The sequence below is a fragment of the Entomomonas sp. E7T21 genome, assembly GCF_058693955.1.
The window spans coordinates 115,080-230,422 of the sequence record NZ_CP191672.1 but is presented as its reverse complement, the minus strand read 5'-3'; the positions used below and the strand labels follow the sequence as shown (position 1 = coordinate 230,422).

At 35.7% G+C, this 115,343-nt stretch carries 108 protein-coding genes and 2 tRNA genes (2 of these 110 cut by a window edge); 57 read left to right on the top strand and 53 right to left on the bottom strand.

Translation table 11 applies throughout. The features are described from left to right. Positions 1–494, top strand: the 3' portion of a protein-coding gene (locus tag ACQVD9_RS01130; RefSeq protein ID WP_492089218.1) for a hypothetical protein. The gene continues 445 nt to the left of window position 1, outside the view; only the last 494 of its 939 coding nucleotides appear in the window; its start codon lies beyond the left edge, outside the window; the stop codon is at positions 492–494. 34 nt (positions 495–528) lie between these two features. On the opposite strand, the gene ACQVD9_RS01125 is transcribed toward ACQVD9_RS01130, so the two are convergent. Together ACQVD9_RS01125 and ACQVD9_RS01120 are read right to left on the bottom strand one after the other, a co-directional pair. After that, positions 529–1,785, bottom strand: coding sequence for an LlaJI family restriction endonuclease (locus tag ACQVD9_RS01125; protein ID WP_264747072.1), 1,257 nt, complete (start codon positions 1,783–1,785; stop codon positions 529–531). 2 nt (positions 1,786–1,787) lie between these two features. Continuing rightward, positions 1,788–3,452, bottom strand: a complete 1,665-nt coding sequence (locus ACQVD9_RS01120) for an McrB family protein (protein WP_264747071.1) — start codon at positions 3,450–3,452, stop codon at positions 1,788–1,790. Between the two features lie 98 nt (positions 3,453–3,550). Here ACQVD9_RS01120 and ACQVD9_RS01115 point away from each other — a divergent pair, with 98 nt between their 5' ends. After that, positions 3,551–4,846, top strand: coding sequence for a DNA cytosine methyltransferase (locus ACQVD9_RS01115; protein WP_264747070.1), 1,296 nt, complete (start codon positions 3,551–3,553; stop codon positions 4,844–4,846). A gap of 145 nt (positions 4,847–4,991) precedes the next feature. Here the strand turns inward: ACQVD9_RS01115 and ACQVD9_RS01110 are convergent, their stop codons facing one another. Beyond that, complete coding sequence (locus ACQVD9_RS01110) at positions 4,992–5,564, bottom strand: hypothetical protein (protein WP_264747069.1); 573 nt, start codon at positions 5,562–5,564, stop codon at positions 4,992–4,994. Beyond that, the gene (locus tag ACQVD9_RS01105; protein ID WP_264747068.1) at positions 5,561–5,998 is read right to left on the bottom strand and encodes a helix-turn-helix domain-containing protein; all 438 of its coding nucleotides are present in this window, start codon (positions 5,996–5,998) and stop codon (positions 5,561–5,563) included. The genes ACQVD9_RS01110 and ACQVD9_RS01105 overlap by 4 nt, the downstream gene beginning before the upstream one ends. Before the next feature lie 152 nt (positions 5,999–6,150). Here ACQVD9_RS01105 and ACQVD9_RS01100 point away from each other — a divergent pair, with 152 nt between their 5' ends. From ACQVD9_RS01100 to ACQVD9_RS01060, 9 genes are all read left to right on the top strand, one after another. After that, the gene (locus ACQVD9_RS01100) at positions 6,151–6,354 is read left to right on the top strand and encodes a DNA-binding protein (protein ID WP_264747067.1); all 204 of its coding nucleotides are present in this window, start codon (positions 6,151–6,153) and stop codon (positions 6,352–6,354) included. A gap of 115 nt (positions 6,355–6,469) precedes the next feature. Continuing rightward, the gene (locus ACQVD9_RS01095) at positions 6,470–7,225 is read left to right on the top strand and encodes a hypothetical protein (RefSeq protein ID WP_264747066.1); all 756 of its coding nucleotides are present in this window, start codon (positions 6,470–6,472) and stop codon (positions 7,223–7,225) included. A 10-nt stretch (positions 7,226–7,235) separates the two neighbouring features. Then, positions 7,236–7,487 carry a type II toxin-antitoxin system Phd/YefM family antitoxin gene (locus ACQVD9_RS01090; protein WP_264747065.1) on the top strand — a complete coding sequence of 84 codons (252 nt, stop codon included), beginning with the start codon at positions 7,236–7,238 and terminating at the stop codon, positions 7,485–7,487. Between the two features lie 294 nt (positions 7,488–7,781). Next, positions 7,782–8,837: a ferritin-like domain-containing protein gene (locus ACQVD9_RS01085; RefSeq protein WP_264747064.1), complete on the top strand. Its 1,056-nt coding sequence runs from the start codon at positions 7,782–7,784 to the stop codon at positions 8,835–8,837. A 399-nt stretch (positions 8,838–9,236) separates the two neighbouring features. Continuing rightward, complete coding sequence (locus ACQVD9_RS01080; protein ID WP_264747063.1) at positions 9,237–9,527, top strand: hypothetical protein; 291 nt, start codon at positions 9,237–9,239, stop codon at positions 9,525–9,527. A 192-nt stretch (positions 9,528–9,719) separates the two neighbouring features. Then, positions 9,720–12,245, top strand: coding sequence for an autotransporter family protein (locus ACQVD9_RS01075; protein ID WP_264747062.1), 2,526 nt, complete (start codon positions 9,720–9,722; stop codon positions 12,243–12,245). A gap of 264 nt (positions 12,246–12,509) precedes the next feature. Beyond that, positions 12,510–13,151, top strand: a complete 642-nt coding sequence (locus ACQVD9_RS01070; RefSeq protein WP_264747061.1) for a 4Fe-4S dicluster domain-containing protein — start codon at positions 12,510–12,512, stop codon at positions 13,149–13,151. An 8-nt stretch (positions 13,152–13,159) separates the two neighbouring features. Further along, positions 13,160–14,809, top strand: coding sequence for an FAD-dependent oxidoreductase (locus tag ACQVD9_RS01065; protein WP_264747060.1), 1,650 nt, complete (start codon positions 13,160–13,162; stop codon positions 14,807–14,809). 11 nt (positions 14,810–14,820) lie between these two features. Next, positions 14,821–16,062, top strand: coding sequence for a complex I 51 kDa subunit family protein (locus ACQVD9_RS01060; RefSeq protein ID WP_264747059.1), 1,242 nt, complete (start codon positions 14,821–14,823; stop codon positions 16,060–16,062). Positions 16,063–16,112: 50 nt separating this feature from the next. Here the strand turns inward: ACQVD9_RS01060 and ACQVD9_RS01055 are convergent, their stop codons facing one another. The 4 genes from ACQVD9_RS01055 to ACQVD9_RS01040 form a co-directional block, all read right to left on the bottom strand. After that, positions 16,113–17,564, bottom strand: coding sequence for an anion permease (locus tag ACQVD9_RS01055; RefSeq protein WP_264747058.1), 1,452 nt, complete (start codon positions 17,562–17,564; stop codon positions 16,113–16,115). A gap of 112 nt (positions 17,565–17,676) precedes the next feature. After that, the gene (locus ACQVD9_RS01050; RefSeq protein ID WP_264747057.1) at positions 17,677–17,835 is read right to left on the bottom strand and encodes a hypothetical protein; all 159 of its coding nucleotides are present in this window, start codon (positions 17,833–17,835) and stop codon (positions 17,677–17,679) included. Positions 17,836–17,920: 85 nt separating this feature from the next. After that, complete coding sequence (locus ACQVD9_RS01045; protein WP_264747056.1) at positions 17,921–18,613, bottom strand: GNAT family N-acetyltransferase; 693 nt, start codon at positions 18,611–18,613, stop codon at positions 17,921–17,923. Positions 18,614–18,628: 15 nt separating this feature from the next. Beyond that, complete coding sequence (locus tag ACQVD9_RS01040) at positions 18,629–19,327, bottom strand: CatB-related O-acetyltransferase (protein WP_264747055.1); 699 nt, start codon at positions 19,325–19,327, stop codon at positions 18,629–18,631. Positions 19,328–19,473: 146 nt separating this feature from the next. On the opposite strand from ACQVD9_RS01040, the gene polA reads away from it, so the two are divergent. Continuing rightward, a complete protein-coding gene (gene polA / locus ACQVD9_RS01035) occupies positions 19,474–22,266 on the top strand; it encodes a DNA polymerase I (protein WP_264747054.1) in 2,793 nt (930 codons plus the stop codon). A 52-nt stretch (positions 22,267–22,318) separates the two neighbouring features. Here the strand turns inward: polA and ACQVD9_RS01030 are convergent, their stop codons facing one another. Next, positions 22,319–23,383, bottom strand: a complete 1,065-nt coding sequence (locus tag ACQVD9_RS01030) for a DUF2157 domain-containing protein (protein ID WP_264747053.1) — start codon at positions 23,381–23,383, stop codon at positions 22,319–22,321. Between the two features lie 509 nt (positions 23,384–23,892). Between ACQVD9_RS01030 and ACQVD9_RS01025 the strand changes: the two genes are divergently transcribed. Next, positions 23,893–25,092 (top strand): acetate/propionate family kinase, encoded by a 1,200-nt coding sequence (locus ACQVD9_RS01025; protein ID WP_264747052.1) that lies wholly within the window; start codon positions 23,893–23,895, stop codon positions 25,090–25,092. A 136-nt stretch (positions 25,093–25,228) separates the two neighbouring features. On the opposite strand, the gene ACQVD9_RS01020 is transcribed toward ACQVD9_RS01025, so the two are convergent. The 5 genes from ACQVD9_RS01020 to ACQVD9_RS01000 form a co-directional block, all read right to left on the bottom strand. Next, complete coding sequence (locus ACQVD9_RS01020) at positions 25,229–26,569, bottom strand: sensor histidine kinase (protein ID WP_264747051.1); 1,341 nt, start codon at positions 26,567–26,569, stop codon at positions 25,229–25,231. 64 nt (positions 26,570–26,633) lie between these two features. After that, a complete protein-coding gene (locus ACQVD9_RS01015) occupies positions 26,634–27,119 on the bottom strand; it encodes a Spy/CpxP family protein refolding chaperone (protein ID WP_264747050.1) in 486 nt (161 codons plus the stop codon). A 115-nt stretch (positions 27,120–27,234) separates the two neighbouring features. Continuing rightward, positions 27,235–27,921, bottom strand: a complete 687-nt coding sequence (locus tag ACQVD9_RS01010; RefSeq protein WP_264747049.1) for a response regulator transcription factor — start codon at positions 27,919–27,921, stop codon at positions 27,235–27,237. Between the two features lie 9 nt (positions 27,922–27,930). Further along, positions 27,931–28,230: a YciI family protein gene (locus ACQVD9_RS01005; RefSeq protein ID WP_264747826.1), complete on the bottom strand. Its 300-nt coding sequence runs from the start codon at positions 28,228–28,230 to the stop codon at positions 27,931–27,933. A gap of 2 nt (positions 28,231–28,232) precedes the next feature. Beyond that, the gene (locus ACQVD9_RS01000) at positions 28,233–28,826 is read right to left on the bottom strand and encodes a septation protein A (protein WP_264747048.1); all 594 of its coding nucleotides are present in this window, start codon (positions 28,824–28,826) and stop codon (positions 28,233–28,235) included. A gap of 88 nt (positions 28,827–28,914) precedes the next feature. Here ACQVD9_RS01000 and ACQVD9_RS00995 point away from each other — a divergent pair, with 88 nt between their 5' ends. The 4 genes from ACQVD9_RS00995 to scpB are packed head-to-tail and all read left to right on the top strand — an operon-like array spanning position 28,915 to position 31,992. Further along, positions 28,915–29,769, top strand: coding sequence for a PHP domain-containing protein (locus tag ACQVD9_RS00995; protein WP_264747047.1), 855 nt, complete (start codon positions 28,915–28,917; stop codon positions 29,767–29,769). 21 nt (positions 29,770–29,790) lie between these two features. After that, positions 29,791–30,411, top strand: coding sequence for an L-threonylcarbamoyladenylate synthase (locus tag ACQVD9_RS00990; protein ID WP_264747046.1), 621 nt, complete (start codon positions 29,791–29,793; stop codon positions 30,409–30,411). 2 nt (positions 30,412–30,413) lie between these two features. After that, entirely contained in the window at positions 30,414–31,250 is an 837-nt protein-coding gene (locus tag ACQVD9_RS00985; RefSeq protein ID WP_264747045.1) for a segregation and condensation protein A, read from the top strand. Continuing rightward, a complete protein-coding gene (gene scpB, locus ACQVD9_RS00980) occupies positions 31,237–31,992 on the top strand; it encodes an SMC-Scp complex subunit ScpB (protein ID WP_264747044.1) in 756 nt (251 codons plus the stop codon). Before ACQVD9_RS00985 ends, scpB begins: the two co-directional genes overlap by 14 nt. A gap of 40 nt (positions 31,993–32,032) precedes the next feature. Here scpB and ACQVD9_RS00975 read toward each other — a convergent pair whose 3' ends face one another. The 5 genes from ACQVD9_RS00975 to rluC form a co-directional block, all read right to left on the bottom strand. Then, positions 32,033–32,275: an Lpp/OprI family alanine-zipper lipoprotein gene (locus ACQVD9_RS00975; RefSeq protein WP_264747043.1), complete on the bottom strand. Its 243-nt coding sequence runs from the start codon at positions 32,273–32,275 to the stop codon at positions 32,033–32,035. Positions 32,276–32,431: 156 nt separating this feature from the next. Further along, the gene (locus ACQVD9_RS00970) at positions 32,432–32,671 is read right to left on the bottom strand and encodes an Lpp/OprI family alanine-zipper lipoprotein (RefSeq protein ID WP_264747042.1); all 240 of its coding nucleotides are present in this window, start codon (positions 32,669–32,671) and stop codon (positions 32,432–32,434) included. A gap of 154 nt (positions 32,672–32,825) precedes the next feature. After that, the gene (locus ACQVD9_RS00965; RefSeq protein ID WP_264747041.1) at positions 32,826–33,065 is read right to left on the bottom strand and encodes an Lpp/OprI family alanine-zipper lipoprotein; all 240 of its coding nucleotides are present in this window, start codon (positions 33,063–33,065) and stop codon (positions 32,826–32,828) included. A 170-nt stretch (positions 33,066–33,235) separates the two neighbouring features. Beyond that, on the bottom strand, positions 33,236–33,889 hold the full coding sequence (locus ACQVD9_RS00960) for an HAD-IA family hydrolase (protein WP_264747040.1): 654 nt from the start codon (positions 33,887–33,889) through the stop codon (positions 33,236–33,238). Further along, complete coding sequence (rluC, locus tag ACQVD9_RS00955) at positions 33,876–34,844, bottom strand: 23S rRNA pseudouridine(955/2504/2580) synthase RluC (protein ID WP_264747039.1); 969 nt, start codon at positions 34,842–34,844, stop codon at positions 33,876–33,878. The genes ACQVD9_RS00960 and rluC overlap by 14 nt, the downstream gene beginning before the upstream one ends. A 129-nt stretch (positions 34,845–34,973) precedes the next feature. Here rluC and uvrD point away from each other — a divergent pair, with 129 nt between their 5' ends. From uvrD to ACQVD9_RS00935, 4 genes are all read left to right on the top strand, one after another. Beyond that, complete coding sequence (uvrD, locus tag ACQVD9_RS00950; RefSeq protein WP_264747038.1) at positions 34,974–37,133, top strand: DNA helicase II; 2,160 nt, start codon at positions 34,974–34,976, stop codon at positions 37,131–37,133. A gap of 8 nt (positions 37,134–37,141) precedes the next feature. Further along, on the top strand, positions 37,142–38,362 hold the full coding sequence (locus ACQVD9_RS00945) for a hypothetical protein (protein ID WP_264747037.1): 1,221 nt from the start codon (positions 37,142–37,144) through the stop codon (positions 38,360–38,362). Between the two features lie 341 nt (positions 38,363–38,703). After that, positions 38,704–38,997, top strand: a complete 294-nt coding sequence (locus ACQVD9_RS00940) for a hypothetical protein (RefSeq protein ID WP_264747036.1) — start codon at positions 38,704–38,706, stop codon at positions 38,995–38,997. A 125-nt stretch (positions 38,998–39,122) separates the two neighbouring features. Further along, entirely contained in the window at positions 39,123–39,572 is a 450-nt protein-coding gene (locus ACQVD9_RS00935; protein ID WP_264747035.1) for a hypothetical protein, read from the top strand. An 82-nt stretch (positions 39,573–39,654) separates the two neighbouring features. On the opposite strand, the gene ppa is transcribed toward ACQVD9_RS00935, so the two are convergent. Genes ppa through hisB form a run of 7 tightly spaced genes read right to left on the bottom strand, consistent with a single transcriptional unit; the run spans position 39,655 to position 43,952 of the window. Beyond that, positions 39,655–40,182 (bottom strand): inorganic diphosphatase, encoded by a 528-nt coding sequence (ppa, locus tag ACQVD9_RS00930; RefSeq protein WP_264747034.1) that lies wholly within the window; start codon positions 40,180–40,182, stop codon positions 39,655–39,657. Positions 40,183–40,238: 56 nt separating this feature from the next. Further along, positions 40,239–40,679 carry a GNAT family N-acetyltransferase gene (locus ACQVD9_RS00925; RefSeq protein ID WP_264747033.1) on the bottom strand — a complete coding sequence of 147 codons (441 nt, stop codon included), beginning with the start codon at positions 40,677–40,679 and terminating at the stop codon, positions 40,239–40,241. Position 40,680: 1 nt separating this feature from the next. Next, a complete protein-coding gene (locus tag ACQVD9_RS00920) occupies positions 40,681–41,133 on the bottom strand; it encodes a GNAT family N-acetyltransferase (protein ID WP_264747032.1) in 453 nt (150 codons plus the stop codon). 10 nt (positions 41,134–41,143) lie between these two features. Continuing rightward, a complete protein-coding gene (gene hisF / locus ACQVD9_RS00915) occupies positions 41,144–41,914 on the bottom strand; it encodes an imidazole glycerol phosphate synthase subunit HisF (protein WP_264747031.1) in 771 nt (256 codons plus the stop codon). Positions 41,915–41,928: 14 nt separating this feature from the next. Next, a complete protein-coding gene (hisA, locus tag ACQVD9_RS00910) occupies positions 41,929–42,672 on the bottom strand; it encodes a 1-(5-phosphoribosyl)-5-[(5-phosphoribosylamino)methylideneamino]imidazole-4-carboxamide isomerase (protein WP_264747030.1) in 744 nt (247 codons plus the stop codon). A gap of 45 nt (positions 42,673–42,717) precedes the next feature. Then, on the bottom strand, positions 42,718–43,359 hold the full coding sequence (gene hisH, locus ACQVD9_RS00905; protein WP_264747029.1) for an imidazole glycerol phosphate synthase subunit HisH: 642 nt from the start codon (positions 43,357–43,359) through the stop codon (positions 42,718–42,720). After that, entirely contained in the window at positions 43,359–43,952 is a 594-nt protein-coding gene (hisB, locus tag ACQVD9_RS00900; protein WP_264747028.1) for an imidazoleglycerol-phosphate dehydratase HisB, read from the bottom strand. The genes hisH and hisB overlap by 1 nt, the downstream gene beginning before the upstream one ends. A 124-nt stretch (positions 43,953–44,076) precedes the next feature. On the opposite strand from hisB, the gene ACQVD9_RS00895 reads away from it, so the two are divergent. From ACQVD9_RS00895 to ACQVD9_RS00880, 4 genes are all read left to right on the top strand, one after another. Further along, positions 44,077–46,314 carry an AsmA family protein gene (locus ACQVD9_RS00895; protein ID WP_319804742.1) on the top strand — a complete coding sequence of 746 codons (2,238 nt, stop codon included), beginning with the start codon at positions 44,077–44,079 and terminating at the stop codon, positions 46,312–46,314. Further along, a complete protein-coding gene (gene mutY / locus ACQVD9_RS00890) occupies positions 46,314–47,351 on the top strand; it encodes an A/G-specific adenine glycosylase (protein WP_264747825.1) in 1,038 nt (345 codons plus the stop codon). Before ACQVD9_RS00895 ends, mutY begins: the two co-directional genes overlap by 1 nt. Before the next feature lie 18 nt (positions 47,352–47,369). After that, positions 47,370–47,642 carry an oxidative damage protection protein gene (locus ACQVD9_RS00885; RefSeq protein WP_264747026.1) on the top strand — a complete coding sequence of 91 codons (273 nt, stop codon included), beginning with the start codon at positions 47,370–47,372 and terminating at the stop codon, positions 47,640–47,642. A gap of 63 nt (positions 47,643–47,705) precedes the next feature. Then, a tRNA-Phe gene (locus ACQVD9_RS00880) sits at positions 47,706–47,781 on the top strand. Between the two features lie 320 nt (positions 47,782–48,101). Here the strand turns inward: ACQVD9_RS00880 and ACQVD9_RS00875 are convergent. From ACQVD9_RS00875 to ACQVD9_RS00860, 4 genes are all read right to left on the bottom strand, one after another. Further along, positions 48,102–48,605, bottom strand: coding sequence for an OB-fold putative lipoprotein (locus ACQVD9_RS00875; RefSeq protein ID WP_264747025.1), 504 nt, complete (start codon positions 48,603–48,605; stop codon positions 48,102–48,104). Between the two features lie 252 nt (positions 48,606–48,857). Next, positions 48,858–49,709 carry a hypothetical protein gene (locus tag ACQVD9_RS00870; RefSeq protein WP_264747024.1) on the bottom strand — a complete coding sequence of 284 codons (852 nt, stop codon included), beginning with the start codon at positions 49,707–49,709 and terminating at the stop codon, positions 48,858–48,860. Positions 49,710–49,846: 137 nt separating this feature from the next. After that, positions 49,847–50,077 (bottom strand): hypothetical protein, encoded by a 231-nt coding sequence (locus tag ACQVD9_RS00865; protein ID WP_264747023.1) that lies wholly within the window; start codon positions 50,075–50,077, stop codon positions 49,847–49,849. A gap of 1,032 nt (positions 50,078–51,109) precedes the next feature. Beyond that, positions 51,110–51,186 (bottom strand) — tRNA-Arg (locus tag ACQVD9_RS00860). 210 nt (positions 51,187–51,396) lie between these two features. Here ACQVD9_RS00860 and glnE point away from each other — a divergent pair. From glnE to rfaC, 4 genes are all read left to right on the top strand, one after another. Continuing rightward, positions 51,397–54,336, top strand: coding sequence for a bifunctional [glutamate--ammonia ligase]-adenylyl-L-tyrosine phosphorylase/[glutamate--ammonia-ligase] adenylyltransferase (gene glnE / locus ACQVD9_RS00855; RefSeq protein ID WP_413774172.1), 2,940 nt, complete (start codon positions 51,397–51,399; stop codon positions 54,334–54,336). A 159-nt stretch (positions 54,337–54,495) separates the two neighbouring features. Beyond that, positions 54,496–55,308 carry a hypothetical protein gene (locus ACQVD9_RS00850; protein WP_264747022.1) on the top strand — a complete coding sequence of 271 codons (813 nt, stop codon included), beginning with the start codon at positions 54,496–54,498 and terminating at the stop codon, positions 55,306–55,308. Between the two features lie 105 nt (positions 55,309–55,413). Then, complete coding sequence (waaF, locus tag ACQVD9_RS00845) at positions 55,414–56,445, top strand: lipopolysaccharide heptosyltransferase II (RefSeq protein ID WP_264747021.1); 1,032 nt, start codon at positions 55,414–55,416, stop codon at positions 56,443–56,445. Further along, complete coding sequence (gene rfaC / locus ACQVD9_RS00840) at positions 56,446–57,513, top strand: lipopolysaccharide heptosyltransferase RfaC (protein ID WP_264747020.1); 1,068 nt, start codon at positions 56,446–56,448, stop codon at positions 57,511–57,513. It begins immediately after the preceding gene. A 27-nt stretch (positions 57,514–57,540) separates the two neighbouring features. On the opposite strand, the gene bfr is transcribed toward rfaC, so the two are convergent. The 19 genes from bfr to gshB form a co-directional block, all read right to left on the bottom strand. Next, positions 57,541–58,005, bottom strand: a complete 465-nt coding sequence (gene bfr, locus ACQVD9_RS00835) for a bacterioferritin (protein ID WP_264747019.1) — start codon at positions 58,003–58,005, stop codon at positions 57,541–57,543. 232 nt (positions 58,006–58,237) lie between these two features. Next, positions 58,238–59,215: a lipoyl synthase gene (gene lipA, locus ACQVD9_RS00830; protein WP_264747018.1), complete on the bottom strand. Its 978-nt coding sequence runs from the start codon at positions 59,213–59,215 to the stop codon at positions 58,238–58,240. A gap of 242 nt (positions 59,216–59,457) precedes the next feature. Then, entirely contained in the window at positions 59,458–60,828 is a 1,371-nt protein-coding gene (gene tdeA / locus ACQVD9_RS00825; protein ID WP_264747017.1) for a toxin/drug exporter TdeA, read from the bottom strand. Positions 60,829–60,838: 10 nt separating this feature from the next. Then, positions 60,839–62,785, bottom strand: coding sequence for a MacB family efflux pump subunit (locus ACQVD9_RS00820; RefSeq protein ID WP_413774185.1), 1,947 nt, complete (start codon positions 62,783–62,785; stop codon positions 60,839–60,841). Further along, entirely contained in the window at positions 62,782–63,954 is a 1,173-nt protein-coding gene (locus tag ACQVD9_RS00815; protein WP_264747015.1) for an efflux RND transporter periplasmic adaptor subunit, read from the bottom strand. The genes ACQVD9_RS00820 and ACQVD9_RS00815 overlap by 4 nt, the downstream gene beginning before the upstream one ends. A 170-nt stretch (positions 63,955–64,124) precedes the next feature. Next, positions 64,125–64,772, bottom strand: coding sequence for a lipoyl(octanoyl) transferase LipB (lipB, locus tag ACQVD9_RS00810; RefSeq protein WP_264747014.1), 648 nt, complete (start codon positions 64,770–64,772; stop codon positions 64,125–64,127). Then, the gene (locus tag ACQVD9_RS00805) at positions 64,772–65,044 is read right to left on the bottom strand and encodes an HP0495 family protein (protein ID WP_264747013.1); all 273 of its coding nucleotides are present in this window, start codon (positions 65,042–65,044) and stop codon (positions 64,772–64,774) included. The genes lipB and ACQVD9_RS00805 overlap by 1 nt, the downstream gene beginning before the upstream one ends. Before the next feature lie 9 nt (positions 65,045–65,053). Beyond that, on the bottom strand, positions 65,054–66,217 hold the full coding sequence (locus tag ACQVD9_RS00800) for a D-alanyl-D-alanine carboxypeptidase family protein (protein WP_264747012.1): 1,164 nt from the start codon (positions 66,215–66,217) through the stop codon (positions 65,054–65,056). A 31-nt stretch (positions 66,218–66,248) separates the two neighbouring features. Then, positions 66,249–67,217: a septal ring lytic transglycosylase RlpA family protein gene (locus ACQVD9_RS00795; RefSeq protein WP_319804741.1), complete on the bottom strand. Its 969-nt coding sequence runs from the start codon at positions 67,215–67,217 to the stop codon at positions 66,249–66,251. Next, positions 67,210–68,208 carry a lytic murein transglycosylase B gene (gene mltB / locus ACQVD9_RS00790; RefSeq protein ID WP_264747011.1) on the bottom strand — a complete coding sequence of 333 codons (999 nt, stop codon included), beginning with the start codon at positions 68,206–68,208 and terminating at the stop codon, positions 67,210–67,212. Before mltB ends, ACQVD9_RS00795 begins: the two co-directional genes overlap by 8 nt. A gap of 8 nt (positions 68,209–68,216) precedes the next feature. Continuing rightward, positions 68,217–69,368, bottom strand: coding sequence for a rod shape-determining protein RodA (gene rodA, locus ACQVD9_RS00785; protein ID WP_264747010.1), 1,152 nt, complete (start codon positions 69,366–69,368; stop codon positions 68,217–68,219). Continuing rightward, positions 69,358–71,328, bottom strand: coding sequence for a penicillin-binding protein 2 (mrdA, locus tag ACQVD9_RS00780; RefSeq protein WP_264747009.1), 1,971 nt, complete (start codon positions 71,326–71,328; stop codon positions 69,358–69,360). The genes rodA and mrdA overlap by 11 nt, the downstream gene beginning before the upstream one ends. Before the next feature lie 24 nt (positions 71,329–71,352). Then, positions 71,353–71,820 carry a 23S rRNA (pseudouridine(1915)-N(3))-methyltransferase RlmH gene (gene rlmH / locus ACQVD9_RS00775; RefSeq protein WP_264747008.1) on the bottom strand — a complete coding sequence of 156 codons (468 nt, stop codon included), beginning with the start codon at positions 71,818–71,820 and terminating at the stop codon, positions 71,353–71,355. 3 nt (positions 71,821–71,823) lie between these two features. Further along, positions 71,824–72,186 (bottom strand): ribosome silencing factor, encoded by a 363-nt coding sequence (gene rsfS, locus ACQVD9_RS00770; RefSeq protein ID WP_264747007.1) that lies wholly within the window; start codon positions 72,184–72,186, stop codon positions 71,824–71,826. Positions 72,187–72,285: 99 nt separating this feature from the next. Beyond that, positions 72,286–72,927 (bottom strand): nicotinate-nucleotide adenylyltransferase, encoded by a 642-nt coding sequence (nadD, locus tag ACQVD9_RS00765; protein WP_264747006.1) that lies wholly within the window; start codon positions 72,925–72,927, stop codon positions 72,286–72,288. Beyond that, a complete protein-coding gene (locus ACQVD9_RS00760; RefSeq protein ID WP_264747005.1) occupies positions 72,908–74,167 on the bottom strand; it encodes a glutamate-5-semialdehyde dehydrogenase in 1,260 nt (419 codons plus the stop codon). The genes nadD and ACQVD9_RS00760 overlap by 20 nt, the downstream gene beginning before the upstream one ends. 75 nt (positions 74,168–74,242) lie before the next feature. Further along, positions 74,243–75,553, bottom strand: coding sequence for a tRNA lysidine(34) synthetase TilS (gene tilS, locus ACQVD9_RS00755; RefSeq protein ID WP_264747004.1), 1,311 nt, complete (start codon positions 75,551–75,553; stop codon positions 74,243–74,245). A gap of 62 nt (positions 75,554–75,615) precedes the next feature. Beyond that, on the bottom strand, positions 75,616–76,506 hold the full coding sequence (locus ACQVD9_RS00750) for an energy transducer TonB (protein ID WP_264747003.1): 891 nt from the start codon (positions 76,504–76,506) through the stop codon (positions 75,616–75,618). 88 nt (positions 76,507–76,594) lie between these two features. Further along, on the bottom strand, positions 76,595–77,545 hold the full coding sequence (gene gshB, locus ACQVD9_RS00745) for a glutathione synthase (RefSeq protein WP_264747002.1): 951 nt from the start codon (positions 77,543–77,545) through the stop codon (positions 76,595–76,597). Positions 77,546–77,771: 226 nt separating this feature from the next. Between gshB and pilG the strand changes: the two genes are divergently transcribed. The 16 genes from pilG (at position 77,772) to ACQVD9_RS00665 (ending at position 100,117) form a co-directional block, all read left to right on the top strand. Further along, positions 77,772–78,179 carry a twitching motility response regulator PilG gene (gene pilG, locus ACQVD9_RS00740; RefSeq protein WP_201092796.1) on the top strand — a complete coding sequence of 136 codons (408 nt, stop codon included), beginning with the start codon at positions 77,772–77,774 and terminating at the stop codon, positions 78,177–78,179. A gap of 46 nt (positions 78,180–78,225) precedes the next feature. Beyond that, positions 78,226–78,591 carry a twitching motility response regulator PilH gene (gene pilH / locus ACQVD9_RS00735; protein ID WP_201092806.1) on the top strand — a complete coding sequence of 122 codons (366 nt, stop codon included), beginning with the start codon at positions 78,226–78,228 and terminating at the stop codon, positions 78,589–78,591. 34 nt (positions 78,592–78,625) lie between these two features. Beyond that, complete coding sequence (locus tag ACQVD9_RS00730) at positions 78,626–79,177, top strand: chemotaxis protein CheW (protein WP_264747001.1); 552 nt, start codon at positions 78,626–78,628, stop codon at positions 79,175–79,177. A 93-nt stretch (positions 79,178–79,270) separates the two neighbouring features. Next, entirely contained in the window at positions 79,271–81,250 is a 1,980-nt protein-coding gene (locus ACQVD9_RS00725) for a methyl-accepting chemotaxis protein (RefSeq protein ID WP_264747000.1), read from the top strand. Between the two features lie 78 nt (positions 81,251–81,328). After that, entirely contained in the window at positions 81,329–87,451 is a 6,123-nt protein-coding gene (locus ACQVD9_RS00720) for a hybrid sensor histidine kinase/response regulator (protein WP_264746999.1), read from the top strand. After that, complete coding sequence (locus ACQVD9_RS00715) at positions 87,448–87,918, top strand: chemotaxis protein CheW (RefSeq protein WP_264746998.1); 471 nt, start codon at positions 87,448–87,450, stop codon at positions 87,916–87,918. The genes ACQVD9_RS00720 and ACQVD9_RS00715 overlap by 4 nt, the downstream gene beginning before the upstream one ends. A gap of 136 nt (positions 87,919–88,054) precedes the next feature. After that, a complete protein-coding gene (locus ACQVD9_RS00710; protein WP_264746997.1) occupies positions 88,055–88,846 on the top strand; it encodes a transporter substrate-binding domain-containing protein in 792 nt (263 codons plus the stop codon). Positions 88,847–88,899: 53 nt separating this feature from the next. Continuing rightward, entirely contained in the window at positions 88,900–89,688 is a 789-nt protein-coding gene (locus tag ACQVD9_RS00705; RefSeq protein WP_264746996.1) for a transporter substrate-binding domain-containing protein, read from the top strand. A gap of 44 nt (positions 89,689–89,732) precedes the next feature. Continuing rightward, entirely contained in the window at positions 89,733–90,518 is a 786-nt protein-coding gene (locus tag ACQVD9_RS00700; RefSeq protein WP_264746995.1) for a transporter substrate-binding domain-containing protein, read from the top strand. 84 nt (positions 90,519–90,602) lie between these two features. Next, positions 90,603–91,571, top strand: coding sequence for an amino acid ABC transporter permease (locus ACQVD9_RS00695; RefSeq protein ID WP_264746994.1), 969 nt, complete (start codon positions 90,603–90,605; stop codon positions 91,569–91,571). Then, positions 91,564–92,298 carry an amino acid ABC transporter ATP-binding protein gene (locus ACQVD9_RS00690; RefSeq protein ID WP_264746993.1) on the top strand — a complete coding sequence of 245 codons (735 nt, stop codon included), beginning with the start codon at positions 91,564–91,566 and terminating at the stop codon, positions 92,296–92,298. The genes ACQVD9_RS00695 and ACQVD9_RS00690 overlap by 8 nt, the downstream gene beginning before the upstream one ends. Positions 92,299–92,306: 8 nt before the next feature. Further along, the gene (gene cadR / locus ACQVD9_RS00685; RefSeq protein WP_264746992.1) at positions 92,307–92,735 is read left to right on the top strand and encodes a Cd(II)/Pb(II)-responsive transcriptional regulator; all 429 of its coding nucleotides are present in this window, start codon (positions 92,307–92,309) and stop codon (positions 92,733–92,735) included. Between the two features lie 105 nt (positions 92,736–92,840). Further along, positions 92,841–93,773, top strand: coding sequence for an AEC family transporter (locus ACQVD9_RS00680; RefSeq protein ID WP_264746991.1), 933 nt, complete (start codon positions 92,841–92,843; stop codon positions 93,771–93,773). Between the two features lie 105 nt (positions 93,774–93,878). Continuing rightward, entirely contained in the window at positions 93,879–96,731 is a 2,853-nt protein-coding gene (locus ACQVD9_RS00675; RefSeq protein ID WP_264746990.1) for a valine--tRNA ligase, read from the top strand. 113 nt (positions 96,732–96,844) lie between these two features. Then, positions 96,845–98,485 carry a mucoidy inhibitor MuiA family protein gene (locus tag ACQVD9_RS00670; RefSeq protein ID WP_264746989.1) on the top strand — a complete coding sequence of 547 codons (1,641 nt, stop codon included), beginning with the start codon at positions 96,845–96,847 and terminating at the stop codon, positions 98,483–98,485. 12 nt (positions 98,486–98,497) lie between these two features. Then, positions 98,498–100,117 carry a mucoidy inhibitor MuiA family protein gene (locus tag ACQVD9_RS00665; RefSeq protein ID WP_492089217.1) on the top strand — a complete coding sequence of 540 codons (1,620 nt, stop codon included), beginning with the start codon at positions 98,498–98,500 and terminating at the stop codon, positions 100,115–100,117. Positions 100,118–100,188: 71 nt separating this feature from the next. Here the strand turns inward: ACQVD9_RS00665 and aspA are convergent, their stop codons facing one another. Then, positions 100,189–101,622, bottom strand: a complete 1,434-nt coding sequence (aspA, locus tag ACQVD9_RS00660; RefSeq protein ID WP_264746987.1) for an aspartate ammonia-lyase — start codon at positions 101,620–101,622, stop codon at positions 100,189–100,191. Positions 101,623–101,765: 143 nt separating this feature from the next. Here aspA and ACQVD9_RS00655 point away from each other — a divergent pair, with 143 nt between their 5' ends. Both ACQVD9_RS00655 and ACQVD9_RS00650 read left to right on the top strand, forming a co-directional pair. Continuing rightward, the gene (locus tag ACQVD9_RS00655; protein ID WP_264746986.1) at positions 101,766–102,677 is read left to right on the top strand and encodes a LysR substrate-binding domain-containing protein; all 912 of its coding nucleotides are present in this window, start codon (positions 101,766–101,768) and stop codon (positions 102,675–102,677) included. A 113-nt stretch (positions 102,678–102,790) separates the two neighbouring features. Further along, complete coding sequence (locus tag ACQVD9_RS00650) at positions 102,791–103,303, top strand: tetratricopeptide repeat protein (RefSeq protein ID WP_264746985.1); 513 nt, start codon at positions 102,791–102,793, stop codon at positions 103,301–103,303. A gap of 15 nt (positions 103,304–103,318) precedes the next feature. Here ACQVD9_RS00650 and ACQVD9_RS00645 read toward each other — a convergent pair whose 3' ends face one another. Beyond that, on the bottom strand, positions 103,319–103,648 hold the full coding sequence (locus tag ACQVD9_RS00645) for a DUF1820 family protein (RefSeq protein ID WP_264746984.1): 330 nt from the start codon (positions 103,646–103,648) through the stop codon (positions 103,319–103,321). A gap of 204 nt (positions 103,649–103,852) precedes the next feature. Here ACQVD9_RS00645 and trxA point away from each other — a divergent pair, with 204 nt between their 5' ends. The 9 genes from trxA (at position 103,853) to ppk2 (ending at position 111,651) form a co-directional block, all read left to right on the top strand. Beyond that, complete coding sequence (gene trxA / locus ACQVD9_RS00640; RefSeq protein ID WP_264746983.1) at positions 103,853–104,179, top strand: thioredoxin TrxA; 327 nt, start codon at positions 103,853–103,855, stop codon at positions 104,177–104,179. A 359-nt stretch (positions 104,180–104,538) separates the two neighbouring features. After that, entirely contained in the window at positions 104,539–104,901 is a 363-nt protein-coding gene (locus ACQVD9_RS00635; RefSeq protein ID WP_264746982.1) for an SMR family transporter, read from the top strand. A gap of 2 nt (positions 104,902–104,903) precedes the next feature. Then, positions 104,904–105,233, top strand: a complete 330-nt coding sequence (gene mdtI, locus ACQVD9_RS00630) for a multidrug/spermidine efflux SMR transporter subunit MdtI (protein ID WP_264746981.1) — start codon at positions 104,904–104,906, stop codon at positions 105,231–105,233. A gap of 94 nt (positions 105,234–105,327) precedes the next feature. Further along, the gene (gene miaB, locus ACQVD9_RS00625; RefSeq protein ID WP_264746980.1) at positions 105,328–106,659 is read left to right on the top strand and encodes a tRNA (N6-isopentenyl adenosine(37)-C2)-methylthiotransferase MiaB; all 1,332 of its coding nucleotides are present in this window, start codon (positions 105,328–105,330) and stop codon (positions 106,657–106,659) included. A gap of 72 nt (positions 106,660–106,731) precedes the next feature. Continuing rightward, positions 106,732–107,724 (top strand): PhoH family protein, encoded by a 993-nt coding sequence (locus ACQVD9_RS00620; RefSeq protein ID WP_264746979.1) that lies wholly within the window; start codon positions 106,732–106,734, stop codon positions 107,722–107,724. Next, on the top strand, positions 107,714–108,175 hold the full coding sequence (ybeY, locus tag ACQVD9_RS00615) for an rRNA maturation RNase YbeY (protein WP_264746978.1): 462 nt from the start codon (positions 107,714–107,716) through the stop codon (positions 108,173–108,175). The genes ACQVD9_RS00620 and ybeY overlap by 11 nt, the downstream gene beginning before the upstream one ends. Positions 108,176–108,196: 21 nt before the next feature. Further along, a complete protein-coding gene (locus ACQVD9_RS00610; protein WP_264746977.1) occupies positions 108,197–109,051 on the top strand; it encodes a CorC family transporter in 855 nt (284 codons plus the stop codon). A 2-nt stretch (positions 109,052–109,053) separates the two neighbouring features. Beyond that, the gene (gene lnt / locus ACQVD9_RS00605; protein ID WP_264746976.1) at positions 109,054–110,574 is read left to right on the top strand and encodes an apolipoprotein N-acyltransferase; all 1,521 of its coding nucleotides are present in this window, start codon (positions 109,054–109,056) and stop codon (positions 110,572–110,574) included. A gap of 204 nt (positions 110,575–110,778) precedes the next feature. Continuing rightward, positions 110,779–111,651 carry a polyphosphate kinase 2 gene (ppk2, locus tag ACQVD9_RS00600; RefSeq protein WP_264747823.1) on the top strand — a complete coding sequence of 291 codons (873 nt, stop codon included), beginning with the start codon at positions 110,779–110,781 and terminating at the stop codon, positions 111,649–111,651. Between the two features lie 32 nt (positions 111,652–111,683). Here the strand turns inward: ppk2 and ACQVD9_RS00595 are convergent, their stop codons facing one another. Together ACQVD9_RS00595 and gltS are read right to left on the bottom strand one after the other, a co-directional pair. Next, positions 111,684–112,706, bottom strand: coding sequence for a DUF2066 domain-containing protein (locus ACQVD9_RS00595; RefSeq protein WP_264746975.1), 1,023 nt, complete (start codon positions 112,704–112,706; stop codon positions 111,684–111,686). Between the two features lie 184 nt (positions 112,707–112,890). After that, entirely contained in the window at positions 112,891–114,129 is a 1,239-nt protein-coding gene (gene gltS / locus ACQVD9_RS00590) for a sodium/glutamate symporter (RefSeq protein ID WP_264746974.1), read from the bottom strand. 427 nt (positions 114,130–114,556) lie between these two features. On the opposite strand from gltS, the gene purM reads away from it, so the two are divergent. Further along, on the top strand, positions 114,557–115,343 hold the 5' portion of the coding sequence (gene purM / locus ACQVD9_RS00585) for a phosphoribosylformylglycinamidine cyclo-ligase (protein WP_264746973.1). The gene runs 275 nt beyond the window's last position; the window shows 787 of its 1,062 coding nt (coding positions 1–787); its start codon is at positions 114,557–114,559; the stop codon falls past the right edge of the window.

Sequence of the window (115,343 nt, the reverse complement as noted above, 5' to 3'; positions counted from 1 at the left end):
ATGATACTAAAGAAGTTCCTACTTTACATAATTTTTTAGTTAAATTTCCATGGCTAATTGATCCTAGAATTATTGAGTTTAAAGATGAAGTTAGATTTTCTGAAATATTAAAAACGGAATTCCCTGATGATTCTTTAGAAGAAAAAGATAGAAGAATAGATTTTCTTTGCTCGAATCCTCTTGGAAATATAATCTATATTGTTGAAATTAAACGAAGTAAATATAAAATTGATGTAAAAGCGATTGAACAAGCATATCACTATCAAGTTTTCTTAGAGGGAAAATATAACTCATCAGAAAACCCATGTAATATCGTATGTTATTTAGTTGGAGGAGAAATTAAAACAGATATGATGACTTCAGCTAAAAAAAATACATATGCTAAAACAGGTCAAGTTTATGTAAAAACATATAATGAATTATTAGAACATTCAAAAGAATATCATAAAGAGTTTTTAGATAAATATAAAGAATTAGAGAAAAACAATAAATAATGGAGATTATTTATATCTTTTAGTTAAGAGGCTGTTATAGATCTATAAGGTCAACAGTTTTATTTTTTACAAAATAGTCAATTACAATAATTGGACAAATATATTTACATATAATAGGAGGGAAATCTTCATCTAATAGAATGTACTCTTGATCTTTTAACCCCATGTTTATTTGTTTAAATATTTTATTTTCTCCAGGGAAGATAAAAATATTTTTAAATTGATAATCTGATGGGTAAATAGTTTTTAGTGCTTTTATGTAAAAGAATTGTTTTACGATATCTGGCCAACTAGGCATTGTGTTAACATTTTGTGCTTCATAATATTTTGCATCTACAACAGTGATAATTTGTTCTTTTTTATCTTCTATAACTATATCTGTTTTCATTCCCTTTTGGCTTATTTTTATAATTTCATCATTTTGTTTAGTAAATATTGGTATTGGAAGTTTAGAGTTAATATCTATTGTATTTGCAAGTATCTTTTTCAACATATGTTCCCAAGCATGATGAAATTTTGTTACTCCAGCAATAAGTTCACTTGTGTCATCACCAGATATATTTTTTAAATAATTAATCATATTTTTAATAAGATTAATATCACGCTCAGAATAACTGTTTGATAACTCGCTATTAAGGATAGAAAGTTTATGATCAGTGTTTTTATTTAGAGAACTAATATTATTTAATCCGTTTGTATTAAATTCATTTTTATTGAAAAATAACCATGAATATTTTTTGTTTAGTTCTCTAATAATATCAGCATGTATTTGTGAGACAATATTACCCGTTAAAAATTGGTATTTATTTCCATATAGTTTTAAGTAAACAACTTGTTTTTTTTTATTTAGAGAAATTGGTATTTTTTTGATAGTCTTAGCCCAATTTGTCTTACCAGCATTAGTCACTTGAGATTCTTGTCTTTGAACATATAAACCATAATCTTGATAATCTTTTAGTAGTGTTTTAATCAGGCTTAGTTGTATTAGGCCTATTCTTCCTTCACCATCATCTTGTAGATCAACTTTTGTTTTTGATTGTTTTCCATATTTCTCAATGGATTGAATAAAATTAGCAGCTAGTTTTTTCTTGGCTTTAAGGTCTTTGTTATCAAGAGAAATTGAACGGGGTAGAAAAAGGTGAATTTCTTTTTTTATAATAATAATGCCACAAAAGCATACCGTTTTATCACTTTTTTTTCCTCTAATTAAATCAAGAGATTGCATTCTTTCTAATAGAGATTTAGGTAGCTTATTAGAATGCATACTGTCATTATAAAAATAGGGAGTCATAACTATTGCTCTATTGTTATGCTTTCTTTATTTGTTAAATTATTTAATTCCTCAATAAAGCTAGTAGAGAATATATTTTCATCTTTTTCGAATTTATCAATAAGATTACCATAAGTTGTAATTTTATCATCAAATATCAAATGACGATTTCCATGGCGTAGTACATCATCCCATAAATACATAAACACTTTTCCTGATAATGTATTTTTAGCATGCTCTATATCTAAAATTTCTTCATTACTTACAAACCAAGGACCTAGTAGTCGATCTTCGGGAATAGAATTTTTTGATAGAATTAAATTTATTGTTTGTGCGAATATAGACCATCTGATTTTTTGATTCTTTTCGTCAATAGTTATTGGAATATCTCCTAATGCACAGTTATTGAAATCAAGTTTTTTATATTCAAAATACCATCTACGTTTAAAAGCTGTATCTAAAGGCATTACAGCTTGATCACTACTATTCATAGTGGCAAATATTGATAAATTAGAGGGTATAAATAGTCTATTATTTTTTAGTTGTGTCTTTAGGTTATCTGTTAAATATTTTAACCAGCTCTCATCAGTAATATTAATATTATATAGACTTTGACCCTTTTCATCTCTATCCAATAGCTGAAAGATATCGCCAAATACAGCAGCAGCAGGAGCTCTATTTAACTCTTCAATTACCAAGTAATAGTGTTCTTCAGGATTTTTTAAAGCTTTTATAATTACTTCTGTAAATGGACCAGGAATGAAACTGTAGCAAATTTCATTATTTTGCATAGAAGGCTTAAGGCATCCAACAAAATCGCTATATTGAGTTTCTGGGTGAAATACAGTTTTTATTGAATGGTTAGTATCTATTAATTGATCAATTGTATGGCTTTTTCCTGTACCTGGAGCGCCATAAAAGATTTTATTTATTCCTTTTTGATTATTTTGACGAATAGTTTTTACTGGTAAGGATACCTCTCTAAAATCTTCTTCTTCGTTCGATAGCTCTGCAAAAGCTTCTCTAATTTCTAAAGAATTCGAGAAACATTTAATGATATTAAAAAGTTTTGAAGAACTAGCAATTACCATTTTCGTAGCCAACATAACACATGATTGGTTAAAGTCTCCTCGATTGAGTTTTTTTCCTTCTGCTTTTTTTCCTTCTTCGGAGTCTTCTTCTAAAAATATCCAAGTTTTATCAAAGCAAAAACGTTTAAAAAAAGCATTATTCTCACTATCAGCAATTGCTATATCGATAGCTGTATTCCATTTATCTTTTTCATCATTAGTGATTTCTAATGAGTCTTCTTTTTCTAAAGGAAGTTTTCTTAATAATGTATCGAGGTTTTTATTAGTGTATTCTTTTGTATAAATTTTCTTAACATAGTCCAGTACTTTCTTATAATCATCAAGAGCAGAATTTAATGGCCAAAAGCTTTCTGCTATCCAAAAACAAGATGAGGAAATAAATGCTAGTAACTTTTTATCATTAATTAGTTCTATAGAAAATGCATGAGGTATAACAGTATCCTTAATATCTTTATTTAATGATTCTGTTATCAACTGCGCAAAATGATGGCTAAAACGTACATCTGCCTTATATGCTAGATTTTGATAATGTTCCCTACATTGTTTTATAAGTTTATTTAAGTCTTGTAACTTAAGTAATTGTATTTCAGAAGTCATCTTTGTCCTCTGTATTTAGTTTGTACCATCATTAAGTTTATGATAGTATGGCCGGGTAAAAATCCGGATAAGTTGATATTCTTTTGGATCATTCTATTATGCAAGATAAAGCTTCTTATATCAAAAATAAACGTGAAAATATGGGATTAACCTATACAGAATTCGCTTTATTGTTAGATTTAAAGGAAAATGGTGAGCGGACAGTGCGAGGTTGGGAGTCTGGAGAACATAAACCATCTAATGCTAAATGGAAAGAAATAGTAGAGTTAATTGATACTGCTCCATTCAAACAACGAGATAATGAAAACGCTAAATTTACTTTTATAGATTTATTTGCAGGTATTGGAGGAATTCGTTTAGGATTTCAACAAAATGGAGGGCAATGTGTTTTTAGTTCAGAATGGGATAAGTTTGCTCAAAAAACCTATGCAGCAAATTTTGGAGAATTACCAGCAGGAGATATAACAAAAATAGATGCTAAAAATATACCTGATCATGATATTCTTCTTGCGGGTTTTCCATGCCAAGCATTTTCTCAAGCAGGTTTAAGACAAGGATTTAATGATACTCGAGGTACAATGTTTTTTGAAATACAACGTATTCTTGTAGAAAAAAAACCTAAAGCATTTTTACTAGAAAACGTTAAACAGCTGCAAGGACATGATAAAGGTAGAACCTTAAAAACTATTCTTGATATCTTACGAGGTGATTTTGAACAAGAAATATCTAATGAAATTCCTCTTAATGAAGAAACAAGAGCAGCCTTGTCAGAAAAACTTAATTATTGGGTAGATGTAAAAGTATTACGTGCAGCGGATTTTGGTATACCTCAAAATAGAGAAAGAATTTACATAATAGGTTTTGATAAAAATTACTATGGTAACCAAAAGTTTGAAAAGTTGTTTCAATGGCCACAGGCACCAAAAATATCAACAAAACTAGGTAATATTTTAGAGTCATATGAAGAAATAAAAAAAGCAGGAGATTATTACACTATATCTGATAAGTTATGGGATGGTCATAAGCGCCGAAAGGTAGAGCACAAAACAAAAGGAAATGGTTTTGGTTATTCTCTTTATGATGAAAATGCTCCTTATACTAATACATTAAGCGCACGTTATTATAAAGATGGTTCAGAAATATTAATTGACCAGTCAAAATATAACTTAAATCCAAGAAAACTTACTCCTCGTGAATGTGCAAGGCTTCAAGGTTTTCCAGAGGAATATATAGTTGATGCAGTTTCAAGAGGACAAATATACAAACAGTTTGGTAATTCTGTGTGTGTTACTGTTATTAATGAAATTGCTAACAGAATGCTTAAAACTATAGATGAATTAGAGGTTAAAGGTCAGTCAAATACACTTATTGAAAAATTATTGAAGAACATATAATTAGTTTCTATGAAGATAGAAAGGCATCTAATTTGCCTTAAACATTATTAGATGACTATTATTTAGATATTGTTTTCTGAAATTTGTTTATAAAGACTATTACTATCCCATGTACTAATTTTTAATAGTAAAGAAAATTTTATAACTATTTGAAAATATATATAAATAATAAAACGAAGAGAAATTTAATAGATAAAAAATAAGTATCTGATAAAACAAGAAAGCTTTGTAGTAATAAAGCTATCCAATTTGATAGAGCTAAATAAAGCATAAAAAACTTATCGAAGAAATTATCCTGAAAGTTAGTACCAAATGCCCTTTTTTTGTAGTTAATACAACGAGACCAAACTAAAAGAAATTTTTGAGAATTGGTTAAACCAAATCTAATAGTAATAAGATCTATCCATTTTCTATCATCTGGATTTAATATAATAGCACCATAGTTTCTAGCTTCTGATAAAGCAGAATACCAAAGTTTTGTTTTACTCGTTATTTGTTTATTTAGGACTTTCTTATAAATAAAAGAATTAATCCACAAATTATATATTCTAAATAAAATATAAAATAAGCAACTAATTTGGTTAAGAATAGATTTATCAAATTGTTTTGAAAACGTTAAAGGAAAAGCTCTTTGCACCTGATTAGTAAACTTTATATTTGGATTATTTAATCCAATTTTTTCAAACTTCCCAATTAAGTCATCTCTGCTATCTTTCATGCTAATCTTAATAGATTGGATAAAATATCTTTCATTTGTATGGTATTAGAAGGTTTGCCTTGATTAATATTGTTCATATATTGTTTTAGCATAATTAAGATTAATTTAGCTTTTTCCTCATTAGTTAAATTAGCTTCCATATGTAGCTCAAATTGGTCAATGGCAGATCCTATTTCTTTAAATAATTCAGGTGGAAAGTCACTTGGATTAGGAATATTAGTAGTTGAAGTTAATAAATAAGCTATATCAAAGCCTAGATCCTGCAAACTATAAATAAACTTTATAGGGGGAGAAGATTTCCCTTTTTCGTACTGAATAATAGTTATAGCACGTATTCCAGTTTTTTCTGCAAGTTCTTCTTGGGTTAGATCTAGTCTTACTCTTTCTTCTTTTAAGCGATTACCAAAGGTTTCTGCGAGGATTTGACAATACAATAGTTATTCCATCCATTAATAAAGTTTATTTAATAATTATACTTACTTATATATATTCATACAAATATATACTTATTTATTTACAATGTTATTTCTTTTATTTATTATCTAAATATTAGTTTTAACTTGTAATTGGCGTTCTGGTAATGATCATGGCTACTAAAACAGTAGAAGATGTGAAAAAAGAATTTTTATTCTCTGGCATAACTATTGCGCAGTGGGCAAAAAAATATGGTTATTCTTATCACCAAGTACAAAATGTGCTTTCAGGCCGCTCCCAAAACACTAGAGGCAAATCACATGAAATTGCTATTTTATTGGGAATCAAAGAAGGAGTAATTATAAAGAATTATTAATACTTAGAGTTTAGAAGATAAAAACGGGATACAGCTATTAACTGACCCCGTTATATATGTAAGGTAAATATTCACCTCACAAATTATTCGATTACAAGTCAGTAAAATAAAGAGTATGTTTAGCTTTAAGAGAGCAGTTCAGAGGTTAGGTATTACTAAATCTCAATTGAATCAATTAATTGAAAGCGATCATTTTCCTAACGCCATTCCACCAAGAAAAAATTATAGCCAACAATGGCAATTTCCTATAGAAATAATTCAGAACTATTTAGCAGCACTCTTTAAAAAAGTTATAGAGTTGGAAGTTTCTACTATCTCAATTGCTGAAGCTATGAGAGTTATAGGAAATAGAATAGAAAAACCTTTAGCAAAGCTTATAAAAGCTATATTGAATGAAGAAATAAGAATAACAGTAATAAAAAGGCAACATGAGAGCAACCTTAGATCATTAACTATTTCCCATAGTGATCTTAAACAGTGGATTAGGAAAAACATCAATGATAATAAATACATATCCATCCCGCAGTTAGCTAAATTGTTAAATATTAACCAAGAGCTAACATATCAGCTTATTAATATGGGGATAATTGATTATTTTATTGGTAAAGATAATAGGAAACTAATAACAGAAGATGATCTGAATGTATTTAAAACAAGATATATTTTTTTAGCTAAAATATCTAAAGCACTCAAAATAGGATCAAGAACCTTAATAGAATATTTTGCAAGTGAAAATATATTCCCTATTGATTATCAATGGCAAATAAAACTTAGACAAAAACTCTACTATAAAGCCCAGTTAAAAAATGTTGCTTTGGTAAGAAGTGTATGTTTTGATAGTGAAAATGAAATCTATAGTCTATTTCCATAAGGAGGGACTAATGGAAAAAATGAGTTACCCAACATTTCAAACCAATATGGAAGAAATTTTAGATAGAGTAAATGATACTCATCAGCCAGTATTAGTTAATAGATCAAATGGTAAACCAGTAGTAATTATGGGTTTAAATGATTTTAGAGGATATGAAGAAACACTATACCTAATGTCTAGCCCTGAAAATGCTAAAAAGTTAAATGAAGCTATTAATGAGATAGAAAGAGGTAACGTTACAGAACATAATTTAATTGAATAAATTAATTATGTTTTATAACCCTTTTCAAGCAATTTCAGGTTATGTGAGATTGCATAAAGCAGGTAACAAAATCTGTTTATTGGCGGATAAGTGAGAAAATCTCAAGAATTGCTACAACCATTATAAAACAGGTGCTGAATATTTCAGCAATTGTGAGAACTTACATTTGTAATTGCTTTTGTTGCTTTTGTTGCTTTTGTTGCTTTTTAGCAGTAGTTATTTCTACAATGATAACCGACAAATCTATAGTATAGTTATAACCATCTATATTTATCATGCATTAAGGTTCTAAAAGTGAATATATTTTTTGAAAAAGAACAAGAGGCTAATTCATCAGATATTATTGAGAATCCTCATTTTAGTCATGCACTTAATGCATTTGATAGCTACCTAAGCAATACCCATAAAAGATATTGGAATCCTAAAGATAGTGCTTATTTAGATCTCTCTAATGGTTTTGATTTTCAAAAGCAAACGCTTTTGCAAGAGGCAGACTTCCCTGAGTTAATGGGGCCTTTGGGTAATATTTTAAATACTGAGCAAAAATTATTATATATTAATACCTATGTAGCAAAAATGGTGACGGGCATGCTCTATGCTGAGCAAGCGGCTACTTTTGCATGTGTTAATTTGTCAAAAATGTTAGCTAATTTTAGTGCTGTTGAATATGCGCTTAACCAAGCAAGAGAAGAGACTAGGCATATTTCTGGTTTCAATCAATATATAAAACATCGTTTTCAAGTGCCAGTACCCATTAGATCAGTCTATAAAAATCTTTTAAATAAAATAATCAATGCGCCACGAGTACACTTACAAATAGTTGGTGTTCAAGTTATTTTAGAGGGCTTGGGTATGTCGAGCCTTTCTTATTTTGCAAGGAAAGCTAATGACCCAGCATTACAAAGACTTTGCCGACTCGTTATGTCTGATGAAGCCTCACATCATAAATTTGGTATTGACTGGCTACAGCAGCTAGATACACTTAACAAAAGTGATCGAGATGAGGCCGAAGATTGGGCATGGTATTGTTTTAATCAATTTTGGCAATCTGCCTTTGCACCTGAAAAAATTATACAATTTTATAAAGAGTTGGGATTTGACCAAGCACAAGCAACAAAAGTAACCAATCAATATCACTTAGGTGAGCAAACAGACTCAGGAAGAATGTTTTACCAATTGGCAAAAACATTACAAAAAAATGGTCTAATCACCAATCGTACTAAACACCACTATGCACCATGGTTAGATTCAACTATCAAGGATGAAGAAGAAACATATCAACAAATTATTACTGATACGATAACTTTATTAGAAGATATCAATACAAATAGACCGAGCAAGCATCTGTAAGATATATGAAAATTTACTTTTGTTAGTGCTACTGTCAAAAATACCCTTTTTCAAAAAATTAATGGATGCTCTTTTTTATTGAGTAATAAATTTTAAGCTTTGCAGAAATCAATTCTCTAAAACAAAAAACTTGCTCCATCAATTAGCTAGTTCTACAATGAGAGAACTATAGCAAATCTATAGTATGGGCTTGGCGGCCCATTAACGAGAGACCGTGACTAAATCTTATTAGTTGCGGGTAGCACGGCTCGCGCTTAATTTTTATGGCGGGCTGTGTACGGGACACTCTACGGAGTGTGCCGATTCTCTCGTTTCGGTCCGCCAACCTGTGCACAGTCCCGCCACCCATTATTACTAAGAGGTAAGAGGGGTGGCTTAACGTAAGCAGGAGCTAAACCGATGAGCAAACCAACTAATTCTCCCCATTTTCTTCCTTTAAACTATGGCTCTCAGGGCAATAGTGAGAATGTTTTATATTACGACGCTAATGCATCCCGTGATGCTATCTATGAATGTGCAACTGCAAGGTTAAAAGCCGTTATTGATTTATTGGAAGAGTTACACGAACTTAAAACCATAACAAGTACAAGTGCTTCAGCATTATCTATAGCTACTTCACTATTATTAAATGATGTTTATAGTTTATTTGAAGAACTAAATCCCTCAATCACGGAATTTGAAAGAAAGTAATTTGTTTAAGGGCTAGTGGATATAAACTAGCCAAATGCAAAGTTTGTATGGTAATTTTAGAAAATAATAACTTTTGATAATACTAACTAATTAGAAAATTTAAGTAGTTCTAATTATAAATGATTAGTGCAATTAGACTATAAAGTTTATATACTAAAGTATGGAATATTTTTAGTAGTAAAGGGTTTTTACGTGTTTACAAAGAAGTACTGGAGTTTAGTTAATTTTTCTATCTCGTTTGTTGGTTTAATTAGTTATCCATTATTATCATACGCCGCAGCGCCTACCTCAAGTTTAAGTCCAGATGGAACGGTTATTACTTATGAGGGTGGGGATACTAACGCATCAATTAAAGCATCGGATGGTGCGCTCACTAAAATGGTAGTCAAAGGGGTTACTATTGAGGGCCAAAATTGGGTTAATGTTGGAAGATACCGTAGCTGGATAAGTTTTGGTGGCGTTAATGGTAATTTAGGCTATAGCCCTAATTATGGTGATTTAGAGATTGAGGTGGATAAGGATACCCGTATTATTAGTTCAGTAAGTTCTAATTATGGCTCATCAGCTATTTATACCAGAACCGATGGTCAAGGTAAGACAGCTAAAATAACTACTGGAGCTACAGTTAATTTAACTAATTTAACCAATCAAACAGTAGCTGTTTTAGTTGAAGCTTTCAATGGTACCGCAGTACTTTCACTTACAGAAGATAGCAATATTAATGTTTCAGGTACAAAAGTTAATATTGGAGCTAGAGTAGACGCAAATAATGGTACTGCTATTGTTAATAATGCAGGTCTAATAAATATTACAGGTGGAGATAACTCTTCAGGATTGTTGGTTATAGGCAAGACTAACTATATTGAAAATAGTGGAAATATTAATGTATTTGGACAAAATAGTATTGCTATAGATAGTACGGCAAGTGCTGGCGATAATATTATTAATATTACGGGTGGATCAATTAAAGGAGCATCAGGTACTAATTCTGCTGGCCTTAAGCTGACTACTACAGATGGTAAAACCCATATTTCTAATTATGGTCAAATTAGTTCAGATAATGATTTAGCTATTTTAAGCCAGACTACAGGCGGTGAAAGTATTGTAGATAATGGTGGAACAATCGTTGGTTATTCTACTATTAGTGGTAGCGATGTTGTTTTTAATAACCAAGGCGGTACATTAGATTTACAAAACTTTAGCTCAGGTAGTAAAGCTACAATTGTTAATACCATTGGTACAACAAATGGTATTTTTAATAATGCAGGTATTATCAAGTTCAGTAATAGAAATTTAGATGGCACTACAAGCCATGCAGTTTTTGATGTGGCCACATTTAATAATGCGGGCACTATCAACCTAACCAATAAAAACCCATTGGGCGATAATGCGCTAATAGGAGATACATTAACCATTAATGGTAATTATGTTTCTAATGGCGGAAGTCTTTATTTAAATACATTACTAGATGATGGATCAAGTAATGGTGGCCAAGGAACCAGTGATCTATTAATCGTTAATGGTGATGTGATAACAGGCACAGGTGCAACAAAGGTATTTATAACGCCTACAGCCCCAAGCTTAGGACAATTAACAACAGGTGATGGTATTAAGGTTGTTGAGGTGCAAGGCAGTTCATCAAGTAATGCTTTTGCTTTAGGTAAACCATTAACTTCTGGGGCATATGAGTATCTATTAAATAAAGGTACAACTAATGAAAACTGGTATTTAACTAGCTTTTATAATCCATATGGAGGTGGCTCTGGCGGACAAGTAATCTATAACCCTGCTATTGGTGCTTACTTAGCTAACCAAACAGCCGCTACAGAGATGTTTCAGCAATCATTATATGATCGTTTAGTGTCTGCTAATGATTTTGATAATGATGCTTCTAAAAGATTATTCTGGTTAAGAGCTAAAGTAAGCCATAGTAGCTATCGCAGTGTGCATAGTAATTTTAGTAATCGTAACCGTACTTATATGATGCAGATGGGTGGAGATTTAGCCCTATTAAATATTAATGATGGTTATTTACACCTTGGTGTAATGGCTGGTTATGGGGATTTTGAAAATACCACAACGTCACGTTTAACAAGAACTAAGGTGGATGGTAAAGTAAAAGGTTATAGTGCAGGTGTTTATGGTACTTGGTTTGAAAACCAAGACACTGACTTGGGGTTATATATAGATACTTGGAGCCAGTTAGCTTGGTATCGTAATGAGGTTTCAGGCGAATCGCAGGTAGCTACTAAAAGATATAGTAGTAACTTATTGAGTAATTCTGTAGAAGTTGGTTATGGTATTCCTTTAGGTACAACTTCTGACTATCAAGTAATTATGACACCACAGTTGCAGTTAACTTATAACCTTTATGATGCGGATAACTTAAGGGATAAAAATAATTTGTATGTTACAGCTAATAAAGCAAGTGGTTTAACTTCTCGTTCAGGTATTAGGATGAGTGCGCGTGGTGTTACCCAAAAAACGGTAGAGCCTTTTGTTGAGGTTAACTATATTAATAGTACTGCAAAAAACCAACTCAAATTTAATGGTGATTCACAGCATGATGGTACACCAAGAAGTCGCTTAGAAACTAAAATAGGTTTACAGGGTAGTATTAATGATAGTTGGAGTGTTGCAGCTCACATGGGTGGTGAGTGGGGATCAAATAACTTTGAACGTTATACTGGCCAATTGAATGTAAACTATCACTGGTAAGGTTTTATAAGTTATCTGAGCTTGTATGGAATAGTTTTTATACAAAGTATTGTTAAAAAAACATAATGGGATTTTTAGAGATCTTATTATGTTTTATTAAATCTTTTCCTAATTGTAAAAAATATAAATAATAAAACTACACAATTAGTCTAACTTTTTCTGTAATCAGCATAGCTAAGTAATATGGCTATCTATTTCTATTAGGCTGCATGAGTTATAGTAATGAAATAACAAAGAAATAGCTGATTCATTATTAGGATCATTATGAAAGAAAATACGTGTATTAGTTTGATAGTTAATGGACAACAATTAAAAGCAGATGAAGGAAGCTCTATTTTAGAAGCGGTTATGCAATCTGGCGAGCCAGTTATAGATAATATAGGCTGTGCTGGGCAAGGTGTATGTGGCTCTTGTCGCGTTCTAATTAGGCATGAAGGTGAAAAGACAGTAACTGCTGCTTTAGCCTGCGAAGCTAAAGTAGCAGAAGGGTTGCAGGTTAGTTTTTTAGACCATTTACCAATCAGCCGTCAACATGTGTATACCACAAATGATTGGGAAGGAAAAACTTGGCACATACTACAGCGAATTAATGAAGTATTTCCTGAAGCTAAGCATTGTAGACATTGTGGCGGTTGCGATAATGCTTGCCCTAAACACCTTGAAGTGCAAAAGGGCGTTAATATGGCAGCAGCAGGTGATTTAAATGCAGCTACTATTTTTAATGAGTGCATTATGTGTAACTTATGTACCATTGCTTGCCCTGAGATGATCTCACCTAATCATTTAGGAACTTATATAAGGCGTTTAACAACAGCTGTGACGTTACGCCCAAGTGATTTATTGCATCGTTTGCATCAGATTGAATCTGGTGAAATGACTATTGATATTGATGCGGAAATTAACTAGGGGGAATTATGTCAGGCATAGTATACGAACAAGCATTAGCTAATTTAAAGCAAGCAGATTATGCAGCTCCCCCTGAGTTGGGAGATAAGCAATTATTACTTAAACAATACCATCCTGATTATCAGCAAGGAAGTACTATATCTTTAACAGTAGGTGCTAATAAAGGGGATGTTTGTCCCACTGCTTTAGCTAAGTTACTACAAAGCAATGCTCCAATTACTGATGCTAATTTAGCGGGGGCAATTGTGGTTAATACGGAGGTATTGGTTATTGGTGCAGGTGGAGCAGGTTGTGCTGCTGCGCTTGAGGTTTCAGCGAAAGGCCGCTCAGTAATTCTTGCTACTAAGTTAAGAATTGGTGATAGTAATACGGTAATGGCTGAGGGTGGGATTCAAGCAGCCATTGGTGAGGATGATAGTCCACAAATTCATTTTGAAGATACGCTAAAAGCAGGACATTTATGCGCTGATAAAAAACTTGTCGCACAGTTAGCTATTTCTGCACCTAATACTATTCGTTGGCTGATTGAACAGGGCATGAGTTTTGATCGTGAGAATAGTGATTTTGTAGGCAGTAAATTATTAAGAAAAAAACCAGGTGGTGCAACGCGCGCACGTATTTTATCGTTTAAAGATTATACGGGTGTAGAAATGATGCGTGTATTGCGAGAAGCCGTAGAATTAGATGAACGGATTAATGTATGGAACCGCTGCCCATTGGTGGAGTTGTTGTCAGATGAAGATGGCAATTGTGTAGGTGGTGTTATTTATGATTTAAGTACCCATCGTTTTGTATTGGTAAGGGCCAGTAAAGTTATTTTAGCTACAGGTGGTACTGGACGTTTACATTTAAATGATTTTCCTACTTCTAATCACTATGGTGCAACTGCTGATGGTTTGGTGTTAGCCTACCGTATAGGGGCTAAATTACGAGAGATTGATTCTTTCCAGTATCACCCAACGGGTGTTGCTTGGCCCTCTTTTCGTTTTGGTGGGCTTATTTCAGAAGCTGCTCGCTCTGCTGGCGCTTATTTGATCAATGGCGAGGGTAAGCGTTTTATTGATGAATTATTACCTCGTGATATTGTTTCAGCGGCTATTTTAAGAGAATGTGCTGAAGGGCGAGGGATAGAGCGTGAAGGTAAAGTAGGTGTATTTCTTGATGTGCCAGATTTAGAACGACGTAATCCAGGTATTTTAAAGGAACGTTTAGTGAGTTTAAGCCATTTGGGTAAACAATGTAATATTGATTTAACAGTTGAACCTATAATGGTTCGCCCTACTTTGCATTATCAAAACGGTGGTGTAGTCATTGATGAGAATGGTCAAACTACTGTTTCTGGTTTGTACTGTGTGGGCGAAATGACGGGCGGTATTCATGGCCGTAATCGTATGATGGGTAATGCGCTACAAGAGATTATTACTTTTGGTCGTCGAGCCGGTGAGCATGCTGCGTTAACAGCAAACCAACACCCTGCACCTAAAGTAGGATTATTTCATTTATATAATTGGCAACGTCAACTGATTTTATCTGGTTTGCCTACCAATGTTTATGGACCTATTTTGTTCCCCGAGTATGGAAACTTTGATTTCCATCGTGAAATTAATTTACGGGGACGTGCTAGTCAATCATTAAATAATAACCATAACAATCGCTAGGATGTAATGAAATGATATTTGAACCTATATTGTTATCTACCAAAACCTGTATTGGTGCAGATCTTAATCTGTGGCTTAGCGATCATGGTGGACATGGTTTAAAACAGGCTTTAAAAGCACCAGAGTTAATTATTGATACCCTTAAAAAAGCAGATTTACGTGGTATGGGTGGCGCTGGTTTTCCCACTTACCGTAAATGGCAAGCGATTGCTGATCAGCAAAGTGCTGATAAATATATTTTATGTAATGGTAATGAAGATGAGCCTGGTACATTTAAAGACCGTTATTTATTAAAAGCAACACCTCATCAAATTATAGAAGGGGCATTGATTGCTGCTGTGGCTGTGCAAGCTAATCATGTGTATTTATATATTAATCCTCATCAGGCTGAAGCATTGGCGGTTATGGAAAAAGCCGTTGAGCAATGGCAGATCAGTAGTTTGCTTAGTGAAGTAGCTGCTTATCTAAAAAGACCTATCGAATTAAAGGTAGTTAAAAGTTCAGGACTTTACATTGGTGGTGAAGAAACAGCAGTTATTTCAAGCGTTGAAGAGGGTTTTCCATTTCCTCGTGAAAAGCCACCTTATCCCTTTGAGAGCGGTGTGTTTGGTAAACCTAGCCTTATTAATAATGTGGAAACTTTTGCTACAGTGCCCCATATTTTAAAGAATGGTGCGGAGTGGTATAACCAATTAGGTATTGGTAATGCTTCAGGTACTAAATTGTATTCGCTTTCTGGTGATGTATTAAAACCTGGATTATATGAGCTACCTATGGGAACTACATTACGTGAGTTAGTATTTACCTATGGTGGCGGTATGTTAACCTCATCCCATTTTAAAGCTGTATTTACTGGTGGCCCTTCTAATACGTTACTTACAACGGCTGATTTAGATGTACATATGGATTTTGACTCTTTAAAAGAAAAAGGGTCAAGCCTTGGTACTGGTGCGATGATTGTGATTTCAGAAGGAACAAGTATTGTTCGTAAAGTTGCAGAATATGTAGACTTTTTTGCGGCAGGTTCTTGTGGGCAATGTACTTCTTGTAAAACGGGTACTTATCAGTTAGCTCGATTGTTACGTCGCATTGATACAGGTTCTGGCCTTAGAACAGATTTACGAGCATTAGAAAGTCTTTGTTCATTATTACCAGGTAGTGGCCGTTGTGCTTTGATTGATGGTGCTGCTACTGTGGTAAGTAGCTCTTTAAAACAATTTTATCAAGAGTATCAACAACAACTAATAGATTAGTTTTAGTTATAAAAAAAGGGTCACATAAATGACCCTTTTTTATAAGAAAATTAATTAATAAGCAATATCCAAGGTATTCCAACAATTAGCCAAACAGCCAAGAATAATAGACCAAAGATAAGGCCTAAACGCCACCATAACGTGCTAGGTAGATAACCAGTACCATAATATACAGGGCTAGGGCCAGTACCATAAGGGGTAATAATACCCATAAAGCCTAATGTCGGTAATAAGATTAATACAAAGGTGTGCATATCAAGCCCTTGAATATGACTTGCCGCACCTAAAATAACAGGTAGTAATGCAGTGGTGTGGGCAGTAGTACTAGCAAAGAAGTAGTGTAGAAGATAAAACACACAGGTTAGAATAACCATTACCATTATTGGCGAGAAACCATTTATATGATCACCAACTAAATTACCAAACCATGCAACAAAGCCTACTTTACTTAATCCATCTGCTAGAGCAACTAATGTAGCGAACCATGCAAAGGTGTTCCATGCAGCTTTATTCGATAAAATGTTATCCCATGTAATAATTCTACATATCAGCATGGCACAGATGACGAGGATACCTACTAAAGAAGCATTAATGATTTTTTCTGCAAAAATCCATAATAACAAGGCAACTACTACAAACACTAACAATAAAATTTCGTTGCGTGTTAATGAACCTAGTTTTTTAAGTTCTTCAGCGGCCCAGCTAGGAATTGCATCACCAGATTTAATTTCTGGTGGACATAGGATATAACATAAAAAGGGCGTGATTATTAGTAGTAAAATACAAGCAGGCGCAGCAGCAGTAAACCATTCCATCCAAGTTATAGTAACGCCTGCTGTTTTACTTGCAATACTAAGACCCAGTAAGTTAGGGGCAAGGGCTGTTAAAAATAAGGAGCTAGTAACACAAGTAGAAGCAATAGCCGTCCACATTAAGAAAGTGCCTATTTTTTTCATGGAAGGATCATTAGGCTTTGAATCATATAATGGTGGTAGGTTACTAATAATAGGATAAATAGTACCTGCACTACGTGCGGTATTAGAGGGTGTAAATGGAGCAAGTGCAGTATCAGCTATCATAATTGCATAGCCTAATGTTAAGCTACGTTTCCCCAATGTTTTTACTAGCCATAAAGCAATCCGTCTACCCAGTCCTGTTTTTTCATAGCCCAGTGCAAACATAAAAGCACCAAAAATAAGCCATACAGTGGAGTTAGTAAAACCTGATACAGCCCATGCAAAAGCATTTTTTGCTGATTCAAATTCAGGATTAGCCAGTTGTGCAGGACTAAACAGTACATAGTTAGCAAATAATGCTATAACAGCAACACCAATTAAACCAATAGCTGCTCCTGGTAAAGGTTCTAAAATAAGCCCAATCACACAACCAAGAAAAATCGCAAAAAAGTACCATGCATGGGGGGCTAGACCAGAAGGTACAGGGCATAACAAAACTATCAGTGTTACTAAAATAGGGCAAACTGAGGAGATAACTTTTTTCATGGGAAATGCCTAATAACTACAAAATAAATATGTAGTTATTATGTAGACATTAAGAATTATTGCTATTACCCATTATTATTAGAAGTGGCTATTTAATTATAGTTAAAACTATCTATTCTTTTATAGGAAGAGCTAATATTAATTGGGTATACCTTCTTCGATAATTGTGTTGGGTATAAAGAATAGCCTCTAAATTATTAATACCTAAATCTATAGAGTAAGGTGCTGTTGTATCATGTTTTGGAGCAGTTTTTGAAACTTGTTTGCTCACTAAATCTATTCGCCAGAGTAAGAGGATGAATAATAAAATTTGATTTGTAGTTTACTATTCCTTGCTTGTTAATAAGTTTATAACGTTATAGCTTATTTTTTTGAGTACCATCTTGATTGAAGTTTTCTTTATTTAACCATTTTTCAAAACGACCTTTTAGTTCGCCCCATTCTTTATCAATGATAGAAAACCAACAGGTATCTCTAGAGCGGGACTTGTATACAACTGCTTGTCTGAATGTACCTTCATATTTAAAACCTAACCGCTGAGCTGCTGTTTTAGAGGGTTCGTTTAGTGAGTCACATTTCCACTCATAGCGTCGGTATTGTAAATCATCAAAAACATAATACATAAGTAAGTATTGAGCTTCTGTAGCAATACGTGTTTTTTTCAGTAAAGGGGAAAAAGTTACATAACCTACTTCAATAGAGCCATTAATAGTGTCTGGTCGCATTAATGCAATAGTTCCTAATGCTCTATTTGTTTTAATATCGATAATGGCATAGTGATATTGATTGCTAGTAGTTACTAATTTAGTCAAATAATCACAAAATGTGGTGTAGTTTTGAGGTGGTTCAGCAGGTAAATATGTCCAATCTCTTCCGTCAGTTGCTGTTTGATAGGCAGCAAATAAGTCATTAGCATGTTTTTCAACATTTAATTGCTCAAGTTGACAATATTTGCCTACCAGTAAAGGGGTACTTGGGAATTCTCGGGGAGTCCAATCTATAACCTCTATACCAATAGGTTGTCCATATTCATTTAGTTTAGCTGACATGATTTATACCTAATATTATTCTGTGGAAAGTTCTTTACAACTTGAATGGGTAATTTCAATTTTTTTATAACATGCTTTATCTTTTGAGAGAGTTTTTATATTACTTAAAAAGATTTCTGGATTATTTAATGGTAATGTTTTTAATGTGGCTACAGGATATTCCCACCATTGACTATCTAATAGTTGTTTGCAAATTTCTTCAGTATGGCGATACTTAACTATTTTGGCAGGGTTGCCTGCTACAATAGCATAGGGTGGAACATCTTTAGTGACTACAGCACTTGTTGCAATAATGGCACCTGTACCAATAGTTACATTTTCTAAGATAGTGGCATTTTCACCAATCCATACATCGTGACCAATAACAGTATCAATTACTTCAGGGTAATAATGATGTGGGCTATCTGTATCATATTGAAAAGGATGAATACTTACCCAGTTCGTTGGGTGAACCTTTTTAGGATTGCCAATAGAAACGTTATTAGCAATAGAACAAAATCGACCAATAGATTTTACGAAAAGTAATTGGCTATCACTTCTTATATAGGTGAAAGCACCAATAGCTAGTTGAGGTGATTTGATAGTGACATGGCCTATTTCTACGTGTTCTTCTAGAATAAGCGTTGTCTTTTTATGGAGTGAAGATAAGCCACCTGCTAATTTGCAACGGTGTTTTCTTATCCATTTTTTCCAATAATGTCCTTTAAAAAACATATAAAAACCTAATATTGGGAGTGAGTAGTAAAGGGTGAATTTATTATCTGTATTGCAAAATAATATTTATAACCAACGATGGTGAAAATATCATCTATAATACGCACTAAATTCATATTTTAAAATAATAGTTCAAAGGTTATTTTATGTCGCAAACTCCTCTTGTTTTGGTGGATGGTTCTTCTTATCTTTATCGTGCTTATCATGCATTACCACCATTAACGACTTCTGCTGGTATCCCTACAGGGGCGGTTAAGGGAGTGCTGAATATGCTAAAAAGCTTAGTTAAGCAATATCCTAATAGTCCAATAGCTGTTGTGTTTGATGCTAAAGGGGGTAGTTTTAGAGATGAGTTATATGCTGATTATAAAGCTCACCGTCCACCAATGCCTGATGATTTACGGGTACAAATTGAGCCATTACATGAAAGTGTCAAAGCAATGGGCTTTCCATTGTTATGTGTTGATAGAGTTGAAGCGGATGATGTTATAGGTACACTTGCCTTAGAAACTGCCAAAACAGGTAGGCCTGTAGTGATTTCTACGGGTGATAAAGATATGGCGCAGTTAGTAAATGATAAGATTACACTTGTCAATACCATGACAGGTTCAACCCTTGATCCACAAGGTGTAATTGATAAGTTTGGGGTAGAGCCTAAGTTAATTATTGATTTCTTAGCATTAATGGGTGATAAATCGGATAATATCCCAGGTGTACCAAGTGTTGGTGAAAAAACAGCGGTAGGGCTTATTCAAGGTTTGCAGGGTGGTTTAGATATTATTTATGCTAATTTAGATAAAGTACCCACTTTGCCTATTCGTGGTGCTAAATCACTGCCTGCTAAATTAGAAGAACATAAGGATATGGCTTATCTTTCTTATCAATTGGCCACTATTAAAACGGATGTTGAGTTAGACGTTAATATAGAAGAGTTACAACGCAAAGAAGAAGACGATGCTACCTTAATAGAACTCTATAAAAAGTTAGAGTTTAGGCAATGGTTAGATGTTCTATTGCGTAAAGCACCAAAACAGCCTGCACCAATAGTACAGCCTATGCAAAATGATATGTTTGGTGGTGGGGAAGAAATTAAAGCAGAGCCACCACAATCAGAACCACAATCTACTACTCGTAATTATCAAATGATTCTTGAACAGCAAGATTTTGATAATTGGTTAGTAAAATTACAGAAAGCAGAACTAATAGCCTTTGATACTGAAACTACTAGTATTGATGCACAACAAGCAGAATTAGTAGGCTTATCGTTTGCCGTAAAACCTTATGAAGCGGTATATATTCCTGTAGCTCACGATTATATGGGCGCACCACAACAATTAGCACGTGATAAGGTATTAGCTGCATTAAAACCTATTTTAGAAAATGCCAATATAGCTAAAGTAGGACAGCATGCTAAGTATGACATGAATGTGCTTAGTCATTATGGTATTGATGTACAAGGTGTTAAGTTTGATACCATGCTTGAGTCATATGTATTAGACTCTACTGCCTCAAGACATGATATGGATACCTTGGCACAAACCTACTTAGATGAAACTACTATTTCTTTTGAAGAGGTTGCAGGCAAAGGAGCTAAACAATTAACTTTTAATCAAGTAAGTTTAGAGCAAGCAGTACCTTATGCTGCAGAAGATGCAGACATTACCTTAAGACTACATCAAGTATTATGGAATAAACTGCAACAAGAACCTAGCCAAGCTAAAGTATTAACAGAAATTGAAATGCCGTTAGTACCAGTATTAGCGCGTATTGAGCGCAATGGTGCATTGGTTGATGGGAAGTTATTGGCTAGCCAAAGTCAAGAATTAGGCGAAAAAATGGTAGCCTTGGAAAATAAGGCTTTTGAATTGGCAGGACAGAATTTTAATATGAGTTCTCCTAAGCAATTGGGAGAGATACTTTATACTAAGTTAGGATTGCCGATTATTAGTAAAACAGCTAAAGGGCAACCTTCAACAGCGGAAGCTGTATTAGCAGAACTTGCTTTACAAGGTTATGAACTACCAGAAGTTTTGATGGAATACCGTACTTTAAGTAAATTGAAGTCTACCTATACTGATCGTTTACCTGAGCAGATTAATCCTAGAACAGGTCGCATACATACCTCTTATCATCAAGCTGTAACAGCCACTGGCCGATTATCTTCCAGTGATCCTAACTTACAAAATATTCCTATTCGCACTCCAGAAGGGCGGCGCATTAGGCAAGCATTTATTGCTCCTAAAGGTTATAAACTATTGGCGGCGGATTATTCACAAATTGAATTAAGAATAATGGCACATTTAGCTCAAGATAAGGGCTTATTGGATGCCTTTAAGCAAGGGTTAGATGTACATAGAGCAACTGCTGCGGAAGTGTTTGGTGTATCAGTGGCGGATGTAACAAGCGACCAACGCCGTAAAGCTAAAGCCATTAATTTTGGTCTTATTTATGGTATGAGTGCTTTTGGTTTGGCTAAACAAATAGGTGTAGACCGCAAAGAAGCCCAAGAATATATTGATAAATATTTTACTAAATACCCTGGTGTGCTAGCTTATATGGAGCGTACCCGTGAAGCTGCTGCTGAAAAAGGTTATGTAGAAACGTTATTTGATCGTCGCTTATATCTACCTGATATTAAAGCAGGTAATGCAAATGTACGCCGTGGTGCAGAGCGCACAGCTATTAATGCCCCAATGCAAGGAACCGCTGCAGATATTATTAAGCGTGCGATGGTTAAAGTAGATGCTTGGTTGCAACAAGATAAAGTAGATGCCAAAGTAATTCTGCAAGTACATGATGAATTGGTATTAGAGGTGCAAGAAGATCAATTGCAACAAGTATCAGATAAGATAAAACTAATAATGGCAGAAGCTGCTGAGTTAGCGGTGCCTTTAGTAGTGGATGTAGGGATTGGTAATAACTGGGATGAAGCTCATTAATTGCTCATGTATGTATTTATAAGGCGAGCTAGGAAAAATAGCTCGCCTTACATTAGTTATTTCTATTAATAATTAACTCTCTTAGTGAGTTTGGTAAAAATTGTTGTAAGCAGTTATTAATCTGTTTTTCATGACGTTGCCAATAAATACCAATACCTATAATAAATAGACCTATTAATGTTAAGGCAAAAGGGAATAACATACTGTCTTTAAATACATTATAAGAAAGATGTCCTAGATAAAAAGCTACACCAAAACCACCAAATATAACAAATACTCTTCTGGCCAAAGTAGCGCCCACTAAAATCATGGCTAGATTAATACAGCAATAAAGGAATTTATTAAGCTCACTATCAGAGCTCATTGAGCTTAAAGCTCCCCAGAAAGTTAATACTCCGCCTAGGTACAACCAAAAAGCAAAATCTTTATGGGTCTTATTTTTAATGTCTACGATAAAGGCAACAGCGATCATCCATAAGCCAAACCAAAGGGATATAGTTTGTTTTAATTCCCAATAACTTCTGTAGTAGCCATCTCTTTCAAACCAACCAAATATTTCTAGCATCATGGGGGTTAAATCCATGCTCATATACCATAAGGTAACTGCTACAGGCATAACTAAGAATGGTAAACGATAGCGATATACCATAAACACTCCAATAGCAAGGGTAGCTAATTCCATAATCATCCAACGCCAATCAATGAAACGATGATAGTCACGGTAATGAGTATAACTATCCCAGTAGCCTAGGGCGGATTGTAATCCATAAACAGCTAAGGGAACTAAAACCACCACTAGCGTAGCTAAGATACCCGCAGGAATGGCTAGCTGATAACGGCGTAATAATAATTCTGTTAAAGTAATTCCAAGTACTGCATATACAACACAGATAGCAAATAAACCAAAACCACCAAAGTTTTCCCAGCCTAAGGTCATAAATAATGACATGGCCCCAATGGCGATCATTCCTCCAAGATAATAAAGGATATGAGTCATCTGAAAGCTGGGTAGATCTTTATTCTGATCTTTCAAAAATAACCATAGTTGTTCAACTTGGTTATCAGATAACACCCCTTGTTTAGCGGCAGCATCTAATTGAGATTTTTTAACTTGCATAGTAACGTTCTTCTTACAGAGGATGTCATGATAAATTTATCATAACTATGTTGTTATTAAATTGAAAAGTAAAGTTATATTTTGTTTTAATTATTTATGTCAGTTCTTATTGTTAGTTATTCTGTTATTAACTCCATACAAAGTATTTCATAGCGTTGAATTTTTTCTTGGAGCTTTTGTTTATGTTCTAACCAGAGGGCTATGTTTGTATCTATATAGTGTTGGTGCTTTTTTAACATATCACCTCGTTCTTTTAAAGTTGCATTACCTTGGGCATATATATAAGAATGAAAACCGACAATTTATCCCCAAAGTAGCTTAAAATAGAAAAATATTAATGAGCCTTATGAATTAGACTTTTTTATAAAAAGAGTTTTCATTAGTTATGATGTCCAAAAGAGAACAGATTACAGGTGGTATATTAGGCAGTCCTCTGGTTTCTGATCATGCTATTAATAAATTAGTGTATGCTAAACACTGAAGATTAATTGATATAGACAGGATTTATTATGATTGATTATCAAGGGGAATTAATTCTTACAGTCAATGCGGGTTCTTCGAGTATTAAAATAGGTTTATTTGCTGGGCGCAAAGGGCAAGAGCCAAAACTGCTTATTCGAGGAAAATTGGATGGCATAGCTACTCAACCGCGTATTCAAATAAAGGATACAGCAGGTAAGATATTAGCGGAACAGCATTACAGTATTGGGCAAATTGGTAATTTACCAGACGCCTTTCATTTTATTTATAAAATCTTTATTGAAATTTTAGAAGGTAAAGAACCCAGTTTAATGGGACATAGAGTGGTACATGGAGGTAGCCATTTTATTCAACCTGTATTAGTTAATAGACAGGTTTTGCAAGAGTTAGAAAAATTAACATCTTTAGCACCATTACATCAACCTTATAATCTGGTTGCTATGCAATTATTGTTGGATAAAAAGCCAGAAATACCACAAGTAGCTTGTTTTGATACGGCTTTTCATGTGGGGCGTGATCTGTTGCATGAGCTATTCGCGTTACCTTATGAGATGTATGAGCAGGGCATTAAACGCTATGGTTTTCATGGTCTTTCCTTTGAATATATCAGTCAATGTTTACAACAGAAATTACCAGAAGTGGCTAATAAAAAGATAGTTATTGCTCATCTTGGTAATGGTAGTGGTTTATGTGCGATACATCAGGGTAAAAGCGTTGAAGTAACCACTAGTTTTAGTGCCCTCGATGGTTTGCCAATGGCAACACGGACAGGCTCTTTAGACGCAGGTGTAATCATTCATTTATTAAATGAAGGCAAAACTACCAAGGATATTGAAAAGTTAGTTTATAAGCAATCGGGATTATTAGGTATTTCTGGGGTGAGCAGTGATATGCGTACCTTAAAGGCTAGTAAAGAAAAAAGAGCAAAGTTAGCGATTGATTACTATGCATTACATATCGCACAAAATATAGCTCAATTAGCAGTTAGCTTAGGTGGGCTAGATGCTCTCGTATTTACTGCGGGTATTGGTGAAAAAGATGCTAGTTTGCGTGAGCAAGTGATAAACCAACTTAACTCTTTATTTGGTTTTAAATTAGATCAACAAGCCAATCAAAATAATAATTTTAAAATTACGGCTAATGATAGTGAAACATTAGCTTTAGTTATTCCTACAGACGAAGAAAAAATGATAGCAAAACATGCATGGCGTATTTATCAGGGATTATAATCAATGAATTCAAATGCAGCAGATCTTTTTTACTAAAAGGTAAGAAAGATCTTATCGTGGGTATTGCTAATGAAGACTCTATTGCATGAGAATGTGCGCAAGTCTTACATTCGTTAGATGCAGAGTTAACTATTACTTATTCATTTGAATCAATGGGTAAAATAATTTCCACAAGAAAGCCGCCTTCAGAATGATTGCTAAATACTATTTGCCCATTATGGCTTTCTATTGCTCGACGACTAATAGCTAACCCTAAACCATAACCTTGCGAGGTTTGTCCTGGTACTCTATAGAAGGGTTTACTTAATTGAGTAAGATGCTCTTCAGTAACACCTATACCATAATCCCTAATCACTATATGTATTTTATTATCTTTTTGTTGTGCAGTTATTTCAATGGGTTTGTCAGTTGGATTAAATCGTAACGCATTACGTATTAGATTATCTAAGGCACGTTCTACGCGATCTTCCCAACCATTGATGGTAATTGTTTCAGGTATATTAAGTTTAATTTTTTGATCAGGTGCAGTAATTTTGGCATCTTCTTGTAGTTTCCTTAATAAAGGGGCTAGAGGAATAGCCGTTTTATTGCCTGGTACACTATCTAATCTAGCAAGAGTTAGTATTTCACTAATAAGAGACTCTAGGCGATCACATTCAAGGGATAATCGATTAGAAAGTTTTTCTCTATCTTCATCGTTCGCACGTTCTAAAAGAGCAGTAGTAATTTTTAGACGTGTTAAAGGTGATCGTAACTCGTGAGATACATCACGAAGCAATTGGCGCTGACTATCAATTAAAGCTTGCAAGTGTTCGCCCATCAAACTGAAATCTTTAGCCAGTAAACCAAATTCATCTTTACGATTAGCTAAATTAGTCAAACTATTTTTTTGATACTCTGTACGACCTAAGTCATGCACTGCTCCCCTTAATTTTTTTAAGGGTCTTGTGATTGATAAAGTTAGTAAGATACTAAAAATAGTCAGTACAATAAGAGTAATGGTAATACCACTTACAGGGCGCCATATGCTTTCGCGCTGCCAAGCATTTAGTTCACTGTTAGGTATTCTGTAAATAAATAGATAACTATTACCCGTTTTTGTACTGGTGTATTCTAGGGTTATTTGTCGCCATTGTGGCATAGGCCCTGGAGGATTAGGCGAGTTATGAGTAAAATTACCATTACCTCTCATCATTCGGTGATGACGTGGTGTTACTAAGGTTGTTCCAGATTCTGTTAAGATTTGTATATCAACTCGATATTTGCTTTGGTGCTGTTGTAGAAATTTTCTAGCTGACTCAATGCCTTCATTTTCATAATGATCTACCCATTGCTGTGCTACATTTTTAACAATAGGTAAACGATTTAATATCCAAGTATCTTGGTTAAAAAAGTGACTGAATAATATAGTTAAGCTAACAGTTATAGTGATAGCTAACCAAAAGCTTAAAAAGATTCGCCAGAAAAATGAGCGCACAAAAGTTACCTTCGAAACATAAATGCCCACATTATAGGTGGGCATTTACTAATGGAACAGAAAATTATTTACCTGCTTTACTAGCTTTCCATGCTTGGAACTCTTGCCATTCTTTCATACGTTCATCTTGCCATTTTTGTCTTTCATCAAAGTTTTTTTGTTGCTCTGGAGTCATTGTGGCACGTATTTGTTTACGAGTTTCTTCGCGTGACTTTTGTAACTCATCTGCCATCGCCTTTCTATCTGTTTCAGATAGTTTATTATAGTATTTTTGTTTAATTTCCCAACGTGCTTTTGCCTGCTTTCTCATCATATCTTGCATTTTGTCACGTTGTTCTGGTGATAGGTTATTCATACCTCCACGATGAAATCCACTATGTTTGCCATATCCATTATGTCCAGGGCCAAAATCACCACGAGCACAAGGGCCATTACCATGTCCATAGCCTGCATCGGGGTTTCCGTGACCATAACCAGTACCATGTGGCGCTGCAATTGCTAATGCAGGGATAGCTGCTGTAAGTAATAAAGCTGGAATATATTTACGCATCTTAATTCTCCTAACCTTTCAACAAGGTTGCTGTTTCTGTTATGGTCAGTATAAGCATTTAAAGGTCAAGTACAGTCAGTAGTATGTAAAGAGAAGGTAAAGATTTTTTGCTGAATTAAGTGGCGTAATAATAGCCACGACCACGTAATGATAGTATACGAGGGCTTCCATCAGAGTGAGGGCCAAGTTTTTTACGAAGGTTACTAATATGCATATCTAAACTACGATCGTATAAAGTAAGTTTTCTTCCAAGTGCTATTTGAGTAAGTTCATGCTTATCTATAGGTTCGCCAGGTTGCTTTATCAACGCTTCTAAAAGACGGCTTTCAGAAACAGTTAAAACAGTTTCTACTTCATTAATAGTAACAACCCCGCGTACAGGGCTAAAGTTTAAATCACCTAACTCAATATGGCTTGGTGTGGCTGTATTATGATTAGATGAGCGCCTTAATATAGCTTTTAAACGAGCAGTAAGCTCTCTAGGTTCACAAGGTTTGGGAAGATAATCGTCTGCACCCAATTCAAGTCCTAAAATACGATCTAGTGGTTCACCACGTGCTGAAAGCATTAATACAGGGAGATCAGGGTGATGGGTTCTTAATAGCTTAAGTAAGTCTAGACCATTACCATCAGGAAGCATTACATCAAGAATAACAGCATCGGGTAAAGATTGTGTAGCTAAATAATCTTTACCCGTTTGCGTTGTATGACAAGAGCTAACATCAAATCCTTCTTGAGTGAGCCAGTGGCTTAATAGTTCACAAAGTTCTTCGTCATCGTCTATCAGTAGTAAATTATTCATCCGTAATCACTATGGTAGTACTTTTTTAAAAGGTTTAACGTCTACATTACCATAAACACCCGCTTCACAATAGGGATCGGCATTAGCCCAATCTTGTGCTGCGGCCAATGAATCAAACTCGGCAACAACTAAACTTCCTGTAAATCCACATTCACCTGGATCATTACTATCAACTGCTGGATGAGGACCAGCCAATATAAGGCGACCTTGCTGTTTTAAGTTTTCTAAACGTTCTAAATGAGCAGGCCTTGCTTTTAAACGTAGTTGTAGAGTATTAGGCTTATCTGTTGCAATAATTGCATAAAGCATCATTATTCCTCCGAATTAGAGGGTTGTTCCTCTTCTTTAATATGACGTGATAAATATAGTGCTTGACCAATCATAAAGATAATCGTCATAGCAAGACTACCAAACACTTTAAAGTCTACCCAAATACTATCAAAAGTAAAGGCAACAAATAAATTAGCAGCACCACAAATAATGAAGAAAATAACCCAAGCAATATTAAGTTTTCGCCAAATAGCATCTGGCAGTGTAACTGCCTTGCTCATTAAGCGTTGTACAATAGGTTCTTTACCAATATATTGACTACCTAAGAAAGCTAAGGCAAAAATCCAATTCACAATAGGTGCTTTTAGTTTTATAAAGGTTTCACTATGGAAAGCAAGTGTTAAACCGCCCAATAATAAACAGGCAGCTAGGGTGATCATTTGGCCATTGTCTAATTTTCTTTGTTTTAAGAAAATAGCACCATAAACAATAATGGAAACAATGATAAGTACCGCTGTAGCACTATAAATACCACCCAACGTAAAAGTATAGCCAAACAGTTCTATAGGCCGAGGTTCTATTTTAAATACAATAAAAAATAGGATAAGAGGAATAAAATCTATAAACTGTTTCACGAAAACACAATCCAAAGTGGTTTAAAAAGGGCATAATAGCAAACTTAGCTATTTCCTTCATAGATTATAAATATTTTGTAGTTATTTTATGAGCCAATCCATTGATCTACACAGTCATAGTACAGCCTCCGATGGAGCGTTAAGCCCCACAGAACTGGTATTGCGAGCACATTCTAGGGGAGTTAAGGTATTATCTTTAACCGATCATGATACGATTGATGGTTTAACCGAAGCCATAGCTGCGGCTAACACTGTTGGAATAGAGTTTGTTAAAGGTATAGAGATATCTTGTATTTGGAATAACACCACTATTCATATACTTGGTTATGGTTTTGATGTTTGTAATGCTCGTTTGCAAGAGCTATTAGCTTTTTTAAGAGAGGCTCGGTGGTCAAGAGCAAAACAAATAGCAGAAAAGTTACATGCAAAGGGAATGGTTAATTTATTAGATAAAGCGATTAGCCAGCAACAACAGCAGTTTGCTAGTAATAATGGCCCTGGTCGCCCCCATTTTGCTCGAGCAATGGTTGCTGAAGGATATGTGGATACAACAAAAGAAGCCTTTCAGAAATGGTTAGGAAATGGGAAAATAGGTGATGTTAAACAGCATTGGCCTAGCTTGGAAACAGTTGTAGATATTCTACATAAAAGTGGTGCGTGGGTTAGTTTAGCTCATCCTTGCCAGTATAATATGACACGTACTAAACTTAGCCGTTTATTAAGAGAGTTTATTACCTCAGGTGGTCATGCGATGGAGGTAGTAAATGGTTTTCAGCCTGCAGAACAGGTCGGTAAACTAGCCAATCTAGCAAGAGATTTTGGATTATTTGCAAGTGCTGGCAGTGACTTTCATTATCCTAATACATGGGGTGAGTTAGGGCTATATCGGCCAATGCCAGAAGATTTACCGCCACTTTGGAAAAAGCTAGGTGTATTACACTAATTATTTATTAAGAGGACTCTCGTGAGCCAATTTTTTCAGATTCATGTAGAAAACCCACAACAGCGTTTAATTAAACAGGCGGCTAGTATCATTGAAGGGGGTGGTGTTGTGATTTACCCTACAGATACTACTTATGCATTAGCTTGTTGTATTGGTAATAAAGCGGGAATTGATCGTATTCGACAAATTCGTCAATTGGATGAAAAACATAATTTTACTTTAATTTGTCGTGACCTCTCTGACTTAGGTGTTTATGCGAAGGTTAATACCAGTGCTTTTCGCTTGTTAAAAACGTATACACCGGGGCCTTATACATTTATTTTAGAGGCAACACGTGAAGTGCCTAGAATGTTAATGCATCCAAAACGTCGTACAATAGGCTTAAGAGTACCTAACTTCCCTATTACTCAAGCGTTATTGGCTGAAGTCACTAAACCTTTGTTAACCACCAGTTTAATTATGCCAGGTGAATCGCAACCTATGACAGATCCTTATGAGATTAAGGACTTATTAGAAAATCGTGTGGATCTTATTATTGATGGTGGCATGGGTAATTTAGAGGTTTCTACGGTAATAAGTTTAGTAGATGATACGCCAGAGGTTATCAGGGAAGGATTAGGTGACCCTACACCATTCCAATAATTATGACGATAATTAATACATCTGTCCCTAGTAATCCTCAATTACCACTAGCCTTAGTTTATGGTGAGGCAGTTATTGAGGTTCCACAGGATTTATATATTCCGCCAGATGCTCTTGAGGTTATTTTAGAGGCCTTTGAAGGGCCATTGGATTTATTACTTTATCTGATTCGTAAGCAGAATATAGATATTTTAGATATCCCTGTGGCAGAAATTACCCGTCAATATATGAGTTATGTGGAATTAATGAAGTCAGCACGACTAGAATTAGCCGCAGAATATTTATTAATGGCAGCTATGTTGGCAGAAATTAAGTCCAGAATGTTGCTGCCTAAACTGCATAGTGCAGAAGAAGAGGAAGAAGATCCTCGGGCTGAATTAATTAGACGTTTGCAGGAATATGAGCAAATCAAGGTGGCTGCTGAGGGATTGGATGAAATACCTCGTTTAGATAGAGATATTAAAGAGATACAGTTAGCTGCACCAGAAGCTAAAGCAAGAAAGCTATTGCCAGAAGTTACTTTACAAGAGCTATTGTTGACCGTCTCAGAAGTATTAAAAAGGGCTGAGATGTTTGAACAACATCAGGTCTCAAGGGAAGTTCTTTCTACAAGAGAAAGAATGACAACTATCCTAGAAAAAATAGCAGGTAAGGGATTTGTGCCCTTTATTCAATTATTTCAAGTAGAAGAAGGTAAGCTAGGGATCGTAGTTACTTTTATGGCTATTTTAGAGCTAGTGAAAGAATCATTGATTGATATTATACAAAATGAACCTTTTGCGCCTATTCATGTGAAAGCAAAGATGGCAATGGAGACAGTAAGCTATGAATCTGAATGAGCCTTTAGAGTTAGCAACGCTACTTGAGGCCTTATTATTGGCTCATAATCAGCCCTTGACTATCGATCGAATAGAATCGTTATTTGATGAAGAAGAAAAGCCATCTACAGCACAGATCCATGAAGCTTTACAGATTTTAGCTGCAAACTGTCAGGGTCGTGCTTATGAGCTTAAGGAGGTAGCCTCTGGTTATCGATTACAAGTGCGTAGTGATTTTGCTCCTTGGGTTAGTAGACTATGGGAAGAAAAGCCGCAACGTTACTCAAGGGCACTATTAGAAACCCTTGCATTAATTGCCTATCGACAACCTATTACCCGTGGCGAAATTGAAGATATTCGAGGTGTAGCTGTTAATAGTCAGATTATTAAAACCTTACAAGAGCGTGATTGGATACGTGTGGTAGGTTATAAAGATGTACCTGGTAAGCCAGCAATGTTAGCCACAACCAAAGCTTTTTTAGATTACTTCAATTTAAAAAGTCTAGAAGAATTACCAGCGCTTTCAACTATTAAACCTATTCAGGAAGAATTCCCTATTTTAGTCGAAGAACTATCTGTTGAAGTTGAGCAAAACTTAATAGTGACCAGCGAAGAAGCAATAGAAAATGGAGAAGAACAAGCTCCTCAATCAGAAAAAAGCTTTAAAAATCTACTAGAAGAATGGGACCAAATGGAACAAGGGGTAAAAATTGATTTTTCAGATTTACTACCAGAATCCATCAAAACAGAATCTGAAGAATAAAAAAGCCGATCATCTGATCGGCTTTACAAAACAGTAGTAATTACTTACGACCAGCTTTGTTTAACATACGAGCAGCACGCTCATTAGCTTCATCAGCTGTTTGTTGAGCTTGTTGTGCAGCACTTAATGCTTGTTGTGCAGTTTGTTGAGCTTGTTGAGCTGTAGATTGAGCTTGGTTTGCAGTTGCTTCAACAGAATCTAAACGAGTAGCTTCTTTGCTAGAACAACCAGCAGCTAATACAGCAACTAAAGCTAGAGCAGATGCTTTAAGAATAATGTTCATTAATTTCTCCTAAATAATAGTAAATTTACCACACTTAGAATAATGTCATATTCATTTATACATCAGCAATTATCCAAAAGTCATACTCGAATAACTTATTAGGCAATAAAAAAGCCGATCAGAAGATCGGCTTTTAAAACGGGCTAAAATAATAAATTATTTACGGCCAGCTTTGTTTAACATGCGAGCAGCACGCTCATTAGCTTCGTCAGCTGTTTGTTGAGCTTGTTGCGCAGCGCTTAAAGCTTCTTGTGCAGTTGCTTGAGCTTGTTGTGCTGTTTGTTGAGCTTGTTGTGCAGTTGCTTCAACAGCGTCAACACGTTCAGAGTTGCTTGAACAGCCAGCAGCTAAAACAGCAACTAAAGCTAAAGCAGATGCTTTAAGAATAGTATTCATTGTGTATCTCCTAGTTTTATTTATAACATCATTTTAAAGTACCATTATGCTATTTTTGGTTTTATCAAGCAAATACTTAGCATAAGTGGCAGCATATATTATAGCCATAAAAAAAGCCAATCAAAAGATTGGCTTTAAACTTTTCGCAAATAAATTATTTACGACCAGCTTTATTTAACATGCGAGCAGCACGTTCGTTAGCTTCATCAGCAGTTTGTTGAGCTTGCTGAGCAGCGCTTAAAGCTTGTTGTGCAGTAGCTTGAGCTTGTTGAGCAGTTTGTTGAGCTTGTTGTGCAGTTGCGTCAACAGCGTCAATACGCTCAGAGTTGCTAGAACAGCCAGCAGCTAAAACAGCAACTAAAGCTAGAGCAGATGCTTTAAGAATCATATTCATTGTAAATCTCCTAAATAGATGTTTTTCATAGTTATATAATGGCTTGAGCCATAGTCTTATATTATCAGAAATAGTTTAAATTAACTGATAGTATCCAAAAGATAGCTTAATCTTTTTTTAATAAGCTATCTATATGTTGCAATTTGAACGCTATATTTATAAAAAAGTTCCTAATGACTAATTAAATATTTTGGTAACTCATCAAATTGATCAATAATAGTTAATGGAGAGTAACTTTTTAATGCCTCTACAGATTGTGCTCCATAGCTAACAGCTATGCTGTCCATATTGGCATTATTAGCCATTTGTAAATCAAAAGAAGCATCACCTACCATAACCGCTTGTTTATTATTTAACCCAAAATAATCTAATAATTCATTCAGCATCTTAGGGTTTGGTTTGCCTGCAGTTTCGTCAGCACAACGGGTTGCGTCAAAAAAATTAGTGAGTTCTAAAGCCCCTAGAATACGGTCTAAACCCTTACGGCTTTTACCTGTGGCAATGGCTAATAAATAATCATTTTGTTGTAGTTTTTGTAGTGTTTCTAACACATTTGGATACAAATTTGGTGTCGTTTTCTCCATTTCTACAAAGTTTTTAGCGTAATTTTCTAAATATTCGGTTAATTGTTTAGGAGATAACTCAGGGTAAAGTTTACTTACCGCATTATCCAATCTAAGACCAATAATATTTTTAACGCTTTGGTTATCTAAAACAGGTAATCCAAAATCTTTAGCTGTTACATGAATACTGTTAACAATAAGGTTTATGGAATCAAGCAAAGTGCCATCCCAATCAAAAATAGCTAACTTATACTTTGCCATTTAATTGCTCCAACGTTTTTTCCCATAAAGGCTCAACAGGCGCTTCAACGGATAAGGTCTTATTATCTGGTAAGGTAATAGTCAGCGCATAAGCATGTAAAAATAACCTTTTACCACCTAGATTACGAATAGTCTTAGAAAACTCTTCATCACCGTATTTAGGGTCACCCGCTATCGAATGACCAGCATGTTTAGCATGTACTCTAATTTGGTGAGTTCGGCCTGTAATAGGGCTAGCTTCTACCAATGTAGCAAAATCACCAAAACGTTTTAATACCTTAAATAAGGTTAATGCTTCTTTCCCTTCAGGATTTATTTCAACCATGCGCTCGCCAGAGCGTAGATTGTTTTTTAATAAAGGCGCAGAAACTTTCTTTTTGGCAGCAGGCCAATTACCTCTAACCAATGCCAGATAGCGTTTATCAACACCATCACCTCTTAGTTGGGTATGTAAATGGCGTAACATACTGCGTTTTTTAGCAATCATTAGTAGGCCAGAAGTATCACGGTCTAAACGATGCACTAACTCTAACTCTTTGGCCTCTGGGCGTAATTGGCGAAATGCCTCAATAACTCCAGCACTTACTCCACTACCACCATGAACAGCAATACCTGCTGGTTTATTAACAATAATTAAACCTTTATCTTCATAAACAATGGCTGCTTCTAAGCGCTCTAATAAGGGTTGAGCAAAAGGTTCTTTTTCTGTTTTTTCAGCTAAACGTAATGGCGGAACGCGAACAATATCACCAGCTTGTAATTTATACTCAGGTTTAATACGCCCTTTATTAACCCGTACTTCCCCTTTACGTAAAATACGATAAATAAGACTTTTAGGAACGCCTTTTAATTGCGTGCGGAGAAAATTATCAATACGTTGCCCTGCATAAGAAGGGGATACTTCTAACCACTGCACCGCTGTCTGGTTAGGTGTAGTAGTTGAGGCGTCTGTCATAATGGTTACCTGAAATAAAGCGAATTTAAAAAAGCTATTTTAACAGTTTGTGAAGAGGCTTTCCTAATAAACACCGTTTTAATTAATAAGTTTCTTATCTTAGTACCATAACTAGGGTAAAATAACTAAATGATTGACGATATTTCTTTTCTAATAGACTCTCTAAATGATGCTCAACGACAAGTGGTAGCTGCACCACTCGGTCAGCAATTAGTATTGGCTGGCGCTGGTTCAGGTAAAACACGGGTATTAGTGCATCGTATTGCATGGCTTATGCATGTAGAGCAAGCCTCACCATTTTCTATTTTAGCGGTAACTTTTACCAATAAAGCTGCTGCTGAAATGCGCGGACGTATTGAAAGCCTATTGAAACAACCCACTCAAGGCATGTGGGTAGGTACTTTTCATGGTCTAGCACATCGTTTATTGCGCAATCATTGGCAGGAAGCAAAGCTAATTCAAAACTTCCAAGTTTTAGATAGTGATGACCAATTACGACTAATCAAACGGGTATTAAAAGATTTAAATATCGATGACCAACGTTGGCAAGCCAGAGAAGTACAATGGTTTATCAACAATAAAAAAGATCAAGGTATTCGACCAAGTGGTATTCAAATATTTGGTGATGTCTATATCTCTACTATGGTGCAAGTTTATCAAACCTATGAAGAATATTGTGAACGTGCAGGTGTAGTTGATTTTGCTGAACTGTTACTGCGTGCCCTTGATTTATGGCGTGATAACCCAGAATTACTAAAACACTACCAACAACGTTTTGCTCATGTGTTAGTAGATGAGTTTCAAGATACCAATGCAGTGCAATATGCATGGTTAAAAATACTCGCCAAAGGTACTAAAAGTTTAATGGTAGTAGGGGATGATGACCAATCAATCTATGGTTGGCGTGGCGCTAAGATTGAAAATATCCAATCCTTTACCGATGATTTTCCAGAAGCAGTAACCTATCGCCTAGAACAAAACTATCGTTCAACCAATACTATTTTAAAAGCAGCCAATGCACTGATTGATAATAACCAAGGTCGTTTAGGTAAAGAGCTTTGGACAGAAGGTAATGAAGGCGACTTAATCGCTTTATATGCAGGCTTTAATGAACAAGATGAAGCTCGTTATATTTTAGAGCGAATCCAAGAAGCCCATAGAGAAGGTTTTAACTACCAAGAAATTGCTATTTTATACCGTTCCAATGCCCAATCCCGTGTATTAGAAGAAAATCTATGGCGAGAAAGTATACCCTACCGTATTTATGGTGGTTTACGTTTCTTCGAGCGAGCGGAAATTAAAAACGCTTTAGCTTATTTAAGGCTTATTCGTTCTAAACAAGATGATAGTGCGCTTGAGCGTATTATTAACTTACCTACCCGTGGTATTGGTGAAAAAACCATTGAACAAGTAAGGCAACTGGCTCGTGAATTAAATATCTCTTTATGGCAATCCCTTAAAGAAATTATAGCGAATAAAGGTGTACCTGCTAGAGCCTGCTCAGCACTCAATAATTTTGTGTTATTGATTAATCGCCTAACCGATGAAATAGAACCATTAAAATTATCAGAACAAATAGATTTAGTGATTAAACAATCGGGTTTATTAGAATTTCATCGTGCAGAAAAGGGTGATAAAGGTGAAGCTAGAGTAGAAAACTTAGAAGAATTGGTAAGTGCAGCCAGTGCTTTTGAACATGATGGAGAACTAGAAGAAAACACCACCCCATTAGGTGCATTTTTAGATCATGCAGCCCTTGAAGCAGGGGAAAAACAAGCAGGTGATGGCGAAGACTGTGTACAACTAATGACCTTACATAATGCCAAAGGGTTAGAATTCCCCTTAGTATTTTTAACAGGTATGGAAGAAGGGCTATTCCCCCATCAACGTAATATAGAAGATATTGATCGTTTAGAAGAAGAACGTCGCCTAGCCTACGTAGGTATTACCCGTGCTATGCAACAACTCGTGTTAACTTATGCTGAAACCAGACGACTGCATGGTAATGAAACCTACAATAGAATCTCCCGTTTTGTTAGAGAAATCCCAACTGATTTACTACGAGAAGTGAGACTATCAGGCTCAGTAAGTCATCCATTTACTCAACAATCATCAAATCAAGAATCAACAGGCTTAAGCCTAGGGCAACGTGTACTACACCCCGTATTTGGTGAGGGAGTAATTCTCAATGCCGAAGGCTCAGGCGCTCATACCCGTATCCAAGTAAAGTTTGATAATGAAGGCAGTAAATGGTTGATTTTAGCGTTTGCTAAGTTACAGGCTATTTAAAAAGGCTAATGATGAAAGTAATTTTAAATAGACAATCAGGATTTACAGAATACTTACCATTGTTTTTAATGGGAAAACGAGGACGTATTCTTTCAGAATTAGCAGAGGAAACAGAAGATTTCTTATTAAATGTGGATAGTGAAGAATATATATCTTATAAATATAGTCAAGGACATATAGAATTACTAGGCTTACAAGAAGATAGACTAGAGTGTTCTATAGATTGTAAAGAAGTTTCTATGAGGGATGGAAAAAAGAGTAAACAGAATGTATTAAGGTTTCATCTTCCATATAGTGGGAATATTGAGTTATTAATGCATAGATGTTCAGATTTAGATTGGTGGATGATGAATATATCCGTTGAGTTTTTTAAGGGTGAGTGTAGTTTTGAAGTTAATGATTATATAGGAAAAAGTCCAAATGAAATTGAGGAAATAAGGATAAAAGTAATTGAGGAAATAAAATACCGGATTAAGGGTATTAATAATAAAGTTAAAGAATATAATGCTTGTTTAAGAGAAGAAATAAAAAAGGATTTTGAGCAAAGAAAAAATAATATTCTTGAGTTAAGGAATAGATTTTCTTCATTGGGCATCCCTATTAGGAAAAAAGATAATGTATCCTCTACTTTTACTATTCCTAAACCTGAGTTAAGAAAACCTATTAATGTAGAAAAACCAGTAGTAAAAAATACTGATTTTGAGCCAGAACCAACCTTAGATAATAGAACATATAAAGAAATTTTAAAATTAATCCATGATGTTGGAAAAGAGTTTGAAAGATTACCCTCATTATATAAAGATAAAGAAGAAGAACATTTAAGAGATCATTTTTTGATGATGTTATCCCCAAATTTTCAAGGGAGTACTACAGGGGAAACGTTTAATAAGAAGGGTAAAACAGATATTTTACTACGTTATGAAAATACTAATGTTTTTATTGCAGAATGTAAGTTTTGGACAGGAAAAAAGGGATTTTTAAATACAATTACTCAGCTACTAGGTTATCTTACGTGGCGAGACTCTAAAGCTGCTATCATAATGTTTGTATCAAATAAGGATTTTTCTAGCGTATTAAATACGGTTAGGAATTCAATCAACGAACATCCTAACTATATAAGGTTTGATAATAAACAAGATGAAACATGGTTTAATTATACGTTTCATATAAATGGTGATAAAAATAGACAAGTAAAATTAGCAGTTATGCTCTATCACTTACCTAAGTAAGAATAAAATTATTTTTATATTTCCTTTATTTATCAATCATAAATAATCTTCACTTTTATTTTACCTAATCCAATAAAAAACTTGCTCACCCTATTAGCTAGTCTTACAATGAAAATGCTATAGCAAAATCTATAGTACGGGCTTGGCAGCCCGTTTACGCTCGGCCGCAGCTAGTCACTTAGTCTGCGCGGATCAGTTCGTCTGTATTTTTTATGGCGGGCTGTGTACGGGACACTCTTCGGAGTGTGCCGATTTCCGAGCGTATCGGTCTGCCAACCTGTACACAGTTCCGCCTCCCTAATTATTAAAAAGGGAGGCTCACAAGGATACAGAAGCAGGCAATGACTAAACCCTCAAAATTTCCCCGTTTTATTCCCTTAAGTCCAGCCTCACAGGGTAATAGTGAAAATGTTTTATATTACGATGCTAATGCACCTATGGACGCCATTTATGAGTGCGCCAGTGCAAGACTACAAGCTATTCTTAATCTACTAGATATATTGCATGATTTTAAAGGCTCATCTCCTAATAACACAGCAGTACTGTCAGTGGTTGCTAGCTATTTATTAAATGATGCTAATACGTTATTTGAGGCATTAAGCTCTTTAACATTAGAAGTTGAAAAAGATGAATAATCGTTATAAAGGGCTTATTAATAAGCTCTTTTGTAAACAAGTTCTCTTTGTATACTTAAAGAGTTAGTTATAATAGTCAACTATTCAAAGAAAGTTACTAATTAATAAAAAAAGGTAGATTTAATATGGAATTAAAAAGAGTACTAAAATTAGTTAACGATTCTTTTTTATTTATACTATTTTTATTTATCATAAGTCATAGCAATTTGTATGCACAAACTAGTGATGATACAAATTCGTCTTTAACCGAGACTTTAAAAAGTGTAGCTGAAGAAATGAATAAAAAACTTCCTATGTGTATAACTAGGAATATAACTTTAATAAGCTTAATGGCCGATAAAAATACACTTATTTACAATTACTCTTATACAAAGTTATCTTCAGAAGAAAGTAAAAAAATGTATAGGGATATCAAAGAAGAATTAGAGTCAAAAACAATACAGTTTCAGTGTTTATTTGACAGGAAAGTTAATCCATTAAATAAAGGTACAATAATAACCAATTTCTATGGTAATGATAACCAACTAGGCTATAGTATTAAAATTAATAAAGTAGATTGTGATAATATTAAGTGAGCAATATTAAACTATTGATTATATAGTAATAAGATAAATAAAAGGCTAGTAATTACTAGCCTTTTATTGTTTTGATAAACCATTATTTTTTGTAGTTAGCGACTGCTTTTTTAATTTCTTCTTTAGCAGCATTTGAGTCGCCCCAGCCTTCTAATTTAACCCATTTGCCTTTTTCTAGGTCTTTGTAGTGTTCGAAGAAGTGTTTAATTTGGTCTAGGAGTAACTGTGGTAAGTCTGAACACTCTTTAACATTGTTATAAAGAGGTGTTAGTTTTTCATGAGGAACAGCTACTAATTTGGCATCACCACCTGCTTCGTCAGTCATATTTAATACGCCAATAGGACGTGCACGAATAACTGAGCCAGCCGCTACTGGGTAAGGGGTAATTACTAGCACATCTAATGGGTCGCCATCGTCTGCTAGGGTGTTAGGAATATAACCGTAGTTAGCAGGGTAGAACATGGGGGTAGCGATAAAACGATCTACAAATAAGGTGTCTGAATCTTTGTCGATTTCGTATTTGATAGGGTCGTGGTTAGCTGGGATTTCAATTGCTACATAGATATCATTAGGGATATCTTTACCTGCTGGGATGTCACTATAACTCATTAGGTTGCTCCAAGTTATCAATAAAGTTAGTTAATAATAAGGTTAATAAAAATAGCTTAACAATCCATTTGGTATGTATTCCAAGCGGTTTTGGTGGCAATTCTATCGTAAAATGCTTTAGCACGGTAATTATTCTCTGCAGTAATCCAGCGAATAAATGGCCAGCCTTGTTGTTGCGCTTGTTGCTTAAGTGCTTGCATTAAAGCATCGACTACTTTTTTACCACGACAGTCAGGGTTTACAAATAGGTCATCTAAAAAACCTACAGTAAAACCATTTAGAGGGGAAAGCATTTCACGGTAGTGGGCTAAGCCAACCAGTTCTCCCTCTAGCTCTGCTACTAAGGCAAACATTTTTTTATCTTTAATCCATTGCCATACAGTAGCTACTTTCTTTTCATCAAAGTCACGTTGGTAAAAGCTAATATAGCCTTTGTAAACATCAATCCATTGTTGGTAGTCTTTTTCTTCTACAAATCGAATAATTACATTTGTCATTTTATTTTGCCTTGTTTATATCCAATTGATAGGTGTGCCAAATGGTTTTTCTAGCTATTTTATCGTGGAAGGCTTTGGCACGGTAGTTGTTTTCTCGGGTTTTCCAACGAATAAATAACCAATTTCTGTCTTTAGCTAAACGTTTTAAATCTTCTATTAGTAAATCTGCTACGCCTTTGCCTCGGTATTCTTCTACTACAAATAGGTCTTCTAAGTAGCCCGTTAATTTGCCATTAAGGGGGGAGAATAGTTCTTGTGAGTGGGCAAGGCCAATAAATTGTCCATCCACAATAGCAACAGAGCAGAATACTTTGTGTTGCATGAGCCATTGCCATAGCGTAGTCACACTTTGTTGGTCAAAAGTTCTACGACAAAAGGTGATGTAGCCTGTATAGAGCTTTACCCATTGTTGATAATCTTCTGAGGTAATAGCTCTTACAGTAATGGTTGTCATAGCGTGCCTATTAGCGAATAGTGATGCCTTGTTCTGCCATAAATGCTTTAGCTTCTGGAATGGTGTATTCGCCAAAGTGGAAAATACTAGCAGCTAGTACTGCATCGGCTTTGCCGTAAATAATGCCATCAGCTAGGTGCTGTAGATTACCAACGCCACCAGAAGCAATAACGGGTAGTGAGATAGCTTCACTAATAGCACAGGTTACACCAAGGTCAAAACCATTTTTCATACCATCTTGATCCATACTAGTGAGTAATATTTCACCAGCACCCAATGCTTCCATTTTTCTTGCCCATTCTACCGCGTCTAATCCTGTAGGTTTACGTCCGCCATGGGTAAAGATTTCCCAACGGGGTTGTTCATCACCTGTGGAAACTTTTTTAGCATCAATCGCTACTACAATACACTGTGAACCAAAGCGTTCAGCCGCCTCTTGAACAAACTCAGGGTTAAATACCGCAGCAGTGTTAATGGATACTTTATCCGCGCCTGCATTAAGTAGGTTACGGATATCTTCTATAGTTCTTACACCACCGCCTACGGTTAATGGAATAAATACTTCACTAGCCATTCTTTCTACAGTATGTAGGGTTGTATTACGATTATCCACGGAGGCAGTAATATCTAAAAAGGTGATTTCATCTGCCCCTTGTTCGTTATAACGGCGCGCAATTTCTACAGGGTCTCCTGCATCACGAATATTTTCAAACTTTACGCCTTTTACCACACGACCGTTATCAACATCTAAACAAGGGATAATGCGTTTTGCTAGTGCCATATTAACTCCAGATATTATTTTTTAGCTTTGTATTCATCGCAAAGTCTTTGGGCTTCACCTAAGTCTAAAGTATTTTCATAAATAGCACGGCCAGTGATAACACCTGTGATATTAGGTTGGTTAGCGTCTAATAGTGTTTGAACATCGTCAATAGTATGGATGCCACCTGAGGCAATAATGGGGATTGAGGTAGAGGCAGCTAATGCTGCTGTGTGCTCTACATTACAGCCTTGTAGCATGCCATCGCGGCTAATATCTGTATAAACAATGGCTGATACACCATAGTCTTCAAAACGTTTAGCAATATCTTCTACACGATGTGAGCTAATTTCTGCCCAGCCATCAGTGGCTACCATGCCTTCCATCGCATCAATACCAACAATAATTTTGTCTGGGAAGTTGCTACAGGCTTCTTTAATAAAATGAGGGTCTTTTACCGCTTTAGTACCAATAATAACGTAATTAACACCTGTCATTAGGTATTGATCGATGGTTTCTAGAGAGCGAATACCACCACCCACTTGAATAGGCAGATCTGGGAATTTGTGAGCAATAGCCTGTACGATAGGGGCGCTAACTGGTTTTCCTTCAAAGGCACCGTTTAAATCTACTAGATGTAGTCGTTTACAGCCAGCTTCAACCCATTTTGCAGCTACTGCTACAGGGTCATCAGAAAAAACGGTAACATCGGTCATTTTACCTTGGCGTAATCTAACACATGCGCCATCTTTTAAATCAATAGCTGGAATAACTAACATATTTCACCTTCAGAGTAATTTAATGGGAAAGGGTAATAATTAGGCTTACCAATAACCATCCCATGTAACGAAATTTTGTAATAGCTGTAAGCCATGTGTATGGCTTTTTTCAGGGTGGAATTGCACAGCAAAACAAGAGCCCTTAGCTACTGCAGCAGCAAAATCTACACCGTAGTGAGTAGTACCTACTAGTTGTTGGTTGTTTGTTACTTTTGCATAGTAGCTATGTACAAAATAAAAACGACCTTGATTAGGAATTTCATGCCATAGTGGGTGATCTAGCGATTGGTTTACTTCATTCCAACCCATATGAGGAACTTTTAATCGTTCATCATTGGTTTCATGTAGGTCTTTACCAAAAAACTTAACTTCACCTGAAAATAGTCCTATACAGTCAACGCCATTATTTTCTTCACTGCTATCAAATAAGGCCTGCATACCAACACAGATGCCTAGGAAAGGACGTGTACCACTAATTTCTTTCACTAACTCATCAAAACCTAGGCGACGAATTTCCGCCATACAGTCTCGAATAGCTCCAACACCAGGAAATACTATCCGATCTGCTTCCCTAATAATATCAGCGTCACTAGTTACTATGACACGGCCTGCACCAACATGTTCCAAAGCTTTTGCTACGGAATGGAGATTACCCATTCCATAGTCAATCACAGCCACCGTTTGCATTACAAACACCCTTTAGTGGAAGGAATTTGGTCGGCCATTCGCGGATCGTGTTCTATAGCCATACGAAGCGCACGACCAAAGGCCTTAAATACAGTTTCTATTTGGTGATGAGCATTCGCGCCACGTAAGTTATCAATATGCAATGTTACTTTGGCGTGATTAACAAAACCATGGAAGAACTCTGAAAATAACTCTACATCAAACTTACCTACTGTACCTCTTGTAAAAGGCACATGCATTTGTAGGCTAGGACGACCAGAAAAATCAATCACAACCCTAGATAATGCCTCATCTAATGGAACATAGGCATGGCCATAACGACGAATACCTTTTTTATCACCAATTGCTTGATTAACCGCTTCACCTAGAGTGATACCGATATCTTCAACACTGTGATGATCATCAATGTGGATATCGCCATTACAGGTGATATCTAAGTCTACTAGACCATGCCTAGCTATTTGATCTAGCATATGTTCAAGAAAAGGAATGCCAGTATCAAACTTGGCTTTGCCTGTACCGTCAAGGTTAACTGATACCTTTATTTGTGTTTCTTTTGTATCACGTTTAACGGTTGCGCTACGTTCAACCATTGCTGCTCCAATTAGTCGTATAAAATATTTATTATAACTAAATGTTAAAATAAATACGTTAGTTGGCTAAAAATTATAGAATAAAGAATTCAAGATACTATACTGTATAGTAAACCGCTTTAAAATGGAAAAAATTATGAAGGCAATTAAATATCTCAGTTATTTTATCATAGGACTTGTTGTTCTAATTCTCCTGCTGTTTTTTGGGTTGATTTTGTTCTTTAACCCTAATAATTACAAGGCTGAAATTCAGAATCTAGTTAAAGAAAAAGCTAATATGGAGCTCAAAATTGATGGGGATATTAGCTGGACATTTTATCCATGGCTAGGTATTTCTATTCAAAATACCAGTGCAGCTAGTGTAGAAAGCCCAGAAAAACCTTTTGCACAGGTTAAAGAGTTAGACCTTTCAGTAAAATTACTGCCTTTATTTAAAGGTCAAATCCAAATGAATGACGTTAATATTGATGGCCTCGTTGTTGATTTGGAAAAAGACGCACAAGGCAAAACCAACTGGGATAAAGTGGGACAAACCACAACAGCGGAAAATACACAGACTACTACCGATAAACCAACTGAAAAGCAGCCAACAGAATCTACAGGTAACGGTAAAATTAATTTAGATGTGAATAGTATTACCATTAACAATACTAAAATCATTTATAAAGATTTAAAAGCAGGACAAGACTATACAATTAATGATGTGCATCTATCTACAGGAACTATTCGTATTGGTGAACCTGTAACAGTTAAATTAGGTGCTAATCTTAAAAGTGCACAACCTAAGTTGTCTACCACTGTTAACTTACAAGGTCAGTTAGTTTATGATCTTGATGCACAGCGTTATGAAGTAAAGGGGCTTGATTTAGCAAGTGATATTTCAGGTGATATGTTTAATGGTAAAACAGCTAGTTTCACGGCTAAAGGTGATCTTGTTGCGGACTTAAAAGCTAATACGGCTGCTTGGAATAAACTTGGCCTAACCTTAGATGATTTAAAAATATCAGGTAGTATTAATGCTGCAAATATTACAGGCACTGTGCCAACAGTAAAAGGGGTGATAACAGCCGATACCTTTAACTTACGTAAAGTACTAACAGATATTGGTGTTGCATTACCAGAAATGGCTGATAGTAAAGCATTAACTCAAGTAGGTTTTTCTACAAACCTATCTGGTTCTACTAAAGCAGTTGCTTTAAATGATTTAAAAATCAAATTAGATAGCACTAACTTTACAGGCAATATAGCTATTACTGACTTAGCAAAACAAGCAATAAAAGTTAAGCTAACAGGTGATTCTATTAATGTAGATAACTATTTACCACCAGAAACTAAACAAACTGCGCAAAACACTAAAGCAACCACCACTACAACAGGTACAGGTAAAACAGTTACTGTTAACCAGCCTGTTTGGAGTAATGATGCTATGTTTGATCCTAAAAGTTTACGTGGTTTAGATATAGATGCGGACTTAACTATTAACCAATTAACAGTTAAAAAATTACCATGGCAAGGGTTTGGTGCGAAATTAACGGCTAAAAATGGTGTGATCAATTTACAAAATGTTGGTGGTAAATTATTTACTGGCTCTATTAATGTAAAAGGTTCAGTAAATGCTAGCTCCAATACGCCTCAAATTACAATACAGCCAACTATTAGCAATATTCCTATGGATAAGCTATTAGCCAGTCAAGATATGAAAGATATTTCTATTAGAGGTAACTTAAACTTTAACGGTAATATCCGGACTGCGGGTGTAAGCCAAGCTGCCTTAGTAAAAGGCCTAAATGGTACTGCTAACTTTGTGGTAAATGATGGTGCATTAATTGGTGAAAACTTTGAGTATCAAGTTTGCCGAGCAGTTGCTTTAGTGAGAAAACAATCTTTAACTTCTCAATTTAATCGTACAGAGACTAAATTTAACCAATTAAAAGGGTCAGTAAATATTACTAATGGTGTTGCTAGCAACCAAGACTTAGTTATCTCTATTGCTGGTTTTGAAACCAAAGGTAAGGGTACTTTCAATGTTCCTACCATGATGGTTGATTACCAAATTGCCCTAGCGTTAAAAGGTGAGCAAGATGTTAGTGGTGATCCAGCCTGTAAGGTAAATAAAGATGTTGCTGGTGTCGACTTCCCATTACTCTGTAAAGGTTCAGTACTTGCAGGTGGTGGTCTATGTGGTATTGATACGGGTGCTATTGGTCAAATGGCTTTAGAGGTTGGTAAAAATAAAGCTAAAGAAGAAGTTAATAAAGCGTTAGATAAAGAAAAAGACAAATTAAATAAGAAGCTTGAAGAGAAATTAGGTGATAAAGCACCTAATGTTGAAGGGATTTTAAAAGGCATTCTGAAGAAGTGATAAACGCTGTATCCTTTGCTGAGAAGGTGCTTGTATGGTATGACCAACATGGTCGCAAGCACCTACCTTGGCAGCAAGATGTAACTCCCTATAAAGTTTGGGTTTCTGAGATTATGTTACAGCAAACCCAAGTTTCTACAGTAATCAATTACTTTTCTCGTTTTATGGAGTCGTTACCAACGGTTCAAGCCTTGGCAAATGCTCCACAAGATGAGGTTCTACACCTGTGGACAGGGCTTGGCTACTACAGTAGGGCAAGAAACTTACAAAAAACAGCACAAATCATTACCAATGACTATCAAGGTATCTTTCCTGATACAGTAGAAGAACTAACTGAACTGTCAGGTATAGGGCGTTCTACTGCTGGTGCAATTCTTAGCCTAGCAATGAACAAGAGAGCTGCTATTTTAGATGGCAATGTTAAACGTGTATTGTGTCGTTATTTTGCGGTACAAGGTTATCCTGGAGAAACTAAGGTAGCTAAACGGCTTTGGGAAATTGCTGAACAGTTAACACCTAATGAACGCGTTAATCATTATACTCAAGCCATGATGGATATGGGGGCTATGCTTTGTACACGTACTAAGCCTAATTGCCTGTTGTGCCCGATACAAGCTGATTGTAAAGCGAGAATAGCGGGTACTACCAAAGCTTATCCAAATCCTAAGCCTAAAAAAGAGTTACCACAGAAGCATGTAATTATGCCCTTGTTTAAGCATCAAGATGCCATTCTACTTTATCAAAGACCCAATACAGGCCTTTGGGGGGGATTATGGAGCTTACCTGAAGTGCAAAACCAAGCAGAATTACAAAGTTACGCAAAACAACATGGTTTGACAATCGTGGCTGAAAAGCCATTAACAAAGCTTATACACACGTTTAGTCATTTTCAACTAACGATAGAACCTTATCTTATAGAAGTTAGCCCAAATGTTAATAAAGTGGCTGAAAACACCCAAATCTGGTATAACTTAACCCAACCACCTCGTTTAGGGCTAGCCGCCCCTGTAAAGAAGTTATTAGCTCAAGTAAGCTAAATTAGTAGGAGTATACAAATGGCACGTATGGTTTTTTGTCGTAAATATCAGCAAGAATTAGAAGGTTTAGATAATCCTCCTTATCCAGGTCCAAAAGGCCAAGATATCTATGAAAATATTTCTAAAAAAGCTTGGGATGAATGGACAAAAGAACAAACAATGCTGATTAATGAAAAGCATCTTAATATGATGAATGCTGAACATCGTAAGTTTTTACAAGAACAGATGGAGAAATTTTTTCTTGGTGCAGCTTATGCTAAAGCAGAAGGTTATGTTCCTCCTTCAAATTAGAAAATAATTTTTTCATTAGACTCTTGACAGTCAGCGTTAAAAACAGTTTAATAGCGACCCATTGCTCGGATAGCTCAGTCGGTAGAGCAGAGGATTGAAAATCCTCGTGTCGACGGTTCGATTCCGCCTCCGAGCACCATATATAAAGCCTAGTTAATTGATTTAACTAGGCTTTTTTATTATCTAAAATAAACTTCCCCTCTATTTGTACCCCATTTTTATTTGTTATAAGGTAAAATTAAGCAAGGTTTGGCTTTTAATGGCATCAGTAAAAGAAACAGAGATACATTTCAGCAAACTTCCTGATATTGTTGCAGTACAATCTATACCAGCTTTTCCTCTGGCAAACATTATTATCAGAATTAAATATGTAGTTAGATTGTTTAATGTATGAAATGATGGGTATGTTGTTTAGAGTAAGCGAATTATTATCTAGCTTACTCTAAATATTGAATAATTTTATTTTAACAAGCCATTTTCAAAAGAATATACACTACTTGATATTGAACCTGATAAAAAGCGTGACGTTTCAGAAAGTTTTGCACTAATTGAAACCGTATCGCCTGTCCTAAGTGCTAAAACTTTTCTTGTTGTTGATGAGTTTTCATTCATACTTACAAGAGCTGAACATTCTGTATTTTTTAAATCTTGGATTGTCACAGAATAATAGGTTACTGATGGTGAGTTTTCATTAACTGTAGGCATACGTTTCTTTTTTTCTACACCTTGAACCTTGCCTGATAAAATAACAGTTTTTCCTTCCCATTTTGAACTGGCAGCGGCTGAGCTTTGTTTATAGTCATTCCATATTTGTTCTAATGAAATAGTTTGAGCAGATCCTTGAGGGAAACTGCTACCAGAACCATTAGTTACTCCCTCTAAGTTTTCTCTAATATTTTGAGAGGTATTTAATGCTTGCTCAGAAGCATCTAGTGCATTTTGTACATGCTCACAACCAGCCAATAAAAAAAAGATGATCCCATAGTTAACATAACTTTTAAATAATTCATCATATAATTCCCTAAAAAAATTTAATTAACACTAAAAATATTATCATGAGTAAAATTTGAAATATCTAAATCCTTAGATGACAATAAGTAACAAAATTATACAACTGTTTGATAATTGCTATCAATGAATAGTAGCTCAACTTTTTAAAGTATAATTTCTCCCGTTACGTGGGAGAAATTATAAATTGGCTACTTCTTATATACCTTATTGTGTTGGTATGTTATAGGCTTGAAGAATTTGGATACCATTAGATAAAGGGCAAGTAGTAAATTGACCTTTACCTAGGTAGTTAATCTCAACTGCATCTACTGTTCGTCCTTGCTTAGCAAGAATTATATGAATAACTGGTTTACCACCATTTAGCGCATAAGCGTTTGTGAATGTAGTAGCTGTGTTTTCCCAACTAAATGTTTTGTTATAAACAACTGTTGAATATCCACTACCATCTTTCACCGTATAGAGATGTCTTATGCCATGGTTTCCAGGGATAATTTTATTATTAAAAGTCTCTTTAACACCATCTTCATCAAAATCTACTTGGTGAGAGTTAGGATCATAGTCAGCTGTCATTTTTGGTAGTTCGTGTATTTCGCCAATGCCAGTGCATAGATAGTTAGAGCGTTTTGTTTGCTTCTTAGTAGGGCAAATAGAAAAATCATCAGGCCTGTTATAAGAAATATCATAAGCTTGTTTAGTTTCTGGATTTATAACTTGTAGTGTAGATACTTCATCAATAGTGGTTGTAGCTATTTGTAATGGTTGAGTGCTTTTTTCAGCATAGACTAGAGTCTTTTGCCCTGCATCTTCAATAACAACTACCCATTCATTAGTTGCTTTATTTCCCATGACTAACAATTCTTGAGTTTTCCCATCACCTTTTAAGTTAGCCTCAAGAGAGTTAAACTGTTGCCATTTTTGCCAACTCTGTAAACTACTCTCATCTACCCCTTGTATAAGAGGCGTTTTTTGACAGTTTGTCTCAGACGCTTTGGCCTGTATTGATAATGGGTATATTAATAAGCTAAGTGCAAACAGAGAAGTAGCATATTTTCTCATAAAATCCCTATTTTTATATGTTAAGTTTTGTTATGGTGATATTAATATATTGAAATATCAAGAGTTATTAATTATTTTAAAATATAACAGCTTATAACTCTTGATTAGAAAAAAAGACTTTTAAACTTTATATATGCTTATCTATCTAATACTCTTAAAAAGCGATCAATACGATTTTGTGTGCGATCAACAGTATTCATAACTTTGTCACCAGTATCCATTGCTTTATCAAAGGTATCCATAGATTGATCAACATTGTCAGCCACTTCATTTGTGGTATTAGTAGTTTTTTGAACTTGTTGATCAGCACATCCAGCGAAAAAAACTAAACTTATGGCAACAATAACTAACTTAGAAAATAGCTGCATAAATAATTACTCCAGTAATTTTTAAATAAATTGTTACCAAATAATACTATAGTCTAATATGTTATGACAAGTTGGTAATTAACAATAATTAGATAGTGACTATTCGATACTTGCAGCGCAAGCTATATCATATAAAATATTAAACTAATAATTAAACTTTACTTAGTATGATCAAGCCTTTGCTTGCAAAAACTAGTTATCATATCAACCAAATTGTTAAATGACGCAACAAGCATATTTAGCAATAAATGAAAGGTGTTATTTGTTTTGTTATATTAGCCTTTGTGACTAGCTTTATTTTGGTAAGGATGTCTATTATCTATCAACAAATTGGCAATACTGATCCTGCATTTTATATTTATTTAGTTGTATATTTTAAGTTCTTTTTGCACGCAAAGAGTTGAAAAAAACAAACTAACACGTGCTTATAATATGAAATCTCCCACCAAAAAATCTGTAACCTACTATCTTAGATTTTGATCATAACTTCTTTAAAGAGGTGGTAGAAGCTTGGGGACTTACATATTAATTTAATTATTATGAAAAGATTTCTATTAATATTTTTAGCATTACTCTTTATTTGCTGTGGATTCCTTATCGCTTTTAAAAGGAACCAACTACCAATACTATTTGTATAATAAATAGTTGTATGCGAGTATCCCGTCATCTTAGTAGCATCTTCTAGACTGACAGAAAGACTAGGTAAATTTACTTGAATCATACAAGATTCCCCGCAAATAATAATTACCATGTTGAGATATAAAAATAAAAAAATTGAGCATAGAAAACTCCATGCATGACAAATAAATTGAAGTGTAAAATACGAAAAATCTTAGGCAAAAAGACCTATAACTGGCTAATTAACCATAAGATTTAAATTGTAAGTTCTTTATTGCAATAAAATAGAACCATTGTCTAAAAGACAGTATTAATTTGATTTTAAATCCTTATATTAATTAGCGCCGTTTATATGATCTTTTGCTGTCATTGAGAATTTTTTATTTTATTAGTTTTGCTAAAGTTTTGGTCTTATGGCGCACTCGGCGGGAGTTGAACCCACGACCCCTGCCTTCGGAGGGCAGTACTCTATCCAGCTGAGCTACGAGTGCATATAGAAGAGGGGCATAATAATACGCATATAATAGTTAATAGTCTATACTTTTGGTTGTTTCATTTGTAGCAAAAATAGAAATTAAATTATTAAGTTATTAATTTTTACTGAAAAGGGTTTAGTTACTTATAATAGATCAATTAAAAAATAATAAATTGGTCTATTATTGATACTTTGACGTAAAACTAATAACTTCTTGGATGTTGCTATGAATAAACCTGCACTTATTGCTATGCCTGAATCTTTACAGTCAATGAAGTTACATGGCATCAATGCTTTTTCAGAAGCTTTGGCAGACAAAGGTTTAGATAGTAAGGCTTATCAGCAATGGTCTGAAGGAAAACAGCAACAATTAGCTAGGGTATTGGCTTGTAGTGAGTTTGTTGTAGAGCAAGTCAGACGTTGTCCAGAAATACTATTAGAATTATTAGAAAGTGATGAATTCGATCGTAGTGTTAGTACTCAGGAGATTGTTGAGCAGTTAGCAAAAGTTGTAGATGCTTGTAGTACAGAGGATGAGTTATTAAGTTGTTTACGTAAGGCACGTAATCGTCAGCAAATTCGTATTATCTGGCGTGATATTACAAGGCAAGCAGATTTAATAGAAACTTGTAAGAATCTTTCTGATTTTGCGGATGCAAGTATAGATCAGGCCTATCATTGGTTATATAGAGAGCAAGCCAAGGTTTTTGGTGTACCCATTGGTAGATATACTAAACAGCCACAGCATTTAATTATTTTAGGAATGGGTAAACTAGGGGCTCAAGAGCTAAACCTTTCTTCAGATATTGATCTAATTTTTGCCTATCCTGAAGGGGGAGAAACAGAGGGAGCCAAGAAATCTCTAGATAATCAGGAGTTTTTTACACGATTAGGCCAGAAGCTAATTAAAGCATTAGATAGTATTACTATTGATGGTTTTGTTTTTCGGGTAGATATGCGTCTGCGTCCTTATGGTTCAAGCGGTCCTTTAGTTTATAGTTTTCCTGCAATGGAGCAGTATTATCAAGATCAAGGGCGTGATTGGGAACGTTATGCCATGATTAAAGCACGTGTTGTGGCTGGTGATAAGGAAACAGGCAAAGATTTAATAGATATTTTAAGACCTTTTGTGTATAGGCGTTATCTTGATTTTACGGCTATTGAAGCATTACGCACAATGAAGCAGTTGATTCAACAGGAAGTTAAACGTAAGGGTATGAGTGAAAATATTAAACTTGGTTCAGGTGGTATTAGAGAGATTGAGTTTATTGCACAAGCTTTTCAGTTAATTCATGGAGGAAGGGATTTAAGCTTACAACAACGACCTTTGCTAAAAGTATTGGATACTTTAGCAGGTGAGGGATATCTTCCTTCAGCCGTTGTTGATGAGTTAAAGTCAGTCAATTGTTTCTTACGCTATGTAGAACATGCTATCCAAGCTATTGCCGATAAACAAACGCAAATGTTACCAGATAATCCAACAGATCAAGCTCGTGTAGCTTTTATGATGGGTTATGAAAATTGGCAAGCATTTTATGATGCCTTAACAAAATATCGTGAGCGAATTGATTGGCATTTTAAGCAAGTGATTGCTGATCCAGAAGAAGAGGAACAAGAGGCTAGCCAAACTATAGGTGAAGAGTGGTTTCCTTTATGGATAAGAACACAAGATGAAGAAAATTCCTGTAACCAGTTAGCGGAAGTGGGTTTTACAGATGTTCAAGAACTTTATCAGAAGTTAATGGATTTACGTCATAGCCCTAGCTTGAGATCTATTCAGCGCACGGGAAAAGAGCGATTAGACGCTTTTGTGCCACGCTTAATTAATGCTGCTATAGAGTTAGAACAACCCACTTTAAGTATATTAAGAGTATTACCTTTAATCGAAGCGGTAGCCCGTCGCTCAGTTTATTTAGTGTTACTTACGGAAAATCCAGGTGCTTTAAAAAGGTTGTTAAAGCTTTGTGCAGCAAGCCCATGGATTGCTGAGCAAATTACTCATTACCCAGTGTTACTTGATGAATTGCTAAATGAAGAAAAATTATTTAGTCCACCCAAAGCAGCAGAATTAGCAGCAGAGTTACGGCAACATTTAGCACGTATTCCTGAGGATGATTTAGAGCAGCAAATGGAAGCACTTAGGCATTTTAAATTAGCACATCGTTTAAGGGTGGCAGCTTCTGAAATTACAGGTAATTTACCACTAATGAAAGTGAGTGATTATCTAACATGGTTAGCTGAGGCTATTTTAACTGAAGTATTGCATTTAGCATGGCGTCAATGTGTGTCTAAATATGGTGTTCCACAACGATTGGATGGCACATCTTGTGATTTGGATTATATTATTATTGGTTATGGTAAGGTGGGTGGTATAGAGATGGGGCATAACTCAGATCTTGACCTTGTTTTTATCCATAATGGTGATCCTCAGTCTGAGACAGATGGTGCTAAATCAATTGATGGTTTGTTATTTTTTACCCGTTTAGGCCAGCGGATTATCCATATTTTAACCACTCAAACCACCTCTGGTATTTTATATGAAGTGGATATGCGTTTAAGGCCTTCAGGTGCATCAGGTTTATTAGTAAGTAGTTTGGCAGCCTTTCAAAGATATCAAGAAAATGAGGCGTGGACTTGGGAGCATCAGGCTTTAGTAAGAGCTAGAGTATTAACAGGTGCTTCCGATGTAGCAGAAGCATTTGAAAAAATACGTATTGAGGTGTTAGGAAAGCAACGTGATCTAACACAGCTGCAAACAGAAGTCAGTGAAATGCGCAAAAAAATGCGCGATAACTTAGGGACGCAACATACTAATGCTGGACTAGGTAATAATGCATTTGCAGCAGATCAGTTGTTTAATTTAAAGCATGATGCAGGCGGTATGGTAGATATTGAGTTTATGACTCAGTTTGTTACATTAGCATGGTCTTGGAAATACCCTGAGTTATCTGTTTATACCGATAATATCCGTATTTTAGACGCAATGGCAGAAACTCCTCTGATGACACCAGAAGATGCACTTTGGTTACAAGATACTTATCGAGCTTATCGTTCTGTGGTACATAAATTAGCATTACAAAATGAGCCCAATTTAGTAGCTGCTGATCAGTTTATCGAAGAGCGGAAAAGAGTAATGAGTTTTTGGTATTCTCTTGGGTTAAATTAATATTTACTTGGTAACTGCTGCGTTACAATATCCAATACTTGTTGTGCAGTTAATGGTTTGGATGAAGAAGTAGCGGAAATATGAGTTCATAATACTGCTTGCTAAAAATATTTGTAATTTTACACTCATGATGTAGAAGTTTTGATGGAACATGATTAAATGACAACGTTGTTAAGAAAAGAACCTTTAGTGTTAGCCATAATGATAATATTGCTATTTACGACGTATGCCATGGCAAATATGCGAGCTGCCATGAGAAACTGGCAGCCACCATCCTCCGTATTAAAAGCGCCACAAGTAGATAGCGCTAACATGGAAAATAATTCCTTACCTAATCTTGAGGTTTTACAGGAAACATTAAAAATAAATTGTGATCATTATCAATGTCAAGTTAATGCTGCTTATCATGTAAATACGAAAGAAAAAGAAGCTTTAAAGTTTGAATTTATTTTGCCAATAGATACTAAAGTAACAGCGACTATAAACACTGTAGCGGTTACTACTAATGTGACTATGGATAATACCTACCGTTTTCAAGAAGATGAAATTAGCTCTATGTCTCGATTTGAAAATTCATTTCAAGTTTATAAAGCTGATTTTTCAGGAACCTTACAAAAAGGAGATAATATTATAGAGGTAAATTATATACAGCCTTTATCAATACTAGAGGCGGACTATGGCTATTTTATTAGTAGTAGATTTGTAGAAAATTTTATCTATATCTTAGCACCTCTGAAAGAGTGGAAATTAGCTGATAATTTTGTACTTAATGTAGAAGTAAGTACTGTTAAGAAGAGACCAGATCGCAACCCTTGGAGTTTATTTAAAAGCCGTGCTATTAATTGCTCATTAACTAACGGTAAAACCACTAAAGAAAATGGCAAAGTTGTTTATCGTAATAAACTAACTAAAGAATTTCCAAATAATTTGATTTGTACTATGGGTGATAGCGATTTATTAAAAGGCCTATAAAAGGGTAATGGGCGGGTAGTTGATAACAGCATAGCTTTTGTTATTTTAGGATAACCATCTGATCTGGTATTATAAGCAAAATCCTGATGCAGATAAAAGTTACTAATGAAAATTCTAGTTGTTGGCCCTTCTTGGGTAGGTGACATGGTGATGGCGCAAACACTATTTATGTGTTTGCGTGAAGAACATCCAGATTGTGCTATCGATGTATTAGCGCCAGAGTGGAGTAGACCTATTTTAGAACGTATGCCAGAAGTACGAGAAGCGCTGTCTTTTCCTTTAGGGCATGGTGCATTAGATATTAAAATCCGTAAACAAATAGGGCGTTCATTACAAGGTAAATATGATCAAGCGATTGTATTACCTAATTCACTTAAATCTGCGCTAGTACCTTATTTTGCTAAAATTGCTAAACGTACAGGTTGGAAAGGGGAAATGCGGTATATCTTGTTAAATGATATTCGCAAACTCGATAAAACACTTTACCCTCTTATGATTGAACGTTTTATGGCGCTCGCTTATCCAAAAGGAGAGGTTTTAGTCCATCCTTACCCTAAACCTCATTTGGAAATTGATCCTACCTCTCAACAACAAGCATTAACTATCTTTAATTTGCAAAAAGATAAACCGATATTAGCTCTTTGCCCTGGTGCGGAGTTTGGTGAGGCGAAGAAATGGCCTGCTGAGTATTATGCTAAAGTGGCTGAAGATAAAATAGCAGCAGGTTGGCAAGTATGGATATTTGGATCTAAAAATGATTATCCAGTAGGTGAAACCATCCGTAATCTTTTACCGAATGAACAGCAAAAGCATTTATATAATCTAGCAGGGCAAACAAGTTTGGCACAGGCTATAGATTTATTAGCTTGTGTTAGTGCGGTGGTTACTAATGACTCTGGGTTAATGCATGTAGCTGCTGCTTTAAATCGTCCAATTGTGGCGGTATATGGCTCAACCTCACCGCAGTTTACCCCTCCGTTAGCTGACCAAGTAGAGATAGTTCGTTTAGGATTAGATTGTAGCCCTTGTTTTCAACGTACTTGTAAGTTTGGTCATTACAATTGTCTAAAGCAATTAAAGCCAGAGTCAGTCGAAACAGCATTGGATAAGTTAATTCATGTTAAACAGGTGGATTAGATGCGAGTTTTATTAATTAAAACCTCTTCGCTGGGTGATGTAATCCACACTTTACCTGCTTTAACTGATGCTAAAAGAGCAATTCCTGATATTCAATTTGATTGGGTGGTAGAGGAAAACTTTGCTGAAATACCCTGTTGGCACCCTGCGGTTAACGAAGTGATTCCTGTAGCTATTAGACGCTGGCGCAAGAACCTTTGGCAAACATGGAAAAGTGGCGAATGGAAAGCATTTAAGCAACGTATACGGGCTTATAAATATGACTTAGTGATAGATGCTCAAGGTTTATTAAAAAGTGCTTGGTTAACCCGCTATGTAAAAGCGCCAGTAGCAGGTTTAGATAAACAATCAGCTAGAGAACCAATGGCTAGTCGTTTTTATCATAATGCTTATTCTGTTGCTTGGGGACAACATGCTGTTGAACGAGTACGTCAGCTATTTGCACAAGCTTTAAATTATCCATTACCAGCAACATTAGGTGATTATGGTTTAGATCGCCAGCGAGTAATAGGAGATTTACAAGACAATGATCCTTACTTAGTGTTTTTACATGGTACTACTTGGGATACAAAACATTGGCCAGAATATTATTGGCGACAATTGGCAGAAATACTAAATAAGCAAAATATTGATATTAAATTACCTTGGGGCAATGAGAAAGAGAAGTTAAGAGCTGAGCAGATAGCAAAAGATTTAGTTAATGTGGAAGTTTTACCAAAATTAAATCTAAAAGGTATAGCGAGTGTTTTGGCAGCAGCTAAAGCTTGTGTAGCAGTTGATACTGGCTTGGGGCATTTGGCAGCAGCGTTGGATACTCCCACTATTTCTTTATTTGGCCCTACTAATCCTGAGTTGACAGGTTCTTATGGTAAAGATCAAATTCATTTAATCGGCAAGTACCCTGCTTGTATTCCTTGTTTAAAGAAAGAGTGTACTTATCAGCCTACTGAGCAGGATAAACAGCAATTTGATCTGAATAGAGAGTTACCTATTTGTTTTACACAGGTAAATCCACAACAAGTTATTAATCATTTATCCCCATTACTTAATAAAAAACCCATCGTTTAAGATGGGTTTTAGCAATTAATCGAAAAATTACACTTGGGATTGATGGTAATTTTCCAAACCCATCTTTTCAATTAAACCAAGTTGTTTTTCTAACCAGTAAGCATGGTCTTCTTCGGTATCTTTTAATTGATTACGGAGCATGTCACGGCTTACAAAATCACCTTTTTCTTCACAGAGTTTAATACCATCAACTAATGCTTGGCGTACATGTAGCTCTAATCGTAAATCAAACTCTAGCATTTCAGGTACAGTTGTCCCAATATTAATTTCATCAGGACGCATATTTGGTTTGCCCTCTAAGAAGAGAATACGTCGCATAATCTGGTCTGCATGATCAGTTTCTTCTTCCATTTCATGATTAAGACGTTCATATAATTTCTTAAAATCCCAGTCATCATACATTCTGGAATGAATAAAATATTGGTCACGAGCAGCCAGTTCACCTGTTAGTAGTTTATTTAAATAATCGATAACTTCAGGATTACCACGCATTTAGTCTCTCCTTAACGCTAAAGGAGCGTTATTTATTAGAAATTAATTTATACCATTGGTATTAAGTTTAGTCGTTATTTTTTTAAATTACCAGTAAATCAGACTAATTCATTAAATAAAGCTATGTTATTGTAAATGCAAATATTTATCATTTTTATTGCATTTTATTTAGACAGAAAAAAACGGGCTATTGATGTGGTTAAATAGCCCGTTTTTTATTAACTAAGGAGAATTAGCTTACTTTTTTACCATGTGCCTGTTGGTCTGCATGATAAGAAGAACGGACTAAAGCACCAGACGCAACGTTTTTAAAGCCCATTTTTTTGCCTTGTTCTGCAAACCATTCAAAGGTGTCTGGGTGTACGAAGCGTTGTACAGGTAAGTGATTTTTTGAAGGTTGTAAGTATTGGCCTAGGGTTAGCATATCTACTTCATGCTCCCTTAACCTTTCCATTACCTCAATAATTTCTTCATCTGTTTCACCAAGGCCTAACATTAAACCTGATTTAGTAGGGATATGAGGTACACGTTTTTTAAAGTTTTGTAGTAAATCTAATGACCATTCAAAATCAGAACCTGGACGTGATGATTTATATAAACGAGGTACAGTTTCCAAGTTATGGTTAAACACGTCAGGTGGTTCTGTTGCTGTAATATCTAAAGCAATCTCCATACGGCCACGATAGTCAGGTACTAACGTTTCTAGCTGTATAGAGGGTGATAATTTACGGATTTCTCTTAGGCAATCAGCAAAATGTTGGGCACCACCATCACGCAAATCATCACGGTCTACAGAAGTGATAACAACATAGCGTAAACCTAAATCAGCAATAGCAATGGCTAGATTTTTAGGTTCATCTGCATCAAGTGGATTAGGACGGCCATGTCCAACATCGCAGAAAGGACAGCGACGAGTACAGATATCACCCATAATCATAAAGGTTGCTGTACCTGAAGCAAAGCATTCACCTAGGTTAGGACAAGTGGCCTCTTCACAAACACTGTGTAAACGGTGCTTACGAAGTAATGTTTTAACTCTTTCCACTTCTGGTGTAGCTGGAATACGAACACGTATCCAATCAGGTTTTTTAGGAAGTTCAGTGGTAGGAATAACTTTTACAGGGATTCTAGCTACTTTATCAGCCCCCTTTAATTTAACACCCTGTACAGCTTTTTTAGGAGTGTTAGGTGATTCGCTTTGCATAGTCATAATTCAATTTCTTTATCTAAATGATTTATATAGATAGCATTAAATAAGATACATAAGGTTTATGTCTTGCAACATACCTAATTTTTATCCTATTTAGGGGTATCTATAATTTGCTTTGTACTATTATAGTCTCATTCTTTGAATTTGCTATTAGATAAAACTCTAACTTTTTATTTTGTAGTGATAAGAGAGAGTTATAAATTGGTTTACTTAAAAAAGGGTAGTTGTAACTACCCTTATTATTACTGTATGTGGTAGCGTCCAGCCATAGCTTTATAAAGCATATTTTCATATTGTATCAGTTTGTATCTGTTGTTGATTAGAGATATCTTTGAGTTAGTTTCAGTATTGAGGGCATTAAGCCAATCTGAAATTTCACCTGCCCCCTGTTGGTATCTATCATCATAATATTGGCTAATTTGCTGATCGTACTTATATTTTTCCTCAGTATTATCTAAAGTATCTTTAGTTCTAGAATAAGAGTAATAATAAGTATCTACCTCATTAAGTGCTGTGGTTAGGCTTTGCTCAAAAGAAAGACGTATAGACTCATATTCTGCTTCTGATAGTTTTATATTCCATCTTATTTTGTTCCATTGTAGAAAAGGCAGATCAATACTGACATTACCAGAGGCAAAGGGAACATTAAAGGCAGTGTTAACCTTATCAGAAGATGAATTAATAGCTGCACCTAGGGTAATGGTAGGATACCAGCTTTTATCTGTAGCTTGTTTATTGAGTGATGCTTCTTCCAGTCTATACTCAGCAGCTTTTAGATCAGGTCTATTAGCTAGCACAGATAATGGAACATTAAGATCAACCTCTGGTAAGGTTAAACCAAGCAGGCTAGGGTAGTTAATAGTGAGCTTATCTTCTGGCTTTAAATTTAATAAGTTTCGCAGTGTCTGTTCTGCAGTCTTTTGTTGATTTTTTAAGTCAATTAAATTGTTGTTAGCACCCAAAACAGACTGAGTTGCTTGTGCAGGGTCTAAAGCTGACACTTTACCATATTGGTATTTAAAGCTAACTAACGCACTAATTTGTTGGTAGTTCTTGATACTTTGCTCAGTAACAGCAATGGCTTCATTAAGGTAAACAAGCTGATAGTAAGCATCTACCACATTATTTATTAAACTTAGTCTTGCTGTTTCCAAATCTTGTACAGTGGCTTTATATTCCCATTCTTTAGCACTAGCTGTATCAGCTATTTTTTGCCATAAATCTAACTCATAACTTAAGGATAAGTTACCACCCACAGTTCTATTGCTATCACCACCTTGTTTGATATTTTTACTGGCTGAACCACTAGCTCCTCCAGAAAAACTAGGTACTAAGTCTTCACCTATCAGGTTGGCTTGGTAAAGGGCTTTATTAACATTAATAGCACTTTGGGCAAAATCAATATTATTGGCTAAGGCTAACTCAATCAGCTTATTAAGCTCATTATCACCATAGATAGTCCACCAATTGCTATCTATTTGGTAGCGATCTATTATTTGTTGAGTAAGTTGTAGCCTTTGTTGCAATTGTTGATCAGGGTTGTTAGTGGTAGCACAGCCCATTACAAGACTGGATAGGATAAGAGGTAGTATCAGTAGTTTAGTTGGTTTCATTGGGTTATCCTCAATCTCTGGAAAGTGCTTCTATAGGGTTGAGTTGGGAGGCATTACGGGCTGGCATAAAACCAAAAATAATACCAATCAGCGAAGAGCAACCTAACGCTAGGATGATTGAACTAGCAGAAAATGACATGGCAAAGCCAGTAACTAAATGGTTGAAAACAAAGCCTATTACGTAAGAAAGACTAATACCCAATAAACCACCTATTAAACAGATCAATACCGCTTCAATAAGAAATTGCTCTAGGATATTGTGTTGTCTTGCGCCTATCGCCATACGAATACCAATTTCTTTGGTACGTTCTGTTACAGATACTAGCATAATATTCATTACACCTATGCCACCTACTACTAGCGATATTAATGCAATACAAGAAATCAGCAGAGTCATTGTGTTGGTGGTGCTTTCTATGGTTTGTTTAATGCTGTCAGTATTTTGGGTAAAGAAATCTTGTGTACCATGCTTAACAGTAAGTAGTTTGGTTAAGTTCTTTTCTGCCACTTGGGAGCTTATATCATCTCTTACTTTTACCGTGATAGAGCTGATATAACGTTGCCCTGTAATTTTATTCATTACGGTGGTATAAGGTGACCATAAGTTAAGGCTGTCACTATTACCAAAAACAGTTTTTTGTTCTTTAGTTACACCTATTATTTCTAATGGCTTTTTATTAAGCACAACAACCTTCCCTATAGGGTTTTCGCCATTAGTAAAAAGTTTCTTCTGTGTATTAGGGTCAATAACAACTACGGAGCTGTTGTTTTGTACATCCTGTTTGTTAAAGAAACGGCCTTGTTTTATCTCTAAGCCTTTTACATCAAAGTATTGTTCACTTACACCGCTTAGTTGACCATTTACTGAGATATTACCATAGACTAAAACGCCACTAGCAGAGCTAACAGGGGTTGAGCTGGTCAAATAACTTTGCTTAGCTAATACATCAGAGTCATCTACTGTTAAGGTTTTAACTCTACCTGATCTCATATCACCAAAGCCTTTACCAGGATAGATATTGATAGTGTTAGTACCCATGGAGTTGATATCAGTTAGGATTTTTTCCTGTGAGCCACGGCCCAGCGCAACAACAGATACAACAGAAGCTATACCTATAATAATACCAAGCATAGTGAGCATAGAGCGCATTTTATGAGCTATGATTGCTTGTACAGACATTTTAAAAGACTCTATAAATTGGTCTTTATAGAACATAAAACTATTACGTTCTTTGGTTGGCTTGGCGGCCTCTGTTTTTACAATATCATCAGCTTTACGTTGATCACTGACGATAATGCCATCTTTAATTTCTATAACACGATTAGCAAAATTGGCAATATGCGCATCATGGGTGACTAAAATAATGGTATGGCCTTGTTTATGGAGGTCTTGCAAAATCTCCATGACCATTTCACCACTTTTAGAATCCAGTGCGCCTGTTGGTTCATCAGCGAGAATAATTTCGCCACCATTCATTAACGCACGAGCAATACTCACGCGCTGTTGTTGGCCACCAGAGAGTTCATTAGGTTTGTTTTGGGTTTTATCGCTTAATCCTAAGCTAGTGAGTATTTCCTTAGCTCGTTTGGAGCGTTGGTTGTAGTCTAAGCCTAAGTAAACAGCAGGCAGAGCCACATTATTTTCTGCAGTTAAAGTACTTAACAGGTTATAACGTTGAAAGATAAAGCCAAATTTTTTACTACGCATTTTGGCAAGTTCATTATGATCCATTTCTTCCGTTTTTATGCCATCGATAGCATAAGAACCAGAAGTAGGTGTATCTAAACAACCAAGCACATTCATAAGAGTAGATTTGCCTGATCCTGATTGTCCTATGATTGCAATGAAGTCACCTTTTTCTATCTCAAGGTTAATATCTTTCAGGATATGAACACGATTATTACCTTCTCCAAAATATTTATTGAGGTTTTTAACTTCTATCATTGTCATATTTATAACCTCATTCTGGTATTTTTACTGCTGGCGGCAGTTATTTCTGTACTAGCCATTTGGGCTGAAATAACCTTTTCACCTTCTTTAAGGCCAGAGATGATTTCTGTGTTCATACTGTCTGATAGACCTACCGTCACTTCTTTTTCTACTACCTTATTACCTGCTTCTAAAGTATAGACATAGTTTTTATCGCCAACTGTGTTGAGTGTAATGGTAGGTACTATGAGGACATTATCTTTACTAGCAATAGTGATAGTGTTTTGGGTGGTCATACCGATGCGTAGTGTACCTTCTTCATTAGGCACTACTAAATTACCATAGTAGTAAACAGCAGTACTAGAATCTGTGGTACCTGTATAAGTCCCAGCAGTTAACGTAGTTAGACCTGGGTCTAGAGTGTCTAGTTGGCCTTTAAAGATTTTAGTAGGTTCAGAAAGAATTGTATAAGTTACTTCCATACCAGGCTTTATTTTAGTGATATCTCCTTCAGAGATTTGCATCTTGATTTCCATTTTACTCAAATCAGCAATCTGTACTATTGTTGGGGTAGTTTGATTAGAGTTAACGGTTTGACCTTCTTCAACAGGTACAGAAACTATCGTACCATCAAAAGGAGCCACTATTTTGGTATAACCTAAGTTAGTTTCAGCTGTATTTACTGAGATTTGGGTTTGTATGATTAACGATTCTAAATCAGCAACATTTGCTTTGGCTGTTGCTAACGCGTCATTAGCACTGTCTAAATTTTCATCAGAAGTAGCATTTTTAGCTTTTAAGCTTTTTTCACGATTATATTTCTTTTGCGCAACGACTAAGGCTATTTTCTTAGCTTCTAATTGAGTTTTGTATGACTCTAATTTAGCTTTATTGATATTAAGCTCATTTTCTTGGGTAGTAGAGTCAATCTCTGCAATCATGTCACCTTTTTTAATCTGTTGCCCTAAGGAGACATAGAGCTTTTGTATTTGACCAGAAACTTGCGCACCAACGGTTACAATTTGTTTGGCACCTATTTCACCTGTGGTATTAACGGTACGTTTAATATTGCCGATAACTACTTTTTCTGTGAGATAGCTTATTTGTTCTTTTTTATTAAAAAAAAGAAAATAAATAGCAGTGACTATAGCTATTAATACCAATATAGAAATGGTGATTTTTTTCCCCTGTTTCATCATTACTCCCAGCAGTACAGATTAAGTTAAGGTAATGATACAAGAATATTTTTTGGAAATTTAAGGATTTACCAAAACCTTACCCATTCTTTACATTAAGTAATTTAATGTAAATTTATAAGTAATAGGATTATTCATTTTGAGATAAGAAAATGGATTGATAAGAGTATTTATTCTTTGACTGAAAGATAATTAACTTGGCTATAGGCTAGTTTGTTAACAAATTGTGCTATTACTCGTTTAATTAAATCATCAAAATCGACATCACCAATAAAATCACTTAATTGGGTCATCCGCATACCTGCATAACCGCAGGGATTAATACGAGAAAATGGTTCTAAGTTCATTTGAGCATTCAATGCAAAACCATGGAATGAAGCATTACGACGGATTCTTAAGCCTAATGAAGCTATTTTTGCATCATCTACATAGACTCCTGGTGCATCTGCTTTAGCATATGACTTAATACCATAAGAAGTTAGTAGATCAATTAAACTATTTTCGATAGCGGTTACTAGTGTTCTAGGGCCTAAATGGTGGCGCTTGACATCGATCATTAAGTAACCAATCAATTGACCAGGGCCATGATAGGTTACTTGCCCACCTCGATCTGATTGTACAACAGGAATATCACCTGGCATTAGCAAATGTTCTGCTTTACCTGCTGTGCCTTGGGTGAAAACAGGTTCATGTTGCAATAACCAAACCTCATCTTGGGTTTGCTCTGTTCGGTTATTGGTAAAATCTTGCATGGAGTGCCATACAGCTTCATAGGGCTGTATGCCTAACTCACGAATAATAAGTGAATCTGCACTCATTACAATACCATATGAACACGTCCTGTTGCCTTTAAGTCATCATGAATGGCTTGTAGCTGAGGAATACCTGTAGCTGTGATAGACATACGTAATGAGTGGTATTTACCATTGCTGCTGTATTGATCAGTGATGGTTGATTCATCAAAGTCAGGGGCATGTTTACGAATAATATCAACCACTAATTGCTTAAACTCATCATGGGCATCACCAATGACTTTAATGCCATAATTTTCACAAGGAAACTCAATTTTAGGTGGTTCTTGATTGGTCATAAATTCACCTTAGTTAAATAACCCTTTAAAGAATAATACAATGCTATCCCATATACGTTTAAAGAAACCACCTGGTTCTACAGTTTGTAAAGCCACTAAATCAGTACTATAAATAACTTGATTGTTCGCTGTTTTAATTTCTACTTTACCTACTACTTGTCCTGCCTTAACAGGAGCAATTAATTGTTTTGCTGTGGTTACTTGAGCATGTAAGCCTGTAAACTGATTTCTTAGCAATGTTAATGAAATATCTTGTGCTAAACCTGCTTGTACTTCAGAAGCAGCACCTTTCCAAACTTTTAGACTGGATAACTGATCACCTTTCTTATAGAAAGTTCTGTTTTCATAGAAACGGAAACCATAGGTTAATAGTTTTTGTGTTTCTTCTGCACGTGCTTTCTCGTTTGCAGTGCCAAATAATACTGCAATTAAACGTAGATCATTACGTTTAGCAGAAGCTACCATACAGAATCCCGCTTCTTCTGTGTGACCTGTTTTTAAACCATCTACTGTATTATCTCTCCATAGTAAAAGGTTACGGTTAGGTTGCTTGATATTGTTCCAAAGAAACTCTTTTTGGCTATAAATTGCATAGTGTGCAGGGTCTTCATAGATAATGGCTCTAGCTAGGATGCCCATATCATGTGCAGAAGAGTAGTGATCTGGGTTGGGAAGACCAGTTGCATTCATAAAGTGTGAGTTATTCATTCCTAGTTGTTGAGCAGTTTTATTCATAAGTTGTGCAAACACATCTTCACTACCAGCTAAGTATTCTGCAACTGCAACGCTAGCATCATTACCTGATTGAATAATAATGCCATGCAAAAGGTCTTCTAATGATACTTTTTTACCTACTTCAATAAACATTTTAGAACCACCAGTACGCCATGCTTTCTCACTGATAGTCACTAAGTCTGTAGGTCTAACTTGGCCTTTTTTCATTTCTAAAGTAGCCAAATAAGCGGTCATTAGTTTAGTTAAGCTTGCAGGAGGTAAACGTTGGTCACCATTATTATTAATTAACACTTGCCCTGTTGCAGCATCTATTAATACATAGGATTTAGCTGCTAGCTGCGGTGGTGCAGGGGTGATTTCTTGGGCATGAGCAAAGCAAGCACTGAATAGAAACGTGGCTGATAATGTAAAACGTTGGATAAATTGGGTTATTTTCATATTCTTCAAAATTAATTAGTGTTAATAAAAGTTAGTCTTGCTTAACGAGTGTTGATTGACCTAAGTTTGCTACACGAATAGCCTCTTGGGTTTTAAATGTTTCATGTTGATTAGGTAAAGGGCCTAAACGAACACGGTATAATTGTTGAGCTCCATGTAATACAGAGCTGATAAAAACAGGTACATCAGTCACTTTGACTAAGCGTTGTCTTAACAGTTCCGCAGCATCAGGATTAGCAAAAGCGCCTACTTGTAAGTAAAGCCCTTTTTGCGGATTATTGCTATCTGCAGTTGCATGTTGGTTTGCTGGTGGTTGGTATTCACTCACTGGCGCATTATCAACAGGTTGAGTGGTTACAGTGAGTGATGTTTGAGGTTTTTGCTGAGCAACAGTTGAGTTTTTGTTGTTGCCCCATTGTTGCGGATCAATGCTTTCAACTCTCACTTTGGCAGTACCTGTATCAGCATAACCTAGCTTTTTAGCTGCCGCAAAAGATAAGTCAATAATGCGATCTGAATGGAATGGACCACGATCGTTAACCCTTAATATAACACTGCGGTTATTTTCTAGGTTAGTTACTTTTACATAACTAGGCAATGGTAGTGTTTTATGGGCAGCTGTCATGCCATATAGATCATAAGGCTCACCATTAGCTGTGGCTTGTCCGTGGAATTTGGTGCCATACCAAGAGGCCATACCAACTTCTTTATAGCCTGTTGCAGAGCTTTTTGGGTAATAAGTTTTACCTAATACGGTATAAGGATTTTTTTTGTATGCCCCTGTATGAGGGGTGGGTGTGGCATCAGGAATATTAGATACATCTACATCCCACCATGGCGCACCATCTTTTAAAGGACGTACATATTGACCAGAGTGAGAAGTTTTAGCTACTTTTTGATAGCTGTCATCGTCTGTAGTGTCATTAGACTGACAGCCAATGAGCAATAAAATTAAGCCACTAACTGTGGTTAATTGGGCGATCTGTAAAAGTTTAGTCATTATTTAATTTAGTAGCCAATAGTTGTTCAGATAGTTGGTAAACAACTAATGAGTACATTACGCTACGATTATAACGAGTAATCACCTGAAAGTTATTTAAGCCAACCCAATATTCGTCACCTGCTTCACCATCTAGCTTAAATGCCATAACAGGGGTATTGTCAGGTATGGTTTTTGGTAGTGACCAACCTGCCTGCGTTAGTTTAGCAATTGTTCTATCTAATTCAAGCCCTGTAGATAGTACACTGGTAACTTTATCACCTGTTACTTTAGCCTGTACCACAACAGGTTGCTTAGATTGCCAGCCATGTTCTTTGAAATAATTAGCTACACTTCCTATAGCATCTGTGGGGTTGTTCCATATATCAATATGACCATCATTATCAAAGTCTACAGCATAGGCTCTAAAACTTCCTGGCATAAATTGAGCCATACCCATGGCACCTGCATAAGATCCTTTTAATGTTAAGGGGTCTAATTGCTCTTCACGGGTCATTAGTAAATATTCTTTAAGCTGTCTTCTAAAAAAATCACTACGAGGTGGATAATCAAAGCCTAATGTTGTCAAAGCATCCATGACAGGCCAACTACCCATATTACGACCATAGAAAGTTTCTACACCAATAATCGCCACAACTATTTGTGGAGGAACACCATAGGTTTTTTCTGCTCTTTCCAAAGCTTCTTGGTTATTCTTCCAGAAAGTTACACCTTCATTAACACGTTGTTTAGTCATGAAAATGGGGCGATATTCTTTCCATAATTTTGCTTTTTCAGCTGGTTTGGCAATCAAATCTAAAATGGCTTGTTGTCTTTTAACTTGGCTAAATAAAGCAGTTAGTTGTTCTTCAGCAAAACCATTATTTTCTACTAAATCCTTAGTAAATGTTTGAACCTCTGTAGATTCATTGTAATTATCAGCATAAGTTATAGGTGTTGCTGTTAATAACCATGCTAACAATGTATAAATTTTAGTGTGTTTATTTATCATGTACATTTTCATCTTATAGACGTTGTCCATTGGCGGTGAGTTTGTATAGCCATTAGAATACCAAATGAGGAAAGTAAGGTAACTACTGATGTTCCACCATAACTCATAAGAGGTAAAGGAACGCCTACCACAGGTAATAAACCACTGACCATACCAATATTTACAAAAACGTAAACAAAGAATGTCATGCTTAAACCACCTGCTAATAGTTTGCCAAATAATGTTTGGGCATTAATAGCAATCATCAAACAGCGTGCAATAATTAATAGATAGATTGTTAATAGTAAAATAACACCAAATAAACCAAACTCTTCACCAATTAAGGCAAAAACAAAGTCTGTATGGCTTTCTGGTAAAAAGTCTAAATGAGATTGTGTTCCTTCCAACCAGCCTTTACCCCAGAATCCTCCAGAGCCAATGGCTGCTTTGGATTGAATAATATTCCAACCTTTACCTAATGGGTCTGATTCTGGATTAATAAACGTTAGCACACGATGTTTTTGATAATCGTGCATAATAAAATGCCACATACCATAAGCAATAGGGATAATGGCAACAATAGCACTAATAATCCAACTCCAACGAAGCCCTGCTATAAATATGACGAAAGCTCCTGCTGCTAAAATAAGTAATGATGTTCCTAAATCAGGCTGTCTAAGTACTAATAAAAAAGGAATCCCTGTTAAAACTAAGCTAACCACAACATGTTTAAAACTAGCGGGTAGGCTATGTCGAGAAATATACCAGGCGATAGTGGCAGGTACAACAATCTTCATAAACTCAGAGGGTTGGAAACGAATTAAGCCCGGTATTTTTAGCCAACGCTGTGCACCCATTGCGTTATGACCATTGATGTCTACAATAATTAGTAAGATAACACCAATAATATAGGGAATAAGCACCCAGCGTGCCATAAACCGTGGATCAAACTGGGCAATGGCTAACATGATGACAGTGCCTATAATAAAAAATGTAGCTTGTCTATTAACAAGCTCCATATTTTTACCACTAGCAGAGTAAAGGATAAATAAATTAGCTGCTGCTAAGACCATTAATAGTACTAACAAGTAACCATCAATATGCAGTCGCTCTAAGAAGGTAGCTCTTCGTTTATGAGGTGCTTGATTATTTAAAATAATTCGTTTTTTACTAGTTAACATTTTTTTTGTCCTTTAATGTTTCACTAGTGGTAGATAATTCCTCTGGTGGAGGCTTTCTAGCCATTAACTCAGTATCTGTTTTTAATTGACCGTCTTCATTTAGTAACCAAGCATCCATAACTTGTTTAACAATGGGGGCTGCTAAGCCACTACCCGATTCACCATTTTCTATAATAATAGCAACTACGATACGTGGTTTTTCAGCGGGTGCAAAGGCCACAAATAAGGCATGGTCACGATGTCTTTCATTTAAGCTTTTACTGTCATAACGTTCATTTTGACGAATGGCGACTACTTGGGCTGTACCACTTTTACCTGCTATACGATAGGTGGCTGTACTACCCATTTTTCTAGCTGTTCCCCGAGCTCCATGAACAACTTGTTGCATATCCCGATTAATAATATTCCAATTATCCTTATTTTTAAACTTAATATCTGGAGGAGTTGGTCGGTCAGTAGTGTTAATAGAACCATTAGCAATTAGCTGATCTATAGTTAGGTTATCAGCAAATTTTAATAAATGAGGGCGAATCCAATGACCATGATTTGCTATTAATGCAGTTGCTTGAGCTATTTGTAAAATAGTTGTTTGCATATCACCTTGGCCAATTCCTGTAATTAATGTATGGCCAGGATACCATTGTTGTTTATGAACTTGCTCTTTCCACTCTCTGGATGGCATGATACCAGGTGACTCTTCTAAATACATATCAAGTGAAACGCGTTGTCCTAAACCAAATAAAGTTAAGTACTTATGCAGATTATTAATACCTATTTTATAGGCTAAATCATAAAAATAAGTATCGTTGGAGCGCATGATAGCGGTTTCCATATTTATCCAACCATCACCACCTCGGTTCCAGTTACGGTATTTATGGGTAGAATTAGGTAATTGATAGAAGCCTGGATCAAAGACTTTTTCTTCAGGTGTCGTAGCACCCACTTCAAGGCCTGTTAATGCTACTAAAGGTTTTACTGTAGAACCCGGTGGATAAGTGCCATAAATAGCACGATTTAAAAAAGGTTTATCTGGATTATTGGCTAAGGCATTGTAATCTTTTTGGCTAATACCTGTGACAAAGGGGTTAGGATCATAACTAGGCGAACTAACTAAAGCTAGAATTTCACCATTACGGGGGTCTAAAGCGACAATAGCAGCACGTTTATTCTCTAAGACCTGCATTGCCATTTTTTGTAAATAATAATCCAGTGTAAGCGTTAAATCTTGCCCTGCTGTGGGTTGTGTTTGGCTTAAAACACGCATGACTTTACCACGTGCATTGGTTTCTACTTCTTCATAGCCAACTTGACCATGTAGCATGCTTTCATAAAAACGTTCTGCACCTGTTTTTCCAATATGATGTGTGCCACTATATTCAACAGTGTCAACGCGTTTTAAATCTTGATCACTGATACGACCTACATAACCTACAGAATGAGCAAATAACTTTCCATAGGGGTAATTACGGATGAATTGTACTTCAACTTCAACACCTGGTAAGCGAGGCTGATTAACGGCAATAATAGCCCTCTGTTCTTCAGTAAGCTCATATAACAGAGGGACAGATTCAAAAGGACGAGAACGTTGTTTGACTTTATTAATTAAACTTTCTTTGTCCTCATCTGTTAAGTGAAGAACTTCGACCAGTGTATCAATAATTGTTGTCCACTCTTTGGCACGTTCACGGGTAAATGTTAAGTTAAAACTGGGTTCATTACTGGCAATAACGATACCATTACGATCATAAATAATACCTCGTATAGGAGGGATCGCTTGGGTATGGACACGATTTTTTTCAGAAAGGGTAGAATGATATTTGTATTGAATAACTTGTAAATAATACATTCTAGCAAAGAGAATGATCATTAAGGTAACAATAAAAATAGAACCGACAATCGCCCTATGCCTTATGATGCGGGCATTTTTTATATGATCTTTTATAGGAAGTGGTTCTACCATAATGAACTATTTAAACCTTTAGGTTTATTTATGATAGGGATGGCCAGTGAGAATGGTCCAGGCCCTATATAACTGTTCTATAATCACAACCCTAACAAGTGGATGAGGTAAAGTTAATGCAGAAAGTGACCATTTCTCATCACTACGCTTGCAAACTTCTGGAGCTAACCCTTCAGGCCCACCAATCATCAAGTTAATATCTTGTCCTGCTAATTGCCACTGTGCTAAACGTTCAGCTAATTGCTCAGTACTCCAAGGTTTACCTGTAACTTCTAAAGTAATAACTTTGTCAGTAGATTGGGTTTTATTCAACATAGCAACACCTTCTTGTTGAATAAAGCGTTTGATATCAGCATTTTTACCACGAGTAGTAAGTGGAATTTCTATTAATTCTACAGCTAACTCTTTGGGTAATCGTTTATGATATTCTTGCCAACCTTCTTCTATCCAACGTGGCATTTTACTACCAACAGTAATTAGCCTAATACGCATAAATTAGACAGCTTCATTATTAGTTTGTTTAGCACGACTTTGCTCTGCACCTTGCCAAAGGCGTTCTAAATCATAAAAGCTACGCGTTTCTTGTAGCATGACATGAACTACCACAGAACCTAAATCTACTAATGCCCATTCTGCATTTTCTAAACCTTCGATACCTAATGGACGTACGCCTTGTTTTTTCACTTCTTCAATCACATTATCTGCTAATGCTTTTACTTGACGTGAAGAGCTACCTGTAGCAATGACCATGAAATCAGTAACACTAGTTTTTTCATGAACATCGATGACAACGATGTCTTTGCCTTTTAAATCGTCTAGTGCAGCAGTGGCAATTTCTACAATTTGTTTACTTTGCATAATATATTTGTTACCTAAATTATACGAAATACTACTTACTCTTTTACTTCGGTTAGTAGTTTATTTCTATTAATGAGTTAAATAAAAAACCTGTTCGTGTTATTGATAAAGCTGGTGTTGATTAATATAGTCTAACACAGTCTCAGGTAATAAAAATTGTACTGATTTACCCTGTACTAAACTGTTTCTAATCTTAGTTGATGAAATATCTAAAGGAGTTTGCTGTATATAAGCAACTTGCCCGTATTTTTCACTAATCTGTTTAGAGTCAACTAATTTATCTGCTATAAATGTTTGTAATTCAGGAGGGATTTTAGCAGATAGATGGGGTCGTTGTAATACAAGAATGTGACAATAATTTAATAGCTCTTGCCAGCGATACCATGAGGGTAATCCGCAAAAAGCATCCCAGCCCATAATGAAAAATAATACATCATTATCAGTTAACTCTTGATGAATAGAATAAAGTGTATCAAAAGTATAAGAGGGCTTGTTACGCTTTAACTCTCTATCATCGACAGCAAACATAGGTGTATTGCTAGTAGCCAATTGCACCATTGCTAAACGATGCATAGCACTAATTGAAGGTGTTTCGCGATGTGGCGGTAGAGCATTAGGGATAAGTTTTAACTCATCCAATGCTAGCTGTTCCACTACTTCAATTGCAGATCTTAAATGTCCTATATGGATAGGATTAAACGTACCACCAAGTAAACCTATTTTAGCCACGAGTTTGACCATCACCTAATACAATGTATTTCTCCGTAGTCAAACCCTCTAAACCAACAGGGCCGCGCACATGCAGTTTATCGGTAGAAATACCAATTTCTGCACCTAAACCATATTCAAAGCCATCTGCAAAGCATGTTGGGGTATTATGCATTACTGAACTTGAATCTACTTCTGCAAGGAAACGTCTTACCGACTCTGTATTTTCGGTAATAATACTATCTGTATGATGAGAGCCATAATGATTAATATGGCTAATCGCTTGCTCAATATTATCAACTACTCGTACAGCTAGAATAGCTGCCAAATACTCTGTAAACCAATCTTCCTCAGTAGCTTTATTGATATTAGGTAAGTAGTTAAGTGTTCGTTCACAGCCTCGTAGTTCAACACCTTTTTCTATAAATTGTTGTGCTACGATAGGTAAGAATTTTTCGGCTACTGTTTGATCAACAAGGAGTGTTTCCATAGCACCACAGATGCCATAGCGATAACATTTAGCATTTAATGCTATTTTGCATGCCTTTTCTAAGTTAGCGTATTGATCTACATAAATATGGCAAACCCCATCTAAATGCTTGATTACAGGCACTTTGGCGTGCTCGCTAATACGTTGAATAAGTGATTTACCACCACGAGGAATAATAACATCCACATATTCAGGCATGGTTATTAGCAAATCAACAGCTTGGCGATCAGTAGTATTAACCAGTTGTACACAATGACTAGGTAAGTTGGCTTCTTGTAATCCTTGTTGAATGCAGGCTGCAATTGCTTTATTGGAGTGGATGGCTTCAGAGCCTCCTCTTAAAATAATAGCATTACCTGATTTTAGACAAAGAGCCGCAGCATCAATGGTTACATTAGGGCGTGATTCATAAATCATACCAATAACCCCAATAGGTGTACGCATTTTGCCAATTTGTAAACCAGAAGATGTATATTTAAGGTCTCTAATAGCACCTACAGGATCAGCTAGAGTAATAACCTGTTTCACACCTGTAATCATTGCTTCTAAACGAGTATCAGTTAACTCTAAGCGGTCTAATAAAGCAGGAGATAAACCATTTGCTTTACCGCTTATGAGGTCTTGTTGATTAGCCTGTCTAATAGTTTCTTTGGCACGAGCTAACTGGTCAGCAATACATTGTAATGCTTTATTTTTTTGCGCTGTAGTAGCTTTTACCAATGCCTGTGCTGCTTGTCGAGCATTAATGCCTAGTTCGTGCATATAATCAGTAATATTTGCCATAAGAAATCCAGTAGAAATCGTAAAAATTATTAATATTATGATAGGTAGCTAGTATCTATATAAAAGGGCTAAAGATCAATATAGATTATTATTCGGTAACCATTCAAAGCTAAAGTTTTGTTGGATATCTTTATCTCGCCACTGGGGAAAGTTAGCAACAGCAATTAACCTATTTTGCTTATCAAATAATAAAGGTATCCTTTGGCGGAGAAAGCTAGGAATTGCTTGCTCATTGAATAGTTTTTTTAAATCCCGATGACCGCGATTATGTAACTGTAAAACCTCACCGCCTTGTCGATAGCTTACAAATAAAGGCTTGTTAGGTAAATCACCTTTTATAGTGACTATACCATTATTAGATAGTGATATTTCCTGTTCTGAAGAAATAGGTTGTTTAGTAGTGGCAGGTTTATTAAGCCAGTTATCCATTAATAACCAAATTCGTTCATTAGTACGATGTAATTCTGCATTTTGCAATTGCCAAATGGGTTTGGCAGACTCTTTAGCATTTAACAAATCTTGCCAACCCTGCCAATGTACAGTGCTAGGAAGTAGGGTGTACTTAGCTAGCCAATGAGCGAGTGCATTTTTTTGCCTAGCCCATATTAAATTAGCGAGTGGTTCTAGCCGTAAGTTTGGGATAGATAACCAAGGATAAAGAGGAGTTGTTTGGGCTACAATTAGGTCTTGTATCGCTAGCTCATTTAATAGTTGTTGAGCTTCCTGTAGGTGTTTAGCTGTTTGTGTAATATTGTTTACAGCTTGCGGCCAATAGCTTTGGAGTACAGGAATAACCTGATGACGTAAATAATTGCGGGAAAAACTGGTATCTGTGTTGCTAGGATCTTCAATCCATTGTAAATGATTTACGTCAGCATAGTTTTTTAATGTTTGATAGGGAATATCTAGTAGTGGACGTACTACAGTTCCTGTCGTTAATGGTCGGCTTTTAGGTATTCCTGTTAGTCCTCTAACACCAGTACCTCTAAATAGGCGAAATAATAATGTTTCTGCTTGATCGTTTTGATGTTGAGCTGTGAATAAAATATCATCTTTTTGTACTATCTGTGAAAAAGCATGGTAACGAGCTTCTCGTGCAGCTTGTTCAATACTAGCTTGTTTGGTGACCTTCACTTTAATAATTATTAAAGGAATAGCTAACTCGTCACAGGTTTTTTGACAATGGTCAGGCCAAGAATCAGCCACAGCTTGTAGGCCATGATGAATATAAATGGCTGATATTTCTGGTAAATTGTATTGTTGTTTTAATTTAACTAATAGATGTAATAAAACAGTGGAATCCATACCACCAGAAAAGCCAACAAACCATCGTTTAGCTTGTTGGTAAGGTGTTAGTTGTTGCCATAACTGAGAAACGAGCGACATGATTGTAAAATTAATAGAGTTATCTGTTATAAGTACAATAACATATTTACTAATTTAAGCAATTAACCATCTGTTGATAAACGGTCGCTACGATCAAACTGCCAAGTTCTAATGATTTCAATAATATCAGTGTCTGCTAACTCTTTAGGAAAAGGAGCAAAGGGTGCTGACATATGAACAATTCGAATTGCGGCACGGTCTAACACGGGCTTACCTGATGATTTAAGTACTTTGACAGTATGTAATTGACCATTTTTCTTAATAGCAACTAATAATCTTAAACTACCATAAATTTTCTTAGTACTAGCTTCTTTAGGGTAGTTTAGGTTACCAATACGTTCAATTTTCTTACGCCACTCATCTTGATAGGCTGCTCCCTTATCCCTTTTGGTGGCGGCTGAAGTGATCTGTAAAATTTTAGGGCGTTTAGCATAGGCTTGTTCTTTTTGAGCGATTTGTGCCTCTAAACTAGCTATTTGTGCAGCCCAATCAGTATTATTAACAGTTTGTTTAGCTTGGTCTTGCTGTTCTTTTTTGTCAGATTCTTTAATGTCTTTTTGCTGTTGTTTACTGGCAGTGGTTAAGACACTTTTAGTTGTTTCTGTAGGTTGTTGCTCTTTTTCCATAGAAGGAAATGGGCTAGGAGCAGGATTGATTTCTAAGGCTTGAAAATCTGCTGGAGAGGTTGTTCTAGGTATCAGGGCTTGTTCCTCAGTACCACTGCCTTGTTGATTTTCTTGGGCAATAAAGTCTGCCTCTTCAGGTGCTGTATCACCTTTAAAAGATGCTAAAGAAACATCTAAAACTTTACCTATATGCTGATCTTCTGGTGCAAAGCCAACACCAAAAATAATAGTAGTATGGAGGATAGCAGCTAAGCATATCATCAAGCCAAGCAAATCATTTTGTTTGGTTTTATGAAGCTTGGCTAATTTATTAAAAAGTGATCGCATAATTTTTACATCTAAAATACTTGAAACGTCCTGTTTAGTAAGCTCAGCATTTCAATCAACCATGAAAAGTTGATTGAAGTTTAAAGAGTTACTTTTTTAACTTGGCTTCAATACAGTTCATTAATTTACCAGCAATATGTGTATTATACGCTTTATCAATTTCTCGAATACAGGTAGGACTAGTAACATTGACCTCTGTTACGTATTCGCCAATTATATCTAAACCAACAAACAGTAGGCCTCTTTTTTGTAATTCAGGGCCTATTGCTTTAGCAATTGCATAATCTTTCTCAGATAAAGGTTGTGCAATACCCGTTCCTCCGGCCGCTAAGTTGCCACGGGTTTCTCCTTTTGCAGGAACTCGTGCTAGGCAATAGGGAATAGGTTCACCATCAACGATTAGGATACGTTTATCGCCTGCAATAATATCTGGAATATAACGCTGTACCATAGTTTGTCGAGTACCATGCGCGGTTAGTGTTTCAATAATAACGGAGAGATTAGGATCACCTTCACGATGGCGAAAAATAGAGGCTCCACCCATTTCATCTAATGGTTTTAGAATGACATCACCTTGTTCTTTTATAAAAGCTTTTAAAATATCAGAGCGGCGGCTCACTAAAGTAGGCACCATAAATTTTGCAAAATTAGTAGCAAATAACTTTTCGTTGCAATCACGTAGGCTTTGGGGTTTGTTTACAATAAGTACGCCTTCTTGCTCAGCCTTTTCAAGTAAGTAAGTGGTGTATAAAAATTCACTATTAAAAGGAGGGTCTTTACGCATTAAAATAACATTTAATGTGTCTAGGCTAATATCAGTTTCTTCACCTAAGTCATAGAAATGTTCTGGTTCTTTATAAACTTTTAGAGAGCGAGCTTTGGCTTTAACTTTACCTTGTAGTAGGTATAGGTCTTCTTGTCGCATGTAAAATAGTTCCCAGCCACGATCTTGAGCTGCCCATAACATAGCCAGTGAGCTATCCTTCTTAAAATTAATGCTATTGATAGGATCCATCACAATGCCGAGACGAATAGACATAACTCAGTATTCTCCTGATATAATTTGCTATTTTGATGACGCAATGTTGACATATGTAAATAATTATAGAATAAATTAACATATTATGTAGTATGATATGTTATAAATAGTATTTATAATACAAAATCATAAACATTTGCACTAGTTAGTTACTGTGCGCTATGTTATGTGTATATAATATGGTCATAATGTAGATTGTTTTTATCTCAAGTGATGGCGGAATAAGATGGAACAAGGTGAAAAACTTAAAGTCATGGTGATAGACGATTCTAAAACTATTCGTCGAACCGCCGAGACCCTGCTTAAAAAAGCAGGATGTGATGTGTTTACTGCGGTAGACGGTTTTGATGCGTTGGCTAAAATAGCTGATAATCATCCAAATATTATTTTTGTAGATATTATGATGCCTCGCCTTGATGGTTATCAAACTTGTGCACTTATAAAAAATAACAGTCGTTTTAAAACTACGCCTGTTATTATGTTGTCATCTAAAGATGGTTTGTTTGATAGGGCAAAGGGGAGAATAGTAGGCTCGGATCAATATTTGACTAAGCCGTTTAGTAAAGATGAGTTATTGGGTGCAATAAAGGCGCACGTTCCTAACTTTGTACCTCAAGATAATGCAGCTGAATAAGCAGCTGTTTTTGTATAGTAATAATTAAAATTGGTGGTAAGGTAAAATGGCTCGAATTTTAGTTGTAGACGACTCTCCTACAGAAGTATATAAACTAACAACAATGTTACAAAAACATGGGCATATGGTTATAGGGGCTGAAAATGGGGCAGATGGCATTGCATTAGCTCGCAAAGAAAAGCCAGATGTCATTTTGATGGATATTGTTATGCCTGGCTTCAATGGCTTTCAGGCAACCCGTCAATTGACTAAAGATGAAGAAACAAAGAATATTCCAGTAATTATTGTTACAGCTAAAGATCAAGAAACTGATAAAGTATGGGGTCGTCGTCAAGGGGCTAGAGATTATTTAACTAAGCCAATTGATGAGGCAACACTTTTATCTACTGTGGATGCTGTGTTAGCAGGATAATTGCAACAGTCCTAAAACCTAAGGAGTTATTGACATGGGAATGCCAGAAAAAAGCACCCCATTTAATTTGTTACTCGAAATCGATCAGCTTTATACTGACTCAGGGATTAGTTTGCCTGAACAAAGAAGGTTGCAAGCTAGTATTTGGACTGGTATTGGGTTTAGGTTAGGGCAATATCATTTTGTAATAGCCATTAATTACTTGGAAGAAATTCTTACTGAACCAACATATACGGCAATTCCTATTGTTAAACCATGGTTAAAAGGAGTGGCTAATATGCGTGGCCACTTATTGCCTGTGATGGATTTAAACAAATTGTTTGGTATACCTTCTGAAGCATCTCATAAACAGCGCCGAGTGATGGCTGTTAAAAATACTGATGGTGGGTATGTTGGTTTCTTAGTTGATGCGGTATACGGTATGCAGCATTTTTCTGCTGATAATCAATTAGCAGGTACCGTTAATATACCAGAATCCTTGACTCCTTTTGTTGCAGGTGTCTATAAAGGTGAGCAACAAAAGTGGTTAATTTTTAATGCTGAAGCTTTTATGGCAAGTCCGCAGTTTTTAACAATAGGACAGTAATTTAATCGTTAAAGGTCAAAGTTTTAAACAGGTTAGGTAATATATTTAAGTCTAAGGGCCTTAAAATCTGGCTTTCAAAGAGGCATAAGTAGTATGAGTAAAGAAAAATCAGCTAGTTCATCAAAGCAAAGTAGTAATTTTCTACTAGTATTGCTAGGTATTTTGCTAACTGTGCTAGTTGTAGCATATGTAGCTAATCTTTTTTATCTTGGTAAGAAGTCTGCAGATGATAGAGCTTATGTTAAAAAGGCTAATGATTTGCGTGTTTATTCGCAAAGTATAGCAGCTGACTCATTAAAAGCGCTCACAGGTAGTGAGGATGGCTTTAAGAACTTAACAGTGGCCTCTACTAGTTTTGATGCGGATTGGGCAAATCTAAAAACTACTCTTCCGGTGGATCAAGTAAATGGATTGGCGAATGCATGGTCAGCGTTAAAGCCTAATATTGATACTTTATTAATTAGACAAGAAGCGTTAACAACAACTTACGCATCAGTAGATACATCGTTTAAGTTGGTAGAAAACCTACGTACTATTAGCCAAAACACACTAGATAAGTTAAAAGATCAACAAAGTGATATTAGACTTACTAATCAGATGCAACAAGCAGCTATTTTATTAGAGAGTATTCAACATAATTTAAATGGTGTGTTAACTAATTTTGCAGCTATTGAGAGTACTAGTAAAGATTTAGCAGATAAAGTAAAAGAGTTTAATAATATTGTTGATATGCTAAAACAAAGTGGCGTATTACCAAATGAAGCTCAGAACATTTTATTAACAGCAGTTAGTCCACTTAATCAATTAAGATCTAATGTTGATGTTATTCTTGAAAAATCTCAATATATTGCGGAGTTACAAGGTGTTGAGTCAAAAATTCTTGATGGTTCTCAGAAGTTACTAACTGAAGCTACTAAAGTAGCTAATGGTATTGAAGAGTCAACTTCTGCTTTTAGTACCAGTGCCTTTTTAGGTTACTTAGTCTTATTGCTCATCATTGCTGCAGTTGTTGGTATGTTCCTTGTTATTCAAAGAAATACCCGTAGACGTTTACAAGAAACAGCAAGAGAAAACTCAGTAAACCAAGAGGCGATTTTACAGTTACTTGATGAAATCGGTGACTTGGCAGATGGTGATTTAACTGTTAGTGCAACGGTATCAGAGGCATTTACTGGTGCGATTGCTGACTCTATTAACTACTCTATTGAACAGTTACGTGATCTGGTACAAACGATTAACCAAACCTCTGGACAAGTATCTGCTACAGCAGAAAATAGCCAGAGCTTAGCGATGAATCTAGCGGAAGCAGCGGAGCACCAGGCTGGTGAAATTGCAGGTGTATCAACAGCTATTAGTGAAATGGCGAGTTCTATTGATAGGGTATCTGCTACTGCACTTGAATCAGAAAATGTGGCAAAACGTTCGGTGGAAATCGCACATAATGGTAGTAAGATTGTAAATAATACTATTTCTGGTATGGATACTATTCGTGAGCAGATTCAGGATACTTCTAAACGTATTAAACGTCTGGGTGAATCTTCACAAGAGATTGGTGATATTATTGGTCTGATTGATGATATTGCTGAACAAACGAATATTCTTGCACTTAACGCGGCAATTCAGGCATCGATGGCCGGTGATGCAGGCCGTGGTTTCGCTGTGGTTGCGGATGAGGTACAACGTCTAGCTGAAAGATCTTCAGCAGCAACTAAACAAATTGAGACACTAGTTAAAGCCATTCAGACAGATACTAACGAAGCTGTTATTTCAATGGAACAAACTACATCAGAGGTTGTTCGTGGTGCGAAACTCGCTGAGAATGCAGGTGTTGCCCTTGAAGAGATTGAGAACGTATCGCAAGCATTAGCTAAATTAATTCAATCAATTTCTAATGCTGCAAGACAGCAGGCATCAACAGCTGCTCATATTTCAAGAACGATGGATGTAATTCAAGAAATTACTTCTCAAACATCTTCTGGTAGTACAGAAACAGCCGTTACCATCGGCCGTTTAACTACCATGTCACGGGACATGCGTAAATCTGTAGAAGGTTTCAAACTACCAAATAACTAATTGATTTTAAAGAATTAATATGCTTATACAGTTTATGTTGGATCAGATAATAAGTGTGCTTTGTGTTGGAGAGTATGCATGGCTATGAATAAGGTAACTACAGAGGATAGCCATGATTATGTTGCGCTTAGTTGGGTGAAGAATGAGATAGTTAATAATCTTAATCAAGTCCAACAGGTGCTAGAATCATTAGCTGATGAAACAACAAGTAAGAATGATATAGCTTCAGGGTTAGCTAATTGCTATAGCTTGTTGCACCAAGTTAGTGGTGCACTGCATATGGTAGGTTTTCCTGGTGCTGCATTGTTTGCAGAAGAAATTAGAACGTTCTGTGAAACATTAATCAATGATAAAGTAGAAGACTTTAGTCATAGTTTGCAAGTGTTAATGCAGGCTGTGTTGCAGATGCCTACTTATCTTGAGATTATTCAGACAGAAGGTCATGATATTCCTATAGCTTTATTGCCTCTTATCAATGAGATGAGAGAATGCTATAAAGCAACCCCTTTATCTGAGGTTGAATTATTTTCTCCTAAATATTATGGAGCAGCCTCACCTTTAACAGATGAAGAGCTAAAAGAAATCAATACAGAGGGATTAGCTAATTTATTACGTAAATTACGCCAGTCACTACAATTATCTTTAATTGATCTAATTCATAATCGTAATCTTGAGGTTGCGCTTGATCATCTAATTAAGATTTTTAATTACTTGGGACGTTTATGTAAAGCTACGCCAATTTCTATGCTTTGGCGTATTGCATTAGCTTTTGTAACGGGTATTAATGAAAAAAGTATACCTAATAGTCCTGAAGCTAAAGATTTGTTAAAACAAATTGATCGACAAATAAAAATATTGGTTGAGCAAGGTGTTGTTGGAATGAATAACCCTGCTCCAGATGCTCTGATAAAAGAATTATTATTTTTATTAGCTCAGGTAGATAGTAGTTCCGATGAAATTAAGGCAATTAAACAAGAATTCCATTTAACAAGTTTAATTTTAAATGTTAAAGATGTTAATACTCATCAGACAAAATTAGCTAATATTGATAAAGCTGCTTTAGAATCTGTTTCTCAAGCTCTGTCAGAAGAATTCACTTTTGTTAAAGATCGATTAGATTTACTTGCTCGTTCTGAAAGTCAGAATGGAGTAGATTTGCAAGGTTTACCTGAAACACTAAAAGTAATTTCTAATACATTAGAAATGCTAGGTTTAAATACTCAGAAAAATATAGTTAATAAGCAATTTGATGCTATTAATAGTGCTATTGCAAGTAATTATTTGGATAAAGTTCAAGCCATTGATATTGCAGAAGCAATACTAGATGTAGAAACAGTAGTTACTAATATTACTAAAACTGGTAGTTCAGCTAAAGCTGGTGTTACAGGTGATGCGCAGGAAATTGTAATTCGTGAAGCCGCTCATGAGTTAACTCAAGTAAAAGAAATTCTTGCACAGTATTTTGCGACTGAAGGTAAAGAGGGACAGATAAAAGATACAACTGAACTATTAACCCATACAGCTGGTGCTTTAGCTATTATATCCCAACAACGGGCAGCCGCTGCGGTTATTCGTTGTTTACAGTATATTGAAGAACGCTTAATAAACAGTACTATTTACCCTGATAATAAAGAAATTGACTCTATTGTTGGTGCAATTGCAAGTATTGATTATTACATGGAGTGCTTGGCTAAAAATCAAATAGTAAGTGCTAAAGATGCGTTGAACTTTGCAGTAAAATATTTGCACGAGCTAGGTTATTCATTACCAGACGATTATGAGTCATTAACGACTAAATATATAGCTTCTGTAGCGCCTGTAGAAGAGGCTGAGCAAGGTGTCTCACAGGAAGAAGTTGTTGACATAGAATCTGTAGAAGAGCAACAAGTTATTGCTGAGCAATCTCCATCAATACCACAACAACCAGTAGTTCAAGAAGCTAGCAAAGTTGGTGAAGAGGTAGATGAAGAGTTTGTTGAAATCTTTACTGAAGAAATGGAAGAGATTTTAGAAGCATTATCGACTACCTTACCAGCATGGGTTGCTAATACAGATGATAAAGAATCATTAACAGAAATTCGCCGTTCTTTCCATACTATTAAAGGTAGTGGACGAATGGTTAAAGCAACTGTTATTGGTGAGTTAGGCTGGTCTGTAGAAAATATGCTGAATAGAGTTATAGATAAAACTATACCTATTTCTCAACCTGTATTAGATGTAGTACAGGACGTTGCAAAATTATTACCAGAATTAATTAAAGAGTTTGCTTCAGGCCAACAACATTCTCGTGAAGATGTTGATTATTACGCTGCTGTTGCTGATGCCTTAGCTACAAAACAAGAACTACCAGTTAAAAAAAAATCTGAACAATTATTAACAACAGAAGAAACTGTTGTTGAAGATGATAATGTAATTGAGCCAGAGCTGGAAGCTGAAGAAACTTTGCAAGAACAAGATGATGTTGATGCAACAACTACATCTGATAATGTAGAAGAAACCACTTCAGCTCCTGCAGAGTTTGATGTTGAGTTAATAGATATTTTTATTGCTGAAGCTCAAACTCATATGCAAACATTAAAGGCATTTATTACATTATGTGAGCGTTCATTACCGCAAGTTGTTACAGATTCTTTACAGCGAGCAATGCATACCTTAAAAGGTAGTGCATTAATGGCAGGTTTGGATGCTATTGCTAATATTGCTAAGCCTTTTGAAGGTTTCTTAAAAGAATGTAGTATTAATGCTTGGTCAATTGAACGAATTGATCTTGAATTGTTAAGAGATGCATATGCCTTATTAAATAAAGGTATACGTCAATTGGAGCTTTATTCATTAGCTCCTGTTGATGGTACAGAATCACTTGTTGAGCGTATTCGTTTACGTCGCGAGTATTTAATATCACAACTTGAAGTAACTGTTAGTTCTGAGTTAGCTAATAAAGATAATGACGCATCGCCTGCAGCTTTGGTTAGCGCAATAATGCAGAATGTGGATTTATTATTAGATGCTGAAGAATATATTGAAAAATGGCGTGAGACGTCTGATAGTGATTTTATGCAGCTATCAGTATTGCAAGAAGAGTTAGCAAAAGTATCACCTTATGCTGAGCAAGCTGGTTATCAATCAATTGCTGATTTATGTAATGTCTTATTGAAAGCCTATGCAGCAGTATCAGCAAATACGATAAAGAGAGATGGTGTATTTTTTGATGCATTAACTCAAGTTCATCATGTGTTATTGAATTGTATTGATCAATTAGCAGCAGCTCAGGTTGTTTCTGAATATTCTGAAAAAGTTGCTTTGTTAGAGCAAGTATTGTCTAGTACAAATGTTCAAGAAGCTGTTGTAGAGCAACAAGAGATGGTAGAGCAGCAAATAGATGACAAGCCAGAAGAGTCAGAAAAAATTATTGAACCCGAAATAATAGAGCCTGTTGTTGAACAAGTACAGCAAGTAGTTGTTAATCAACCAACAGAAGTTGTGGAAACTGCATTAGTTAACCCACAAGTTTCATCTAATTTTACTATAGAAGATAAACTAATTCTTGGTGCACCTGCTCCTGCTGGTCCTATCATTGAATCTGAAGATGATATTGATTCAGATATGGCTGAAATCTTCCTTGAAGAAGCTGATGAAATACTAGTTGAGGCAAGAAATGACTTAGATAAATGGATTGAAGATCAAAGCGCTGATCATTTACAAGATTTGCAACGCCAATTGCATACCTTAAAAGGTGGTGCAAGGATGTGTGGTGCTGTAGGTTTAGGTGATTTGGCGCATGGTCTTGAGTTTATTTATGAAGGGCTATTGAATGGTCGCTATAGTTATTCAACAGATTTAGTGAAATTATTGAATAAAACTCATGATTTTATTCAGTTGATTGTTGATACATTACATGACTCTACTGTTTTACCTCATAGCCCAGAGTTATTAAATGCTATTCAGTTATTCCGTCAAGAAGGACGTGTTGTTTTAGATGATTCAGCAGTAATTACACAAGTACCAGAACCAGTTGTGGTAGATGCTGAAATTATTGATGAAGCACCTGTAACTATTACAGAGCCTGTAGGGCAAACTACTGAAACTCAAGTTATAGAACCTGAATTGATTGAGGTTGAGCCAGAAGATCAAGTAGCCATTGAACCAAAAGAACCACCTATAACTATTGATGTTGAAGCAGTTGAGGTAGTTCAACCTACGCAGATTTCTGAAGAAACAGTTGTAGTTTCTGAACCAGAAAAAGAGCAAACATCTCCTGCGGTAGTAGAGTTTAGAGAAACTGAAGTTTCTAAAGCAAAAGATAAAGTAACCTCAAAAGAAAGTAGAGAAGCTACTGAGCAAATTAAGGTAGCAGCAGAATTATTAGATAGTTTAGTTAATCTCGCTGGTGAAACCTCAATTTATCGTAGTCGTGTTGAGCAGCAAAATAGTGATTTAGCATCTGCGTTGATGGAGATGGATGTTACTATTGATCGGGTGCGCGATCAGTTACGTCGTTTAGATACGGAAACACAAGCACAAATTATTTCTAGACACCAAACAGAGGTTTCATCTAGTTATACAGATTTTGACCCGTTAGAAATGGATCAATACTCACAAATACAGCAATTATCAAGATCATTGTTTGAGTCTGCTTCGGATTTACAAGACTTAAAAGATACTTTGATGCGTCGTAATCGTGATGTGGAAACTTTATTGCAACAGCAAGGTCGTGTAAATACTGAGTTACAAGAAGGCTTGATGCGTACTCGAATGGTACCATTAGATCGTATTGCACCTAGATTACGTCGTTTAGTGCGTCAAGTTTCTACCGAGTTAGGTAAACAAGTAGATTTAGTGATTGGTAATACAGCAGGGGAAATGGATCGGGGTGTAATTGATGCAATTGTTGCGCCATTAGAGCACATGATCCGTAACTCACTTGACCATGGTATTGAAAGTAAGGATATCCGTGTAGCTGTAGGTAAACCAGCTAAAGGTACAATTTCTCTAGACCTTATTCGTGAGGGTGGGGAAATGGTATTACGTCTTAAAGACGATGGTGCTGGTATTTCTGTTAAAACTGTACGTGATAAGGCGATTAATAAGGGGCTAATGAGCCTTGATGAAAAACTTTCTGATAAAGAAATTTTACAGTTCATTTTAGAAGCTGGTTTCTCTACAGCTAAGAAAATTACTCAAATCTCTGGACGTGGTGTTGGTTTAGACGTAGTAGTAAATGCTGTTAAGCAGTTGGGTGGTGTATTAACGTTAGATTCTGAAGAGGGTAAAGGTACTACCTTCTCTATTCGTTTACCAATCAACTTATCAGTAAGTCGTGCACTGATGATTCGTGTTGCTGAAGACCATTATGCAATTCCAATGAGTACTGTAGAAGGGGTTACTTATATTTCCCCTGAGCAACAGAAAGAGTTTTATCAGTTTGGTACGGCTGAGCTAGAGTATGGTGGAGACTCTTACCGAGTTAAGCACTTGGGAGAGCTTTTAGGTAACCAAATAGTAGCACAAGCACAATACGTGATTGAGGAAAAAGCACCTGTCTTATTAGTACGTTCAGGTGAGCATTATATTGCTTTACGTGTTGATGAATTATTACCATCAAGTGAAGTAGTTGTTAAGAGTTTAGGCGCACAGTTCCTTTCTGTACCTGCTATTTCTGGTGCAACTATCTTAGGTGATGGTCATGTAATTATCATCCTTGATTTAAGTGCATTGGTACGTAGTTATTTTGTTCATCAGCAACATAATATTAGAACAGAGGAAAGAAGAATAGCATCATCTGAAGAATTAGAAGAGGTGAAACGTCCACCATTAGTTATGGTTGTGGATGACTCTGTGACAGTACGTAAAGTAACAACACGTCTTCTTGAGCGCCAAGGTATGCAAGTAATTACGGCACGTGATGGATTAGATGCTGTGACACAGTTGGAAGAAAAAGTTCCAGATATTATGTTGCTTGATATTGAAATGCCTAGAATGGACGGCTTTGAGGTGGCAACAAGAGTACGTCATGATGAGCGTACTAAGCATTTACCTATTATCATGATTACTTCACGAAGTGGTGAAAAACACAGAGAACGTGCATTGGCTATTGGTGTTAATGAATATATGAGTAAGCCTTTTATGGATGCCAAATTAATTAAGTCTATATCTGATCTACTTCCAGCATTTGAGGTAAATTTATTGGAGAGTAGTTCATGACAGAACAAAAATCTGCTAAAAAGACTTCATTAGAAGCATCATTAATTAGTTTATTAGACAGAACATTAATTCTTCCTAGTACAGCTGTTGTGGAGGTAGTATCTATTTCAATGCCTCAGGTAGTTGCCAAAATGCCACGTTGGTTTTTAGGTTTTCTACCATGGCAGGGTTTACGGATACCTTTTATTTCGTTTGAAGCTATTTGTGGCTCAACTTTTAAAATTAATGCAAGTTCAAATATATTAATTTTAAAAACTACTACTGAGTCATTACAGAGTAAGTTTTTTGCTATATTAATTCAGAATACACCTATTAATTGTACTGTAACTGCAGAAGCAATTATGGATGTAGTTGGTGAATTATCTCGTTATGAATTAGAAACTATACGAATCAATGATCATATAGCTAAAATCCCTAATATTCCTGCACTAGAAAAATTATTGATCGACACAGGCGTATTAAATTAGTTTAAATATCAATTGTTGCATGGAAGCAGCAGTTAATAGTTTTGCCAAAGTAGTTTAAAAATAAACTGTTTATATTAGAAGTTAATCTAATTACTTCTGTTCATTCTTGTTATTAATATCCATTTAAGAGGGAAATATGAAGAAGTCTTTGATTGTTGTATTGCTTTCTTTACTATCTTTTGTTGGTTCTGTCTTTGCTGGAATAATTGATGACGCTGTTAAAAGAGGTACTTTAAGAGTGGGATTAAATCCTACTTATATGCCTTTTGAAATGACCAATAAGCAAGGTGAAATTGTTGGCTTTGAGGTAGATGTACTAAAAGCAATGGCCAAGTCTATGGGAGTTAAACTAGAAATAGTATCCATGTCTTATGATGGTCTGATTCCTAGTTTATTAACAGAAAAGTTTGATCTCATTGCCAGTGGTATGACGGTTAACCAAGAAAGAAATTTACGGGTTAATTTTGCTGATCCACTAATTATGACAGGTCAAACATTACTGATTCGTAAAGAGTTAGCAGATAAAGTTAAATCTTATAGAGATTTAAATAGTAGTGATTATAAAATTACTTCAAAAATAGGCACTACTGGCGAGGTAGCAGCTAAAAGACTATTAAATAAGGCACAGTATTATAGTTATAACACGGAAGCAGAAGCTGTGTTAGAAGTGGTTAATGGTAAGGCTGATGCATTTGTTTATGATGCTTCTTATAATATTGTGGCATTAAAAAAACTAGGCAATGACCGTTTGGTCTTTTTAGATAAGCCAATTACTTATGAACCACAAGCATTTGCTTTAAGAAAAGGTGATTATGACAGTATTAATTGGATTAATAATTTCTTAAGCCAGATTAAAAATGATGGTACCTATGATCGTCTTTATAATAAATGGTTTAAAAGAACTGATTGGCTAACAGAGATGGAGTAATTATTCTTTGTTTTAACTAAAAAGCTATATAAATAATATTAATTAAGGTAAGTATGAAAAGAGTTTTAGCTTTTATAGTCGTTATTTTATTTTCAATAACAGCTGCATTTGCGGGGATGACAGATGATGCAGTTAAAAGGGGAACCCTTAGAGTAGGCTTAACACCTACTTATATGCCTTTTGAAATGACTAATAAGCAGGGTGAGATTATTGGTTTTGAGGTAGATATTGTTAGGGCAATGGCAAAGGCCTTAGGGGTTAAGCTAGAGCTAATACCTACTTCTTATGATGGTATTATCCCAGGCTTGTTAACAGGGAAATTCGATATGATCGCTAGTGGCATGACTATCAATCAAAGTCGTAATCTTAGAGTCAATTTTACAGATTTGTTTGTTACTACAGGGCAAACTTTACTTATCCGTAAAGATTTGGCTGATGAAATAAAGTCTTATAAAGATTTGAATAATGAAAAATATAAAATAACCTCGCAAATAGGTACAACAGGTGAGTTTATAGCCAAAAAATATATGAGTAAGGCTAAGTATTATGGATATAACAGCGAGGCAGAAGCAATTTTAGAAGTAGTTAATCATAAAGCAGATGCATTTATTTTTGATGAGTCTTATAACATTGTTGCATTGCAAAGGTTAGGTAATAAAAAATTAATTCATTTAGACAAATTAATTACAGCAGAACCTATAGCCTTTGCTGTTAGAAAAGAAGATTATGATAGTATTAATTGGATTAATAATTTTTTAACCCAAATTAAAAATGATGGTACTTATGATCGTATTTACAATAAGTGGTTTAAACGTACAGATTGGTTAAAAGATATGGAGTAAGTTTTTCCATAAAAAATTTATTATTAAGTATTGGTAGGTTAATTATGAAAAAGATATTAGCATCACTATTCTTAATGCTTACATTGGGTGTAGCTCAAGCAAGTATGATTGATGATGTAGTGAAACGTGGTACATTACGAATAGGATTGGATCCTACCTATATGCCCTTTGAGATGACGAATAAAAAAGGGGAAATTGTAGGCTTTGAAATGGATCTAGTTAAGGCCATGGCAAAATCTTTAGGTGTTAAATTAGAGATAGTTTCTATTGCTCAAGATGGAGTTATTCCAGGCTTATTAACTAATAAGTTTGATATGGTAGCAAGTGGTTTATCTTTAACTCAAGAAAGAAACTTAAAAGTTAACTTTCCAGATCCTTTTATCATGACTGGGCAAACTATCCTTATTCGTAAGGAATTAGAGAGTACAGTTAAATCATATAAAGACTTAAATGATGCTAAGTATAAAATTACTTCTAGACTTGGCACTACTGGGGAGTTTGCTACTAAGCGATTAATTAATAAAGCAAAATACTTTGGTTATAACACCGAGGCAGAAGCAGTGCTGGAAGTAGCGAATGGCAATGCAGATGCATTTGTTTATGATGCTGCATACAATGTAGTAGCGATCCAAAAATTAGGCCAAGGTAAATTAGTTTTCTTAGATAAACCATTTACTTATGAACCATTAGCTTTTGCTATTAGAAAAGGTGATTATGATAGTATTAACTGGATTAATAACTTTTTAAATCAAATTAAAAATGATGGTACTTATGATCGTCTTTATAACAAATGGTTTAAGCGTACTGATTGGTTAAAAGAGATGGAATAATATCCATCTCTCCTATAAATTTTCTATAAAACTTTGCATACAATAGCTTATAATATCTAATTTATAAGCTGTAATTATATAATTATGTCTAGAACTTCTAAACGTCACTGGCCGTGGCACCTGCTTACTCTTGCCATTCTCGCTGTCATAGCTTTGATATTTTGGTATGCCACTGTTTCGACTGCTTATAAATGGGATTGGAATAATATTTCCAACTATTTCTATTATAACAAAGAAGTTATTTTAGAAACTGCACCTAGTGATGTTGGGGTTGCTAGTTTAGATCAACAAGGGCAAAAAACGATTATCACCTTAGTTGATTACGCAACTGATGAAGAATTTAAAATAACTGCTAATGCAGACGAAGTAAAAGTATTTAAAGGACAAGAATTGGTAGAGGGAGATACTATTTCTTCTACTACTCAATGGACAGCAGGTCCTTTTGTCCAAGGGTTTTGGACAACCTTATGGCTTTCTGTTGTATCAGGTATTTTAGGTTTAGTAATTGGTCTAATAGCAGGGCTGTGCCGTATTTCTAAAAATCCTACTTTAAGAGACTTATCAACTGTTTATGTAGAGCTTATTCGAGCATTACCACTGTTAGTAATTATTTTTATTATTTACTATTTCTTTGGTACGATTCTTAAGTTATCCCATGAAACAGCCGCTATTATTTCATTATCATTTAGCGCAGGTGCTTACATTGCAGAAATTGTACGTGGTGGTATTCAGTCGATTTCAAAAGGTCAAACAGAGGCCGCTCGTTCATTAGGTATGGGAGCGGCTAGTACCATGTGTGTAATTATTTTACCACAAGCTTTTAGAAGAATTTTACCTGCATTGACTGGTCAATTTATTAATCTAGTAAAAGATACTTCTTTATTATCAGCTATCTCTATTATTGAAATAACAAGGGCTGCACAATTAGCTACCACTACTTCAATGAAGCCTTTTGAAATGTGGTTTTGTGCAGCAGCGTTGTATTTGTTAATTAATATTCCACTCTCTGTTTTGGCTCATTATTTAGAAAGAAGGCTGGCAAAAAGTGATTAATGTAAGAGAAATTAATAAAGTTTTTGACAGCAAAGGCATGGTTGTTCATGCTGTTGATAATGTGAGCGTAGATATTGCTAAAGGTGAAGTAGTAGTTATTATTGGGCCTTCTGGCTCAGGTAAATCTACTTTTTTACGTTGTTTAAATGCTTTAGAAGATATAGATAGTGGTTCAATTACTATTGATGGTATTCATTTAACCCATTCTAAAACTAATATTAATGCATTGCGCCGTGAAGTGGGGATGGTGTTTCAGCACTTTAATCTATTCCCACATATGACTGTATTAGAAAATCTTTGTGTGGCACAACGTATTGTTCGTAAACGTACCAAGGAAGAAGCGATAGAAAAAGCAAAGAATTTATTAGCTAAAGTAGGTATTGCGCAAAAGATTAATGAATATCCTTCACGTTTATCAGGTGGACAACAACAAAGGGTGGCGATAGCTAGAGCACTTTGTATGGATCCTAAAGTGATGTTATTTGATGAACCTACATCTGCTTTAGATCCAGAAATGGTGGGTGAAGTATTGGATGTAATGAAAAAGCTTGCCCAAGAAGGCATGACCATGGCCTGTGTAACTCATGAAATGAAATTTGCTAAAGAAGTAGCAGATCGTATTTTATTCTTCGATCACGGTAAATTATTAGAAGATACTACGCCTGCTAAATTCTTTACAGCACCTGAAGATCCAAGAGCACAAGCTTTCTTGCAACAAATTTTGTAGGGATTATTATGCGTATAGGTGAACTAGCAAAAGCTGCCAATTGTACAGTAGAAACTATACGCTATTATGAGCAACAAAGTTTATTACCAGAGCCCTATCGTACGCAAAATAATTACCGTGTTTATAATAAAGATCATTTAGATCGTCTAAAATTTATCCGTAATTGTCGTAATTTAGATATGGCACATGATGAAATACGGGAGCTACTTAAATTAGCGAACAATGCTGATGAAAACTGTACAGCAGTGGCTAATTTACTTGAACAACACATACAGCACGTTAATCAGCGCCTTAAAGAATTACAAGAATTACAACAACAGTTACTTGATTTGCATAATCGTTGTCAGGGTAATCGACCTGCTAGTCATTGCAATATTGTACAAGAACTCACGGAAATGGATATTCCAGCGAATTCACATAAAACCCATCTGGGATAAAAAAGATTTAGTTTCTAGCAGGTTATCAATACCTATTAGCGTTTTACTAATATTAGCGGTATATTATAAAGATAAATAATATCGAGTAGTAATGAATCACAATAGATGACTACCTTACTTATCACTTTACCCATCTTTGCTTATATCTTTATTGGCTGGTTAGCAGCTAAATCTCGTTATGTTTCTGATAAGGTATGTGAGGGCTTATCAGAATATGTGTTTTCTATTGCTGTGCCTGTATTAATTATGATGACATTGGCACAGACTTCATCAAAAGACCCTATTATACCTACTTATTGGGTGTCTTATTTTGGTGCTTGTGCAATAGCATGGGGCATTACCATGTTATTAACCAAAAAATTATTAAAAAGGGCTCATAAAGAAACAGTTATTTGCGGTTATGCTACCAGTCAAGCTAACACCGTATTCATGGGGATACCTCTCATTTTAGATGTGTATGGGCAAGCAGGTTCTGTACCGTTATTTATGTTGTTAGCTATTCATCTACCTATTATGTTAGGTGCAGCTAGTTTTTTAATAGAGTTGGGTGGCAATGAAAAATTTTTTACTAAACTTAAAAAAATAGTATTAACTATTTGTACAAATCCTATTTTTATCGCATTGATTATTGGATCATTTTTACATTATTTTGAAATTAAACCAGAGGGTACTATAAAAACTATATTAGAAAGTATTGCCGGTACTGCATCAACATGTGCCCTTATTTCGCTTGGCATGGCATTAAACCGTTATCGAATTAAAGATGACCTTAAATGTGCATCCATTATTGTGGTAGGTAAATTAATTATCCATCCATTGGCTGTTTGGGTATTGGCATTTTATGTATTTAAATTACCACCTGTTTATGCTGGAGTGGCTGTGTTATTTGCTACGTTACCTGTTGGGGTTAATGCTTATTTACTTTCTTTCTATTATAAAACAGCAGAACGGCCAGTATCCTCGGCTGTACTTATTTCAACAGTACTGTCAGTATTTTCGGTTTCAATTTGGTTAAGCTTATTGTTAAAAATGCAGTAGAATAGAGCATTCATAACAAAACCTTATTATTTATACAGCCTAATAAATCAGTCTTTGTTATAATTAAAAATTTCCTGAATTAGCTAAGAATAGACATCTATCCCTATGGACAAGACATATCAACCTGACAGTATTGAACGCTCATGGTATCAAACATGGGAATCTAATAATTACTTTGCCCCACAAGGACAAGGTGAACCTTATACTATTATGCTGCCACCACCTAATGTCACAGGTAATTTACATATGGGGCATGGTTTTAATAATGCCATTATGGATACTTTAATCCGCTACCGCCGTATGCAAGGTAGAAATACTTTATGGCAACCTGGTACAGACCACGCGGGTATTGCTACACAAATGGTGGTAGAGCGTCAACTAGGTTTACAAAATATTAGTCGCCATGATTTGGGACGTGAAAAGTTTATTGAAAAAGTCTGGGAGTGGAAAGCCGAATCAGGTGGTAATATTACCCGTCAAATTCGTCGTTTAGGTTCTTCGGTAGATTGGTCTCGTGAACGCTTTACTATGGATGAAGGATTATCCAATGCAGTAAAAGAAGCCTTTGTTCGTCTTTATAATGATGGCCTGATTTATCGCGGTAAACGATTAGTTAACTGGGATTGTAAATTCCATACGGCTATTTCTGACCTTGAAGTGGAAAATCATGATGAAAAAGGTCACCTATGGCACTTACGTTATCCATTAATGAATGGCGAGAAGACCAAAGAGGGAATAGATTATTTAATTGTTGCCACCACGCGTCCTGAAACTATGTTAGGGGATACAGCAGTTGCTGTTCATCCAGAAGATGAGCGTTATCAACATTTAATTGGCAAAACTATTTTATTACCTTTAGTAAACCGTGAAATACCTATTATTGCCGATGAATATGTCGATCCTGCATTTGGTACAGGTTGTGTAAAAATTACCCCTGCTCATGATTTTAATGATTATGAAGTAGGTAAACGCCATAACTTAACACTGATTAATGTGTTAGATGCTAATGGGGCTATTTTAAAAGTAGCACAAGCCTTTAATATTGATGGTTCAGTTAATACTACAGCAGATACTAGTTTGCCTACCGTTTATGCAGAGATGGATCGTTTTGATGCTAGAAAGGCAGTAGTAGCAGATTTTGAGAAATTAGGTTTATTAGAAAAAATTGAAGACCATGCTCTTAAAGTACCTAGAGGGGATCGTTCAGGTACAGTCATTGAGCCTTGGTTAACTGACCAATGGTATGTTAAAGCATCTGTATTAGCTAAACCTGCTATTGAGGCGGTAGAAGACGGTCGTATTCAATTTGTACCTAAGCAATATGAAAATATGTATTTTGCTTGGATGCGTAACATTCAAGATTGGTGTATTAGCCGTCAATTATGGTGGGGGCATCAAATCCCAGCTTGGTATGATGAGCAAGGTCAAGTATATGTAGGTAGAGATGAGCAAGAAGTTCGTCAACAATATAATTTGGCTGATAGTATTCAATTAAAACGTGATCCAGATGTATTGGATACATGGTTTAGCTCAGGCTTGTGGACGTTTTCTACCCTAGGTTGGCCTGAGCAAACAGAAGCCTTAAAAACTTTCCATCCAACCTCAGTATTAGTGAGCGGTTTTGACATTATCTTCTTCTGGGTAGCCAGAATGATTATGTTGACTATGCATCTAATAAAAAATTCAGATGGCACACCGCAAGTACCTTTTAAAACTGTCTATATGCATGGTTTAGTACGTGATGGACAAGGCCAGAAAATGTCTAAGTCTAAGGGTAATGTATTAGACCCATTAGATATTATTGATGGTATTGATCTTGAAACTTTAGTGCAGAAACGTACTTCTGGTTTAATGCGCCCTCAAGATGCACCAAAAATCGAGAAACAAACTCGTAAAGAGTTTGCTGATGGTATTGCTGCTTATGGTACAGATGCGTTACGTTTTACTTTCTGTTCATTAGCTTCTACAGGGCGTGATATCAATTTTGATATGAGCCGTGTTGAAGGCTATCGTAATTTCTGTAATAAGATTTGGAATGCTGCTCGTTATGTACTAATGCAGTGTGAGAATCAAGATTGTGGACAAAATAATGAGCCTGTTGAATTAACCTTAGCAGATCGTTGGATTATTTCACAACTACAGCATACTGAAACTGAAGTGGCTCGTCATTTGGATCAGTTCCGTTTTGACTTAGCCACCCAAGTGCTTTATGAGTTTATTTGGAATCAATACTGTGATTGGTATTTAGAGCTTTCTAAGCCTGTATTATGGGATGAGTCTGCACCTGTTGAGCGTTTAAGAGGTACTCGTCGTACATTGGTTAGGGTATTAGAAGCAACTCTGCGTTTAGCACATCCTATTATGCCATTTATTACTGAAGAAATTTGGCAAAGTATCAAAGCATTAGCAGGTAGGTCTGGCGATAGTATCATGCTACAGCCATATCCTATGGCAGATGAAAGTAAGCTAGATAAGCAGGCGGAAGTAGATATTGAATGGTTAAAAGCCTTTATTAATGGTATTCGTAATATTCGTGCAGAAATGAATATTAATCCAGGTAAACCATTAGAAGTGATGCTTAATCATTGTAATAGTGAAGATCAGCGTCGTTTACAAGAAAATGAAGCATTCTTAAAGAAACTAGCTAAGTTAGAAAATATTACTGCATTAGCATCAGGTCAAGAGGCCCCACCAGCAGCCACTGCCTTAGTAGGTGATATGGAGGTGCTTGTACCTATGGCGGGACTTATTGATAAGGAAGCAGAACTAGCACGTTTGGATAAAGAAATTCAAAAATTAACAGCAGAAGTACAACGTACCAATGGCAAGTTAGGTAATGCTAGCTTTGTAGAAAAAGCACCCGCTGATGTGATTGAAAAAGAACGCAGTAAATTGGTAGAAGCAGAGCAAGCAATTGCACGTTTAACTGAGCAACGTAAAAAAATTGTAGAGTTGTAAAAATGTTGTAAAAGTTAAGCTAGATTTATAGCGATAAAAAAAAGATCCTGTATAGTTTATATAGGATCTTTTTTTATATGAGTAATTTTATTTATTACTAAAAGGATAAAGCTATGAATAAGTGGCTATCTATTGTTTGTTTAGGAACTATAACTTTTTGTTGCCAAGCAGAAACACAAAAGTTAAGTTCAGCGATTAAAGCAGTGACTGTTTACAATGATCGAGCAGCGATTACCCGTTATGCGGAGGTACGGCTAAGTGCTGGTGAGCATGAATTAATTTTTGAAAATTTGCCAGTGCGTTTAGATGATGCTTCATTACAAGTAGATGCAAAAGCAACTAGCCCAACGACTATTTTAGATGTGGTTACTAAACAGCAACGTTTAATTAGTAATGCTAATGAACGTTTACAACAACTTGAAAAGCAAATAGAAGTGCTACAAGAGCAATTGGCTAAGTTGAATGATAGAGAGAATATTATAAAGGGTCAGTATGATTTTATTAAGCAAATGCAAAGCAGTGCCGTAGGTGTTACTGATAAAGCCAATAGGCCAACCATGCAACAAATCCAACAGATAATGGAGCTTTCTAATAATAACTTAACCCAGTTAGCAACAGAACAACGACAGATAACAACAGATAAAGAGCAATTACAAAAACAGCTACAAGTACTACAAAATGATCGTTATCCCTTACAAAGAGAAGCTAATTTACAAGTTAAAAATGTAGCTGTAAGAGTAAATTTAGCTCAACCAGCAACTGTAAAAGTAGCTTTAACTTATGTTACATTCGGTGCTAGTTGGTATCCTATTTATGATGCGCGCTTTAATAGTAAGGAACAAAACTTATCACTAAACTATTCAGCTAATGTCTCTCAACAAACAGGAGAAGATTGGCGAAATGTAAAGCTTACGTTATCAACAGCCCGTCCGGCTTTAGGAGGTAATGCCCCATTATTAACGGAGTGGAAGCTTTTACCTTATTCACCTGATGTATATAGAAATAGGGAGATGGCTAAAAAGGATATACAGTATAAGGCAGTTATGATGCCAGAATCTGCTATGGAACTTGCAGCGAGTAAACAAATAACAACGGCAACTTATAAACCAGTTTTAGTGCCTGTAGCAAATGTAGATATGAGTGCGACTAGTACAGCCTTTACCATTGCAGAACCTGCTTCATTGATAACAGGGGGAGACCAGCAAAAAGTTACGATCAATAGTATTCCTGATCTATCAACCAATTTAATCTATCAAGTAGTACCACGTTTACAACAGGTAGCATATTTACAAGCAGATACTAAAAATACAACGACCTATCCACTATTAGCTGGGCAATTAAATATCTTTATGGATGGTCGTTTTATTGCAACAGGACAATTAAAAACAACCATGCCTAATGAACAGTTTAAAGTTGATTTAGGTGCAGATGAAGCTATTAAAGTGACATATAAACAACTAAAACGTTTTACTGAAAAAACTGGATTTACTAACAGTGGTGAGCGTATAACTTATAATTATTTAATTACTGTGCAAAATAATAAAAATAAAGACGTTAAAGTAGATATTAAGGACCATATTCCTATTTCGCAAAATGAAAAAATAAAGGTAAAACTATTATCACCTAAAAATATTAGTCCAGATAAGGAAGGGAAGCTTAATTGGCAAATTAGCCTTAAGCCTATGGAAAAACAAGAAATACCCGTTAATTTTACTATTGATTATCCAGTAGATACTCAAGTGATAGGCTTATAAAGGAGCATGATGATGAAACAATGGCTATCGGTTATTTGTTTAGGCACATTAAGTATTTATTGTTATGCTGAACAAAAGACATTAACTTCTGCAATTAAAGAGGTAACAGTTTACACAGATAGAGCAGCGATTACCCGCAAAGCAGAGATATTATTACCTGCCGGTGAGCATGAGTTATATTTTAATAATCTACCAGCTCAGTTAGATAATAATTCAGTGCAAATAAATGCATTAAGTACTGTTCCTACTACTATTTTAGATGTAACAACTAAGCAAGAAGCTCGTTTAGAAGACGTTAATTTGCGGCTACAAAAAATAGATCAAGAAATTAAGCAATTAAATGATCAGTTAAATGTCTTAGCAGATCAAGAAGCATTGTTGATAAACCAGCAAGAGTTTATTAGTAAGATGCAGTCAGGGGTATTGGCTCCAAGCAAAGATGCTTCTCGCCCATCAGCACAAGAGCTGCAAAATATTATGCAGTTTGCTAAAGATAATTTAGCCGCTATTTTAGAAAAACAACGAGCGATTGCTAAACAACGAACAGAGCTGAAGAAACAACTTGGTGTATTACAAAATGAGCGCTATCCCATTCAGCAAAGAAAAGGTTTTCAAGTTAAAAATGTAGTGGTTCGTATTAATTTACAACAAGCGGGTAAGGTTAATTTAGATTTAACTTATATGACTTATGGTGCTAATTGGTATCCTAATTATGATGCTCGTTTTGATAGTCGTAATAATAAGTTATCAGTAACTTATTTAGGGGTAATCAGTCAAAGAACAGGCGAAGACTGGCAAAATGTTAAGTTAACTCTCTCTACAGCAAAACCTAATTTAGGGGGTAATGCACCAGAATTAACTTCTTGGCTAATTAATGAGGCTGCAAAAGTAAAACCATTAACAGGTCGAGTAACTGGTGCCAATAATTATGGTTCGGCTGCTCCTGCGCCTATGGCAGTAATGAGAGAGGAAGCGGCTACAACGGCTGTTAGACAGATGGCTACAGTTGATACAGGGATCACGAGTGCCTCTTTTAATATTGATAAGCCTACCTCATTAGCCAGTGATGGTAGCCAGCAGAAAGTAACTATTACAGATATTGATTTAGCCAGCAAGCTGCAATATTTAACAGTACCTAAGTTAGCACAGGCAGCTTATTTGCAAGCAACCAGTATTAATAATAGTGATTTCCCCTTATTGGCAGGTAGATTAAATATTTTTATGGATAATCGTTTTATAACTACAGGTAGTTTAAAAACCATCATGCCTAAAGAAGAATTAAAGTTAGATCTAGGTGTGGATGAAGGAGTAGCAGTTACTTATAAACAGCTTAACCGTTTTACAGAAAAAACAGGTTTAACCAATAGTTATCATAAAGTAACGTATGAATATTTGCTTACAGTACAAAATAATAAGCAAACACCAGAAACTATCAAGGTAATGGATCATATTCCCGTACCTCAAGATAAGAAGATTACGGTTAAATTGTTATCACCCAATTCTAAAACTATCGAGCAAGATAAAGAGGGTAAGATTACTTGGAATTGGACATTAAGCGCAGGTGAAAAGAAACAAGCAACTGTTAAATTCTCGGTAGAGTATCCAGTGGATATGAATATTGGAGGGTTGTAGTAATTAACTACAGAGATAAAAAAGCCAGCAGTAAAGCTGGCTTTTTTATTATAGCTATAATTAGACGAGATTTAGTGTTTAGTTAAATCTGTTAATGCTAAATGTGGTGCAATCATATTTTCAGGCTTAAGAATTTCTTCTAGTGTTTCTTCACTAAGCAAATTCTCTTCACGTACTAACTCTAATACGCCTTTACCTGTTTCTAAAGCTACACGGGCAATACGGGTTGAGTTTTCATAACCAATATAAGGGTTAAGCGCAGTTACTAAACCAATGGAGTGTTCAACAAGGTCTTTACAGCGTTCAACGTTAGCAGTGATACCATCAATACAAAGGGTACGTAACATCTCCATAGCACGACTTAATAGTCTTATGGAGTCAAATGTTTTATAGGCAATGAGTGGTTCCATTACATTTAATTGTAACTGACCGCCTTCTGCTGCAATTGTTAATGCTAGGTCATTACCAATCACTTCAAATACTACTTGGTTAACTGCTTCAGGAATAACAGGGTTAACTTTACCAGGCATAATAGAGCTACCAGGTTGTCTTGGTGGTAAGTTAATTTCATTAATACCTGTTCTTGGGCCACTTGATAGTAATCTTAAGTCATTACAGATTTTTGATAGTTTTACACCTGTACGTTTTAACATACCAGAGAGCAATACGAAGGCACCCATATCTGAGGTGGCTTCAATTAAGTCGGTAGCAGGTAGTAGTGGGTGGCCACTAATTCGTGCTAAATGTTGTACCGCTAAAAATTGATAACGAGGATCAGCATTAATGCCTGTTCCAATGGCTGTACCTCCAAGGTTTACTTCACGCAGTAAATCAGGAATTAATAGACGAATACGGTCTACATCTTCAGTCAGTGTGGTAGCAAAAGCGTGGAACTCTTGTCCTAAAGTCATAGGCACAGCATCTTGTAATTGAGTGCGTCCCATTTTGATCACATGAGCAAACTCTTCACCTTTTTCTGCAAAAGAGTCACGAAGTTTACCTAACGCATCTAATAAAGAATCATAACCTAATAATAAACCAACACGAATAGCTGTTGGGTAAGCATCGTTGGTAGATTGAGCCATATTTACATCATTGTTAGGGTGTAAATATTTGTATTCACCTTTTTGATGTCCCATTTCTTCTAAGGCAATATTGGCAATCACTTCATTGGCGTTCATATTGGTCGAAGTACCTGCACCGCCTTGAATCATGTCTACTAAGAATTGATCATGAAATTCACCATTGGTGATACGTTCGCATGCTTTAACAATAGCAGCATGCTTTTCATCAGATAAATAGCCTAATTCATGATTAGCCTCTGCTGCAGCCCACTTAACCATAGCTAAGGCATTCACTAGTTTGGGGAAATGGGATAAAGTGATACCAGTAAGCTTAAAGTTATTGATAGCTCTTAATGTTTGAATACCATAATAGGCGTCATTAGATACTTCTAAAGTGCCTAGTAAATCTTTTTCAATACGGACTGATGCAGAATTAGACATAATAAAAACCTGTTTTTGAAATGCGGTTACTACAAAATTTGCGAAATAATAGGATCTAAAAGGGCTTCTTACAAATGCCTTTATTTGCTATGCTATGCAAAATTTGCATAATGTGGTTTTTTTATTTTTGGGATAAAATGGACATGAACCTTGAATTAAGATGGCTAGAAGACTTTAGTGCCCTTGCTACGACCTGTAGTTTTTCTAAGGCTGCGGAGCAACGTTTTGTAACACAACCTGCTTTTAGTCGCCGTATTAAAAATTTAGAAGAAGCGTTAGGTTTTAGTTTAATTAATCGTTCTAAAACACCCATTGAGTTAACTGAATCAGGTCAGGTTTTCTTAATTACTGCAAGGAATGTAATTGAGCAATTACATGAGGTAGTGAGGCACATTCATCATACGGATACTACGCAAGGCGAAATATTACAATTTGCAGTGGCCCACTCATTAGCGCAAGGTTTTTTCCCACAATGGATGGCAAAGCTTCGTAAAGATGGCTTATCTGTTACTTGTCGATTAGTTGCTGCTAATGTGGGGGATGCTACTCGTGCTTTACGTGAAGGCGCCTGTGACTTAATGCTGGCTTACCATGATCCTGAATCAGCTTTACAGCTTCCACCAGAATTATTTCCATGGTTAGTTTTAGGGCATACAGAAATGGTTCCTGTGTGTGGTTTTGATGAATATAAAAAACCACTCTTTGAAATAAATAACCAACAACAGTTCCCTTTACTTGCTTATGGGCAAGGCGCTTTTCTAGGACATTCGGTTAATTTACTACTACGTCAATCTAAACTACGCTATGTCAAGCTCTTTGAAACAGCTATGGCGGATAGCTTAAAAGCGATGGCTATAGAAGGTTTAGGTGTGGCGTGGTTACCTAAATTAAGTGTGGAAAATGAGTTGGCTCGTAAAGAGTTAGTGATTTGTGGTGATAGCCAATGGTTTATACCATTGGAAATACGTCTTTATCGTTGTTCATTAATTAAGAAAAACGCCATTAAATCATTTTGGGAACAGTTAGCAGGCCCCGATAGCTTAACCAATGAATAACAAGCATAAAATTATTTTTTGGTAGCTATTACTGTTTTATATAAAAGGGCGTACACTTTAGGTAAGATTTCTTGTAAGGCCATCGTTGTTGTTAGGAGTATTTAAACAGAGCTATGAACAGTTCTTATTGCAAATTCTATTCAATTAGTTGTTTGCTATTACTATTTGTTAATCAATTATTCGCAGAGGGACTAAATTTACCAACGATAACAAGTTGTACATTTAATGTGCCTCAAGAGCAACAAGCTTTTATGTTAGATCGTTGTATGGTGGCCGCTAAAACGGGTGATAAAGATGCTCAATACCAATTAGGACTTTATTATGGCGAAGGAAAATTAGTTACTGCTAACTATTCAGAAGCACTTTATTGGTTTAAACAAGCCTCTGCCCAAGCACATGTTGATGCTCAAGTGCGATTAGGTTATATGTATTTACAAGGACAGGGCGTGCCCGTTAATAATTTGCAAGCCTATATTATTTTTAAAATAGCAGGTATTAATGGTTCTGATGAAGCTATGGATGAAGCTGATGTAGCAGCAGATCTTATGAATCCACAAGAGCTACAACAAGCTAACTATATTTTGGGTAAAACGTTTCGGCTTTATCTAAAAAATATTAAAGAGTAACCTTAGTTAGCTATATTATTTAGTAGGAAGAGGGGGCATAGGAAAGGGCATAATATTGCCAGTACCTTTCGCTTCTGTGATCTTGGCAATTCCCAAACGTTCAACTTCGTCAATACGAATGACACTGTGCATTGGAATAAAGCTTCTGTTAACGCCTTCAAATTGAGATTTTAGTCTTTCCTCGCTAGGGTCAACTACCATCTGAGTGCGTTCACCAAAAATAAACTCTTCTATTTCAAGAAAGCCCCACAAATCGCTTTGATAAATTTGTTTGGCATACATTTCATAAACCTGACCTTGGTTTAGGAAAATTACTCGATAAATAGGCTCTTCATTTTTGTTCATAAGTTAAGGTAACCAAAATTCTACAAGTTGGGCTAATAAAACCATCTATTTTACTCTAGATTTAGTTAATTTACAGCATGATTAGTTAAACTCTATTAAGCTAGTTAGAAAAATTCATCAGTCATTAGTAGGTTATAACTTTTTTTAAAATGAATATAGCAGTATCATAGCAACAGAATAAATGTTTACACAGAGGGTTTTATAATGTCTGATATTATTCATGTAACTGATAATGATTTTGCAGAAAATGTATTAAAGTCGGATCTACCAGTATTAGTAGATTATTGGGCTGAATGGTGTGGTCCATGTAAAATGATAGCGCCTGTACTAGATGTATTAGCAGATGAATATGATGGTAAGCTACAAATCTGCAAATTAGATATTAGTAATAACCCACAAATACCACAAACATATGGTGTGCGTAATATTCCTACATTAATGATTTTCAAAAATGGTGAAGCTATTGCAACTAAAGTAGGTGCGGTGAGTAAATCACAATTAGCTGCTTTTATTGATGCTACCTTATCTTAATATAATGAAACAGCAACTGCTTTCAGAGAGCAGTTGCAAATTCCTATTAATACAGATCAAATAAGTCATAATTGGTTACGTATCAATCTATCCAGTGCTTGAATTAAAATAGCTAATAGATATAATGTAATCATTATGTTAGTACAAAATTTTAGTTTTATTACCACCAGTTGTTTTCTTATATCCCTCGAGTATTGTTGGCGAGGCGGCCTGTAAAGTTCTTTCTCCTCATTTTTCAAATTTAAATAATTAAAGTTTTTTTGCTTACGTGCTGTTGAGTGCACAGCTGTGTTGAATTTTTATAGTTTCGTTTAAATACTTAGCTTCTAACACGTAAGCGGTGCAGTGGAGAAAGTATTATGCGTGCGTGGGTTTATTTATTAGTAGCTATCTTTTTTGAAGTGATAGGTACTTCTTCTATTAAATTATTAGTTCATGATTTTCCTTTAATTGGTTATGGCGTAATGTATAGCCTAATAGGGCTGTCTTATTTCTTTTTATCATTATCAGTAAAAAAAGTACCCGTTGGTGTGGCTTATGCACTTTGGGAAGGTATTGGTATTGTACTGATTACAATAGTGAGTGTGGCTTTATTTAATGAGCAGCTAGGGTTCTTTAAGATAGGTGGTTTGGGATTGATTATTGTGGGTATCTTATTAATTAAATCAGGTACTCAGTCAGTTGCTAAAAAAGTAACTAACTATCAGGCTAAGGAGGCATAGTTATGAACGATTTTACATGGGTTCATATAGGGTTCTTAGCCTTAGCTATTGTGTTGGAAGTATTGGCTAATGTGTTTTTAAAGTACTCAAATGGTTTTAAAAACCGCATGTTAGGAGTATTGTCTATCCTTTTTGTATTAGGTGCTTTTACTGCATTGGCACAGTCTGTAAAAGGTATTGACTTATCTATTGCTTATGCCATATGGGGGGGCTTTGGTATCTTAGCAACAGTTGCTATGGGAGCTATTTTATTTAACCAAAATTTAAAAGCAAAAGGGTGGTTAGGTATCATGATTTTAATTTTTGGTATGATGTTATTAAAATTAGCTTAACTAATTAGCAATCAATTATTATTAATAGTAGGTAAAGGTTGTTATCTACTTTATAATAGCCCCCTTTTTAATTGATTAATTGTTTATCACCACTATGACCAAGAAGCTTTTTATCGAAACACATGGTTGCCAAATGAATGAGTATGATAGCGCTCGTATGGCAGACTTATTAGGAGAAAATCAGGGAGTTGAGTTAACTGATAATCCTGAAGAGGCAGATATTTTATTATTAAATACCTGTTCTATTCGTGAAAAAGCGCAAGAGAAAGTATTTTCTAATCTTGGTCGGTGGCGTGAGCTAAAAAAACGTAATCCTAATATTGTGATTGGTGTAGGTGGTTGTGTGGCTAGCCAAGAGGGTGCGGCAATTCGTGATCGTGCTCCTTATGTGGATGTGGTGTTTGGTCCACAAACTTTGCATCGTTTACCAGAAATGATTGATGCAGCTAAGACTACTCAAAAACCACAAGTAGATATATCTTTCCCAGAAATAGAAAAGTTCGATCGTTTACCTGAGCCAACTGTAGATGGACCAACTGCAATGGTTTCCATTATGGAGGGCTGTAGTAAATACTGTGCTTTCTGTGTAGTACCTTATACCCGTGGTGAAGAAGTTAGTCGCCCAGTGGAAGATGTAATTGCCGAGATTATCCATCTGGCTGAAAATGGCGTGAAAGAGGTTATTTTATTAGGGCAAAATGTAAACGGCTATCGTGGTAGTAATTCTGAAGGTGGTATTACAGATTTTGCAGACTTATTACGAATAGTGGCTGAAATTGAAGGTATTGATCGCATTCGTTATACCACCTCACACCCTTTAGAATTCTCTGATGCTTTAATTCAAGCCCATGCAGATTTACCAAAATTGGTTAAGTTTGTGCATTTACCTGTACAGGCAGGTTCTGACCGTGTTTTAGCAGCAATGAAGCGTAATCATACAGCACTTGAGTATAAGTCACGTATTCGCAAGTTAAAAGCAGCTGTGCCAGATATTTGTATTAGTTCTGATTTTATTGTGGGCTTTCCAGGTGAAACAGAGAAAGACTTTGCACAAACCATGAAGCTGATCGAAGAGGTTGGTTTCGATTTCTCTTACTCATTTGTTTATAGCGCTCGTCCTGGAACGCCAGCAGCAGATTTGCCGGATGATACCTCTGAAGAGGTGAAAAAACAGCGCCTGCAAATATTGCAAGCACGTCTTAATCAGCAGGGATTTGAAATTAGTCGTCGTATGGTAGGAACTACTCAATCGATTTTAGTTACAGATTTCTCTAAGAAAGATCCCGGTATGTTGCAAGGTCGTACGGAAAATAACCGTATTGTTAATTTCCGTAGTGATAATCCGTTGCTAATCGGTCAATTTGTTAATGTAAAAATTGAAGAGGCATTACCTCATTCGTTAAGAGGAGCGCTTATTAGTGATTAAGCCAATTGCTATTCGTTGCAACTTATTGTAGGCTTAAGTCAATCATTAATAACAGAGGTAACCACTAATACTTTGAGCGCTTTACCTAGCACTAGACAATTTACATTAGAACCATTCGATACAAGACGTTTTGCCAACTTAAGTGGTCAGTTTGATGAGCATTTTCGGCAAATTGAGCAACGTTTGGGCATTGAAATTCGTAATCGTGGCAATCAGTTTGAGTTAATAGGTAATGAGGAGCGAGCATTAGCCGCAGAAAACCTGATTCGTCGGTTATATCGTGAAGCGAAAAGTATGCCGTTATCGCCAGAGGTGATACATTTATTCTTGCAAGAGTCTGGCTTGGAAGAAATGGTTGCACCTAATAATAATCAGCCACAAATTACCTTAAAGACATTAAAAGGGACTATTCGACCTCGTGGTGCGAATCAGCAAGGATATGTTAAAGCCATCTTAGAAAATGATATTAATTTTGGTATTGGCCCTGCGGGTACAGGTAAAACTTATTTAGCAGTTGCTTGTGCGGTGGATGCATTACAACGTGAACAAGTGCGTCGTATCTTATTAGTACGTCCAGCGGTTGAGGCAGGTGAAAAGCTAGGTTTTTTACCAGGTGACCTTTCGCAAAAGATAGACCCTTATTTACGCCCGCTGTATGACGCTCTATATGAGATGTTAGGTTTTGAGCATGTGGCTAAATTAATCGAGCGACAAGTTATAGAAGTAGCGCCATTAGCTTATATGCGTGGCCGTACTTTAAATAACAGCTTTATTATTTTAGACGAAAGCCAAAATACTACTATTGAACAAATGAAGATGTTTTTAACCCGTATAGGGTTTGGCTCTACAGCTGTTATTACAGGTGATACAACACAAATCGATTTGCCTAAAGGTACCCGTTCAGGGTTAATGCATGTTATCGATGTTTTGCGTAGTGTGCCAGGTATTAGTTTTACTCACTTTAAAGCAAAAGATGTGGTCAGGCACCCGTTAGTACAACGAATTGTAGAAGCCTATGATCGTTACGATAAAAGTTTAGGACAACAAGAAAAAAATGAACATTGAGTTAGACTTGCAGCTAGCCAGTGAAGAACCTTATATACCTGATGCTAGTCTGTTCCTAAAGTGGTGTGAAGTAGCTATTACTCCTTATCAGCAAAATGCAGAGCTTACTATCCGTATTGTTGATGAGGCGGAAGGGCAAGAGCTTAATGCAGCTTATCGTCATAAAGATTATGCAACTAATGTTTTATCATTTCCCAGTGAGTTACCTGAGGGGATTTTGGATATTCCTTTATTAGGTGATTTAATTATCTGTGCACCAGTGGTAACAAAAGAAGCTGAACAACAACAAAAGAATTTAGAGGCTCATTGGGCGCACCTTGTTACCCATGGTTGTTTACACCTATTAGGTTTTGACCATGAGGAACAACAAGCAGCTATTGAAATGGAAGCATTAGAACAACAATTGCTAATGCAACAGGGATACCCTGACCCTTATCAGGAAGTTAACTAAACGTAGGTATTACAAAAGAAAATGAGCGAAGATCAATCGAGTCAGCATAAATCTTGGTTTGAGAAACTAACCCAAGCATTTGCCCATGAGCCAAAGAATCGTCAAGATTTGTTAGAGCTTCTCCATGAGGCACACATTAATAAGCTGCTAGATGCTGATGCGTTAACCATTGTAGAGAGTGCTATTCAAATAGCAGACTTACAAGTACGTGATATCATGTTGTCACGCTCACAAATGGTATTTATTAAAATTACTCAATCTATTGAAGAGCTTTTACCTACTATTATAAAAACAGCACATTCTCGTTATCCTGTATTAGAAGAGGATATGGAGACAGTAGGTGGTATTTTATTAGCAAAAGATTTGTTGCCTTACCTATTGCAGTTAGCAACAGGACAAGAGACTGAGTTTGATATTAAAAAAATATTAAGGCCAGCAACTTATGTACCTGAATCAAAAAGAGTGAATGTACTGTTAAGAGAGTTTCGTGCTACGCATAATCATATGGCCATTGTGGTAGATGAATATGGTGGTGTTGCAGGGCTAGTTACCATCGAAGACGTTTTAGAACAAATTGTTGGTGATATTGAAGATGAACATGATATTGAGGAGGCAAGCTATATTCGTCCTCAACCTAATGGTGATTTCGTAGTAAAAGCACAAACACCTATTCATGTGTTTAATCAATATTTTCCTGAAAATCGTTACTCTGAAGAATTTGGTAGAACTATTAGTGAATTAGTTGAACACCATTTTGGCCACTTACCTAAACGTAATGAAACGATGGTGATTGGTTCATTCCGTTACCGTGTGTTAACAGCGGATAGCCGTAAACTCCACTTACTACGCTTAACACCTTGTAAAATTGTGGATTAACGATGCTATCAATCATTACTAAGAAGGGTTGGTTAGGCCATTTAATAGCTTTTGTAGCAGGTGTTTTAACACCACTTTTTTTAGCTCCCTTTAATATTTGGCCAATAGCCTTTATTTCTGTTGGTTGTTTTTATCTTGGTTTAAAAGAACTTTCCGTTAAGCAAGCGATTATTCGTGGTTGGTGTTATGGTTTTGGAGCCTATATAGCGGGTGTTAGTTGGATTTATGTCAGTATAAATACCTTTGGTAATGCCCCTGTTTGGTTAGCAGCTGCTTTAACTATAGCTTTTTGTATGTCAGTTGCCTTCTTTTTTGTTATTCCTGCTGTTATTTGGGTTAAGTGGTTTCGTGCCGATCACACCTATTTTGTAGATGCTTTTGCATTTGCAGGATTGTGGGCTATACAAGAATGGTTTAGAGGCTGGTTTTTAACAGGCTTTCCTTGGCTTTATACAGGCTATAGCCAACTTGATGCACCATTAGCAGGTTTTGCACCTATAGGTGGTGTGTGGTTAATTTCCTTTTTAATAACATTAATAACTGTTTTATTAATCAAAGTTTATTATTTTAGGCAACAAAAAATTAAAGTAATTATAAGCATTGTTGTTGTTATTGCTTTGCCTCTCATGGGTGTATTACTTAATAAAATCCATTGGACAACCTCTATTGATGATAAATTACCCGTTACCTTAATTCAGGGTAATATTGCTCAGGGCCAAAAGTGGGAACCCTCATTTTATAGAGACCAGTTGAATTTGTATTGGCATTTAACGCAACAACATCAAAGAGTAAATAGCTTAGTAATTTGGCCTGAAAATGCGATTCCTTATCTAAAAGAGTCTGTGCAAGAGTTATTGGATACCACTATTGGTGTTTATGAAAAAAATAATAAAGCTACATTAATTACTGGCCTGCCAATTAGGCAGCAGGATAATAAGGGTGAGCGTTATTATAATGGCATTACTGTAGTGGGTGAGGGTGAAGGTACCTATTTAAAACAAAAATTGGTTCCTTTTGGTGAGTATGTCCCTTTGCAGGATATGCTACGTGGTATGATTGAATTTTTTAATTTACCAATGTCAGACTTTAGGCGTGGTACTTCAGATCAACCACTGTTGAAAGTTAAAGATTATCAAGTAGCACCGTTTATTTGTTATGAAGTAGTTTATCCAGACTTTGTGGCTTCTTTTGGGGCAGAGAGCAATTTGTTGATAACGATTAGTAATGATACATGGTTCGGTCATTCAATTGGTCCTAAACAACACCTCCAGATGGCACAAATGCGCGCCTTAGAAGCTGATCGTTGGATGGCTAGGGCAACCAATAATGGTATTACAGCGATTATTGATAATAAAGGTCAAATTATTAAAGAAATTCCAAGTTTTGAGGTAGGTGTATTACAGGGAGAAGTAACCTTAGTAACGGGCAAAACACCTTATCAGGTGTGGTATAGTTATTTTATATTAAGTATTAGTATTTTAGGCTTATTAGTTGCGTTTTTTATGAACAAATTCAAAAAATAACCTCAATATTTTAAGGAGTTTTGCCGTTTACTGATATAATAATTACTTTGGCTTTATGTGAAGGTGATATCTATGGAACAGGGTAAGACGACTAAACCAACTACTAAAAAAACGCCTGTGAGAAAAAGTGCTGTTAAATCTACAACCACTCCTCGTGCTCGTAAAGTGGCTTCTAAAACTTCTGCAACTAAAGCTGCACGCGATATGTCAGTTAAAACCATTCAAGAAGTTAGTAAAGACCCTGTAGCAACAAAAGTAGCCTTAGCTCCTCATGGTACTGTAGAAGATAGTAGTTCAGCCGCTCTTCCTGATAGTTATCCTTACCGTACACGTATTAAACGTAATGAGTATGAAAAAACCAAAAAGCAATTACAAATAGAGTTATTAAAAGTACAGCGTTGGGTTAAAGAAACTGGACAACACATAGTTCTTCTATTTGAAGGACGTGATGCTGCAGGTAAAGGGGGAACTATTAAGCGTTTTAACGAACACTTAAACCCTCGTGGTGCACGTGTTGTAGCTTTAGAAAAACCTACTGATGCAGAAAGAGGCCAATGGTATTTTCAACGTTATATTCAACATTTACCAACTAAAGGTGAAATCGTATTCTTTGACCGTTCTTGGTATAACCGTGCAGGTGTTGAAAAGGTTATGGGCTTTTGTACTCAACGTGAGTATTTAGAGTTTTTGCGAGAAACACCAAACTTTGAGAGAATGTTGGTAAATAGTGGTATTATCTTATTTAAATATTGGTTTTCAGTGAGTCGTGAAGAGCAATTACGTCGTTTTATTGCACGTCGAGATGACCCATTAAAACAATGGAAATTATCTCCTGTGGATATTCAATCATTGGATAAATGGGATGATTATACAAAAGCTAAGGAAGCCATGTTTTTCCATACTCATACAGGTGACGCTCCTTGGACTATTGTAAAGTCAGATGATAAAAAACGTGCCCGTTTAAACTGCCTGCGTCATTTCTTATATAATTTAGATTACCCAGAAAAAGATCTAAATATAGTCTATGAAGCTGATAGTTTATTAGTGGGTGATCCCATTTTATTGCAGGGACAGTAATTAAAAAAGGCTTGCATTTGCAAGCCTTTTTGTTAGTTATTACTCGCTTTAAAAGTTAGAGTAGATGGTTGATTTGTAGTTGGTGTTGGAGAGTCTACTTTTTCTTCTACAAAATGTAGTAGTCCAAGCTGTGCTTTGATTTGCGCAGGATCAGCTTTTACTTGATAGCGTACCGTAGAGCCTGAAGTTTCTATTACTTTGCCATCAAAACTTGCCATTAAATTATTTACTTGTACATAACGGCTAAAGTCTACATTTTTTATCACGATTTCTAATGTTTCTGTTGAGGTCGTTTTGATAATAAAAACATTGGCTAACGCAGGATTAATAGCGGTAAAAATTTGTTCCGCTATTTGTGCTTCAGTAGATGCTGTGGCATCACCTTTCGCTAAAGGTTTCGCCTCATTAGCAGATAACCATAAACGCCATGTGGCTCGATAATTATTATCAGTTTGTTGCATATAAACAATTAATATAGCATTTGCTGCATACTGCTCTGATCCTTGTAAAACTTCTTTAGGATTATCTGCATTAAAATTGGTTTTATTAGCAAAGGCTTGTTCGCTTAAATCGGCTAATGGGAAACGTAAGGGGAAACCTTGTGTATTAGCAGCGGCTGTGATGGTCTTAGCAGATGGTTGGGCGTCACCTACTAAACTACTATCTGTGTTATTTTCGTTAAGCCACCATGTCATGATAATCGGGCGACGATTTTGCCAATAACTAATACCTGCTTTATTAAGTGCTTGTTCAATAGCTGTTTGATCAAATGATATAACCAAACGGCTAGGATTAGCTTGTTGTGTATAGTTCTCTAAGAAGTCGTTAGGTCTTTTTAGAATCTCTGTTATTGCTGTTTGCTCTGTAATTTTGAGATTTCCTGTTAATCGAGTTAATACAGTTGTTAATCCTTTACTTAATAAAGGATCTATTTGTTGTTCATTATTATCAATAGCTACCTCAACCTTTGTTATAGTATTTGCTAAGGTCATTGGTATTACTAGACTACAGGTACAAAATAAAGCGATAGAAAAATTGCGAAATAGAGTAAACATTCGATGGTTTCCTAAAGGAGCAATTTATTTGAAAGTTTAAATTTTATATAAAGAGAGATAGTACTTGTTTTTTAGGTGTATATAAAAAGTAAATTGTATTTTTTTGTTCCATATAGAAGCCGCTATTTTCAAATACATATTCAAGGATAATTACGTTTGAATATGTATTTGAAGTAGACGAAGCTTATACGGCTGGAGTCACTATTGTAAAGAATGGTAGTAATAAGAATAGTTTAATAATAATAGCATTTACAATATCAATAAAAAATGCACCAACCATCGGTACTACAATAAATGCAATATGTGAAGGTCCAAATCGTTCAGTAACAATTTGCATATTAGCAATGGCTGTGGGTGTTGCCCCTAAACCAAAACCACAATGACCTGCTGCTAATACAGCAGCATCATAATTTTTCCCCATAAGACGGAAAGTAACAAACACCGCGTATAATGCCATAATAATAGTTTGAATAACCAGAATAATAAGCATAGGGATAGCTAATGATGCGAGTTCCCATAATTTTAAACTCATCAATGCCATCGCTAAAAATAGAGATAGACAAACATTACCTAGGATGGATACAGAGCGTTCAACAATTTGAAAATTACTAATACGGGGGATAGTATTGCTTAAGATAACGCCAATAAAAAGCACACATACGAAGGTTGGTAACTCAAAGATAGTTCCTTGTAATAGTTGTTGCAAATATCTACCTAAGCTAAGACAAATAGCTAGCATAGCAATAGTTTCAATCATTGCTGTGGAGTTAATAGAGCGTTTAACTTGAGGTTTTTCAAAAACAGTGGAGTCAATGGGATTATCTTTTTCAGTTTCTGGATGTTCTGGATGTTCTTCTATTTTATTTTTCTTAATAAGATAACGTGCAACTGGACCCCCAATTATTCCACCAAAAACTAAACCAAATGTAGCACAAGCCATAGCGACTTCAATACCACCTGCAAAGCCATATTGGTTTACAAAAATATCACCCCAAGCCCCACCTGTTCCGTGTCCACCAGAAAGAGTAATAGAACCAGCTAATAATCCCATTAAAGGATCCATGCCTAAAGCAGTTGCTAAGCTAATACCAACAATATTTTGTATAAATAAGAGACCAACTACCCCAATTAAGAATATAAGGATCATTTTGCCACCAGAACGTAGTTGTTCAATATTGGCATTTAAACCAACACTGGCAAAAAACATAAGCATTAATGGGTCTCTTAATGACATATCAAAAGTTACTTGCCAATCAAATATTATTTTCGCCAACAGTAACATTATTGCAGCAAATAATCCTCCTGCCACAGGGCCAGGAATAGTATAGCGATTTAGAATATTAACTTTAGTAACAAGGAATTGCCCAAGTAATAAAACAAGGCTAGCAATGACTAGTGTGTTATAAACATCTATTTGTAACATTAAAAAGAGTCCCCTTTGTAGTCAATTTTTACTTTATTAAGAAGGTATACAAGAAATTTATAGGAGTAGTTTTATGTTTAACAACAAAATATAAACGATAAAGTTGTGTTAAGTTTGTATACAAGATAATTATAAAATTTCGCTATGCATAATAACCTAACTATATTGTATTAAGAAAGTAGTCATTATGATTAGAGGCTTGTTGATAGGCTGTATGCTTTTATTTGCAAGGCTTTTCTTATATCATATATTTAATAAATTAGTTTATTTTTGGTAGGTTTGATAAAATTGTTTTTAAGATATTTTCAGATAGAACCAAAAGAAGATTTTTAATATAAAATTTCATTAAATAATTTTTTTGATTGTTACAAAATTCACGTACAATAGGCTCTTTTAAAGCAGCCCTGTTATCGATAGGTTAACAAATATGAGTAATAAGCAACCCTCCCTCAGTTATAAAGATGCTGGCGTAGACATCAATGCAGGTGAAGCCCTTGTTGAGCGTATTAAGGGAGTAGCTAGACGTACTGCAAGGCCAGAGGTATTAGGTGGTTTAGGTGGCTTTGGTGCGTTGTGTGAAATACCGAAGGGATATGAGCAGCCAGTCTTAGTATCTGGTACTGATGGTGTGGGAACTAAATTACGATTGGCTATGCAGTTAGGGCTACACGATACAATAGGTATTGATTTAGTAGCGATGTGTGTTAATGATCTTGTGGTATGTGGTGCAGAACCATTATTTTTCTTAGATTACTATGCCACAGGTAAATTAAATGTTGATACAGCCGCTGATGTAGTAACAGGGATTGGCAAAGGTTGTGAAATGGCTGGCTGTGCATTAGTGGGTGGTGAAACAGCAGAAATGCCAGGCATGTATGAGGGAGATGATTACGATTTAGCAGGTTTTTGTGTAGGTGTAGTGGAAAAATCAAAAATTATAGATGGCTCTACAGTAGCTGCTGGTGATGTATTAGTGGCTCTACCTTCATCAGGACCACATTCTAATGGATACTCATTAATTCGTAAAATTATTGAGGTAAGTGGTGTTGATATTCAAAATACAGAGTTGGCAGGTAAATCTTTAGCTAGCTTGTTAATGGCACCTACTCGTATTTACGTTAAAGCATTACTTGAGCTGATTCGTCATGCCCCTGTAGTAAAAGCCATTGCCCATATTACAGGTGGGGGGTTATTGGAAAATATCCCACGAGTTT

Excerpts from the sequence above, each read along its gene's own strand:
- ACQVD9_RS00675 (WP_264746990.1), top strand. The coding sequence starts at position 93,879 with ATGGACAAGACATATCAACCTGACAGTATTGAACGCTCATGGTATCAA.
- ACQVD9_RS00895 (WP_319804742.1), top strand. The coding sequence starts at position 44,077 with ATGGAAAAAATTATGAAGGCAATTAAATATCTCAGTTATTTTATCATA.
- ACQVD9_RS00635 (WP_264746982.1), top strand. The coding sequence starts at position 104,539 with ATGCGTGCGTGGGTTTATTTATTAGTAGCTATCTTTTTTGAAGTGATA.
- ACQVD9_RS01010 (WP_264747049.1), bottom strand. The coding sequence starts at position 27,921 with ATGAATAATTTACTACTGATAGACGATGACGAAGAACTTTGTGAACTA.
- pilH (WP_201092806.1), top strand. The coding sequence starts at position 78,226 with ATGGCTCGAATTTTAGTTGTAGACGACTCTCCTACAGAAGTATATAAA.
- waaF (WP_264747021.1), top strand. The coding sequence starts at position 55,414 with ATGAAAATTCTAGTTGTTGGCCCTTCTTGGGTAGGTGACATGGTGATG.
- ACQVD9_RS00720 (WP_264746999.1), top strand. The coding sequence starts at position 81,329 with ATGGCTATGAATAAGGTAACTACAGAGGATAGCCATGATTATGTTGCG.
- ACQVD9_RS00680 (WP_264746991.1), top strand. The coding sequence starts at position 92,841 with ATGACTACCTTACTTATCACTTTACCCATCTTTGCTTATATCTTTATT.
- scpB (WP_264747044.1), top strand. The coding sequence starts at position 31,237 with ATGAATCTGAATGAGCCTTTAGAGTTAGCAACGCTACTTGAGGCCTTA.
- ACQVD9_RS01115 (WP_264747070.1), top strand. The coding sequence starts at position 3,551 with ATGCAAGATAAAGCTTCTTATATCAAAAATAAACGTGAAAATATGGGA.
- ACQVD9_RS00805 (WP_264747013.1), bottom strand. The coding sequence starts at position 65,044 with ATGACCAATCAAGAACCACCTAAAATTGAGTTTCCTTGTGAAAATTAT.
- ybeY (WP_264746978.1), top strand. The coding sequence starts at position 107,714 with ATGAACATTGAGTTAGACTTGCAGCTAGCCAGTGAAGAACCTTATATA.
- nadD (WP_264747006.1), bottom strand. The coding sequence starts at position 72,927 with ATGGTCAAACTCGTGGCTAAAATAGGTTTACTTGGTGGTACGTTTAAT.
- ACQVD9_RS00865 (WP_264747023.1), bottom strand. The coding sequence starts at position 50,077 with ATGCAGCTATTTTCTAAGTTAGTTATTGTTGCCATAAGTTTAGTTTTT.
- hisA (WP_264747030.1), bottom strand. The coding sequence starts at position 42,672 with ATGTTAGTTATTCCAGCTATTGATTTAAAAGATGGCGCATGTGTTAGA.
- ACQVD9_RS00995 (WP_264747047.1), top strand. The coding sequence starts at position 28,915 with ATGAGCCAATCCATTGATCTACACAGTCATAGTACAGCCTCCGATGGA.
- ppk2 (WP_264747823.1), top strand. The coding sequence starts at position 110,779 with ATGTCAGTTAAAACCATTCAAGAAGTTAGTAAAGACCCTGTAGCAACA.
- miaB (WP_264746980.1), top strand. The coding sequence starts at position 105,328 with ATGACCAAGAAGCTTTTTATCGAAACACATGGTTGCCAAATGAATGAG.
- tilS (WP_264747004.1), bottom strand. The coding sequence starts at position 75,553 with ATGTCGCTCGTTTCTCAGTTATGGCAACAACTAACACCTTACCAACAA.
- ACQVD9_RS01100 (WP_264747067.1), top strand. The coding sequence starts at position 6,151 with ATGGCTACTAAAACAGTAGAAGATGTGAAAAAAGAATTTTTATTCTCT.
- ACQVD9_RS00695 (WP_264746994.1), top strand. The coding sequence starts at position 90,603 with ATGTCTAGAACTTCTAAACGTCACTGGCCGTGGCACCTGCTTACTCTT.
- ACQVD9_RS01045 (WP_264747056.1), bottom strand. The coding sequence starts at position 18,613 with ATGTCAGCTAAACTAAATGAATATGGACAACCTATTGGTATAGAGGTT.
- ACQVD9_RS00970 (WP_264747042.1), bottom strand. The coding sequence starts at position 32,671 with ATGAATACTATTCTTAAAGCATCTGCTTTAGCTTTAGTTGCTGTTTTA.
- gltS (WP_264746974.1), bottom strand. The coding sequence starts at position 114,129 with ATGTTACAAATAGATGTTTATAACACACTAGTCATTGCTAGCCTTGTT.
- ACQVD9_RS00595 (WP_264746975.1), bottom strand. The coding sequence starts at position 112,706 with ATGTTTACTCTATTTCGCAATTTTTCTATCGCTTTATTTTGTACCTGT.
- ACQVD9_RS01030 (WP_264747053.1), bottom strand. The coding sequence starts at position 23,383 with ATGCAAGTTAAAAAATCTCAATTAGATGCTGCCGCTAAACAAGGGGTG.
- lipB (WP_264747014.1), bottom strand. The coding sequence starts at position 64,772 with ATGAGTGCAGATTCACTTATTATTCGTGAGTTAGGCATACAGCCCTAT.
- ACQVD9_RS00795 (WP_319804741.1), bottom strand. The coding sequence starts at position 67,217 with ATGACTAAACTTTTACAGATCGCCCAATTAACCACAGTTAGTGGCTTA.
- lipA (WP_264747018.1), bottom strand. The coding sequence starts at position 59,215 with ATGACTATGCAAAGCGAATCACCTAACACTCCTAAAAAAGCTGTACAG.
- ACQVD9_RS00750 (WP_264747003.1), bottom strand. The coding sequence starts at position 76,506 with ATGCGATCACTTTTTAATAAATTAGCCAAGCTTCATAAAACCAAACAA.
- hisH (WP_264747029.1), bottom strand. The coding sequence starts at position 43,359 with ATGCAAACGGTGGCTGTGATTGACTATGGAATGGGTAATCTCCATTCC.
- ACQVD9_RS00945 (WP_264747037.1), top strand. The coding sequence starts at position 37,142 with ATGATGAAAGTAATTTTAAATAGACAATCAGGATTTACAGAATACTTA.
- mrdA (WP_264747009.1), bottom strand. The coding sequence starts at position 71,328 with ATGGTAGAACCACTTCCTATAAAAGATCATATAAAAAATGCCCGCATC.
- rfaC (WP_264747020.1), top strand. The coding sequence starts at position 56,446 with ATGCGAGTTTTATTAATTAAAACCTCTTCGCTGGGTGATGTAATCCAC.
- rlmH (WP_264747008.1), bottom strand. The coding sequence starts at position 71,820 with ATGCGTATTAGGCTAATTACTGTTGGTAGTAAAATGCCACGTTGGATA.
- ACQVD9_RS00705 (WP_264746996.1), top strand. The coding sequence starts at position 88,900 with ATGAAAAGAGTTTTAGCTTTTATAGTCGTTATTTTATTTTCAATAACA.
- mltB (WP_264747011.1), bottom strand. The coding sequence starts at position 68,208 with ATGATAAATAAACACACTAAAATTTATACATTGTTAGCATGGTTATTA.
- rluC (WP_264747039.1), bottom strand. The coding sequence starts at position 34,844 with ATGACAGACGCCTCAACTACTACACCTAACCAGACAGCGGTGCAGTGG.
- ACQVD9_RS01090 (WP_264747065.1), top strand. The coding sequence starts at position 7,236 with ATGGAAAAAATGAGTTACCCAACATTTCAAACCAATATGGAAGAAATT.
- ACQVD9_RS00725 (WP_264747000.1), top strand. The coding sequence starts at position 79,271 with ATGAGTAAAGAAAAATCAGCTAGTTCATCAAAGCAAAGTAGTAATTTT.
- pilG (WP_201092796.1), top strand. The coding sequence starts at position 77,772 with ATGGAACAAGGTGAAAAACTTAAAGTCATGGTGATAGACGATTCTAAA.
- ACQVD9_RS00655 (WP_264746986.1), top strand. The coding sequence starts at position 101,766 with ATGAACCTTGAATTAAGATGGCTAGAAGACTTTAGTGCCCTTGCTACG.
- gshB (WP_264747002.1), bottom strand. The coding sequence starts at position 77,545 with ATGTCTATTCGTCTCGGCATTGTGATGGATCCTATCAATAGCATTAAT.
- hisB (WP_264747028.1), bottom strand. The coding sequence starts at position 43,952 with ATGGTTGAACGTAGCGCAACCGTTAAACGTGATACAAAAGAAACACAA.
- ACQVD9_RS00965 (WP_264747041.1), bottom strand. The coding sequence starts at position 33,065 with ATGAATATGATTCTTAAAGCATCTGCTCTAGCTTTAGTTGCTGTTTTA.
- ACQVD9_RS01070 (WP_264747061.1), top strand. The coding sequence starts at position 12,510 with ATGAAAGAAAATACGTGTATTAGTTTGATAGTTAATGGACAACAATTA.
- ACQVD9_RS00800 (WP_264747012.1), bottom strand. The coding sequence starts at position 66,217 with ATGAAAATAACCCAATTTATCCAACGTTTTACATTATCAGCCACGTTT.
- ppa (WP_264747034.1), bottom strand. The coding sequence starts at position 40,182 with ATGAGTTATAGTGACATCCCAGCAGGTAAAGATATCCCTAATGATATC.
- polA (WP_264747054.1), top strand. The coding sequence starts at position 19,474 with ATGTCGCAAACTCCTCTTGTTTTGGTGGATGGTTCTTCTTATCTTTAT.
- ACQVD9_RS01040 (WP_264747055.1), bottom strand. The coding sequence starts at position 19,327 with ATGTTTTTTAAAGGACATTATTGGAAAAAATGGATAAGAAAACACCGT.
- ACQVD9_RS00700 (WP_264746995.1), top strand. The coding sequence starts at position 89,733 with ATGAAAAAGATATTAGCATCACTATTCTTAATGCTTACATTGGGTGTA.
- tdeA (WP_264747017.1), bottom strand. The coding sequence starts at position 60,828 with ATGAAACCAACTAAACTACTGATACTACCTCTTATCCTATCCAGTCTT.
- ACQVD9_RS00650 (WP_264746985.1), top strand. The coding sequence starts at position 102,791 with ATGAACAGTTCTTATTGCAAATTCTATTCAATTAGTTGTTTGCTATTA.
- ACQVD9_RS00975 (WP_264747043.1), bottom strand. The coding sequence starts at position 32,275 with ATGAACATTATTCTTAAAGCATCTGCTCTAGCTTTAGTTGCTGTATTA.
- ACQVD9_RS00870 (WP_264747024.1), bottom strand. The coding sequence starts at position 49,709 with ATGAGAAAATATGCTACTTCTCTGTTTGCACTTAGCTTATTAATATAC.
- ACQVD9_RS01095 (WP_264747066.1), top strand. The coding sequence starts at position 6,470 with ATGTTTAGCTTTAAGAGAGCAGTTCAGAGGTTAGGTATTACTAAATCT.
- ACQVD9_RS00760 (WP_264747005.1), bottom strand. The coding sequence starts at position 74,167 with ATGGCAAATATTACTGATTATATGCACGAACTAGGCATTAATGCTCGA.
- ACQVD9_RS00985 (WP_264747045.1), top strand. The coding sequence starts at position 30,414 with ATGACGATAATTAATACATCTGTCCCTAGTAATCCTCAATTACCACTA.
- ACQVD9_RS00815 (WP_264747015.1), bottom strand. The coding sequence starts at position 63,954 with ATGAAACAGGGGAAAAAAATCACCATTTCTATATTGGTATTAATAGCT.
- hisF (WP_264747031.1), bottom strand. The coding sequence starts at position 41,914 with ATGGCACTAGCAAAACGCATTATCCCTTGTTTAGATGTTGATAACGGT.
- aspA (WP_264746987.1), bottom strand. The coding sequence starts at position 101,622 with ATGTCTAATTCTGCATCAGTCCGTATTGAAAAAGATTTACTAGGCACT.
- ACQVD9_RS00665 (WP_492089217.1), top strand. The coding sequence starts at position 98,498 with ATGAAACAATGGCTATCGGTTATTTGTTTAGGCACATTAAGTATTTAT.
- ACQVD9_RS01120 (WP_264747071.1), bottom strand. The coding sequence starts at position 3,452 with ATGACTTCTGAAATACAATTACTTAAGTTACAAGACTTAAATAAACTT.
- ACQVD9_RS00925 (WP_264747033.1), bottom strand. The coding sequence starts at position 40,679 with ATGACAAATGTAATTATTCGATTTGTAGAAGAAAAAGACTACCAACAA.
- ACQVD9_RS00920 (WP_264747032.1), bottom strand. The coding sequence starts at position 41,133 with ATGACAACCATTACTGTAAGAGCTATTACCTCAGAAGATTATCAACAA.
- ACQVD9_RS00935 (WP_264747035.1), top strand. The coding sequence starts at position 39,123 with ATGGAATTAAAAAGAGTACTAAAATTAGTTAACGATTCTTTTTTATTT.
- uvrD (WP_264747038.1), top strand. The coding sequence starts at position 34,974 with ATGATTGACGATATTTCTTTTCTAATAGACTCTCTAAATGATGCTCAA.
- ACQVD9_RS00850 (WP_264747022.1), top strand. The coding sequence starts at position 54,496 with ATGACAACGTTGTTAAGAAAAGAACCTTTAGTGTTAGCCATAATGATA.
- ACQVD9_RS00715 (WP_264746998.1), top strand. The coding sequence starts at position 87,448 with ATGACAGAACAAAAATCTGCTAAAAAGACTTCATTAGAAGCATCATTA.
- rodA (WP_264747010.1), bottom strand. The coding sequence starts at position 69,368 with ATGTTAACTAGTAAAAAACGAATTATTTTAAATAATCAAGCACCTCAT.
- ACQVD9_RS01080 (WP_264747063.1), top strand. The coding sequence starts at position 9,237 with ATGAGCAAACCAACTAATTCTCCCCATTTTCTTCCTTTAAACTATGGC.
- ACQVD9_RS01110 (WP_264747069.1), bottom strand. The coding sequence starts at position 5,564 with ATGAAAGATAGCAGAGATGACTTAATTGGGAAGTTTGAAAAAATTGGA.
- ACQVD9_RS00710 (WP_264746997.1), top strand. The coding sequence starts at position 88,055 with ATGAAGAAGTCTTTGATTGTTGTATTGCTTTCTTTACTATCTTTTGTT.
- ACQVD9_RS01060 (WP_264747059.1), top strand. The coding sequence starts at position 14,821 with ATGATATTTGAACCTATATTGTTATCTACCAAAACCTGTATTGGTGCA.
- trxA (WP_264746983.1), top strand. The coding sequence starts at position 103,853 with ATGTCTGATATTATTCATGTAACTGATAATGATTTTGCAGAAAATGTA.
- ACQVD9_RS00645 (WP_264746984.1), bottom strand. The coding sequence starts at position 103,648 with ATGAACAAAAATGAAGAGCCTATTTATCGAGTAATTTTCCTAAACCAA.
- ACQVD9_RS00610 (WP_264746977.1), top strand. The coding sequence starts at position 108,197 with ATGAGCGAAGATCAATCGAGTCAGCATAAATCTTGGTTTGAGAAACTA.
- ACQVD9_RS00940 (WP_264747036.1), top strand. The coding sequence starts at position 38,704 with ATGACTAAACCCTCAAAATTTCCCCGTTTTATTCCCTTAAGTCCAGCC.
- bfr (WP_264747019.1), bottom strand. The coding sequence starts at position 58,005 with ATGCGTGGTAATCCTGAAGTTATCGATTATTTAAATAAACTACTAACA.
- rsfS (WP_264747007.1), bottom strand. The coding sequence starts at position 72,186 with ATGCAAAGTAAACAAATTGTAGAAATTGCCACTGCTGCACTAGACGAT.
- ACQVD9_RS00670 (WP_264746989.1), top strand. The coding sequence starts at position 96,845 with ATGAATAAGTGGCTATCTATTGTTTGTTTAGGAACTATAACTTTTTGT.
- mdtI (WP_264746981.1), top strand. The coding sequence starts at position 104,904 with ATGAACGATTTTACATGGGTTCATATAGGGTTCTTAGCCTTAGCTATT.
- lnt (WP_264746976.1), top strand. The coding sequence starts at position 109,054 with ATGCTATCAATCATTACTAAGAAGGGTTGGTTAGGCCATTTAATAGCT.
- ACQVD9_RS00885 (WP_264747026.1), top strand. The coding sequence starts at position 47,370 with ATGGCACGTATGGTTTTTTGTCGTAAATATCAGCAAGAATTAGAAGGT.
- ACQVD9_RS01055 (WP_264747058.1), bottom strand. The coding sequence starts at position 17,564 with ATGAAAAAAGTTATCTCCTCAGTTTGCCCTATTTTAGTAACACTGATA.
- ACQVD9_RS01025 (WP_264747052.1), top strand. The coding sequence starts at position 23,893 with ATGATTGATTATCAAGGGGAATTAATTCTTACAGTCAATGCGGGTTCT.
- ACQVD9_RS01005 (WP_264747826.1), bottom strand. The coding sequence starts at position 28,230 with ATGCTTTATGCAATTATTGCAACAGATAAGCCTAATACTCTACAACTA.
- ACQVD9_RS01065 (WP_264747060.1), top strand. The coding sequence starts at position 13,160 with ATGTCAGGCATAGTATACGAACAAGCATTAGCTAATTTAAAGCAAGCA.
- ACQVD9_RS01015 (WP_264747050.1), bottom strand. The coding sequence starts at position 27,119 with ATGCGTAAATATATTCCAGCTTTATTACTTACAGCAGCTATCCCTGCA.
- cadR (WP_264746992.1), top strand. The coding sequence starts at position 92,307 with ATGCGTATAGGTGAACTAGCAAAAGCTGCCAATTGTACAGTAGAAACT.
- ACQVD9_RS00960 (WP_264747040.1), bottom strand. The coding sequence starts at position 33,889 with ATGGCAAAGTATAAGTTAGCTATTTTTGATTGGGATGGCACTTTGCTT.
- ACQVD9_RS01125 (WP_264747072.1), bottom strand. The coding sequence starts at position 1,785 with ATGACTCCCTATTTTTATAATGACAGTATGCATTCTAATAAGCTACCT.
- ACQVD9_RS00730 (WP_264747001.1), top strand. The coding sequence starts at position 78,626 with ATGGGAATGCCAGAAAAAAGCACCCCATTTAATTTGTTACTCGAAATC.
- glnE (WP_413774172.1), top strand. The coding sequence starts at position 51,397 with ATGAATAAACCTGCACTTATTGCTATGCCTGAATCTTTACAGTCAATG.